The 102,660-nt window shown below is 70.1% G+C and carries 96 protein-coding genes, 2 tRNA genes and 3 pseudogenes; 46 read left to right on the forward strand and 55 right to left on the reverse strand.

The window, feature by feature from the left end:
- Positions 1 to 132: pseudogene (locus tag OO69_RS53240) on the forward strand (DNA-3-methyladenine glycosylase 2 family protein); the annotation flags it as partial.
- Between the two features lie 155 nt (positions 133 to 287).
- On the opposite strand, the gene OO69_RS38665 reads toward OO69_RS53240, so the two are convergent.
- The 7 genes from OO69_RS38665 to rsmI form a co-directional block, all read right to left on the reverse strand.
- The gene (locus tag OO69_RS38665) at positions 288 to 1,067 is read right to left on the reverse strand and encodes an MHYT domain-containing protein (RefSeq protein WP_033285616.1); all 780 of its coding nucleotides are present in this window, start codon (positions 1,065 to 1,067) and stop codon (positions 288 to 290) included.
- A gap of 192 nt (positions 1,068 to 1,259) precedes the next feature.
- Positions 1,260 to 2,189, reverse strand: a complete 930-nt coding sequence (locus OO69_RS38670) for a 4-(cytidine 5'-diphospho)-2-C-methyl-D-erythritol kinase (RefSeq protein WP_033285617.1) — start codon at positions 2,187 to 2,189, stop codon at positions 1,260 to 1,262.
- A complete protein-coding gene (gene rsmA, locus OO69_RS38675; RefSeq protein WP_033285618.1) occupies positions 2,186 to 3,079 on the reverse strand; it encodes a 16S rRNA (adenine(1518)-N(6)/adenine(1519)-N(6))-dimethyltransferase RsmA in 894 nt (297 codons plus the stop codon). The genes OO69_RS38670 and rsmA overlap by 4 nt, the downstream gene beginning before the upstream one ends.
- A gap of 112 nt (positions 3,080 to 3,191) precedes the next feature.
- On the reverse strand, positions 3,192 to 4,493 hold the full coding sequence (locus tag OO69_RS38680; protein WP_033285619.1) for a resuscitation-promoting factor: 1,302 nt from the start codon (positions 4,491 to 4,493) through the stop codon (positions 3,192 to 3,194).
- 143 nt (positions 4,494 to 4,636) lie between these two features.
- Positions 4,637 to 5,539 (reverse strand): TatD family hydrolase, encoded by a 903-nt coding sequence (locus OO69_RS38685; protein ID WP_033285620.1) that lies wholly within the window; start codon positions 5,537 to 5,539, stop codon positions 4,637 to 4,639.
- A 47-nt stretch (positions 5,540 to 5,586) separates the two neighbouring features.
- On the reverse strand, positions 5,587 to 6,015 hold the full coding sequence (locus OO69_RS38690) for a hypothetical protein (protein ID WP_033285621.1): 429 nt from the start codon (positions 6,013 to 6,015) through the stop codon (positions 5,587 to 5,589).
- A 305-nt stretch (positions 6,016 to 6,320) separates the two neighbouring features.
- Positions 6,321 to 7,181, reverse strand: a complete 861-nt coding sequence (gene rsmI, locus OO69_RS38695; RefSeq protein ID WP_033285622.1) for a 16S rRNA (cytidine(1402)-2'-O)-methyltransferase — start codon at positions 7,179 to 7,181, stop codon at positions 6,321 to 6,323.
- A gap of 62 nt (positions 7,182 to 7,243) precedes the next feature.
- Between rsmI and OO69_RS38700 the strand changes: the two genes are divergently transcribed.
- The gene (locus tag OO69_RS38700) at positions 7,244 to 8,986 is read left to right on the forward strand and encodes a dolichyl-phosphate-mannose--protein mannosyltransferase (RefSeq protein WP_033285623.1); all 1,743 of its coding nucleotides are present in this window, start codon (positions 7,244 to 7,246) and stop codon (positions 8,984 to 8,986) included.
- Positions 8,987 to 8,993: 7 nt separating this feature from the next.
- Here the strand turns inward: OO69_RS38700 and OO69_RS38705 are convergent, their stop codons facing one another.
- Positions 8,994 to 9,851: a calcium-binding protein gene (locus OO69_RS38705; RefSeq protein ID WP_033285624.1), complete on the reverse strand. Its 858-nt coding sequence runs from the start codon at positions 9,849 to 9,851 to the stop codon at positions 8,994 to 8,996.
- A gap of 276 nt (positions 9,852 to 10,127) precedes the next feature.
- On the opposite strand from OO69_RS38705, the gene OO69_RS38710 reads away from it, so the two are divergent.
- Together OO69_RS38710 and OO69_RS38715 are read left to right on the forward strand one after the other, a co-directional pair.
- Positions 10,128 to 11,759, forward strand: coding sequence for a penicillin-binding transpeptidase domain-containing protein (locus OO69_RS38710; protein WP_033285625.1), 1,632 nt, complete (start codon positions 10,128 to 10,130; stop codon positions 11,757 to 11,759).
- 131 nt (positions 11,760 to 11,890) lie between these two features.
- Complete coding sequence (locus OO69_RS38715; RefSeq protein WP_033285626.1) at positions 11,891 to 13,570, forward strand: penicillin-binding transpeptidase domain-containing protein; 1,680 nt, start codon at positions 11,891 to 11,893, stop codon at positions 13,568 to 13,570.
- A gap of 63 nt (positions 13,571 to 13,633) precedes the next feature.
- Here OO69_RS38715 and OO69_RS38720 read toward each other — a convergent pair whose 3' ends face one another.
- Positions 13,634 to 13,987, reverse strand: coding sequence for an SsgA family sporulation/cell division regulator (locus OO69_RS38720; RefSeq protein ID WP_033285627.1), 354 nt, complete (start codon positions 13,985 to 13,987; stop codon positions 13,634 to 13,636).
- A 170-nt stretch (positions 13,988 to 14,157) separates the two neighbouring features.
- On the opposite strand from OO69_RS38720, the gene OO69_RS38725 reads away from it, so the two are divergent.
- The 7 genes from OO69_RS38725 (at position 14,158) to OO69_RS38755 (ending at position 20,497) form a co-directional block, all read left to right on the forward strand.
- On the forward strand, positions 14,158 to 15,186 hold the full coding sequence (locus OO69_RS38725; RefSeq protein WP_106971185.1) for an energy-coupling factor ABC transporter permease: 1,029 nt from the start codon (positions 14,158 to 14,160) through the stop codon (positions 15,184 to 15,186).
- A gap of 1 nt (position 15,187) precedes the next feature.
- Positions 15,188 to 15,949, forward strand: coding sequence for a cobalt ECF transporter T component CbiQ (cbiQ, locus tag OO69_RS38730; RefSeq protein ID WP_033285629.1), 762 nt, complete (start codon positions 15,188 to 15,190; stop codon positions 15,947 to 15,949).
- Complete coding sequence (locus tag OO69_RS38735; RefSeq protein WP_033285630.1) at positions 15,937 to 16,701, forward strand: energy-coupling factor ABC transporter ATP-binding protein; 765 nt, start codon at positions 15,937 to 15,939, stop codon at positions 16,699 to 16,701. Before cbiQ ends, OO69_RS38735 begins: the two co-directional genes overlap by 13 nt.
- Positions 16,698 to 17,174, forward strand: a complete 477-nt coding sequence (locus OO69_RS38740; protein ID WP_033285631.1) for a MarR family winged helix-turn-helix transcriptional regulator — start codon at positions 16,698 to 16,700, stop codon at positions 17,172 to 17,174. Before OO69_RS38735 ends, OO69_RS38740 begins: the two co-directional genes overlap by 4 nt.
- Before the next feature lie 116 nt (positions 17,175 to 17,290).
- A complete protein-coding gene (locus OO69_RS38745) occupies positions 17,291 to 17,755 on the forward strand; it encodes an organic hydroperoxide resistance protein (protein ID WP_033285632.1) in 465 nt (154 codons plus the stop codon).
- Between the two features lie 35 nt (positions 17,756 to 17,790).
- A complete protein-coding gene (locus OO69_RS38750) occupies positions 17,791 to 18,954 on the forward strand; it encodes a serine hydrolase domain-containing protein (RefSeq protein WP_033285633.1) in 1,164 nt (387 codons plus the stop codon).
- A 67-nt stretch (positions 18,955 to 19,021) separates the two neighbouring features.
- Positions 19,022 to 20,497, forward strand: a complete 1,476-nt coding sequence (locus OO69_RS38755; protein WP_033285634.1) for a purple acid phosphatase family protein — start codon at positions 19,022 to 19,024, stop codon at positions 20,495 to 20,497.
- On the opposite strand, the gene OO69_RS38760 is transcribed toward OO69_RS38755, so the two are convergent.
- The 6 genes from OO69_RS38760 to OO69_RS38785 form a co-directional block, all read right to left on the reverse strand.
- Positions 20,467 to 23,220, reverse strand: coding sequence for an alkaline phosphatase family protein (locus tag OO69_RS38760; RefSeq protein WP_033285635.1), 2,754 nt, complete (start codon positions 23,218 to 23,220; stop codon positions 20,467 to 20,469). The two genes, OO69_RS38755 and OO69_RS38760, sit on opposite strands and share 31 nt — an antisense overlap.
- The gene (locus OO69_RS38765; RefSeq protein ID WP_051801533.1) at positions 23,189 to 24,580 is read right to left on the reverse strand and encodes an ABC transporter permease; all 1,392 of its coding nucleotides are present in this window, start codon (positions 24,578 to 24,580) and stop codon (positions 23,189 to 23,191) included. Before OO69_RS38765 ends, OO69_RS38760 begins: the two co-directional genes overlap by 32 nt.
- Positions 24,577 to 25,512: an ABC transporter ATP-binding protein gene (locus OO69_RS38770; RefSeq protein ID WP_033285636.1), complete on the reverse strand. Its 936-nt coding sequence runs from the start codon at positions 25,510 to 25,512 to the stop codon at positions 24,577 to 24,579. The genes OO69_RS38765 and OO69_RS38770 overlap by 4 nt, the downstream gene beginning before the upstream one ends.
- 120 nt (positions 25,513 to 25,632) lie before the next feature.
- Positions 25,633 to 26,481 (reverse strand): DMT family transporter, encoded by an 849-nt coding sequence (locus OO69_RS38775; RefSeq protein ID WP_033285637.1) that lies wholly within the window; start codon positions 26,479 to 26,481, stop codon positions 25,633 to 25,635.
- Entirely contained in the window at positions 26,478 to 26,990 is a 513-nt protein-coding gene (locus tag OO69_RS38780) for a YbaK/EbsC family protein (RefSeq protein ID WP_033285638.1), read from the reverse strand. Before OO69_RS38780 ends, OO69_RS38775 begins: the two co-directional genes overlap by 4 nt.
- 751 nt (positions 26,991 to 27,741) lie before the next feature.
- Positions 27,742 to 28,293, reverse strand: coding sequence for a cysteine hydrolase family protein (locus tag OO69_RS38785; RefSeq protein WP_033285639.1), 552 nt, complete (start codon positions 28,291 to 28,293; stop codon positions 27,742 to 27,744).
- Between the two features lie 129 nt (positions 28,294 to 28,422).
- On the opposite strand from OO69_RS38785, the gene OO69_RS38790 reads away from it, so the two are divergent.
- Positions 28,423 to 29,502 (forward strand): ABC transporter substrate-binding protein, encoded by a 1,080-nt coding sequence (locus tag OO69_RS38790; RefSeq protein WP_033285640.1) that lies wholly within the window; start codon positions 28,423 to 28,425, stop codon positions 29,500 to 29,502.
- Positions 29,503 to 29,560: 58 nt separating this feature from the next.
- Here the strand turns inward: OO69_RS38790 and OO69_RS38795 are convergent, their stop codons facing one another.
- Both OO69_RS38795 and OO69_RS38800 read right to left on the reverse strand, forming a co-directional pair.
- Positions 29,561 to 31,783, reverse strand: coding sequence for an MMPL family transporter (locus OO69_RS38795; RefSeq protein WP_033285641.1), 2,223 nt, complete (start codon positions 31,781 to 31,783; stop codon positions 29,561 to 29,563).
- Positions 31,784 to 31,903: 120 nt separating this feature from the next.
- On the reverse strand, positions 31,904 to 32,503 hold the full coding sequence (locus tag OO69_RS38800) for a TetR/AcrR family transcriptional regulator (RefSeq protein ID WP_033285642.1): 600 nt from the start codon (positions 32,501 to 32,503) through the stop codon (positions 31,904 to 31,906).
- Positions 32,504 to 32,668: 165 nt separating this feature from the next.
- On the opposite strand from OO69_RS38800, the gene OO69_RS38805 reads away from it, so the two are divergent.
- Positions 32,669 to 35,896, forward strand: coding sequence for a S41 family peptidase (locus tag OO69_RS38805; RefSeq protein WP_033285643.1), 3,228 nt, complete (start codon positions 32,669 to 32,671; stop codon positions 35,894 to 35,896).
- 127 nt (positions 35,897 to 36,023) lie between these two features.
- On the opposite strand, the gene OO69_RS38810 is transcribed toward OO69_RS38805, so the two are convergent.
- The 4 genes and pseudogenes from OO69_RS38810 to OO69_RS38825 all read right to left on the reverse strand — a co-directional run bounded on the left by OO69_RS38810 (position 36,024) and on the right by OO69_RS38825 (position 39,785).
- A complete protein-coding gene (locus OO69_RS38810; protein WP_420707944.1) occupies positions 36,024 to 36,203 on the reverse strand; it encodes a hypothetical protein in 180 nt (59 codons plus the stop codon).
- A gap of 293 nt (positions 36,204 to 36,496) precedes the next feature.
- Positions 36,497 to 37,345, reverse strand: a pseudogene (locus OO69_RS38815) (SDR family oxidoreductase); the annotation flags it as partial.
- Positions 37,342 to 38,268, reverse strand: a complete 927-nt coding sequence (locus tag OO69_RS38820; RefSeq protein WP_033285645.1) for an alpha/beta fold hydrolase — start codon at positions 38,266 to 38,268, stop codon at positions 37,342 to 37,344. The pseudogene OO69_RS38815 and the gene OO69_RS38820, both read right to left, overlap by 4 nt.
- Positions 38,265 to 39,785, reverse strand: a complete 1,521-nt coding sequence (locus OO69_RS38825; RefSeq protein WP_033285646.1) for a flavin-containing monooxygenase — start codon at positions 39,783 to 39,785, stop codon at positions 38,265 to 38,267. Before OO69_RS38825 ends, OO69_RS38820 begins: the two co-directional genes overlap by 4 nt.
- 184 nt (positions 39,786 to 39,969) lie before the next feature.
- Here OO69_RS38825 and OO69_RS38830 point away from each other — a divergent pair, with 184 nt between their 5' ends.
- Positions 39,970 to 40,602 carry a MerR family transcriptional regulator gene (locus tag OO69_RS38830; protein ID WP_033285700.1) on the forward strand — a complete coding sequence of 211 codons (633 nt, stop codon included), beginning with the start codon at positions 39,970 to 39,972 and terminating at the stop codon, positions 40,600 to 40,602.
- On the opposite strand, the gene OO69_RS38835 is transcribed toward OO69_RS38830, so the two are convergent.
- Positions 40,590 to 41,393: an exodeoxyribonuclease III gene (locus OO69_RS38835; protein ID WP_033285647.1), complete on the reverse strand. Its 804-nt coding sequence runs from the start codon at positions 41,391 to 41,393 to the stop codon at positions 40,590 to 40,592. The two genes, OO69_RS38830 and OO69_RS38835, sit on opposite strands and share 13 nt — an antisense overlap.
- 92 nt (positions 41,394 to 41,485) lie before the next feature.
- Between OO69_RS38835 and OO69_RS38840 the strand changes: the two genes are divergently transcribed.
- Positions 41,486 to 41,962 (forward strand): GNAT family N-acetyltransferase, encoded by a 477-nt coding sequence (locus tag OO69_RS38840; RefSeq protein ID WP_033285648.1) that lies wholly within the window; start codon positions 41,486 to 41,488, stop codon positions 41,960 to 41,962.
- A 54-nt stretch (positions 41,963 to 42,016) separates the two neighbouring features.
- Here the strand turns inward: OO69_RS38840 and OO69_RS38845 are convergent, their stop codons facing one another.
- On the reverse strand, positions 42,017 to 42,709 hold the full coding sequence (locus OO69_RS38845) for a hypothetical protein (protein WP_234444647.1): 693 nt from the start codon (positions 42,707 to 42,709) through the stop codon (positions 42,017 to 42,019).
- 197 nt (positions 42,710 to 42,906) lie between these two features.
- Here OO69_RS38845 and OO69_RS38850 point away from each other — a divergent pair, with 197 nt between their 5' ends.
- Positions 42,907 to 43,515, forward strand: a complete 609-nt coding sequence (locus tag OO69_RS38850) for an ArsR/SmtB family transcription factor (protein ID WP_078652763.1) — start codon at positions 42,907 to 42,909, stop codon at positions 43,513 to 43,515.
- A 217-nt stretch (positions 43,516 to 43,732) separates the two neighbouring features.
- On the opposite strand, the gene OO69_RS38855 is transcribed toward OO69_RS38850, so the two are convergent.
- The 4 genes from OO69_RS38855 to OO69_RS38865 form a co-directional block, all read right to left on the reverse strand.
- A complete protein-coding gene (locus OO69_RS38855) occupies positions 43,733 to 44,059 on the reverse strand; it encodes a hypothetical protein (protein WP_033285650.1) in 327 nt (108 codons plus the stop codon).
- 864 nt (positions 44,060 to 44,923) lie between these two features.
- Entirely contained in the window at positions 44,924 to 45,187 is a 264-nt protein-coding gene (locus OO69_RS52185; RefSeq protein WP_158713475.1) for a hypothetical protein, read from the reverse strand.
- A gap of 1,091 nt (positions 45,188 to 46,278) precedes the next feature.
- Complete coding sequence (locus OO69_RS38860) at positions 46,279 to 46,791, reverse strand: GNAT family N-acetyltransferase (RefSeq protein ID WP_033285651.1); 513 nt, start codon at positions 46,789 to 46,791, stop codon at positions 46,279 to 46,281.
- Positions 46,792 to 46,800: 9 nt separating this feature from the next.
- A complete protein-coding gene (locus OO69_RS38865) occupies positions 46,801 to 47,577 on the reverse strand; it encodes a GntR family transcriptional regulator (protein WP_033285702.1) in 777 nt (258 codons plus the stop codon).
- A 131-nt stretch (positions 47,578 to 47,708) separates the two neighbouring features.
- On the opposite strand from OO69_RS38865, the gene OO69_RS38870 reads away from it, so the two are divergent.
- The 12 genes from OO69_RS38870 to OO69_RS38920 all read left to right on the forward strand — a co-directional run bounded on the left by OO69_RS38870 (position 47,709) and on the right by OO69_RS38920 (position 54,378).
- On the forward strand, positions 47,709 to 48,038 hold the full coding sequence (locus tag OO69_RS38870; RefSeq protein ID WP_033285652.1) for a hypothetical protein: 330 nt from the start codon (positions 47,709 to 47,711) through the stop codon (positions 48,036 to 48,038).
- 2 nt (positions 48,039 to 48,040) lie between these two features.
- On the forward strand, positions 48,041 to 49,372 hold the full coding sequence (locus OO69_RS38875) for an FtsK/SpoIIIE domain-containing protein (protein ID WP_033285653.1): 1,332 nt from the start codon (positions 48,041 to 48,043) through the stop codon (positions 49,370 to 49,372).
- Between the two features lie 97 nt (positions 49,373 to 49,469).
- Positions 49,470 to 49,640, forward strand: a complete 171-nt coding sequence (locus OO69_RS52655) for a hypothetical protein (protein WP_199811113.1) — start codon at positions 49,470 to 49,472, stop codon at positions 49,638 to 49,640.
- A gap of 77 nt (positions 49,641 to 49,717) precedes the next feature.
- Positions 49,718 to 50,353: a DUF2637 domain-containing protein gene (locus tag OO69_RS38880; protein ID WP_033285654.1), complete on the forward strand. Its 636-nt coding sequence runs from the start codon at positions 49,718 to 49,720 to the stop codon at positions 50,351 to 50,353.
- Between the two features lie 19 nt (positions 50,354 to 50,372).
- Positions 50,373 to 50,558: a mobile element transfer protein gene (locus OO69_RS38885; RefSeq protein WP_033285655.1), complete on the forward strand. Its 186-nt coding sequence runs from the start codon at positions 50,373 to 50,375 to the stop codon at positions 50,556 to 50,558.
- A 17-nt stretch (positions 50,559 to 50,575) separates the two neighbouring features.
- Positions 50,576 to 50,857 carry a hypothetical protein gene (locus tag OO69_RS38890; RefSeq protein ID WP_033285656.1) on the forward strand — a complete coding sequence of 94 codons (282 nt, stop codon included), beginning with the start codon at positions 50,576 to 50,578 and terminating at the stop codon, positions 50,855 to 50,857.
- Positions 50,858 to 50,950: 93 nt separating this feature from the next.
- Positions 50,951 to 51,133, forward strand: coding sequence for a hypothetical protein (locus tag OO69_RS38895; RefSeq protein WP_033285657.1), 183 nt, complete (start codon positions 50,951 to 50,953; stop codon positions 51,131 to 51,133).
- A 7-nt stretch (positions 51,134 to 51,140) separates the two neighbouring features.
- Complete coding sequence (locus OO69_RS38900) at positions 51,141 to 51,338, forward strand: hypothetical protein (RefSeq protein WP_033285658.1); 198 nt, start codon at positions 51,141 to 51,143, stop codon at positions 51,336 to 51,338.
- A 5-nt stretch (positions 51,339 to 51,343) separates the two neighbouring features.
- The gene (locus tag OO69_RS38905; RefSeq protein ID WP_033285703.1) at positions 51,344 to 51,553 is read left to right on the forward strand and encodes a hypothetical protein; all 210 of its coding nucleotides are present in this window, start codon (positions 51,344 to 51,346) and stop codon (positions 51,551 to 51,553) included.
- A 4-nt stretch (positions 51,554 to 51,557) separates the two neighbouring features.
- Positions 51,558 to 52,952, forward strand: a complete 1,395-nt coding sequence (gene repSA, locus OO69_RS38910) for a replication initiator protein RepSA (protein WP_033285659.1) — start codon at positions 51,558 to 51,560, stop codon at positions 52,950 to 52,952.
- Positions 52,949 to 53,158 carry a helix-turn-helix domain-containing protein gene (locus OO69_RS38915; protein ID WP_033285660.1) on the forward strand — a complete coding sequence of 70 codons (210 nt, stop codon included), beginning with the start codon at positions 52,949 to 52,951 and terminating at the stop codon, positions 53,156 to 53,158. Before repSA ends, OO69_RS38915 begins: the two co-directional genes overlap by 4 nt.
- Positions 53,155 to 54,378 carry a site-specific integrase gene (locus tag OO69_RS38920; RefSeq protein ID WP_033285704.1) on the forward strand — a complete coding sequence of 408 codons (1,224 nt, stop codon included), beginning with the start codon at positions 53,155 to 53,157 and terminating at the stop codon, positions 54,376 to 54,378. The genes OO69_RS38915 and OO69_RS38920 overlap by 4 nt, the downstream gene beginning before the upstream one ends.
- A 73-nt stretch (positions 54,379 to 54,451) precedes the next feature.
- On the opposite strand, the gene OO69_RS38925 is transcribed toward OO69_RS38920, so the two are convergent.
- The 7 genes from OO69_RS38925 to galU form a co-directional block, all read right to left on the reverse strand.
- Positions 54,452 to 54,525: transfer RNA gene (locus OO69_RS38925), tRNA-Ala, on the reverse strand.
- Positions 54,526 to 54,586: 61 nt separating this feature from the next.
- Entirely contained in the window at positions 54,587 to 55,984 is a 1,398-nt protein-coding gene (gene glpR / locus OO69_RS38930) for a gephyrin-like molybdotransferase receptor GlpR (RefSeq protein ID WP_033285661.1), read from the reverse strand.
- A 241-nt stretch (positions 55,985 to 56,225) separates the two neighbouring features.
- A complete protein-coding gene (locus tag OO69_RS38935) occupies positions 56,226 to 56,840 on the reverse strand; it encodes a GNAT family N-acetyltransferase (RefSeq protein ID WP_033285662.1) in 615 nt (204 codons plus the stop codon).
- Positions 56,841 to 56,860: 20 nt separating this feature from the next.
- Positions 56,861 to 57,391, reverse strand: a complete 531-nt coding sequence (locus OO69_RS38940; protein ID WP_033285663.1) for a MogA/MoaB family molybdenum cofactor biosynthesis protein — start codon at positions 57,389 to 57,391, stop codon at positions 56,861 to 56,863.
- Positions 57,388 to 57,900, reverse strand: coding sequence for a cyclic pyranopterin monophosphate synthase MoaC (gene moaC / locus OO69_RS38945; protein WP_033285664.1), 513 nt, complete (start codon positions 57,898 to 57,900; stop codon positions 57,388 to 57,390). Before moaC ends, OO69_RS38940 begins: the two co-directional genes overlap by 4 nt.
- Before the next feature lie 62 nt (positions 57,901 to 57,962).
- On the reverse strand, positions 57,963 to 59,285 hold the full coding sequence (gene glp / locus OO69_RS38950; protein ID WP_033285665.1) for a gephyrin-like molybdotransferase Glp: 1,323 nt from the start codon (positions 59,283 to 59,285) through the stop codon (positions 57,963 to 57,965).
- Positions 59,286 to 59,290: 5 nt separating this feature from the next.
- A complete protein-coding gene (galU, locus tag OO69_RS38955) occupies positions 59,291 to 60,193 on the reverse strand; it encodes a UTP--glucose-1-phosphate uridylyltransferase GalU (protein ID WP_033285666.1) in 903 nt (300 codons plus the stop codon).
- Positions 60,194 to 60,324: 131 nt separating this feature from the next.
- Between galU and OO69_RS38960 the strand changes: the two genes are divergently transcribed.
- Complete coding sequence (locus tag OO69_RS38960; protein WP_420707945.1) at positions 60,325 to 60,906, forward strand: 5-formyltetrahydrofolate cyclo-ligase; 582 nt, start codon at positions 60,325 to 60,327, stop codon at positions 60,904 to 60,906.
- 68 nt (positions 60,907 to 60,974) lie between these two features.
- Here OO69_RS38960 and OO69_RS38965 read toward each other — a convergent pair whose 3' ends face one another.
- On the reverse strand, positions 60,975 to 63,725 hold the full coding sequence (locus OO69_RS38965) for a penicillin acylase family protein (protein ID WP_199811115.1): 2,751 nt from the start codon (positions 63,723 to 63,725) through the stop codon (positions 60,975 to 60,977).
- 194 nt (positions 63,726 to 63,919) lie between these two features.
- Between OO69_RS38965 and OO69_RS38970 the strand changes: the two genes are divergently transcribed.
- From OO69_RS38970 to mscL, 6 genes are all read left to right on the forward strand, one after another.
- The gene (locus tag OO69_RS38970; protein WP_033285669.1) at positions 63,920 to 65,500 is read left to right on the forward strand and encodes a potassium/proton antiporter; all 1,581 of its coding nucleotides are present in this window, start codon (positions 63,920 to 63,922) and stop codon (positions 65,498 to 65,500) included.
- A 270-nt stretch (positions 65,501 to 65,770) separates the two neighbouring features.
- Positions 65,771 to 67,045 (forward strand): MFS transporter, encoded by a 1,275-nt coding sequence (locus OO69_RS38975; RefSeq protein ID WP_033285670.1) that lies wholly within the window; start codon positions 65,771 to 65,773, stop codon positions 67,043 to 67,045.
- Positions 67,046 to 67,115: 70 nt separating this feature from the next.
- On the forward strand, positions 67,116 to 67,439 hold the full coding sequence (locus tag OO69_RS38980; RefSeq protein WP_033285671.1) for an FmdB family zinc ribbon protein: 324 nt from the start codon (positions 67,116 to 67,118) through the stop codon (positions 67,437 to 67,439).
- 110 nt (positions 67,440 to 67,549) lie between these two features.
- The gene (locus OO69_RS38985; protein WP_033285672.1) at positions 67,550 to 68,383 is read left to right on the forward strand and encodes an S-methyl-5'-thioadenosine phosphorylase; all 834 of its coding nucleotides are present in this window, start codon (positions 67,550 to 67,552) and stop codon (positions 68,381 to 68,383) included.
- A gap of 165 nt (positions 68,384 to 68,548) precedes the next feature.
- Positions 68,549 to 69,130: a hypothetical protein gene (locus tag OO69_RS38990; protein WP_033285673.1), complete on the forward strand. Its 582-nt coding sequence runs from the start codon at positions 68,549 to 68,551 to the stop codon at positions 69,128 to 69,130.
- Positions 69,131 to 69,304: 174 nt separating this feature from the next.
- A complete protein-coding gene (mscL, locus tag OO69_RS38995) occupies positions 69,305 to 69,766 on the forward strand; it encodes a large conductance mechanosensitive channel protein MscL (protein ID WP_033285674.1) in 462 nt (153 codons plus the stop codon).
- 8 nt (positions 69,767 to 69,774) lie between these two features.
- Here mscL and OO69_RS51575 read toward each other — a convergent pair whose 3' ends face one another.
- Entirely contained in the window at positions 69,775 to 69,951 is a 177-nt protein-coding gene (locus OO69_RS51575; RefSeq protein ID WP_106971187.1) for a hypothetical protein, read from the reverse strand.
- Between the two features lie 49 nt (positions 69,952 to 70,000).
- On the opposite strand from OO69_RS51575, the gene OO69_RS39000 reads away from it, so the two are divergent.
- The 4 genes from OO69_RS39000 to OO69_RS39015 all read left to right on the forward strand — a co-directional run bounded on the left by OO69_RS39000 (position 70,001) and on the right by OO69_RS39015 (position 74,772).
- Positions 70,001 to 71,224: a low temperature requirement protein A gene (locus OO69_RS39000; RefSeq protein WP_033285675.1), complete on the forward strand. Its 1,224-nt coding sequence runs from the start codon at positions 70,001 to 70,003 to the stop codon at positions 71,222 to 71,224.
- A gap of 140 nt (positions 71,225 to 71,364) precedes the next feature.
- Positions 71,365 to 72,393: a P1 family peptidase gene (locus OO69_RS39005; RefSeq protein ID WP_033285676.1), complete on the forward strand. Its 1,029-nt coding sequence runs from the start codon at positions 71,365 to 71,367 to the stop codon at positions 72,391 to 72,393.
- 239 nt (positions 72,394 to 72,632) lie between these two features.
- Positions 72,633 to 73,859: a L,D-transpeptidase gene (locus OO69_RS39010; RefSeq protein WP_051801535.1), complete on the forward strand. Its 1,227-nt coding sequence runs from the start codon at positions 72,633 to 72,635 to the stop codon at positions 73,857 to 73,859.
- A 157-nt stretch (positions 73,860 to 74,016) separates the two neighbouring features.
- On the forward strand, positions 74,017 to 74,772 hold the full coding sequence (locus tag OO69_RS39015; RefSeq protein WP_033285677.1) for a DUF6227 family protein: 756 nt from the start codon (positions 74,017 to 74,019) through the stop codon (positions 74,770 to 74,772).
- Positions 74,773 to 74,809: 37 nt separating this feature from the next.
- Here the strand turns inward: OO69_RS39015 and OO69_RS39020 are convergent, their stop codons facing one another.
- The 7 genes from OO69_RS39020 to OO69_RS39050 all read right to left on the reverse strand — a co-directional run bounded on the left by OO69_RS39020 (position 74,810) and on the right by OO69_RS39050 (position 83,405).
- Positions 74,810 to 75,064, reverse strand: a complete 255-nt coding sequence (locus OO69_RS39020; RefSeq protein ID WP_033285678.1) for a hypothetical protein — start codon at positions 75,062 to 75,064, stop codon at positions 74,810 to 74,812.
- 115 nt (positions 75,065 to 75,179) lie between these two features.
- Positions 75,180 to 77,228, reverse strand: coding sequence for a PTS fructose transporter subunit IIABC (locus OO69_RS39025; RefSeq protein WP_033285679.1), 2,049 nt, complete (start codon positions 77,226 to 77,228; stop codon positions 75,180 to 75,182).
- Positions 77,229 to 77,367: 139 nt separating this feature from the next.
- Positions 77,368 to 78,315 carry a 1-phosphofructokinase gene (gene pfkB, locus OO69_RS39030; protein ID WP_033285680.1) on the reverse strand — a complete coding sequence of 316 codons (948 nt, stop codon included), beginning with the start codon at positions 78,313 to 78,315 and terminating at the stop codon, positions 77,368 to 77,370.
- Positions 78,312 to 79,073 carry a DeoR/GlpR family DNA-binding transcription regulator gene (locus tag OO69_RS39035; RefSeq protein ID WP_033285681.1) on the reverse strand — a complete coding sequence of 254 codons (762 nt, stop codon included), beginning with the start codon at positions 79,071 to 79,073 and terminating at the stop codon, positions 78,312 to 78,314. Before OO69_RS39035 ends, pfkB begins: the two co-directional genes overlap by 4 nt.
- A gap of 165 nt (positions 79,074 to 79,238) precedes the next feature.
- Positions 79,239 to 79,757 carry a hypothetical protein gene (locus tag OO69_RS39040; RefSeq protein WP_033285682.1) on the reverse strand — a complete coding sequence of 173 codons (519 nt, stop codon included), beginning with the start codon at positions 79,755 to 79,757 and terminating at the stop codon, positions 79,239 to 79,241.
- 80 nt (positions 79,758 to 79,837) lie between these two features.
- The gene (locus OO69_RS39045; RefSeq protein ID WP_033285683.1) at positions 79,838 to 80,575 is read right to left on the reverse strand and encodes a Crp/Fnr family transcriptional regulator; all 738 of its coding nucleotides are present in this window, start codon (positions 80,573 to 80,575) and stop codon (positions 79,838 to 79,840) included.
- A 1,309-nt stretch (positions 80,576 to 81,884) separates the two neighbouring features.
- Positions 81,885 to 83,405 (reverse strand): MFS transporter, encoded by a 1,521-nt coding sequence (locus OO69_RS39050; RefSeq protein WP_051801537.1) that lies wholly within the window; start codon positions 83,403 to 83,405, stop codon positions 81,885 to 81,887.
- Between the two features lie 102 nt (positions 83,406 to 83,507).
- Between OO69_RS39050 and OO69_RS39055 the strand changes: the two genes are divergently transcribed.
- Positions 83,508 to 84,488 carry a helix-turn-helix transcriptional regulator gene (locus OO69_RS39055; protein WP_033285684.1) on the forward strand — a complete coding sequence of 327 codons (981 nt, stop codon included), beginning with the start codon at positions 83,508 to 83,510 and terminating at the stop codon, positions 84,486 to 84,488.
- A 49-nt stretch (positions 84,489 to 84,537) separates the two neighbouring features.
- Here the strand turns inward: OO69_RS39055 and OO69_RS39060 are convergent, their stop codons facing one another.
- Positions 84,538 to 85,305, reverse strand: a complete 768-nt coding sequence (locus OO69_RS39060) for a TetR family transcriptional regulator (protein ID WP_078652765.1) — start codon at positions 85,303 to 85,305, stop codon at positions 84,538 to 84,540.
- Between the two features lie 397 nt (positions 85,306 to 85,702).
- Positions 85,703 to 86,701 carry a sigma-70 family RNA polymerase sigma factor gene (locus tag OO69_RS39065; protein ID WP_033285686.1) on the reverse strand — a complete coding sequence of 333 codons (999 nt, stop codon included), beginning with the start codon at positions 86,699 to 86,701 and terminating at the stop codon, positions 85,703 to 85,705.
- A gap of 182 nt (positions 86,702 to 86,883) precedes the next feature.
- On the opposite strand from OO69_RS39065, the gene OO69_RS39070 reads away from it, so the two are divergent.
- Complete coding sequence (locus OO69_RS39070; RefSeq protein ID WP_033285687.1) at positions 86,884 to 87,414, forward strand: GNAT family N-acetyltransferase; 531 nt, start codon at positions 86,884 to 86,886, stop codon at positions 87,412 to 87,414.
- Between the two features lie 5 nt (positions 87,415 to 87,419).
- Here the strand turns inward: OO69_RS39070 and OO69_RS39075 are convergent, their stop codons facing one another.
- Positions 87,420 to 88,223 carry a DODA-type extradiol aromatic ring-opening family dioxygenase gene (locus OO69_RS39075; RefSeq protein ID WP_033285688.1) on the reverse strand — a complete coding sequence of 268 codons (804 nt, stop codon included), beginning with the start codon at positions 88,221 to 88,223 and terminating at the stop codon, positions 87,420 to 87,422.
- Positions 88,224 to 88,346: 123 nt separating this feature from the next.
- Here OO69_RS39075 and OO69_RS39080 point away from each other — a divergent pair, with 123 nt between their 5' ends.
- Positions 88,347 to 88,874, forward strand: coding sequence for a MarR family winged helix-turn-helix transcriptional regulator (locus OO69_RS39080; protein ID WP_033285689.1), 528 nt, complete (start codon positions 88,347 to 88,349; stop codon positions 88,872 to 88,874).
- 111 nt (positions 88,875 to 88,985) lie between these two features.
- Here the strand turns inward: OO69_RS39080 and OO69_RS39085 are convergent, their stop codons facing one another.
- Both OO69_RS39085 and OO69_RS39090 read right to left on the reverse strand, forming a co-directional pair.
- Positions 88,986 to 90,548, reverse strand: coding sequence for an MFS transporter (locus tag OO69_RS39085; RefSeq protein ID WP_033285707.1), 1,563 nt, complete (start codon positions 90,546 to 90,548; stop codon positions 88,986 to 88,988).
- 130 nt (positions 90,549 to 90,678) lie between these two features.
- Positions 90,679 to 91,323 carry a TetR/AcrR family transcriptional regulator gene (locus OO69_RS39090; RefSeq protein WP_051801539.1) on the reverse strand — a complete coding sequence of 215 codons (645 nt, stop codon included), beginning with the start codon at positions 91,321 to 91,323 and terminating at the stop codon, positions 90,679 to 90,681.
- A gap of 321 nt (positions 91,324 to 91,644) precedes the next feature.
- Between OO69_RS39090 and OO69_RS39095 the strand changes: the two genes are divergently transcribed.
- Positions 91,645 to 92,928 (forward strand): M6 family metalloprotease domain-containing protein, encoded by a 1,284-nt coding sequence (locus OO69_RS39095; protein WP_199811116.1) that lies wholly within the window; start codon positions 91,645 to 91,647, stop codon positions 92,926 to 92,928.
- Positions 92,929 to 92,976: 48 nt separating this feature from the next.
- On the opposite strand, the gene OO69_RS39100 is transcribed toward OO69_RS39095, so the two are convergent.
- Together OO69_RS39100 and OO69_RS39105 are read right to left on the reverse strand one after the other, a co-directional pair.
- Positions 92,977 to 93,984 carry a CU044_5270 family protein gene (locus tag OO69_RS39100; RefSeq protein ID WP_033285691.1) on the reverse strand — a complete coding sequence of 336 codons (1,008 nt, stop codon included), beginning with the start codon at positions 93,982 to 93,984 and terminating at the stop codon, positions 92,977 to 92,979.
- Positions 93,981 to 94,634: an RNA polymerase sigma factor gene (locus tag OO69_RS39105; RefSeq protein ID WP_033285692.1), complete on the reverse strand. Its 654-nt coding sequence runs from the start codon at positions 94,632 to 94,634 to the stop codon at positions 93,981 to 93,983. Before OO69_RS39105 ends, OO69_RS39100 begins: the two co-directional genes overlap by 4 nt.
- Positions 94,635 to 94,771: 137 nt before the next feature.
- On the opposite strand from OO69_RS39105, the gene OO69_RS39110 reads away from it, so the two are divergent.
- The 3 genes from OO69_RS39110 (at position 94,772) to OO69_RS39120 (ending at position 98,788) form a co-directional block, all read left to right on the forward strand.
- Positions 94,772 to 96,898 carry an acyltransferase family protein gene (locus OO69_RS39110; RefSeq protein WP_033285693.1) on the forward strand — a complete coding sequence of 709 codons (2,127 nt, stop codon included), beginning with the start codon at positions 94,772 to 94,774 and terminating at the stop codon, positions 96,896 to 96,898.
- A gap of 62 nt (positions 96,899 to 96,960) precedes the next feature.
- Positions 96,961 to 98,622 (forward strand): IclR family transcriptional regulator domain-containing protein, encoded by a 1,662-nt coding sequence (locus OO69_RS39115; RefSeq protein ID WP_033285694.1) that lies wholly within the window; start codon positions 96,961 to 96,963, stop codon positions 98,620 to 98,622.
- 93 nt (positions 98,623 to 98,715) lie between these two features.
- Positions 98,716 to 98,788: transfer RNA gene (locus tag OO69_RS39120), tRNA-Arg, on the forward strand.
- 300 nt (positions 98,789 to 99,088) lie between these two features.
- Here the strand turns inward: OO69_RS39120 and OO69_RS52190 are convergent.
- The 5 genes and pseudogenes from OO69_RS52190 to OO69_RS39145 all read right to left on the reverse strand — a co-directional run.
- Entirely contained in the window at positions 99,089 to 99,313 is a 225-nt protein-coding gene (locus OO69_RS52190) for a hypothetical protein (protein WP_033285695.1), read from the reverse strand.
- Positions 99,314 to 99,361: 48 nt separating this feature from the next.
- Complete coding sequence (locus OO69_RS39130) at positions 99,362 to 99,970, reverse strand: nuclear transport factor 2 family protein (protein ID WP_078652766.1); 609 nt, start codon at positions 99,968 to 99,970, stop codon at positions 99,362 to 99,364.
- Positions 99,971 to 100,032: 62 nt separating this feature from the next.
- Positions 100,033 to 100,822, reverse strand: a pseudogene (locus OO69_RS49065) (DUF475 domain-containing protein).
- Between the two features lie 179 nt (positions 100,823 to 101,001).
- Complete coding sequence (locus tag OO69_RS39140; protein WP_420707946.1) at positions 101,002 to 102,123, reverse strand: GNAT family N-acetyltransferase; 1,122 nt, start codon at positions 102,121 to 102,123, stop codon at positions 101,002 to 101,004.
- Between the two features lie 149 nt (positions 102,124 to 102,272).
- On the reverse strand, positions 102,273 to 102,660 hold a 388-nt coding region (locus OO69_RS39145; protein ID WP_158713476.1), incomplete at its 5' end, for a M23 family metallopeptidase.

Consider the following 102,660-nt stretch of genomic DNA (forward strand, 5'->3'; position numbering starts at 1 on the left):
GAGTGGTTGTTGGAGCGGTTGCCGGAGATGCTGGGTGCCGCTGATGATCCTGGGGCGTTTGTGCCCCGGCATCGGCTGGGGGGCGTCGCTCAGCATCGGCGGGCGGGGGTGCGGGTGACGCGGGCCGGGGTGGGGGTGGGTGGTTGGGGTTGTGTGCGGGGTGCGGGTCTGTGGGGGCTGGGCGCGCAGTTCCCCGCGCCCCTAGGAGGTTGGGGTGGGCCAGGTTGAAGGCGGTCCCGGGGTGTCGTGGCGGTAGGTGGGTCCGCCGTGGCCCCGTCGAAGTCGGGTCAGACCGTGGCTAGTTCGACCTCGCGGAGCAACTCCGCGGCGAAGGCCGACTCGTGGCGCTTGCCGGTCGGGGAGAGGGCTACGTACGCGGAGGCCAGGAAGAGGAACGAGCCGAGGACGACCGCGAGCGGGAAGATGAACTCCGTGGCGGTGGCGCCGGACAGGGCCGCGCCGCTGGGCGCGAGGGCGACGCTCACGGCGTACATGCCGGTGTAGTGCATGCTGCTGACCGCGAGCCCCATGACGAGGGCGGCGAGGGTGGCCAGGACCGGGCCGCGGACGACCAGGGTGAGGGTGAGCGCGGCGGTCGCGGCGACGACGGCGATCGCGACGGAGGCGATGACGAGCCGGGGGTCGTAGTCGATCGTGCCGTGCAGGTCGAGCGCGGCCATGCCGGTGTAGTGCATGGCGGCGACGCCGAGGCCGGTGCCGATGCCGCCGAAGGCGACCGAGGTGACGCGGGAGCGGCCGTAGCCGGCGGTGAAGACGCCGGCGGCGACCACACCGATGGACATCAGCAGGCTCAGGACGGTGAGCGGGACGTCGTAGCGGATGGGGGTGCCTTCGACGCTGAAGCCGAGCATCGCCACGAAGTGCATGGTCCAGATGCCGGAGCCGATGGCGACGGAGGCGAGGGTCAGCCAGTTCCGTTTGGAGGCGCCGTCCGCCTCAAGTGCCCTTACGGTGCAGCGCAGTCCGAGGGCGGCGCCGACGCAGGCCATCGCGTAGGAGAGGACCGGGGTGACCCAGCCCGCGCTGAAGTGATCCATGTGGCCCATGGGGAGGTTCCTCTCGGGCGTGGCGCGGCGAGACCGCGCGCGCAGGGAGTACCGCCGGTAACGAGGACCGGGGTTGGCTGATCATGCCAGCCGCACCTGCGGGACATACGCCGCGAAAAGGACCCCAGGGTCGATTGGTGAACATTAAATCAATGTGGTTTGGATTACACCGAACACGCGTATTTTTGCAGGTCAGGCGGGTGTTCCGTGGACCTCGTGTGAAGGTCGGTCGATCACGGTCGCCCCCGCCGCCGGACCCGTCGCCGTACGGACCGTCCGGCAGGTTCCGGAGGCGGCCAGCGCCTCCGCCGCCTTCGCCGCCGAACCGGGGTCGCGGACGAGGAACGCCGTCGTCGGGCCCGAGCCGGAGACCAGCGCGGCGAGGGCGCCCGCGGTGCGGCCCGCGGCGAGGGTGTCGGCCAGTTCCGGGAAGAGCGAAAGGGCCGCGGGCTGAAGGTCGTTGGAGACCGCGGCGGCGAGCGCGTCCGGGTCGCCCTTCGCGAGCGCGTCGAGGAGCGGCTGCGAGGCGACGGGCTCGGGGATGTCGGTGCCCTCGCCCAAGCGGTCGAACTCCCGGAAGACGGCCGGAGTGGACAGCCCGCGCTCCGCCATCGCGAACACCCAGTGGAAGGTGCCGCCGGTCTCCAGGACGGTCAGCTTCTCGCCGCGCCCGATGCCGAGCGCCGCTCCGCCGACCAGACTGAACGGCACATCGCTGCCCAACTCCGCGCAGATGTCGAGCAGTTCGGCCCGCGAGGCCCCGGTCCCCCACAACGCGTCGCACGCCACCAGCGCGCCCGCCCCGTCCGCACTGCCGCCCGCCATGCCACCGGCGACGGGGATGTCCTTGGCGATGTGGAGGTGCACGGCGGGGTCGCGCCCGTACCGCTCCGCCAGTGCTACGGCCGCCCGCGCCGCCAAGTTCGTACGGTCCAGGGGGACTTGAGCCGCGTCCGGGCCCGCGCAGGTGACCCGGAGTTCGTCGGCGGGGGTCACGGTGACCTCGTCGTACAGGCCGACGGCGAGGAAGACGTTCGCCAGGTCGTGGAAGCCGTCGGGGCGCGCGGCCCCCACCGCGAGCTGGACGTTGACCTTCGCGGGGACACGGACGGTGACACTCACTTGCCGGGCTCCTCGTGCTGGACCTCTTCGGCGTCCACCTTGTTCTCCGCGATGCGGGTGAACTCCTCGACCGTGAGCGACTCGCCGCGCGCCTGCGGCGACACCCCGGCCGCCACCAGTGCCGTCTCCGCCGCCGCGGCCGAGCCCGCCCAGCCCGCGAGGGCCGCCCGCAGGGTCTTGCGGCGTTGGGCGAAGGCCGCGTCGACCACGGCGAAGACCTCGCGGCGGGTGGCTGTCGTCTTCAGGGGCTCGGCCCTGCGGGTCAGCGCCACCAGGCCGCTGTCCACGTTCGGGGCCGGCCAGAAGACCGTGCGGCCGATGGAACCGGCCCGCTTGACCTCGGCGTACCAGTTCGCCTTCACCGACGGGACGCCGTACACCTTCGAACCGGGCGGTGCGGCCAGGCGGTCGGCCACCTCGGCCTGGACCATCACCAGGGTGCGTTCGATGGTCGGGAAGTGTTCCAGCATGTGGAGCAGGACCGGTACGGCCACGTTGTAGGGGAGGTTGGCGACCAGCGCGGTCGGGGGCGGGCCGGGGAGTTCCGTCACCTGCATCGCGTCCGAGTGCACCAGGGCGAAGCGGTCCGCCCGGTCCGGCATCCGCGCCGCCACCGTCGCCGGGAGTGCGCCTGCGAGGGTGTCGTCGATCTCCACGGCGGTGACGCGGTCGGCCACTTCGAGCAGGGCGAGTGTGAGTGAGCCCAGGCCGGGGCCTACCTCCACCACCACGTCGTCGGGGCGGACGTCTGCGGTGCGGACGATGCGGCGGACGGTGTTCGCGTCGATCACGAAGTTCTGGCCGCGTTGTTTGGTGGGGCGGACGTTCAGGGCGGCGGCCAGTTCGCGGATTTCTGCGGGGCCCAGGAGGGCGTCGGGGTTGCTGCTCACGTTCCTAGGTTACGGGGCCGTTTTCGGCTGCCGCGCCGTCGTGGCTGGTCGCGCAGTTCCCCGCGCCCCTAGGGGGTGGGGGCTGCGCCCCCTACCCCCTATCTCCTGTCTCTCAGCCGTGCAGTCTTGTTCCGCAGTGCGGCCATGGGCTCGAACCCCGTCGCACGTACAGCCTCTTCGCGCGCAACGTCTGCTCCTCCGCGCTCGCGTCCTGCGGGCGACCGCTCCCGCCCAGGCTGTGCCAGGTGTGGGTGTCGAACTGGTAGAGGCCGCCGTAGGTGCCCGAGGGGTCCACCGCGCCGGGGCGGCCGCCGGACTCGCAGGTCGCCAGGCCGTGCCAGTTGAGTTGGTCGGCGCCCTGGACCGACGTGGGCATCGGCTTCGAGCCCACCTTCACCAGCTGTGAGCGAGGTTCGCGGACCAGCTGGTCGTCCACTCGGCGGGGCTTCTCCTTGACGCCGTTGACCGTGCGGAGGGTGTAGGTGACCCGGCGCAGGCCCGGCTGGCCCGCCCGCTCCACCACCTCCGTGCCCTTGAACAGGGTGGGGTCGTCCGTGCGTTCCACCTTGAAGGGGATCGCCTCCTCGCGGACCTCGCGCGTGCCCGTCACCCGCAGGACCGTGATCGTCTGGCCGTCGCGCGGGAAGCTGGCCGGGGGAACCGAGGTGGTGTCCTCGCCGTGGAGGCCGATGCCCGCCTCCTGGACCGCCTCACCGACCGTCGCCGCGTTGGTGCGGATCGTGCGGGCGCGGCCGTCGGCCATGATCGTGACGGTGCGTTCGGTGCGGACGTCGAGGGCGAGTCCGGCGCGGCCGATGGGCTGGGAGCGCGAGGTGGAGACGTAGGCGCCCTCGGCCCGTACGCCGAGTTGTTCGAGGGCGCCGTCGACCGTGCGGGCCGTGGTCCACACCTCGCGCCGGTGGCCGTCGATGGTGAGCCGCACTGGGCGGCCGTAGCGGACCGCGACCTCGTCGCCGCTGGCGAGGGGCGCGTCGCGGCCGGGGGCGACCACGTCGTGCGCGCCTACGTCCACGCCCTGCTGGGCGAGGAGTTCGGTGACGTCGTCGGCGAAGGTGTGCAGGGTGCGCGGCTTGCCGTCGACGTTCAGCTCGATCGCCTTGTCCTTGGCGACGAACGCGGTGGTACCGCCGGCGAGGAAGGCGACGACCAGGGCCTGCGGGACCAGCCTGCGCATCGCCGAGCCGGAGTCCGGGCGGTCGGCTCTTCGGCGCCGGCCGTGCCGCGCCGCCGGTTCGCTCTCCGGCTCGGCGGTGCCCGCCTGGCGCGGGAACACGGGTTCGTACGCCTCGTAGGCGGGGCGGTACGTGTCCTCGTACACCTCGGTGGGCCCGTCGGTGTACGCGTCGGCGCGCACACCGCGGTCGTACGTCTCGTAGGTCTCGTAGTTGCTCACGCCGACACGCTCCAGAAGGCCACGGGGGTCCGGATCGGGCCAACAGAACCTAGCGGAGTGACCGTCACTCTCCAAAGCGGCGCGGCTACCCAGAGTTGTGTTCGATGACGTCCTGAGGATGTGTTCCGTGCGGCCCCGAGGGCTCAATAGGCGAACACCCGGGCCGTGTTGGCCGCCAGCGCCGTCGCCAGCTCGTCCTCCTCGATGCCCCGTACGGCGGCCATCGCGCGCACCGTGACCGGGATGAGATAGGGCGCGTTGGGCCGTCCGCGGTACGGGGCCGGGGTCAGGAAGGGCGCGTCCGTCTCCACCAGGACCAGCTCCAGGGGGGCCACCGCCAGCGCGTCCCGCAGGTTCTGGGCGTTCTTGAAGGTGACGGTGCCGGCGAAGGACATGAAGTACCCGGCGCGGGCGCAGAGTTCGGCCATCTCGGCGTCGCCGGAGTAGCAGTGGAAGACCGTGCGCTCGGGGGCGCCTTCCTCCTTGAGGACGCGCAGGACGTCGGCGTGGGCGTCGCGGTCGTGGATGACCAGGGCCTTGCCGTGCCGCTTGGCGATCTCGATGTGCGCGCGGAACGACTGCTCCTGGGCCGCCTTGCCCTCGGGCCCGGTGCGGAAGTAGTCGAGGCCGGTCTCGCCGACGCCCTTGACCTGCGGGAGTCCGGCGAGGCGGTCGATCTCCGCGAGGGCTTCGTCGAGAGCCGCGTCGCCACCGGGTACGCGCGCTCCCTGGCGGGACCAGCCGTCCGGGTCGCCGTGGACTATGCGCGGGGCCTCGTTCGGGTGCAGGGCGACCGTCGCGTGGACGGCGTCGTACCGGGCGGCCGTCTCGGCGGCCCAGCGGGAGCCCTTCAGGTCGCAGCCGACCTGGACGACCGTCGTCACGCCGACCGACGCGGCCTTGGCGAGCGCCTGGTCCACCGTGCCGGACTGCATGTCGAGGTGGGTGTGGGAGTCGGCGACGGCCACCCGGAGGGGCTCCGGGAGCGGCGGCGCCGCGTTCTTCTCGCCGTCGCGGTCGCGGTCGCGGGCGCTGGAGGAAGGCATGCCCCGATCCTACGAAAGGGGCATGCCCGCCCGGTCGTCGGAGCCGGTCAGCTCGCCTTGCGGTGGAACGGGTGGAGGAGGTCGGACAGGTGCCAGTGGTGGTCCCTGTGCTCCGGCAGCGGGGTCACGGCGGCGTCGCCGTCCTCCGCCGCCTCGGCCGTGGCCGCCGCCCGGGGCCGCGGCGGCGCGTACTGCCGCTGCGCGGCCTCCCGTACCGACGAGACCTGGCCCGCGCGCATGATCCGCACGACATGCCCGTCGCAGTTGAGGCAGGCGGGCCGGCTGAGCGGTGACGGCACGACCTGACCCTCCGCCACGTACATCACGAACTGGTGGCCGTCGGTGTCGACGTGGTGCTCTATCTCGTACGACTGCTCCCAGCCGTGCCCGCACCGCATGCAGGCGAAGGAGTACGACTCGTTGACCACGGCGGTGGCGGGGCCACGGAGGCCGGTCTGCCCTGCGATCTCACTCATGCCAGCTCCTGCTTGCTTTCCGCTGGACAAATACCTCCGGCGAGGGGATTCCCCCCGGAATCCCGTTGGAGGCGAGGGACGGGTGTGTCCCTTCATCCAGTGGACGCCTCCGGCAGGGCGAACGCATCAGTCCTGTCGACTGTTGGAGGCGATTTGGACTTTCCTTGTCGAATCACCCCGGCAAGGCGGTCCGGGCTTTGCATTTCGTGACCGCGCTTTGCCCCGCCATGGGGCGCGCGCTCATCGGAACAGCGCCCCGCTCAGAGGAACCTTTCCCGCAGGTCAGAGGGGTTTTTTGCACAAGCTCAGAGGGGTTTTTGCGCAGACTTCGCCGCCACCACGGCATCGAACACCTCACGCTTGGGAACGCCTGCCTCGACGGCCACGGCGGCGATCGCCTCTTTACGCCGCTCCCCCGCCTCCTCGCGCACCCGAACCCGCCGTACCAACTCGTCGGCGCCCAGTTCCTCGGCCTTCGCGGGAGCGCCCTCGACGACGACGGTGATCTCCCCTCTGACCCCCTCCGCCGCCCACTCGGCCAGCTCGCCGACCGGGCCGCGCTTGATCTCCTCGTACGTCTTCGTCAGCTCGCGGCACACGGCGGCCCGCCGCTCGGCGCCGAACACCTCGGCCATCGCGGCGAGGGTGTCGTCGAGCCGGTGCGGGGCCTCGAAGTAGACGAGGGTGCGCCGCTCACCGGCGACCTCCCGCAGCCGCGACAGCCGCTCGCCGGCCTTGCGCGGCAGGAACCCCTCGAAGCAGAACCGGTCCACCGGCAGCCCTGACAGCGCGAGCGCGGTGAGCACGGCGGACGGTCCCGGTACGGCGGTGACCTTGATGTCCTTCTCCACGGCGGCGGCGACGAGCCGGTACCCGGGGTCGGACACGGACGGCATCCCGGCATCGGTGACCAGGAGCACGCGCGAACCGCCGAGCAGCGCCTCGACCAGCTCCGGTGTCCGGGCGGCCTCGTTGCCCTCGAAGTACGACACGACCCGCCCCTTGGGCTGCACCCCGAGCGCCTGGGTCAGCCGCCGCAGCCGCCGGGTGTCCTCGGCGGCGACCACATCGGCACCCGCCAACTCCTCGGCGAGCCGCGGCGGGGCGTCCGCGATGTCGCCGATGGGGGTGCCGGCAAGGACCAGAGTTCCGGGAGCAACTGTCACGTTTCCATCCTCTCAGGGGAGAGAGGCGGGACTCACACAGACCTGTTCCCTACGATGGCGCGGTGACCAGTACCGCGTCCTCCACGGACATCCGGCAAGGGCAGGCCCCGCTAGACCAGCGGCCGTCGTGGCAGCAGCGGCTGCGCCGATTCGGCTACACGGCGGGACCCAGAAGCGACGTACGCGACCGGCTGGTGCCGCCGTACGCGGAGCCCAGCCCGCGCCTGTGGGCGGCGCTCGGCTTCTCGCCTGCGCTCGTCGACCGCGTCAACCGCTGGTCGGGCTGGGGCGGCCCGCTGCTGGTCACGCTCATGGCGGGCGTGATGCGCTTCTACCACCTGGGCAGCCCCAAGGCGGTGATATTCGACGAGACGTACTACGCGAAGGACGCGTGGGCGCTGGTCCACCGCGGCTTCGAGGTCAACTGGGACAAGAACGCCAACGACCTGATCCTCCAGCACAACGGTCACATCCCCATCCCGACCGACGCGGCCTACGTCGTGCACCCGCCGGTCGGCAAGTACGTCATCGGCATCGGCGAGCTGATCTTCGGCTTCAACCCCTTCGGCTGGCGCTTCATGACAGCGCTGCTGGGCACATTGGCCATCCTGATGCTGTGCCGCATCGGCCGCCGCCTGTTCCGCTCCACGTTCCTGGGCTGCGTGGCGGGCGTCATGATGTCCCTCGACGGCCTGGCCTTCGTGATGGCCCGCACCTCGCTGCTCGACGGCGTCCTGATGTTCTTCGTGGTGGCGGCGTTCGGCTGCCTGCTCCTGGACCGGGACAGGGCCCGGGCGAAACTCGCGGCCGCGCTACCGGTCGACGCGGACGGCCGGGTCCGCCCGGACGCGCACATCGCGGACACCCTCTCCCTCGGCTGGCGCCCCTGGCGCTGGATGGCCGGCCTGACGCTCGGCCTCGCGATGGCCACCAAGTGGAACGGCATGTTCTACGCGGCGGCCTTCGTCATCATGGCCGTGCTCTGGGACGTCGGCTCCCGCAAGGTCGCGGGCGCGAGCAAGCCGTACGCCGCGGTCCTCAAGCACGACGTGGGCCTCGCCTTCATCTCCACCGCCCCGGTCGCGATCTCGGTCTACGTCCTGTCCTGGCTCGGCTGGATCCTCTCCCCGGCCAACGGCACCGGCGGCTACTTCCGCAACTGGGCGGCGACCGACGGCAAGGGCGGCTTCTGGAGCCACTACATGCCGGACTGGGCGCGCAGCCTGTGGCACTACGAGCACGAGGTCTACGAGTTCAACGTCGGCCTGCACTCCCCGCACACGTACATGTCCAACCCCTGGAGCTGGCTGGTCGACGGCCGCCCGGTCTCGTACTTCTACGAGTCCCCCTCCCCCGGCGCGGACGGCTGCCCGGCAAGCGCGGGCGAAAAATGCGCCCGCGAGGTCCTGGCCATCGGCACCCCACTCCTCTGGTGGGCGGCCTGCTTCGCCCTCCTGTACGTCCTGTGGCGCTGGGCGTTCCGCCGCGACTGGCGCGCGGGCGCGATCGCCTGCGGCGTGGCGGCCGGCTACCTCCCCTGGTTCATGTACCAGGACCGCACGATCTTCTTCTTCTACTCGATCGTCTTCCTCCCGTTCCTGTGCCTGGCGGTCGCGATGCTGATCGGCGCGGTCATCGGCCCACCGGGGTCCAGCGACACGCGCCGGGTCGCGGGGGCGGTGGGGGCGGGCGTGCTGGTCCTGCTGGTCACGTGGAACTTCATTTATTTCTGGCCGCTTTACACGGGGACGGCGATCCCGATCGACCAGTGGCGGTCGCGGATGTGGCTGGACACCTGGGTGTAGCCCGCCGTCAGTCCTGATGGACGTCGTCGTCGGCGGGCCCCCCGTCCAGCCGGTCCGTGCCGGGCCCGCCGTACAGCTTGTCCTTGCCGCCGTCGAATCTGCCGCCCTCGGGGTTGTCGCCGTAGAGGGTGTCGTCGCCGCTGTTGCCGTAGAGCGTGTCGGCGCCGACGCCTCCGTACAGCCGGTCGTCGCCGGGGCCGCCGTAGAGCGTGTCGTCGCCCTGGTCGCCGGAGAGGGACTGGCTGCCCGCGCCGCCGTCGAGGACGTCGTCGCCGGGACCGCCGCTTCCGCCGGCGCCGTCTCCCTCGGCGTGGATCGTGTCGTCGCCCTTGCCGCCCTCGACGTACTCGCCCGCCCGCACCGTGATGGTGTCGTCGCCGTTGTCCCCGTAGACGGCCTGGGCCTCCCGTGCGGTGCCGGTCCAGGTGTCCTTGCCCGCGCCGAGGTGGACCACGTTGTAGCCGAGATAGGCATAGGCGTCGGCGGGGATGTCGTTGTGCACGACGGCGGAGTCGTCCGCGTCGCCGAGGTTCAGCAGGAGCGTGGGGTAGGGGTCCGTCGCCATCTCCTCGATCACGATCGTGCAGGCGACCTTGGTGCGGTCCCCGGCGTCCGGGGAGACGCAGCCGGGCCCCGACGGCCTGATCGGGACCACGTCGTCGATCAGGTAGTGGACGACGCTCCCGCCGCTCTCCGACGTCTCGGTGACGGTCACGTGGTTGGCCTGGTGGCGGGCGGCCGTGTAGACGACCTTGCCGAGCACCGCGGCCGTCGCCGGCGGCCCCTTGTACGCCGCGGGCCCCGAGGTCACCGCGACCCGCACCGCGACCCCCAGAGCCAGCACCAGCGCCAGCACGACCCCCACCGCACCACCCGGTATCCGCCAGGTCGAGAGATCAACGCACCGCCTCCGTGGGCCAGTTGCGGATCCGGTGTGGATCCGGCACCACGACCGACCCCCCACCCTCGCCCCCGGTTGCCCGGTATCCCCCACCGTTCGCCGTACGTTCACATACGTGGTCCGATGGGCGGCGGGATTCAGTCAGCTGATCTCTGTTAGGACAACAAAAGGCAACACCCCTCACAGCTTTCCCCCACGCCACTTACAGTCGAAGGACTGATAACGGGGAGGGACAGGGGTATGCGCAAGGGGGTAAAAGCCACCGTCATCGGCAGTGTGTTCGCCGTGATGGTGGGCGGCGCGGGATACGGGGCGTTCAACGTCGTGTCCGCGCTGGGGGGTTCGGACGGGGTGGCCGGGGTCGGTGGGGCAACCGCCAAGAAGACCGGGCCGCCCAGCGGCAGTGAGGTCCAGGAGACGACGAAGAAGTTCTTCGCGGCCTGGGAGAGCGGGGAAGCGGTGACCGCCGCGTCGTACACGAACAACGACGCCGCCGCCGACACCGTTCTGGAGTCGTACAGCGGGGCCGGTCACATCACCAAGGTGAAGATCACGCCCGGTACGGCGACCGGGGCCACCGTGCCGTTCACCGTGAAGGCGACGGTGTCGTACAAGGGCATATCCAAGCCGCTCAGTTACCGGAGCGAGCTGACCGTCGTGCGCGGGGAGACGACCGGGCGGGCCCTCGTCGACTGGCAACCGACCGTCATACACCCGGAGTTGAAGACCGGCGACACGTTCGCCACCGGGGAGTCCGCGAGCCCGGCGATCGAGGCCGTGGACCGGAACGGGACCGTGCTGACCAAGGAGAAGTACCCCTCGCTGGGGCCGATCCTCGACGAGCTGCGGTCCAAGTACGGCGACAAGGCGGGCGGTACGCCCGGTATCGAGCTGTCGATCCGGCACGACGCCGCGGACTCGGCCGACACCACGCTGGTCACCCTGGAGAAGGGCAAGGCCGGCAAGGTGCGCACGACGCTCAGCGCGAGCGCGCAGGCCGCCGCCGAGAAGGCCGTGACGAAGTACTCGGAGTCCTCCGTCGCCGCCGTGCAGCCGAGCACCGGCCAGATCCTGGCGGTCGCCAACAACCGCGACGACGGCTTCAACGCCGCGTTCCTGGGCAAGTTGGCGCCCGGCTCGACGATGAAGATCATCAGTGCCGCCACGCTCATCGACAACGACATCACCAGCATGAGCGGCGCGGCGCCCTGCCCGCCCACCGCCACCTGGCAGAGCCAGACCTTCAAGAACCTGACGGGCCTCGCGCCGGACGAGAACGCGACGCTCGCCGACAGCTTCGCCCGCTCCTGCAACACGGCGTTCGTGAAGTTCGCCGACTCGGTCAAGGTGGACTCGCTGACCAAGGAGGCCGAGGACCGCTTCGGGCTCGGCCGGGACAACTGGAAGACCGGCATCCCGTCCTTCGACGGCTCGGTCCCCGCGTCCGGCGGCCCGGACACCGCGGCCAACCTGATCGGCCAGGGCCAGGTGCAGATGAGCCCGCTGAACATGGCGTCGGTGACGGCGACCGCGAAGACGGGCACGTTCCGCCAGCCGGTGCTCGTCGCGCAGAGCCTCGACGACCGCCAACTGGCCACCGCCCGGGGCCTGTCGGCGAGTACGTCGGCCCAGCTGCGGTCGATGATGAACCGCACCGCGACCAGCGGCACCGCGGCCGGCATCATGGCCGGGCTCGGCGGCAGCATCGGCGCGAAGACGGGGTCCGCCGAGGTGGACGGCCAGTCCAAGTCCAACAGCTGGTTCACCGGTTACCGCAACGACGTGGCCGCGGCGGCCATGACCCAGGACGGCGGCCACGGCATCGACGCCGCCGGCCCGATCGTCCGGGCGGTACTGGCGGCAGGTGGCTGATCTCACTCCGCGGGGAAAGTGAACTCACCCGCACAGGACGGGACTCTAGGCTGTGCCCCGTCGTTGGGGTGTGTGAGGGCTGAGGGCCAGAACGACGGGGGCCCAAAGGGATTCGCGGAGGATCGGGAACTGTGGGCACCAGGGGCAAGCGAAGGCGCGTACCCGAGAAGCGCAAGGCGAGACCCGCCGTGGTCGGCGGGGTGATCGCCGTGGCCGTCGTCGGCGCGGGCGTCGGCGCCTACGCGCTGTACGACGGCGGGGCCTCGGCCGAGGCGCGCACGTCGACCACCGCCGACCACAAGGCGATCAAGACGGGCCCGCTGTCGGCGACCGAGATCCAGACCACCGCGAAGCGGTACCTGGCCGACTGGCAGCAGGGCAAGGTCGCCCAGGCCGCCGCGACGACGGACAAGTCGACGGCGGCCGCCGCCCTGCTCACCGGGTACACGAAGAACGCCCACATGAAGGGCATCACCGTCACCGAGGGCACCCGCACCGGCGCCAAGGTCCCCTTCTCCGTGAAGTGCACGGTGTCGTACAAGGGCATCAACAAGCCGATGTCGTACGCGAGTTCACTCACGGTCGTGCGCAGCGCGAAGGACGGCAAGCCGTACGTCCAGTGGCACGCCTCCGTCGTCCACCCGGATCTCGCGGACGGCGACACCCTGGTCACGGGCGAGTCCGGCACCCCGCCGATCAAGGCCTACGACCGTGACGGCGGCGAGCTGACGGTCGCCAAGTACCCGTCCCTGGGGCCGGTGTTGGACGGTCTGCGGGAGAAGTTCGGCAAGAAGGCCGGCGGCAAGGCGGGCATCGAGCTCCAGGTGATCCGGGGCAAGAAGTCCAAGCAGTCCGACAAGACCCTCGTCGAGCTGAGCAAGGGCACCCCGGGCAAGGTGAAGACGACGCTCAGCCCGACCCTCCAGGCTGCGGCCGAGAAGCAGGTCGACAAGCAGAAGAACTCCTCGGTCGTGATGATGCGCCCGTCGACCGGCGAGATCCTGGCCGTCGCGAACGCCTCGCACGGCTTCAACGTGGCCTTCCAGGGCTCCCTCGCCCCCGGTTCCACGATGAAGATCGTGACGTCGACGATGCTCTTCGAGAAGAACCTGATCACCCCGGACGCGTCCCACCCCTGCCCCAAGACGTACAAGCTGGCGGGCTGGACCTTCCACAACGACGACGACTCGGAGATCAAGAAGGGCACGTTCAAGATGGCCTTCGGGGCCTCCTGCAACAACGCCTTCATCAACTTCGCGCCCAAGCTGTCCAACAGCGACCTGACGACGGAGGCCCAGCAGGTCTACGGCCTCGGCATGAACAACTGGGCCATCGGCGTCCCCACCTTCGACGGCTCGGTCCCGGTGCAGAGCGGCGCGCAGATGGGCGCCTCGCTGATCGGCCAGGGCGGGGTCCGCATGAACCCGCTGAACATGGCGTCGGTCGCCGCCACCGTCGACACGGGCACCTTCCACCAGCCGTACCTGGTCTCCCCGACGGTCGACAACCGCACGATCGCGAAGGCCTCGCGCACGATGTCGTCGACGACGCAGGCCGAGCTGAAGGAGGTCATGAAGTACACGGCCGACTACGGCACAGCGGCCGAGGCGATGTCCGGGCTCGGTCCGGACTACGGCGCGAAGACCGGCTCGGCGGAGGTCGACGGCCAGAAGAAGCCCAACGGCTGGTTCACCGCGTACAAGGGCGACCTCGTCGCCGCGGGCGTCGTCCAGGCGGGCGGCCACGGCGGCGACACGGCGGGCCCGATCGTGGCGGCCCTGCTCAAGCTGGGCGACAGCCTCGGCGGCTGACCCCCGGCCCGAGCCCGCTGAGCCCCTGAACGTCTCCGGGGCTCAGCTGATCCTCTGTGCGGCTCAGCTCGCGACCGGCGCGGTGGCCATATAGGTCCGCCGCAGGAACCGCATGATCGTCTTCGTCTCGAACTGGACGACGGAGACGCCCTGTTCGGAGTGGAACTCGACCACGGCCTGCACCCGCCCGCACGGCCACACCCGCACCTCGCCGCTGCCGGCCGGGGAACGCAGCCCCTGCTCCAGCAGCTCGCGGTCGAAGGTCCATTCGTGCGGTCCGGGCAGGCCGATACGGACGGCTCGGGGATCGGATTCGGGGTCGTACCGCAGGACGACGGGGACCGCGTCAGCATCCAGCCGGTCCACGTCCTCGTCGGTGACGATATGGGCTCGCGCGTACTGTTCGACTACGGACATCGGGCGGCCCCTTACGCTGAGTGACCTGTGTGAAAGCTATGCATCCGCTTCCACTACCCAAATGTCGCACATTTTCTCGGGAGCGCCCTCCGGGGCGACAGATCTCACATGTCGGCATGAGACTCTCTGGCTCTTGCAAAGCAGTCGCAATAGCCATCTAAAATCATCCCGTGCATGTGCCTGACGGATTCATAGACGCCCCCGTATCCGCCGCGACCGGTGTGGTCGCCGCGGCCGCCATCGCCGTGAGCCTGCACGGCGCGCGCCGCGAGCTCGACGAGCGGACGGCGCCGCTGGCGGGCCTGGTCGCCGCGTTCATCTTCGCCGTGCAGATGCTCAACTTCCCGGTCGCGGCCGGCACCAGCGGCCACCTGCTGGGCGGCGCCCTGGCCGCGATCCTGGTCGGCCCCTGCACCGGCGTGCTCTGCGTCTCGGTCGTCCTGCTCATGCAGGGCATCCTGTTCGCGGACGGCGGTCTGACCGCGCTCGGTGTGAACATCACCGACATGGCGATCACGACGACGGTCGTGGCGTACGCGGTCTTTCGCGGCCTGGTGAAGGTGTTGCCCCGCACCCGCCGCTCGATCACCGCCGCGTCGTTCCTCGCGGCCCTGCTCTCGGTCCCCGCGGCCGCCCTCGTCTTCACGCTCCTCTACTCCCTCGGCGGCACGACGGACGTCTCCCTCGCCAAGGTCGCCACCGCGATGATCGGCGTCCACGTCCTCATCGGCATCGGCGAGGCCGCGATCACCGCGCTGACGGTGGGCGCCGTGATCGCCGTACGCCCGGATCTGGTCCACGGCGCACGCGGTCTGGAGCAGCGCCTCAAGCTGCGCGTGAACGGCGAACTCGTGGACGCGCAGGCTCCGTTGGCACCGGCCACCCCTCGGGCCTCCCGCCGCAGACTGTGGATCACCGGCCTCGCCGCGTCCCTCCTCCTCGCCGGTTTCGTCAGCTTCTACGCCTCCTCGAACCCCGACGGCCTGGAGAAGGTGGCCGCCGACCAGGGCATCGACCGGCAGACCAAGGAGCACGCCTCGGCGGACTCCCCGCTGGCCGACTACGGCGTCCGGGACGTCGACGACGCCCGGCTCTCCGGGGGCCTCGCGGGCGTGATCGGCGTGGGCGTCACGGTCGTCGCGGGCACCGGCGTCTTCTGGGCGGTCCGCAAGCGCCGTAGCACCTCGCAGGTGGCCTGACATGGGCGCGGGCCACGCCCACCGCCTCTACCGGCACGGCCACTCCCCCGTCCACGGCCTGCCCCCGCACACCAAGCTGGCCGCCGCCTTCGCCTTCGTGGTGGTCGTGGTCTCGACCCCGCGCGAGGCGATGTGGGCGTTCGGCGTCTACGCCGTCCTCCTCGCGGGCGTCGCGTACACGGCCCGAGTCCCCGCGGGCTTCCTGCTCCGCCGCCTGCTGATCGAGATCCCGTTCGTGGCGTTCGCGGTGCTGATGCCCTTCGTGGCGGAGGGCGAGCAAGTCACCGTCCTGGGCGTGCAGTTGAGCGTGAACGGTCTCTGGGGCGCGTGGAACGTCCTGGCGAAGGGCACGCTGGGCGTGGCCGCCTCGGTCCTCCTGGCCTCGACCACCGAACTCCGCGAACTCCTCCTGGGACTGCAGCGGTTGAAGCTCCCGCCCCTCCTCGTCCAGATCGCGTCCTTCATGATCCGCTACGGCGATGTCATCACGGACGAGATGCGGCGGATGCGGATCGCCCGCGAGTCACGGGGTTTCGAGGCCCGGGGTGTCCGCCACTGGGGTGTGCTCGCGAAGTCGGCGGGCGCGTTGTTCATCCGCTCCTACGAACGCGGGGAGCGGGTCCATCTGGCCATGGTGAGCCGGGGTTACGCCGGTTCGATGCCGGTGATCGACGAGGTGACCGCGTCCCGGGCGCAGTGGTCGTACGCCCTCGCACTGCCGTCAGCCGCCCTCGTCGTATGCCTGTTGGGATGGACGCTGTGACCGATTCCCTTTCGCTGGAGGTCTCCGGCCTCGCCTTCGCCTACCCCGACGGCCAACAGGCCCTGTTCGGCGTCGACTTCACCGTCGCGCGCGGCGAACGCGTCGCCCTGCTCGGTCCGAACGGCGCCGGCAAGACCACCCTCGTGCTGCACCTCAACGGCATCCTCACGGCCGGCGCCGGGACGGTGACGGTGGCCGGACTCCCGGTCGGCAAGCGGCACATGGCGGAGATCAGGCGCCGGGTCGGGATCGTGTTCCAGGATCCCGACGACCAACTCTTCATGCCGACGGTCCGGGAGGACGTGGCGTTCGGCCCGGCGGCGGCCGGGATGAAGGGCGCGGAGCTGGAGCAACGGGTGCGTACGGCACTGGAGTTGGTGGGGATGGCGGAGTTCGCGGACCGGCCTCCGCACCACCTGTCGTTCGGGCAGCGGCGCCGAGTCGCGGTCGCCACGGTGTTGGCGATGGAGCCGGAGATCCTCGTCCTCGACGAGCCCTCCTCCAACCTCGACCCCGCTTCCCGCCGCGAACTGGCCGACATCCTGCGGTCGTTGGACGTGACGGCCCTCATGGTCACGCACGACCTGCCCTACGCGCTGGAGTTGTGCCCGCGCGCGCTGATCCTGAGCGAGGGTGTGATCGCGGCGGACGGGAAGACCGGTGAACTGCTCTCCGACGACGCGTTGATGCGCGCCCATCGCCTGGAGTTGCCCTTCGGGTTCGACCCGCGGTCCGTGACAATGGGCGCGTGACGAACGAGGAGCACAAGGATCACGCCGCTGCCGGGTCGCTGCTCCTCGACGAGCAGTTGTGCTTCGCGCTGTACGCGGCCCAGCGGGCGCTGACGGCCGCGTACCGCCCCCTCCTGGAGGACCTGGAGCTGACCTACCCGCAGTACCTCGTCCTCCTCGTCCTGTGGGAGCGCGGCGAGACCCCGATCAAGGACCTCGCGACCGCGCTCCACCTCGACTACGGCACGGTGTCACCGCTCCTGAAGCGCCTGGAGACAGCGGGCCTGGTCCACCGGGAGCGCGCGGCGCACGACGAGCGCTCGGTACTGGTCGCGTGCACGGAACGGGGTTCGGCCCTCAGGGAGCGCGCGGCCCTGGTGCCGGGTGCGCTGCTGGCGGCGACGGAGCTGGAGATGCCGGAGGTCTCGCGGCTGCGGGCGGAGCTGTGGCGGCTGGCGGAGCGCGCGGAGGCGGCGGCGGAACGGGCCCGCTGACCTCGGGTTACCGATGGTTCGTACCCCCTGAAGGACACGGTCGACCTACTCACCAGTATCTTGTGCACGATGTAGTTGCGCGCTCTCGTGTTTCCGTCCCTGGGGGAGGTCCCGCCATGACCGACGACACAGCTGCCACCACTGACACAGTTGTCGACACCCGCCCGACGAAGATCATGTACGTCGCCGAGGCCACCGCCCACGGCGGCCGGGACGGTTTCGTCAGCAGCCAGGACGGCCAGCTCGCCCTCCAGGTCGCGATGCCCCCGGCGCTGGGCGGCGACGGCAACGGCACCAACCCCGAGCAGCTCTTCGCGGCCGGCTACAGCTCCTGCTTCCACAACGCGCTGGTCCTGGTCGGCCGTAGGGCGGGCTTCGACCTGATCGGTTCGACGGTCGCCGCGAAGGTCGGCATCGGCCCCAACAAGCAGCGCGGCTACGGCCTCGCGGTCGCCCTGAGCGTGTCCCTGCCGATCCTCGACCCGGACATCGCGGCGAAGCTGGTGGACGCGGCGCACGAGGTCTGCCCGTACTCGAACGCGACCCGCGGGAACATCGACGTCACGATCCTGCTTGGTTGAGAGAGAGTACGGACGGCGGGACGAGGAGCGCGGGCGTGGACGTGAACGGGTTGGTGGCCGAGGGCTTCGAGCCGGTCAGGGATGCGTTCGTGGGGAACTTCGAGGCGCGCGGGGACCGGGGCGCGGCCGTGACGGTATACCGGCACGGGCACCGGGTCGTGGACCTCTGGGCGGGCACGAAGGACGTGGACGGCAGCGCTCCCTGGGAGCGGGGCACGGCCCAGATCGTGCGCTCGGCGACGAAGGGCGTGGCGGCCGCCGCACTGCTCCTGCTCGCGCAGCGCGGGGAGCTGGACCTGGACGCTCCGGTGGGCGAGTACTGGCCGGAGTACAAGGCGGCGGGCAAGGACCGGACCCTCGTGTGGCATCTGCTCGCGCATCGCGCGGGTGTGCCGGTGCTGGACCGGCCGCTGACCCCGGTGCAGGCCGCCGATCCGGTACTGGCCGCTGAGGCGGTCGCGGCGCAGGCGCCGGTGTGGGAACCGGGCACGGATCACGGCTATCACGCGCAGACGTACAGCTGGCTCACCGCTGAACTGGTACGCCGGGTGACGGGACGATCGATCGGCGAGTGGATCGCGGACGAGATCGCGGGTCCGGTCGGGGCGGACGTGTGGGTGGGCCTTCCGGCGAGCGAGGCGGGCCGGGTGGGCCGGGTCGCGCAACTGGAGGCCGTGACATCGGACACAGGCGTCCTCCGCACCCGCCCCAAGCGCTCGGTCTCCGAGGCGTACGCGAACCCCGACTCCCTCACCCGGCGCGCGTTCGGCGCGATCACGCCGATGCCGGACGAGAACGACCCGGCGTACCGGGCGGCCGTACTCCCCGCGTCGAACGGCATCGCGACGGCGGACGGACTGGCCCGTGTCTACGCGTCGCTGATCGGCGAACTGGACGGCGGAACAAGGCTGTTCACACCGGAGACGACGGAACTGGCCCGCACGGAACGCTCGTCGGGCCCGGACCGCGTCCTCGTGATCAGCACCCGTTTCGGCCTGGGCTACATGCTGCACGGCAGCGCGTCGCCGCTCCTCTCGGAGGGCTCCTTCGGCCACCCGGGCCGGGGCGGCGCGCTGGGCTTCGCGGACCCGGAGTCGGGCATCGCGTTCGGCTATGTCACGAACGGCTTCCGCAAGAGCGTCACGGCGGACCCGAGGGCGCAGGCGCTGGTGCGGGCCGTGCGCGCCTCCCTCATGTAGCACACTGGTAGGACCACGGCAGCCGCCACCACCGCTGCCGTTCACGGCCGACGGGCAGGAGAGAGGTATGCGCTGCTGTCTCTCCGCTCCCTTCGCGGCACTCGCCGCCCTCCCCACGCCCTACGACGTCCTGCGCTCCGGCGCGCTCCTCGCCCCCGCCCTGCTGCGTGCCGCTCCCCTGCGCGGCAGGGGCCGTTCCCTGGTGGCCGTCCACCTCGAACTGGTCACGCTCACCGAGGACCACGCCATCGTCACCTGGCACACCGGGATCCCGGGCACGGACGACGGCCTCGGCCACCTGCTCCCCGCGGTCACGGAGGGCGAGGTCGTCTACGGCACCCACCCGGCCCACCTGAACCGCATCGCCTCCGAGGAGCGCCCCACCGCGCACCACCACGTGGAGCTGACCGGCCTGGAACCCGGGCAGACGTACTACTACCGGGCCCGCTCCCGGGGCGTCCCCGCCGTACCGACCCCCTTGCACCACGTACGCGGCAACGCGGTCGGCACCTCCCGGCACGGTTTCGGGGGCTCGCGGACCGGCACGTACTCCTTCACCACGCCCCAACCCCCGCCCGGCAGACACCTGTTGTCGATCGCCCTCTGCAACGACCTGCACCTCGGCGAGACCACCGCGGGCCTGGTCGCCGGCGTCCCCGGCATGCGCGGGATATCGCAGGCGGCGGGTCTCGCGGCCTACCCGGAGATCATGAGCCGGGCCCTGGTCGAGGAGGCCCGGCGGCGCGGCGCGGACGTGCTGCTGGCCGCCGGGGACCTCTCGGCGGGCGGAGGGCCGCGGGACGTGGCCACGGCGCGGCGCATCCTGGACGGCTTCGGCACGCTCGGCCGGGACTACTTCGTCGTACGCGGCAACCACGACCGCCCGCCGGCCCACTGGGCCGACCCCTTCGGCGACACGTTCACCACCACCGGCACCCCCGGCTACTTCGCGCACGACCTCGGCGGACTGCGCGTCCTCGGCCTCGACACCTACGCCAAGGCGGGCAACGGCGGCGACGCGGGCGGGCTGGGTGCCGAGCAACTGTCCTGGTTCCAGGCGCAGTTGAGGTCGGACCCGGACCGGCCGACCCTCGTCTTCGGCCACCATCCGTTGACCGTACGGGACTCCGTGTTCCCGGTGACGCGGGGCCAGAGCCTCGACCGGAAGCAGGCCCGCGCGATCGTCGACGCGTACGTCTCGGCGCCGGGCGTCTTCCTGCACCACGCGGGGCACACCCACCGCAACAAGAGAACCGTCCTGAACCGCGCCCCGCACGTCGTCCAGCAGGAGGTCGCCGCCGCGAAGGACTACCCCGGCGGTTTCTCCCTCCTGCGGATCCACTCCGGCGGCTACGCCCTCAACCACTACAAGGCCGGTGCCGCCGAGGCCCGTGAGTGGGGCGAGCGCGCCCGGCGCGTGGCGGGCGGACTGTGGCCGCACCACGCGCTGGGCCGCTCGGCCACGGACCGCAACAGCGTCCGCGCCCACGACCTGTCCGGCGTCATCCCCTGTCAGCCGTCGGACTCCGGCGACGGGAGGTAGGCGCCGGGCACGTCGTTCGGGGCGTAGACCTTCTTGTCGCCGGGGTACGGCTTGGTCCAGTCGTGGGTCTGGTACCAGGTGTAGCGGTTCATCTGGGTGGGGTTGGCGTAGTCGGGCACGGCGTTCGGGCCGGTCAGCCGCTGGTGCGAGGCCCAGGTCTTCCACTGGGCGGCGAGCTTCTGCTCGGCCTGCGGCACCGCGACGGACGTCGGCGCTGCCGCCGCCTTGGTGTCCTGGGCCGCCGGGGTGTCCGAGCCGCAGGACGGCTGGGGGCTCACGCCGAGGGTCAGCGAGGTGCGGTTGGGCACCGCCGTGAACGGGGTGTCGTCCGCCTTCTTCGTGAACGCCCCGTACATCGGGGTGGCCGCGCTGTCGAGCTGGTTCATCGGGTGGATCCCGAGGATCTGCTCGACCGTGCGGACCATGGTGATCTGCGAGTAGTAGTGGTTGTCGACCGTGCCGTGCTCGGCGTACGGGCTGATGACCTGGACCGGGGCGCGGTGGCCGTCGACGTGGTCGAGTCCGGCCTGGGAGTCGTCCTCGACGACGAAGATCGCCGAGTCCTTCCAGAACTTGCTGTGGGTGATCTCGTCGACCATCCGGCCGACGGCGAGGTCGTTGTCGGCGACCTCGGCGGCGGCGTTGGCCGGGCCGCCGGTGTGGTCGTTGGAGAACCAGAACATGTTCAGGTTCGCCGGGCCGTTCTTCTCGAAGTCCTGCTTCCAGATCTGCTCTTTGTAGATGTCCGGGACGTCGAGGTCGAACAGCGGGAAGCCCTGCACCGACACGTCGTTGAGCGAGGGGATCGCCGACCCCGTCTTGATCGGGTAGGCGGTTCCGGCCCCCGTCGCGGCCATGTTCTTGCTGTCGCAGTACAGGTTCTGCCAGTTCGCCCCGGCCGGCTTGGTCTCCAGGGACTGGAACTCGCCGAAGTCCTTGACGCTCTTCCCGGCCGCCTGCGCGCCGGTCCAGATGAAGCCGGACTTCTGGTGGCCCAGCACGTCGTTCTCGGTGTCGTAGCTGCGCGTGTACTCACCGGCCGAGGACTCCGTGTACTCCGGGTTGTCCGACTGCATCAGCCAGTTGTGGCCCTCGGCGGAGTTGGTGCCGATGTCGTAGAAGTTGTCGTAGAGCCCGAACTGCTGGGCCAGCGCGTGCTGGTTGGGCGTCACGTTCTCGCCGAACTGGGTGAGCGAGGCGTCGCCGTCGCCCTGCGGGAGGTCGCCGTAGACCTGGTCGTAGGTCCGGTTCTCCTTCACGAGCAGGAAGACGTGCTTGATCGTCGAGGGGTCGCCGATGCGGGCCGGGACCGGGACGGCCTTCGCGTGGCTCTTGTTCCTGGCGGTGGTGACGGAGCCGGGTGTCCAGCCGTTCTGCCGGAAGACCTTGGCGGTCTGCGACCTGATGGTGAGGTCGCTCGGCAGCGTGAACTGCGTGAGGCTCGACGTCGTGTCGTGGGTGTTGTGGCCGGCGGCGTCGGGGCGGAGGGCGTCCACGCCACGGGTGTTGGTGACGACGATCTGCTTGCCGACGGTGGTGATCTCCGAGGGGAAGTAGTCCGTGGGGAGCAGGCCGACGTAGCGGGCGGGCTGCTGCGGGGAGGTGTAGCGGTAGACGGCGACCGCGTTGGCCCGGCCGAGCGTCACCAGCAGGCGGCCGTCGCCGGTGAGGGTCACGGCGTTGGGCTCGTAGCCGACCGACGCCTCGGGCCACGGCTGGGTGGCGATGGTCTGCACGACCTTGCCCTTGCGGGTGTCGATGACCGAGACGCTGTTGTCGGCGGTGTTGGTGACGAACACCGCGCCGTTCTTCGCGTACACGGCGGTCGGGTGCAGTCCTACGTCGATGGTTCCTACGGCGGCTGCCGGGTCCGCCGTGTCGATGACGCTGACGGTGCCGGTGGTGCTGGCGCCGGTCTTCGGGTTGGCGACGACGTCGGTACCGTAGGAGTTGATGGTGGTGTCGCCGGGCTTCGCGGGGCGGCCGCCCTCGTTGCTGACGTACAACGTGCCGCCGACCAGGGCGATGCCGCGCGGGGCGTTGCCAACTGCCCAGCTCTGCTTGACGGTTCCGGTCGCCGTGTCGATGGCGACCACCTTGTTCTGGCCGTTGACCGCGGAGTACACGGTGGAGCCGTCGGCCGAGAACACGGCCGCGCCGACGAGGGCCTGCTTGGCGCCGTCGGCCGCTATCGGGACGGCAGTCGGAGCGGAGAGGGTGCCGTCGGCGGCGACCGTGAACTTCGTGTAGCCGTTCGCCTGTCCGAGCCACAGCTGCTTGCCGTCCGGCGAGTAGGTCGGGCCTTCCTGGCCGACGGCGCCGCTGCTGATGCGCAGGCCGTCCGCCGCGTTGGTGCCGACCTTCTGCTCGACCTGCCCGGTCGCGAGGTCCATGACGATCAGGGAGGCGTCCCCGTCGGTGACGGAGGCCGCGAGGTGGCTGCCGTCCGGGCTGACCGCCGACGACATGATCTTGCCGTCGTTGACGACGGTACGGCTGCCGTACGGCTTGATGTACTGGTCGCTGGAGATGACCTGGCCGTCGGCGGTGGTCTGGCCGACCTGCTGGGTGCCGAACCGGTACGTCGAGGCGACCGCGGTGCCCGTCACACCGAGGGCGACGGCGATACCGGCCGTCACCAGCACGGCCCGGCGGCCGACGCGTCTGCCGAAGAGGTTGACCTGCTCCTTCTCACTGACCCGGCGTTGCCGCGTTACCTGCATGGACCTGTCCCTTCGAGGTGGTGTCGAGCAGGTCGACGTTGCCGTCGAACTGCCAGAGCGGGTTCGGGGTGTCCCCGGTCGAAGTCCGCACCAGGAAGTAGCCGTTGACTTCCTTCGGCCCGTCGCCGTCGGCCACGTACCGTCCGTCCGGGCCGATGTCGAGCTGGTAGATAGCCGTCCCCGTGACCGCGACACCGGGGAGGTGCCAACTCACCACACAGCGCCAGTCGTTGCCGGGTCCCTCCTGGGCGGCCTGCCCGTCGCTCTTGGTGCAGGCGGCCGAGGTCCGCAGCTGCGCCTCGGTGACGGCGGGACGGTGGAGTTGATCGGTCTGCATCCGGTAGAGGTGGGCGAAGGCGGTGGCGAGGGACCGCTGGACCTTGTCCTGCCCGATCCCGGAACCGGTCGAGGGGGTGGCCACAGCGACCACTCCGACGGTGAGGGCGGTCAGCGCGGTGAGCGGCAGCAGGCCTACGGTGAGCGCGCGGCGCCCGGACCCGTCGTAGGCCGGGTTGGTGAAGTCCCGCCGTACGAACAGGAGATAGGCCAGTGCGGTGGCGAGGGCGGCCCACACCAGGCTGACCGCGACGCCGATGAGGAGCGGGGCGAGTTGGGCGGGACTGGTGAACAGACCGTTCCAGGAGATGAAGGCGTAACCGGGCAGGGCGAGGCGGACGGCCACCGGCAGCGGCAGCATCTGGGCGACCTGCATCGCGAGCGCGACCAGCGGGGGCAGCAGCAGCCCCATCGGGGACCGTCCCAGCGCGACCGATCCGAGGAGTCCGATCGCGGCGAGGGCCAGGGTCGGGGCGAGCGCGCAGAGCCAGGCGAGCAGCACCCGGCCGGCGGCGTCCCCCGGCGCCAGCAGCTGACCGTCGAGACCGACCAACTGCCGGTTCCCTACGGCCAGTAGCCCGCCGACCACGCTGGAACCGACCAGCCCCGCCACCAGCATCAGGATGACGGTGAGACTGGCGAGGGCCTTCGCCGCGAAGATCCGCCGGGGCGAGCGGACCGCCACCAGCAGATGGCGCCAGGTGCCGAGCCGGTCCTCGGCGGCGAACACGTCACCGGCGACCACCGAGGTCAGGATCGGCAGCGCCCAGGTGCCGGCGAACCCCAGCACCACCAGCGGCCCGGCCCACCCCGTGGCGAGCATCCAGCGCCCGAAGAGCGTGTCGGAGGGCAGCGTGCTCTGCTGGCTCACCCCGGCGACGAAGAGCGCGGGCGCGACCCAACAGGCCAGTACCAGCAGCCGGATCCGCCACTGCGAGACGAGCTTGACCAGTTCGAAGCGGTAGGCGCGCGGGACGGGGACGCGGGCGGTGACGGCGGCGGCCCGGGTGACGGTGGCGGTCATCGGCCGTCCTCCCGCCGCTCGGTGAGGGCGAGGAACGCGGCCTCAAGTGGCGATACGACAGGGGCGAGTTCACGCACCGCGACCCCCGACCGCACCAGCCCCGCGACGAGTTCGTCGAGAGCGGGCACAAGGGCGCGCACGACGAGGACCTCGCTGTCCTGCTGGACGCCGTCGAGGACCCGTATCCCGGCCGTACCGTCGGCCTGCCGACGTGCGGCGTCCGGGTCGGATGTCCGTACCCGGTAGTCGAGTTCACGGTTCTCGGCGGCGAGCTTGTTCAGCGGCCCGGAGAACACCACGCGCCCGGTGTCGAGGATGGTGACCTCGGCGCACAACGCCTCCAGGTCGTCCATGTGATGACTGGAGAGCACCACGCTCGTGCCCTCCGCGGCGAGCCGGTTGAGAACGCGGTGCACGTGTCTCTTTCCGGCCGGGTCAAGGCCGTTGGCGGGTTCGTCGAGTACGAGCAGCCGGGGTCTGGTGAGCAGGGCGGCGGCGAGCCCGAGCCGCTGGCGCATGCCGAGGGAGAAGCCGCGGGCCTTGTCGTCGGCGACATCGGTGAGCCCGACCTGGTCGAGCACGTCGTCGATCCCCGCGGTCCGCGCGTCCTCGCCCCGGAGGCCGGCCAACGCGGCGAGGTTCTGCCGGGCGGTGAGCGACGGATACAGACCGGGCGCGTCCACGAACCCCGCGACACCGTCCGGCACGGCGAGCGCACGCTCCACCGGCGTGCCCAGGATCTCCAGCCGGCCGCGGTCGGCGACAGCCAGCCCCAGCAGCAGGCCGAGCAGGGTCGTCTTCCCGGCGCCGTTCGGTCCGACCAGTCCGTGGATCTGCCCCTGTGTCACGTCCAGGTCGACACTGTCGAGTGCCACGACCTCACCGAAACACCTGGTGATCCCACTGGCCCGGACCGCGTGGAGTCTCTCCATGAGCCCCTTCTTCCGAATCCTCAGGAACCCTAGGGACACCACACATCCCACGCACAGACAGTCGCCTGAACGCGCGAGGAACGGATCGTCAAGTAGTCGGCAAGCCGGGTGAAGGAACGGTCAACCCGCCCTCAGCATCAACCCGATCCCGGCCACGAGCAGTACGGCGGCGGCGATACGCGGCGCCCCGAACCGCTCCTTGAAGAACACGGCGCCGATCGCCGCGCCGACGATGATCGACGACTCGCGCAGGGCGGCGATGGGGGCGAGGTCGGCGCGGGTCTGGGCCCACAGCACCAGTCCGTACGCGGCGACGGACAGAGCCGCACCGAGAAACCCGACCCCGACGAACGGCCGTAGCGCGGGGACAAGTTGACGACCACCCCGCAGATACAGGGCATACGCGGGAACCATCCACCCCTGGACCGCCATCAGCCAGGCGATGTACCCGAGCGAGGAGCCCGAGGCGCGAACACCGAGCCCGTCGACCACGGTGTACGCGGCGATGGACAGGCCCGTCGCCAACGCGGCACCGATCGCTGCCCAGTTGGGCCGCTGCCCGCGCATGCCCCGCAGGGCGACACCGGTCAGCCCCGCGCAGGACAGTGCGATACCGGCGGCGGCCCAGCCGTTGGGCACCTCGTGCGCGAAGACGGCGGCGAGGACGGTCACGACGAGGGGCGCGGTGCCGCGGGCGATCGGATAGGCCTGCCCGAAGTCACCCAGCCGGAACGACTTCATCAGCAGGAGGTAGTACGCGACATGGATGAGCGCGGAGGCCCCGAGATACGGCCACGCCCCGGCCGCCGGAAACGCCGTGACCGGCACGAGCGCCAGCCCGATGACCATCCCGCCGCCCGCGATGAGCGTGAACCCGACGAGCTTGTCTTCGATGCGGTGCGCGAGGGCGTTCCAGCAGGCGTGGGTGACAGCGGCGAGCAGAACAGCGGCCGCGACCTCCGGAGTCACGAGGACTGCTCGCGCACATCCACCAGAGTCGCACCGGCGTACGCGACAAGCTCCTTGGGTTCCATGGGGAACACGGCATGCGGATTGCCCGCGGCGGCCCATACGACATCATGCGCGAGCAGCGAACGATCGGCCAACACCCGTGTCTTCGTACGGTGTCCGAACGGCGGCACGCCCCCGATGGCATACCCGGTCGTCTCCCGTACGACGTCCACCTTGGCCCGCGTGACCTTCTCGACCCCGAGCTCCCGCCGGACCAGCTCGACGTCCACGCGGGATGCCCCGTCCATGAGCACGAGCACGGGAACCCCATCCGCCGCGAAGATCAGGGACTTGCAGATCTCGCTCAACTCGCACCCGATCGCGGCGGCGGCCTCGGCGGCGGTACGGGTGGCGTCCGGGAAGCGCCGAATACGACCGAGGAGGTCCGCGAGCCCCAATTCCCGTAGCGCGTCGGCGAATCGAGGGTTGGCGCCGGAGTCTTCGTCTTCGGTGTTGTTCAAGGTCATGGGGGCACGGTAATGGTGGGTGTACTGGGCCTGCGACTGAGTTCTGGCCGTTGGGCCGCCCGCTTCTTGTCAGTGTCGGGATTGCGGGAGCCGAGTAAAGGGCGCTCCGCTGCGCTACGCGTCGGCTGCGCCGATTCCGCTGCGCTCCACCCTTGACTCGTCTCCCGCAATCCCGTTTCAGAAGCGAGCGGGCGGCCCCGAGGGATGGGTGGCCAGGTACCTATGCCCCTACCTGCACTGCGTTGCGGGCCGGTACAGCGGGGCGCGCTCGCGTCTCGCCAGCACGCCGGGCCGGCTTAGCGGCCAACGGTGAGTGGGGGGGGGGAGGGGTGGGGCTGGGAAGTGTGACAGTCGAAGCGGAAGTGTCACACTTCCCAGCCCCACCCACCCCCGGCCCCCGGCCCCTCCCCCTCTGGAAGCCGGGGCCATCCCTAACCAGTAAAAGGTTGCGAGGGTGGTTAGGTTTGCCCCCGGCTTCCAGCAACCACCCACCGGGGGTTGGCCGCTGAGCCGAGGCGGCGTGCAGGCGAGACGCGAGCGCGTCCCTCCACACCGGCCAGCAACACAGTACAGACAAGGGGATTCCTACCTGGCCCCCCATCCCTCCGGGCCACTCGCTCGCTTCTCAAACGGGCTGGAGCGGCCCTAGTCAAGGGTGGAGCGGAGCGGAATCGGCGTAGCCGACGCGACCGCAGGGAGCGCCCTTTACTCGGGCCGTGGAAGCCCGACACTAGCCAAGAAGCGAGTGGCCCTACGCCCAGGTGACTTCTTTTGCCTGGGCAACAGCAGCGGTACGACCCGGCGCCTCGTGGTACTTCCAGTACAGATTCGTGTGAGCGATGACCTGCTCCGGCGACGGCGCACCCCACCGACTCAAGTCCGACGTGGTGTGGCCATCGGCGACGAGTGTCACGTCGTAGCCGCGCACGAAGGCGCCATGGATCGTGGAGCGGATGCACGCGTCGGTGGATGCGCCGGCCACGACCAGGCGTCCGACCCCGGCCTCGGCCAGTACCTGCTCCAAGGACGTGCCCTCGAAGGAGTCGGGGTAGCTCTTGGGGACGAGGGGTTCCGGGTCGCGGCGGGTGAGTTCGGGGACGTACTGCCAGGCATCGCTGCCCTGGGGCACGTTCTCGTCGAAGTGCTGGATCCAGACGACCGGCACGGATTCCTCGCGGGCCCTGTCGACGAGTCCGGCGATGTTGGCGACGACCGCGTCACGGGCATACGCGTCGGCAACGACGCCGACCTGCACGTCGATCAACAGCAACGCGGTGTTGGGACGTTCGGACAGAGTGGTCATACCCCGGGAGGTTAGCGAGCGGCCGGGACGCGGGTGCGTAAGTCCCTCCAGGTCGTCCGAGGAAGATGGTGTGGGCGGATGCCAAGCTCGTACCCCTCGTAACCTGCGATCAACGGGAGACGCACCATCATGAGTACGCCACCGCTCACCGCTTCACGACCGGCCGTTCGGATCGGCGTGCTCGTTCCGCTGACTCGGCCCGGGTGGGTGGAGGCGGGGCAACACCTGCTCGCCGGGCTGGAGTTGGGGGTTCGGGAGGTCAATGAGGGGGGTGGGATCGCCGGGGCCCCTCTCGAGTTGGTGGTTCGGGACACTGCCGCTGATCCCAAGAGGGCCGTGGCGGCCGTAGACGAACTGGCCGGTCTGGGGGTGGCGGCGCTGGTCGGGGAGTATCACAGCGTTGTCGCTCGTGCCGTTGCCGCCAGGGCGGATGCGCTTGGGGTGCCGTTTCTGTGTTCGTCGGCTGTCATCGACTCGCTGACCGATGAGCCTTCCGAGTTGGTTGCTCGGATTGCTCCGGCTCAGTCCCATGGGTGGCGGGTCTACGCGGACTTTCTGCTCGGTGCCGGGCATCGGAGGGTCGCTGTCGCCGCCGAACCGAGTGTGTACTGGGCTTCCGGGGCGCGGATCCTGCGGAACTGCCTTGTTCCGCGCGGTGGTTCGGTCGTCGAGTTCGACATGCGTGCGCTCGGCCCGGAGGCCTTGTGCCAGGAACTCGTGGACAGTCGCGCTACGGCTCTGCTTCTTCTCGTCGGGTATCCGGAGCCGGCCGTGTCGATCGTCAGGTGTGTTCGGCGGGATCCGCGGCTCGGGGAGGTGTTGGTCGGCGCTCCGGCCGGGCAGCCCGAATTCGGCGAGTGGGGTGGGGTGTTGGGGGAGGACGGTGCCTCGGTTCCGTTTCTGCGTTATCTGCCTGATCGGCTCGGGGCACTTGGGGTGCGTGTCGAGGCAGCGCTGCGGGAGCGGTTGGGTGGCGTGCCCTCGTTCGTTGCCTTTGAGGGGTACGACGCCGTCGTCGTGCTTGCCGATGCGCTGCGTTCCGCCACCACCGTGTCCTGGCCGCGTGTCGCCGTCGAAGGTACGCGCGGGGCGATCTCGTTCTCCCGGGTGCCGGGGATCGGTGTGTGGCAGTGGGCCTGGGCGCCGGTTCAGGTTGTTGACCGGGATCCGGCGGAACCCGGGCGTTTTCGGGTGCTGCACACCGGGTGACGGGAAGACCCCGGCGCCGAATGAACGGGCCGGGGTCCACTGATGCCGTAGCGAACAATCAGGCGCGTACCAGCTCGCGGTCCTCGTCGGGGTCGGAGTCCTTGGAGTCCAGCTTGCGCAGGCCCTCGCCCTCGACGTCCACGTTCGGCAGGATCCGGTTCAGCCACTTCGGCAGCCACCATGCCCGCTGGCCGAGCAGCGCCAGTACCGCCGGGACGATCGCCATGCGGACCACGAACGCGTCGAAGAAGACGGCGATCGCCAGGCCGAAGCCGATCATCTTGATCATGGATTCGCTGGAGCTGATGAAGCCGGAGAACACCGCGATCATGATGACGGCCGCGGCGGTCACCACCCGGGCGCTGTGCCTGAAGCCCGTGACGATCGCCTGGCTCGGCTTCTCGCCGTGGACGTGGGCCTCGCGCATGCGGGTCACGAGGAACACCTCGTAGTCCATGGCCAGTCCGAAGACCACGCCGACCATGAAGATCGGCATCATCGACATCACCGGGCCGGTTTCCTCCACGCCCATCAGGCCCGACAGCCAGCCCCACTGGAAGACCGCCACCACCGCGCCCAGCGCCGCCATGACCGACAGGAGGAAGCCGAGGGCCGCCTTCAGCGGGACCAGGATCGAGCGGAAGACCACGATCAGGAGAAGGAACGCCAGGCCCACGACCAGGATCAGGTACGGGACCAGCGCGTCGTTCAGCTTCTGCGAGACGTCGATGTTCATCGCCGTCGTACCGGTGACCAGGACCGACGAGTCGGTGTCCGACTTGACCTGTGCGCCCGCGTCACGGATGCCGTGGACGAGGTCCTCGGTCGTGACGGACGACGGCTTGGAGTCCGGGACGACGGTGATCGTCGCGGTGTCACCGTCCTTGTTGAAGGTCGCCGGGGTGACCGTGGTGACGTCCTTCAGGGCCTTGATCTTGTCCGTCACCGTGGTGACGTCGGCCTTCGGGGTCTTGCTGTCCTTCGCGTCGACGACGACCATCAGCGGGCCGTTGAAGCCGGGGCCGAAGCCCTCGGACAGGAGGTCGTACGCCCTGCGCTGGGTGGTGGAGGTCGGCTGCGAACCGTCGTCGGGCAGGCCCAGTTCGAGCGAGGCCGCGGGGATCGCCGCCGCACCGAGCCCGATCACGCCGAGCAGCAGCACCGCCAGCGGGCGCCGTACGACGAAGCTCGCCCAGCGGGTGCCCATGTTCGGGCGGGACGCCTTCTCGGCGCTCTTGGCCCGTCCGCCGCCCAGGAGCTTGCTCTTCTGGCCGGTCGGCTTGATCTTCTTGCCGGCGTAGCCCAGCAGTGCCGGGATCATGGTGAGTGCGATGAGGACCGCTATCGCGACCGTTCCGGCCGCGGCCACGCCCATCTTCGTCAGCATCGGGATGTTGACGACCGCCAGACCGACCAGGGCGATCACGACGGTCAGGCCTGCGAAGACCACCGCCGAGCCCGCCGTACCGACCGCTCGTCCGGCCGCCTCCTCGCGTTCGCGGCCCTCCGCCAGCTCCGCCCGGTAGCGGGAGACGATGAACAGGGCGTAGTCGATGCCGACCGCGAGGCCGATCATCATCGCGAGGGTGGAGGTGGTGGTGCCCAGGTCGAGGGCGTTCGCCAGTGCCGTGATCGTCGAGACGCCGATGCCTACGCCGATCAGCGCGGTGAGCAGCGGGAATCCGGCTGCCAGGAGTGAGCCGAAGGTGATGACGAGGACCACGGCCGCTATCGCGATGCCGATGATCTCCGTCGAGCCCGTCTCGGGGGTCGCGGTGAGCGCGTCACCGCCGACCTCGACCGTGAGTCCGGAGGCCCGTGCCTGCTGCGCGGTCTCCTTCAGGGCGTCCTTCGACGCGTCCTTCAGCTCCATGCCGGAGACCTTGTACTTCACGGACGCGTAGGCGATCGTGCCGTCCTTGCTGACGGCCTTGCCCTTGAAGGGGTCGGCGACCGAGACGACCTCGGAGCCGTCGCCGAGGTCCTTGACGGTCTTCTCGACGGTGGCCTTGTTCGCGCCGGAGTCGAGCTTCTCACCGGCCGGGGCCTTGAAGACGACCCGGGCGGTGGCGCCGTCGGCGCTCATCCCGGGGAAGCGCTGTTCCAGCAGGTCGAAGGCCTTCTGGGCCTCGGTTCCCGGTACGGAGAAGGAGGAGGCGCCGGCCGCGGGGGCGCTGGCCGCGCCGACTCCCGCGAGGGTCAGCAGCGCTATCCATAGAAGGGCGACGTAGTGCCGTCGCCTGAAGGCGAGCCGGCCGACTTTGTAGAGGAACGTGGCCACGAGGGCGTACTCCCGGTCAGGTCGTGGGGTTCTTCGGGGCAGGGGTGATCGACCGGTTGGGGACACGGTTGATCTGCCCGACGACGTGAGCGGTTACGTCAGGTGGGCGTGCTGGGTGTGTCAGGTGGTGGGTGCACCGAGTGCGGGGAGCACCACGGCGTCGATGTACGAGGTCAGATAGGCCTTGGTCGGCGGCAGGTCCTCGATCACCGTGCGGGTGGCGAAGGCGCCGATCATCATGTGCACCACGAACTCCAGCGCGGGGCAGTCCGCACGGACCTCGCCCCGGTCGATGGCGCGCTGGGTGACCCGGCGGAACTCTTCCATCTCCGGTTCGACGAGCAGTTCCCGGAACGCCTGGAGGAGGTCCGGGTTGTTGTGCGTCGCCATGGCCAGACCCCGCATCAGCGCGGAGTTCTGTTCGATCCGGCAGTCGTCCTCGCGGTCCACCATGGCGTGCATGTCGCCGCGGAGTGTTCCGGTGTCGATGTCGGTCGCCCGACCCGGCTTGCTGTGCCGTACCGCTTTCGCCACCAGCTCGGCCTTGCCGCCCCACTGGCGGTAGAGCGTCGCCTTGCTGGACTTGGTGCGGGCCGCCACGGCGTCCATGGTGAGAGCGTCGTAGCCGACCTCCCGGAGCAGGTCGAGCACGGCCGCGTACAACTCGGCCTCACGCTCGGGCGTGATGCGACTGCGACGCGCCGTTGCGACTTCAGTCATGCCACTCACCTCTCCGGATCCGAACGACACGGTTTCGTACCTGCTTCGTACGTCATGAATGTAGCGCACTCACCAAAGAAACGAAACCGTTTCGTACGTGTGCTGAGTCACCCCGGCCATTTTTCATAAGTTGCTCCGGTCCGTCCCGCGGAAAAGCATAGGGAGGTGAGCTATCTGCGCCTGCCGCACCTCAGTGGCGACCTCCTGAGCTTCGTGGCCGAGGACGACCTCTGGCTGGCCCCTCTCGACGGCAGGGGCCGCGCCTGGCGGCTCACCGTCGACCGTACGAAGGTGGGTCACCCCCGCTTCTCCCCCGACGGCCGCCACATCGCGTACACGAGCTGGCGCAGCCTGGTCCCGGAGATCCATCTCGCGCCGGTCGAGGGCGGCCCGGGCCGCAGACTCACCTACTGGGGCAGCGCGGACACCCAGGTCTGCGGCTGGACCCCGGACGGCGACATCCTCGCGGTGGCCTCGCACGGCGAACCGTTCTCGTACTTCACCTGGGCCCACAAGGTCCCCACCGACGGCGACCCCGGCGGCCGCCTCCCCTGGGGCCCGGTCTCCGACATCCAGCTCGCCGACATCGACGGCGAACACCGGACCCTGCTCCTCACGGGCACCCCACCCCACGAACCGGCCGCCTGGAAGCGCTACCGCGGCGGCGCCATGGGCCGCCTCTGGCTGCACGGCCGCCGCCTGCTCGCCGACCTCGAGGGCCACCTGCACTCCCCCATGTTCGTCGACGGCCGCATCGCCTTCCTCTCCGACCACGAGGGCATCGGCAACCTCTACTCCTGTTCCTACGACGGCTCCGACCTCCGCCGCCACACCGACCACGACGCCTTCTACGCCCGGCACGCGGCCAGCGACGGCACCCGCGTCGTGTACCAGTGCGCCGGCGACCTGTGGCTCGTCGACGACCTGTCCCCTACGTCGACCCCGCGCAAGCTGGACGTGCGGTTGAGCGGACCGCGCGCGGGCCGCCGTACGTACCAAGTCCCCGCCGCCCAGCACGTCGACGGCATCTCGGTCGACGAGACGGGCCGCGCGAGCGCCGTCGTCGTACGCGGCAGCCTGTACTGGCTCACCCACCGCGACGGCCCCGCCCGCACCATCACCGACACCCCGGGCGTACGGGTCCGCCTCCCCGAGATGCTCGGCTCCGGCGGACAGGTCGCCTACGTCACGGACGCGGACGGCGAGGACGCGATCGAGATCGCCTACCTCCCCCGGGCCTCCGGCGAACGCGAGCCCCGCCGACTCGCCTCCGGCGAGGTGGGCCGCGTACTGGAGCTGGTGTCGGACACGGCGGGCGAACGCCTCGCGATCGCGGCCCACGACGGGCGCCTCCTGCTCCTGGACGCCACGGAGGACTCCAACGGCGAGGTGACGGAGCTGATCTGCTCCATCAACGGCCCCGTCCGCGACCTCGCCTTCTCCCCCGACGGCACCTGGCTGACCTGGTCCCACCCGGGCATCGGCCGCTCGCTCCGCCAGATCAAGATGGCGCGCATAAAGGACCGTTTGATCGTCGACGTCACCAACGGCCGCTTCGAGGACGAGAATCCGGTCTTCACCAGGGACGGCCGCTACCTCGCCTTCCTCTCCTGGCGCGGCTTCGACCCGGTCTACGACGTCCACACCGGCGACCTGTCCTTCCCGCTCGGCTGCCGTCCGTACCTCGTCCCCCTCTCCTCGGCCACGCCCTCCCCCTTCGCGCTGACGCCGGAGGGCCGCCCGGCAGCCGGGGGCCTGGACGCGGCGGAGGACGACGAGGGCGCGGACGGCGCGGTGACGGTAGAGGTGGAAGGCCTGGAGAGCAGGGTCACCCCGTTCCCGGTCTCGGCCTCCAAGTACTCGGCGCTGTACCCGGTTTCGGGCGGCGGCCTGGTCTGGCTGCGCTGGCCGATCTCGGGCGCGCTGGGCGAGACCTTCGCCAACCCGGACGACACCAGCGGCCGCCCGACCCTCGAGTACTTCAACATCAGCAAGGCGAAGAAGTCCGAACTCGTAGACCACTTGGACTGGTTCGCGGTGAGCGGCGACGGCTCCCGCCTGGTCGTGGTCGACGAGGACGAACTACGAGCGGTCCCCTCCACCGAGTCCGGCGACGGCGACTCGACGGTCTGGATCGACCTCCGCCGCATCCTCCACGAGGTGGACCCACCCGCCGAATGGCGCCAGTCGTACGAGGAGGCGGGCCGCCTGATCCGCGCGTACTACTGGGATCCACAGATGTGCGGCATCGACTGGACCGGGGTACTGGACCAATACCGCCCCCTGGTCGAACGAGTCGCCTCCCCCGACGACTTCGCGGACCTACTCCGGGAAGTCCTGGGCGAGTTGGGCACGTCCCACGCCTACGTCACCGCGTCCCGCCGCAACGAGGGCCCGCCCCACTACCAGCGCCGCCAGGGCCTGCTGGGCGCCAACTTCGTCCGCAGGGAAGGCGGTTGGACGGTCGCCCGCATCCTCCCCGGCGAGTCCTCGGACTCCAAGGCCCGCTCCCCCCTGGCCGGCACCGGCATCCGGGAGGGCGCGATCCTGACCCACGTGGACGGCCGCCCGGTGGACGAACTCATGGGCCCCTACCCCCTGTTGGCAGGAGCAGGCGGCACAACGGTCGAGCTGACCTTCACCCCGGCGGAGGGAGAGGGCAGGGCCCGCCGAGTAGCCGTAGTCCCCCTCATCGACGAACGCCCCCTCCGCTACCAGGACTGGGTGGCCAAACGCCGGGCCGTGGTACGGGAGTTGAGCGGCGGCCACTGCGGCTACCTCCACATCCCCGACATGGGCGGCTCCGGCTGGGCCCAGTTCAACCGCGACCTGCGCCTGGAGGTGTCCCGCCCGGCCCTCATCGTCGACGTACGCGGCAACGCGGGCGGCCACATCAGCGAACTGGTCGTCGAGAAACTCACCCGCACGATCCTCGGCTGGGACCTGACCCGCAACGCCCAACCGGTGTCGTACGCCTCAAATGCCCCCAGGGGCCCGGTGGTTGCCCTGGCCGACGAGGCGACTTCGTCGGACGGCGACATGATCACGGCGGCGTTCAAGTTGCTGAAACTCGGCCCAGTGGTGGGCCAACGCACCTGGGGCGGAGTAGTCGGCATGACCGGCCGCCACCAACTCGGCGACGGCACGGTGATCACGGTTCCCATGAACGCCGCCTGGTTCGACGCATACGGCTGGACCGTGGAAAACCGAGGCGTAACCCCGGACTTGGAAATCCTCCGCACCCCATTGGACTGGGCAGAGGGAAGACACGCGCAGTTGGACGACGCGATCAAGCTGGCCCTGGACCTACTGGCCATCCACCCAGCGGCAACCCCACCCGACTACTCAGCAGTCCCGGACCGCAGCAGACCGAAGTTGCCGCCGCGTTCTTGAGAGAGGGAAGGGTGACGTACTTAGGGGCGCGGGGAACTGCGCGCCCAGCCCCCACCGGGCGGCCACCCAACAACGAAACGTGGGACGCCCCAGAAAACCTAGGACGCCCCACGCAAACGAACCTCAACTACGCGTCGTAGTCCTGGTCCATCTCCCGATCCATACGCTCCCGCGCCCCCTGCCCCGTACGCTCAACATCCTCGTCCGGCCGCTGCCCACGATCCCGCGCCTGGTCCTTACCCTGATCCATACGCTCCTTGGCCTTGTCCGCGAGGTCCTTGGCCTTGTCCTGGAACTGGTCCTTCATACCCATGTGGGTTCACTCCCGTACTGATGGGGGGGGGATGTGCGGGGCCCCCAGTTGGGGCCTCGACCAGATTCACACGCCAGGACAAACCCCGCATTTCGATCAGTCACCCTCCGTGACAAACCCCGCAGCCCGCCCCGCAGCCCCCGCAGCGTCCCGCGCCGCTTCGTCCGCCGCCCCCCCCCCCCCCACAAGCCCCGACCGCATCCCCTCCAGCCGCGCCCCGAACCGCCGCATCTCCCGCTGCCCCACGGCCCCGGTGACCCCCCGGCGCTTCCCCCGCCCCCCCCGCCTCCCCCGGCCCCCACGAGGCCCTTCGACACCGTGTGGAGGCGCGGTTCGAAGCGCCGCATCTCGCGCTGTCCGCCGAGCGCGATGACCGAAGGCAGGTAGCCCCGGACCGACTGCATCCCGCGCAGCCACCACTGTCCGTACACGTGGCCGGAGCGCCGCTCGATGCCGGCCACGATCCGATCCACAGCCGGCCCGAGCGGATACGTCTTGTTCGACGGCCAGGGCAACCGCTCCCTCAACTCCCGCATGACCGCGTCCTGATCAGCCCCCCGCACCATGTCCGTGTCGGTCCACGACAGATACCCGACCCCGACCCGCACGCCCTTGTAACCGACCTCGGCCCGCAAGCTGTGCGCATACGCCTCGACCCCCGACTTGGACGCGCAGTACGCGGTCATCATCGGCGCCGGAGTGATGGCCGCCAGCGAGGCGATCTGCAGCAGATACCCCCGGCTCTCCATCAGCACGGGCAGAAACGCCCGCGCGGTCACGGCGGACCCGATCAGATTGACCTCGATCACCCGCCGCCAGGCGACCGGATCGGAGTCGACGAACGGCCCCCCGCTCGCGACCCCCGCGTTGGCGACGACGATGTCGACCTTCCCGAACCGCTCCTTCACCTCCGCCGCGACCCGGGCCATCGCCTCGTGATCGGTGACATCGGCGTACCAGTGATCGCTGTCGGTGTGCAGCCGCTCGGAGACCTGCTTCAGCGCGTCCGGTTCCAGCCCGACGAGCGCCAACTTGGCCCCGCGCGCGGAGAGTTTGCGGGCGAGCAACTCACCGACACCCCGCGCGGCCCCGGTCACGACCGCGACCTGCCCCTCCAGGCTGACCCTGCTGCTCATGCGCCCTCCTCCACCTGATCGAACTCCACGTACACGGCGACCAGTTCACGAATCTTCGCGCCGACCAGCTCCGGCGCCTCGACGGGCGTCATATGACCGAGCCCGGGAAGTTCGGTGATCCCGACGCAGTTGGGCAGCGCGGCGACCAACGCCCGCGCGTGCACCGGCGGCGTCAACCGGTCCGCCGACCCGACGACGACGGCCGTCGGCACCGCCAACTCCCGTACGCCGTGGTCGAGATCGAGTGAATCGAGCACCCGGGACCACGCGTACCGCACGGCCCGCGGACACGCGTGCACGATCCGCGCGACCGCCTCGACCATGTGCGGGGCCGAACCGGGGCCCATCGTCCCGTACTTGAGGATCCGCCGCGCGGTCGGCGTGACCGGCCCGAGCGGCGCCCGCGTCCCCAGTATCTTCCGGGTCAGCCGGGTCCGCATCCGCCCGGCCCGCAACGGCACCACGAGCGACTCGTCGACCAGCCGCGAACTCCCCGTACTGCACAGCAGAACGGCCACCGCGTGCTCCCGGAACCCGGCCCGCCCGGCGGCGGCCAGCACGGCCATCCCGCCCATGGAGTGCCCCGCGACCACGGCCTTCTCCCCGGGCGCGAGCGTCTCCTCCAGTACGGCTTCCAGGTCGTCGGCGAGCGCGTCGGTACTGTGCGCGACGGCCACCGGACTGCGCCCGTGCCCCCGCTGGTCGTAGGCGATGACGCGGTGATCGGCGGCCAGGTCCCGTATCTGCGCGGCCCAGAAGGCCGTGGAACAGGTCCAGCCGTGCGCGAGGACGACGGCGGGCGCGTCCTCGGGTCCATGCACCTCGACGTGCAGCCGGGAGCCGTCGGCCGAGGTGACCGCGAGCTCGCGGGCGGGAACGGGCGGGGCGTACGGCCCGGACGAGACGTGCATCAGACGGCTCACGCGTCCACCACCTCCGCCTCCGTCGCCGCCTCCGTCTTCCTTCCAGCTTTCGCCCGGACCACCTCGTACTCGGTGAGATCAACTCGCCTTGTGGCCTTGCGGAATTCGGCCGTGGTGCCGGGCCAGATGGTGGTGTTGCGGCCGGAGGCGTCCATGTACCAGCTCGTGCAGCCGCCCGTGTTCCACACCGTGCGCCTCATACGGTCCTGCACGCGCCGGTTCCACGCGCTCACCGCGCTCGGCCGGGCGTCGAGGGCGACGCGGCCGCCCAGGACGTCCAACTGCCGTATGTAGTCGGCGAGATAGTTCAGCTGCGACTCGATGATAAAGATCATGGAGGAGGTCCCGAGGCCGGTGTTGGGCCCGATGACGGTCATCCAGTTCGGGAACCCGGCCGCGGAGGAGCCGCGCAGCGCCTGCATTCCGCCCTGCCACGCCTCGGCCAGGGTGCGCCCGTCCGCGCCGACGACCCGTTGGGCGATCGGCATGTCCGTGACGTGGAAGCCAGTACCGAAGACGATCGCGTCGACCTCGGCCTCAGTTCCGTCCGCCGCGACGACCGTCGAACCGCGGACCTCGCTCAACCCGCTTGCCACGACGTCGACATTGGGCTGCGCGAGAGCCGGATAGTAGGTGCGGGAGAGCAGGATCCGCTTGCAGCCGATGCGGTAGTCGGGGGTGAGTCTGGCGCGCAGGGCCGGGTCCTTGATGGCACGGGCCATGTTCTTCTTGGCCAACTGCTCCACCAGGACAAGCTCGTTGGGCCGCTTGGTGAACGCCGTGGTCTGCAACTCCCTTATGCCCCACAGGAGTCCGCGCCGGGCCTGGGTGGTGAAGGGCAGCGCGCGGTGCACGGCGCGTTCGGCGCCGCTGATGGGGCGGTCGACGCGGGGCATCACCCAGGGCGGGGTGCGCTGGAAGAGGGTGAGGCGCTCCACGTCGGGCTGGATCTCCGGCACGATCTGGATCGCGGAGGCGCCGGTGCCGACCATGGCGACGCGCTTGCCGCGCAGGTCGTAGTCGTGGTCCCAGCGGGCGGAGTGGAAGACCTTGCCGGGGAAGGAGTCGAGCCCCGGGATGTCCGGGATCTTGGGGTCGGACAGCGGGCCGGTGGCGGAGACGACGAGGTCGGCGGAGTAGGAGCCGCCGGTGGTCTCGATGTCCCACCGCAGCCGTTCCGCATCCCAAGTCGCCTTCTTGACCTCGGAGTTGAAGCGGATGTGCGGCCGGATCCGGAAGACGTCCGCGACGTTCTCCAGGTACGCGCGGATGTGCTCCTGCCCGGAGAAGGTGCGCGGCCAGTCCGCGTTCGGCGCGAAGGAGAACGAGTACAGATGGGACGGTACGTCGCAGGCGCAGCCGGGATAGCTGTTGTCCCGCCAGGTCCCGCCCACGCTGTCGGCCCGCTCCAGCACGACGAAGTCGGTGACGCCCTCGCGCCGCAGCCGCACCGCGGCCCCCAGCCCGCCGAACCCGGACCCGATCACCGCCACCCGCACATGCTCGCGTTCGGTCATCCCGTGCCCTTCCCTACGACTCACTCGACCGCGCCAGTGAACACTGGCGCAATCGGAGCGTAGGGCAGCTTCGTACTCATGGGTAGGGGTCGGGACGACGAAAGTTACCCGGGGTACGACGTAGGGTGCGGGCGTGGCGGAGAAGGCGGAGAAGGCGGAACCGGCGGAGAAGCGCGAGTACCGCATGGAGGAACTGGCCGAGGAGGCCGGCATCACGGTGCGCACCCTGCGCTTCTACCGCGAGCGCAAACTCATCCACCCGCCGCGCCGGGAGGGCCGTATCGCCTGGTACGACGAGACGCACCTGGCCCGCCTGCGCACCATCTCGGCGCTGCTGGAGCGCGGCCACACCCTCAACGGCATCGCGGAACTCGCCGAGGCCTTCGACCACGGCCGCAACGTGGGCGAGTTGCTCGGCCTCGGCGCCCCCACCGAGGAGACCCCGGTCCGGCTCACCCCGGAGGCCCTCGCCGACTACTTCGGCGACCAGGCGACCCCGGAGAACTTCGCCGCCTCGCTCGAACTCGGCTACCTCGGCACCGACGGCGGCGAGATCGTCCACATCAGCCGCCGCCTCCTCGACGTCACGGCCGCCCTGGTCCGCGAGGGCATCCCCCTCGCCGACGTCCTCAGCGCCGGCCGCCGCGTCCGCGCACACACGGACGCCCTGGCCGAACTCTTCACCGACCTGGTCGTCTCCGAGGGCCGCACGGCAGAGGACCTGCAACGACTGCGCCCGCTGGCGAAGAGCGTCGTAGAGGCGGAACTGTCGATGGCGATGGACCGGCGGCTGCAGCAGCGCGATCAGAGGTCGTAGACCACCGTCACCGGTGCGTGGTCCGACCAGCGCTCGTCGTGCGTGGCCGCGCGCTCCACGTATCCCTTGACCGCCTTGGCGGCGAGGCCGGGCGTCGAGACGTGATAGTCGATGCGCCATCCGCTGTCGTTGTCGAACGCCCGCCCGCGGTAGGACCACCAGGAGTACGGCCCCTCGACATCCGGATGCAGGCCGCGCACGACATCGACATACGCCCCGTCCTCCCCGTCGAAGACCTGGCTGAGCCATGCCCTCTCCTCGGGCAGGAAGCCGGAACTCTTCTGGTTGGCACGCCAGTTCTTGAGGTCGGCGGGCTGGTGGGCGATGTTCCAGTCACCGCAGACGACGACCTCGCGTCCATCCGCGGCGGCCCGGTCACGCAGCCCCTTCAGATGGACGAGGAACTCGCCCATGAAGCGCACCTTCTCGTCCTGCCGCTCGGTGCCGACCTCACCGGAGGGCAGATAGAGGCTGGCGACCGTGACACCGGGGAGGTCGACCTCGACGTAACGACCACTCCCGTCGAACTCGGCCGACCCGAAGCCGACTTGAACCCGGTCCGGCTCGCGGCGGGTGTAGAGGGAGACGCCCGCACGGCCCTTGGCGGCGGCCGGGGCGTGCACGACGTGCCAGCCCTCGGGGGTACGGACGTGCTCCGGCAGCTGCTGCGGCTCGGCTCGCACCTCCTGCAGGCAGAGCACATCGGCGGAGGTCTCCGCGAGCCACTCCACGAAGCCCTTCTTCGCGGCGGCTCGCAGTCCGTTCACATTGACAGAGGTCACAGTCAGCACCCGGGCACAATACCGGCACACTGGACGGGGTCCGGATTCCCCCACCCAGACCTTCGCAGACCCTCCCTACGCATAGAAGTACGATACTCGGCATGAATATACGCCCCGTCCCGTTCGACCACCCCGACGCCGTCAAGCTGAACGACCAGGTCCAGGCGGAGTACCACGACCGCTACGGCGACGGCGGCGACGCCACGGTCCTGGACCCGTCGGACTTCACCCCACCGAACGGCGTGTACCTCATCGCCTACGACGAGCACGACGACCCCGTCGCCACCGGCGGCTGGCGCGCCCAGGACGCCAACGGCGAGGGCAACGAGGACGGCGACGCCGAACTCAAGCGCATGTACGTGATCGAACAGTCCCGCGGCCTGGGCCTCGCCCGCCGCATGCTGGCCGCCCTGGAGGACGACGCCCGCACGGCCGGCCGCACCCGCATGGTCCTGGAGACCGGCACCAAGCAGCCGGAGGCCATCACCCTCTACACGTCCAGCGGCTACGAGCCCTGCGTGAAGTTCGGCTACTACCGCTTCCACGATGAGAGCCGGTGCTTCGCGAAGGCGCTGTGAGATCTTGCACCTCCCTCGGCGGGGTCGATCAGTGCCCGTGGCCCGCGGAGCAGCTCACCGGGATATCTCGGCCGTAGAACCGTAGGAGCGGAAGGACACCCGGGCGTCCAGACCGAGGCTGTTCCCCCCGGCCGGGGACGGCAGCCGGAGCACCCTGTCGAGCACCGGCCCCAGCCGACCACAGCCCGAAGTCCCGGGCGCCGCAAACCGGTTGTCCGCCACCCCGAAGGCAACGACCAACGGCTCCTGCGACACGACGGTCGACGCCTCGGTCTCCTTGAGCACCAGCCGTATCGGATCCGCGTCGGTACCGATGGAGCACCCTGACGGCACGGCGGGCCCCGAGAGCCGGAACGTCAGGTCCAGCTCTCCGCGCCGCTCGTCGTTCGACTGGAAGTCGAAGTAGCCCGCGTACCGGGGCGTGATCGCCAGCGACGCGCCCCGCACCCGCACAGGAACAGCCGTCATCCCGCCGAAGACCTGGCGGAACTCACCGTTCACGGTGCCCTCCGCGAAGGTGATCGCCATGGCCGCCCTGCCGAGCGACTGATCTATGCGCCCGAGGGTCAGATGCCCGACGGCAGTCATCGCTTCGCAGCGCCAGGCCGCGGGATCGGCGCCTTCGGGAAGCGCGGAGAGAGCCGGACACGCGCCGAAGTCGGCGCCCCGCGCAACGGCCGTAGCCCCAGCCGCATGGGCCGGCCCCGCCGCGACGCCCGCCCCCAGAGCCAGAGCGGCCAGCGACACGACAAGACGTCGAACGAGGCGGGCTGTGCGAGGGACACGAAGCATGGCGACCTCCGAATGCAGCGTCGAGTGGATCAAGTGGATCGAGTTGAAGGGGCTTGAAGGAGCGGCTGTCTCCTGCCAGGATTGCAGACTTTTCTCTGCATGGGAAGATCTGCAGAGAAAAGTCTGCAGATGATCGGCTGTAGGCTACCGCCGTGAGCGAATCGCAGGAGCCCCCCAAGCCGAACTCCGAGCCGGAACCGGCCCCCGAATCAGGTGACGCCCGCCGCACGGTCAGCGACCCGGCCGCCTTGAAGGCACTCGCCCATCCCCTGCGCCTGCGGATCCTGCGGCACCTCGGCGTCCACGGACCGGCGACCTCGACGACCCTCGCCGCCGCCCTCGGCGAGAACACCGGCACCCTCAGCTACCACCTGCGCCGGCTGGAGCAGGGCGGGTTCATCGAGGACGCCCCGGACCGTCCCGGCGGACGCGAGCGCTGGTGGCAAGCGGTCCGCGGGCTGGACGTGCGCAGGCCCGCACAGGACGAGATGACGGACGGCGAACGTGCCGTAGCGAGCACGCTCGACCGGATGAGGATGGAAGAGGACGTCGAACTCGCCCGCCGCTTCATGGAGGAACAGGCGAACTCGAAGGGCTGGATGCGAGGCTCACGGAGCCTCAGCCATCTCACCGCGGAAGAACTCGACGCCTTCCACGACGCCTACCTGGACCTGCTGGCCCGCTTCGCCCACGGCCCGGAAGACGCATCACCCGGGGCCCGCCCCGTCCATCTACGGTGGTTCGGACTCCCAGCGGACTGAATCCGACCCGCCCCGACCCGAGCCTGGCTCTGAGTGATGGGCTTTCCACGGTTCCGAATTCCGGATAGATCTCAAGATTTGCGTGAGTCGTTGGGTGTGACGTCACCCAGGTTGTTGCCGGTGAACCAGCGTGGATGGATGGCGCTCGCGCTCAGGCACTGATTCAGGGAAGCCATTCCCAGTAGTTCCCATTTTCGACTGTTCCGCGGGGCGGGTGTCACCGCGTCGAGAACCAACAGATGTTGATGTAGTCAGACGGGTCGTCGTGCATCTGCATCTCCCGCTCGATGCGGTGGAGAACCTCTTCACGAGAGAGATCCCAGGGAATTACTTCCTCCCCCTCACGAGGGCTGACGTCGCCGACCCGGATACCGCGATCAAGCATGCCGCCAACAAGCCCGACGACTGCTTCCTGCACGTCAGAAACCGGGCTCCCGTCCCCGGCCACCGTCTCGGCGGCGTCCCAGAGAATGGTGAAGTAGACAGCGGACGTGTCTCCGTATCGCACCAGGTAGTCGAGCTCGGACTCGTAGATCTCATTCATTGAACTGCCTTCCGCCTGGACTTACTTGGCGTGGTATCGCTTGAATCCGAACTCTTTCATCAGGCCGCCACTTTCCGCATCTCGTCCCGCGTGAGCGGCTTCCCATCCTTGAAGCCCCCCCGAGTTTGCCGATCTTCCCGGGTCATGCGGCTTCGATTACTTCCTTGACGTCCTTGAAGTGCCTGAGGTCTGCGAGACCCTTGACGGACCTGTGACCGAGAAGTCGTCGTGGCATTCGATCAGGAGGTCAGCGTTGGTGAGCACCCGGGCAATGGCGGTGCGGGTGGGATCGTCCGGGACGGAGGCCACGAGCCGCAGCCTCTTCCTGCTCGCACGGGTCGATAGTCTGCTTCCAGGCGACCGTGGCGCAGCCCTGGCGTCAGCGGCACCGCCCCGCGGCTGGGGCCATCGCCTTCGGCGACCTGCCCTCGTTTCGACTCCGTGCCCCTCCAACCGCGTCGCGACCGGTCACAGTGGACCTGGACCGCACCAACCGCCGAGGCACCGCCGCTCACACCGCAGCCAAACCGCCCATCCCCATCCCACAGCCGAACGACTGCGGCCAACGCTCACCGTCCGCCCCGGCGACCTCGATGGCCTCGAACCGACCCCAGAAACGACGAAATCCCACCCGATCACTGATCGGGTGGGATTTCGTCAACTACCCCTGAGCGAACCCAAGGACAGCCATTGCGGTGGACCTGTGGGGATTTGAACCCCAGACCCCCTCGATGCGAACTACGGGCGGGACGGTCGCTGAGGTCTTCCGGGCCGATCGGAAGGGTGCTGACCGCTCGGGGCGGTCACCTGAGGTTGGCGCGGTTGCTGTACTTCGCTGCTGTACGGCAACCTCTGAGGGCAACTTCAGGAAGTGGTCGCCATCATGACCACAGCTCCAATCGCCAATATGACGACGGCACCTACGACCAGTGCGCCTGCCGGCGTCGCAACGAGCGCCACCGCTGTCTTCCCGGCCATGGCAAGGGGCGCCCCCACGGTCGCCGCACCGTTCTTCAGGGCTGCCCGATTTTCCGGCTTCTTGATCCACTCAGCGATCGCTGAGGCTGCCTCTTCCCCAGCCTTCGTCGCGAACCCTGTGCCGAGATTGCCAGCCATTGATGTTGACATGTATTGCCTCCTTCAAGCCTCCTCCTTCCCTGAGTTCTTTCGGGTTAAAAAGGAGTGAAGTAGCACAAGGGGCGTGTGAGAGAGCGCAATTGACGAGGATCAAGTGAGGGATCAAGCAGCGGGCAGAGTGGGGTGCTGCTGACCACCGAACCGACTTCGACCACGCAGAAGCCATCCCAACCCGCCCCGAATTCAAGAGAGTTGATCCGAATCGACGTTTCACGTGAAACCACCCATTTGATGATCGCGCCCACGGGTCGGGGGAGAGAGTTTGAGGTCTGGTGATCTGTGGGGCGAGAGCATGAAAGGGGGCTATTACACTTGATCCAATGGAGAGGGTCATTGATCCTCACCGTGCGAAGCAGGCACTCGGCCCCCTTTCTTGCTCTCGGAGGGGCCCCGCAGGTCAGCAGACCTTAAAGTCTCGGAGCGACCTCCCCAGCCAGCCACGGTCCTTCCCGCCACGGCCCGCAGCGTCCAACGAAGCCCTCAGCCGTCGCGCACCTGCTTGTGGGGTCAAAGCGTCTGTTGGTCCGTGCCGGATCATGCAAGTGGACCTGTGGGCAATGCCGTCTTCCCCCAAGGTCGGGCCTGGTGGTGTGGGTCATGGGTGGGAATCAGGCTCGGTCCGGTGCATCGGCCCTTGGCGGGATCGGAGTGTGAAGCGTGATCACCCCGGGGCATCGAAGGTGGCGCGGGGCCGGGGCCGGGCCGGCGCGGGCCGAAGGCAGGAGCGAAGGCCCGAGCCCCGAGCCGCGCGCCGGCCCGCAGTGCGGGCCGGGGGTGTGTGATCAACGCAGCGACGGTCGAAAGCCGATAGGGACAGCGCGACCGGATGGCCGAAGGGCCAAGAGCCCCCGCCCCTGTCCCGTGCCGCTGCGGGCCCGCGACCCAAGGGGGTTGAGGCGAAAGCCCTGAGGGGACTGTGAAGCGTGGGATTGCTGAGGAACCTTACGGTTGCTGTCGTGTCCTGTTATCTCAAGGTGCGCGACGGCTGAGGGCTTCGTTGGACGCTGCGGGCCGTGGCGGGCGGGACCAGCCTCCCCCGCCCAACGGGCGGGGCTTGATGAGGTAGAGAAACCTGTAACAGCTCAGGCGCCCGGGGCGACGTAGCAGATGGCGGGGATGCTCTCTCCGTCGCCAAAGTGGTGGGTGGTCTCGCCGATCTTGCGCCAGCCGAGCCGTTCGTAGAGGCGCATCGCGGGAGCATCCTTGGCCATGACATCGAGCACCAAGCGGAGATCATGCTGACGGCCGTAGCTCATCGCGGCCTCTGTCAGGCGCCTGCCCGTGGCGTGCTGCCGTGCGGCCTGAACGACGAACAGCCGGCCCAGAACGGCTACATGAGCTTCGTCGTCGCCGCTCTGCTCGATCCACATCGAGACAGCGGCTTCGCCGTGTGGGCGCATGACGGCTACGTGTCCGACGACTGCCCCGTCCATCTCGGCCACCCATGCCGCGAGGACATCGTCTGAGCTGACCCATGCCTCTGGGTCCTCAACTCCTTCGACCGGGTACCCATCGGTCTCATGGACCTTGATCAACGCCGTAGCGGCTCCGGACAGATCAGCGCTCTCGAAGGGGCGCACGACCGCAGCGTTCACTATCAACTCCTAGCTCTCAACGGGTAGTTCATAGAGCAATCCGGTCTGGTCCGCCCGATGTACGTAGCGAGACACCTCGAAGGGCACTCCGTCTTGATCGAGGCTCGTGTGCAGTACCTCAAGGACTGGTACTCCCGGCAGAAGGCTCAGGATGGCGGCCTCCTCCGGCGTCGGCATCCTCGCGCTGATCTCATCCCGCACGCGCGTCATGACGTGGCCAAGATCTTCAAGGCGGCCGTAGATGCCGTCCTTGCCGGTCTTCGCCTCCATCAGCAGAGTGCCTTGAGCCTCGTCCCATCGCACGTACGTCGAAACGATCTGCACCGGTTCGTCATCCGCGAAGTAGTGGTTCTCACGGTGTACGACGCTCTCCTCGTCCGCAGAGACCTTCAAGCGCTCCGCGACGTCCGCCGGCGGCTGCTCACGGGTGATCGAGGGGACGTCGATCCGCGCGACCTTGCCTTGGCGCTTCGCTTCGAGCCGGAACGGCGTTAGTCCCGTTTCCCGGTTCTTGAGCGAGTAGCGATCACTACCGAAACGGAACAGTCGCTGCGGCTCGCGCACGAACACGCCGCTCCCGTGCTTTGCCGTGACGAGCCCCTGCTCAGCAAGCAGACGGATCGCCTCGCGCGCGGTGTTGCGGGCCGAACCGTACTGCTCGGCCAACGCCCGCTCTGACGGCAACTTGTCGCCGCTGCGAAGGTCTCCGCTCTCGATCTGACGACGGAGTTCATCGGCGATGCGACGGCTGGGCTGCTGCGGAGTCGGCGGGCGGGTGGACGTCATGACCACACTCTAGCAACTGGCTCAAGCCACCTGCTTGACCCTGGCGGCGGCGTGTGCTCAACTGGCTTAAGCCAGTAAGTGGCTCAAGCCAGTTGGCACAGTAGGAACGTGCCACGACCAAGGAGTGACGTATGCCGTCCTTCAAGATCGATGTTTCGACCGCCATGGTGTTCGTGGCGACCGCGCCGGCGCCGAAGCTCGCCAACAAGCAGACCGGGGAGCGGGCGATGGATCGGGAGACCGGTGCGGGCCTGTCGACGGTGGGTCTGCTGATCTCGGACGAGGGGGAGGGCAACCTCTACCAGGTCACCATTCCCGAGACGGGCATTCCCGAGGGCCTGATGCCGGGTACGCCGGTGCGGGTGGTCGGGCTGAAGGCGCGTGACTGGGAGAACGAGTTCAACGGGCAGAAGCGGCACGGGATCTCGTTCCGCGCTGTCGCCGTGACGCCGGGGGCCTGACCATGACGGACCTGGCGACCTGGCTGGAGGCGGGGACCATAGCGGCCGGCGCCGGTGGCCTCGGCTACGCCAAGTACAAGGCCCCGCGCGTGTACTGGTCGGTGGTGGGCCTGCCCCTCACGTGGGGCCGGTTCACCTGGACCTACCGGGACACGATGGAGGTGTGCGGGCTGACGGTGCAACCGTCCGGCTTCCGCGCCTTCGTGAAGCGGAATCTGGCCCGTGCCGAGGTGCGGCCGGTACCGCCGAAGGTCCGCCGTGTGCGGGGTACCTCGACCGGTCTGCGGGTCACTCTCCGGCTTCCGGCAGGCCTGGAGCCCGCCGATCTCGCCGCGTCTTCCGAACGTCTGCGCCATGCGTGGGGCGTGCGGTCGGTGATCGTGCGGGAGACCAAGCCCGGCTATGTGGAGTTGCGGATGACCGGGTGGGACGTGCTGCGCCGGGTCAAGCTGCCGCGCAAGGCTCAGCCGCGTGACCTGGTCGTTCCGGTCGCCCTGCGGGAGGACGGCACCGTGTTCGTGCGGGACTACCGCAAGGTGCCTCACGCCCTGACGCTGGGCGCGAACCAGTCCGGGAAGTCGATGTACCAGCGCAACCTGATCAAGGGGCTGGCACAGTTGCCGGTCGGTCTGATCGGGATCGACTGCAAGCGCGGTGTCGAACTGGGCCGGTATGCGTCGCGCCTGTCGGCGTTGGTCACCGATCCTCAGTCGGCCGGGGATCTGATTGACGCGCTGGTCGGGGAGATGGAGGAGCGTTTCGATCTGCTTGCCCTGTACGGGGTCTCGGACCTGTGGGAACTGCCGGACGAGGTCCGGCCGGTGCCGCTGGTCGTGCTGGTCGACGAGATCGCGGAGCTGTTCTTCGTGACCTCGAAGAAGGATGAGGCGGCCCGTGATCACGCGGTCATGAACCTGGTGCGGCTGGGTCAGATGGCCCGTGCGATCGGCGTCTACCTGGAGGTGTGCGGGCAGCGCTTCGGCTCCGACCTGGGCAAGGGCGCGACCGCGCTGCGTGCTCAGCTCACCGGCCGGGTCGTGCACCGTGTCAATGACAAGCAGACGGCCGACATGGGGCTGGGCGACATCGCTCCGGATGCCGTGATGGCCGTGACCGCGATCGCCCCGGACCGTCCCGGGGTCGCGGTGGCCGGCGACACCTCCGGCGGCTGGTCCCGCATCCGCACCCCGGAGACGACCCCCGGCGAGACAGCGGCCGTGTGCCGCGAGTTCGCCCACCTCACCCCGGAGCTGCCGTTCCTGGCTCCGTTCCGGCCGGTCGGGCAGCTCTCCGTCCCGCCGATGCCGGCCGTGCCGCCGCTGGTGCAGCCCTAGCCGGTCACCGGATAGCCCCCCTCGTTCCACGGTCGGCGTGACCGCCTCGCGCCAAGTCCCTACCCGCGCCATGCCCAAATCCGGAAGGGGAACGCTCATGGCTCCGCGCAAGACCGTGAAGCCCAAGGTCAAGCCGTGTCCGCCCTGCAAGGGCACCGGTGAGGTCTCCCGCACGGTCCTGGTCGGCCGCAAGCGTCGGGCGGTCGGACAGCAGACGGGCATCTGCCTGGGCTGCCTGGGTGCCGGCGAGATCCCCGCCGACGACTGAACTCGCCGGGGCCGGGCGGCCGGACACCGCTCCCCGCCCGCCCTCTGGCCCAACTCACCTGAAGGGAGGTGCCGTTCATGGTCCGCTCGGTCCGTCTGGACGCAGTCCTGATCCAAGCCGTCATCGCCGGTGCCCTCTCGTTCGCGCACCTGCACGACCTGGCGGAAGCAGCGCATCAGTCCGGCTGGAAGGCCTGGGCTTACCCGGTCTCGGTCGACCTGCTGATGGTCGCCGCTTGGCGTCGACTGCGTACCGCCCGCCGCGACCGCGCGGCCTGGACCTGGTTCGTGATCGCCCTGACCGCCTCGCTCGGCGCGAATGTCGCGACCGCTGGACTCCTCGACCTCGACCACGTTCCGGCCTGGCTGCGCATCCTCGTCGCCGGCTGGCCCGCGCTCGCCTTTCTCGGCGGGACCTTGCTTGCTCACGCACCGTCGGTCACCGCCCCGGCACCGGAGCCCCGGCCCGCGCCGGTGATCGACCGCCCCGAAACGCCCGACCCCGTACCGGCGCCGGAGATCGCTACACCGGAGCCCGCACCTGCTCTGCCGAAGGCGGCCTTGGCCGTGCCCCCGGCGCTGGTCGATCACGCCCGCAAGATCGCAACCGAGCACCGCACCCGCACCGGTAGCGCGATCGACACCGCCACCCTGCGCGCCCGGCTCGGCGTTCCCGAAGACCTCGCCGGCGCGATCGTCGCCCAACTCGCCTGATTCCTAAGGAGGTTCATCCATGTCCCGCCCGAACCGCTTCTTCAACGTGATCCGTATCGGCCCCGTCAAGGTCGGCTCCTTCAACAACGGCCGGGGCCAGACCAAGCACACCGCCGCGTGCACCGCACCGGACTGCGGCTTCTCGACCGAGCACAGCGACCGCTCCGCCGCCGAACTCGCCGCCGGCACCCACAAGTGCACCTGACCAGGGAGGACGGTCCGATGCAGTTACCCGAAGACCAGTGGCGCGCCGGACACATCCCGGCAGACGTCTACCGGCAGATCCCGCCCGGCACCGACCTGCGCAAGGTCGTGATCGTGCAGGAAGCCCCGCGCTCCTACACGGGCCCGATCGTCCTGACCCTGGTCATCGTCGCCGGCTCGATCGCCGTGCTCCTGGTGATCGCGTTCGTCGTCCAGGTCATCGCTGCGGCTGCGGTCGCGGTCATCTCCGCGAGCGGCGGGATCAGCTACACGATCAGCCGCAGCAGCAAGGACAAGTAGCACCCTCCGGGGCGGCCTCAACCGCCAAGTCAGTGCCGCCCCGGACGGCTCGACCACTTCCCGATCTTCCGACCTGAAAGGGCTCCACTCATCATGCCTGTTCGTTTCCCGAACCGTCCGGTCTGCCACCACTGCGACGGCTTCCCCGTCGTCAGCATCACCACCGGCACCCGCACCCGCGACGGCTCCCGCGTCCTGCTCCGCGTCACCTGCCCCGCCTGCGACGGCACCGGCCACACCGCTGCCGTGCCGGCCCTCGTCCGGATCGGTGGGTGACCGCGTAATGGGTATCTTCCGTGACCGACTGCCCCGCGACACCGGCAACCCGCTCGACTCGAACGCCGACCGCGCCCGCAGCGTCGCCAAGGCACACGCGAAGCTCGACCAGTCCCGCCCCGAGCCGTCCAAGCCCAAGGGCAACACCACCACCCCGGCCGCACCTTCGGCCAGCACCCCGCAGAAGCGGGGGTGGCGACGGTGACCGCGATGTTCCGCAAGCTTCCCGCTGACCTCACCCCGACCGAGGACAGCCCCGGCCTGCGCGTCAAGGCCGGCACCCGCTACAGCAGCTCGCAGGGCGACTACGTGTGCGGCGGCTGCGGTGCCGAGGACCACGCCAACGGCGACACCGACGTCACGGCCCTGGTCGAGGACTACACCGCCCACCACGGGCCCGCTCACCGCAAGGGTCGGTGAGCCTGTGACTGACACCGCCACCTTGGCGGGACTCGACCCGGCCACCCTCAGCGACGTGCTGAGGGTGGCCGGCTCGGCCCACTTCGACCGCTGGCAAGACCAGATCCGCCGCACGGGCGGCTGCTCCGACCCGATCCGCCTCGCCGGCGCCACCAAGACCATCGACCCGACCACCAAGACCGTGCTCTACGCCTACACGACCGAGCACGAGCCCGGCGGCATGCTCCGGATCGCGTGCGGCAACCGCCGTGCCTCGCGCTGCCCTGCCTGCGCCTGGACCTACGCCGGCGACACCTACCACCTCATCCGCGCCGGCCTCGTCGGCGATCCCGCCAAGGGCACCCCACACACGATCCGCGACCATCCCCGCGTCTTCGCCACCCTCACGGCGCCCTCGTTCGGCCCCGTCCACAACCGCCCCGGCAAGCGGCCCTGCCGCTGCGGCCAACGCCACGGCGAGGAGGCGCCCGAACTCGGCACCCCGCTCGACCCGGCGACGTACGACTACGCGGGCGCGGTGCTGTGGAACAACCACGCCTCCGACCTGTGGCGCTACTTCACGATCTACCTCCGCCGCGAGATCGCCAAGCGCGCCGGCCTCACCCAGAAGGACGCACACGCTCAGTCCCGCGTGGCCTTCGGCAAGGTCGCCGAATACCAGAAGCGCGGAGCCGTCCACTTCCACGCCGTAATCCGCTTCGACGGACCGGACGGACCCGACAGCCCACCCCCGGCCTGGGCCACCCTCGACCTGCTCGACAACGCGATCCGGGCCGCCGCTGCCCGCGTCCAGGTCGACGTCGACCCCGCCGGGGACCAACCGGCCCGCACGCTGCGCTGGGGCACGCAACTCGACGTCCAGCCGATTGGCGCATTCGGCCACGGCGAGGAGATCACCGAACAGGCGGTCGCCTCCTACGTCGCCAAGTACGCCACCAAAGCGGCCGAGACCACGGGCACGGTCGACCGCCGGATTGGCAACAAGGAAGCCCTCGTGCTGCTCGGCGTGCCCGACCACCCGAGCCGGCTGATCGAAGCCTGCCTCGACCTGCACGCGCTCTACCCGGACCGAAAGCTCCGCGACTGGGCCCACATGCTCGGCTTCCGCGGCCACTTCTCCACCAAGTCCCGCAGCTACTCGACCACCTTGGGCGCCCTGCGACAGGTCCGTGCCGACTACCGCGCAGCCCAACACCGCGAAGCCCTCGGCCTGCCCGACCCCGACGACCACCCGGAGGCAACCACGCTCACCCTCGCCCACTGGACCTACGCCGGCCACGGCTACACCCCCGGCGAGTCCTGGCTCGCCGCCAACATCCGCCGGGACATCGAGCTGAACCGCGAGACCGCCCGCGAAGCCCTGCAAGACCAACTCAAATGGGAGGAAGCCGCAGCATGACCGCGACTGTGATCACGCGCAAGTGGTACACCACGGCCGAAGTCGCCGAGATGCTCGGCTACGGCCTGTCCAAGACCAAGATGCTCGTACTGACTGGTGAGATCCATTCGCTCAAGGACGGACGCAACCGCCGCATCCTGCCCCGATGGGTGGATGAGTACGTCGAACGTCTCGCCCAGGAAGCCGAGCAGAGGTGGTCGGCATGAGCGGCAAGCGTGGCAACGGCGAAGGCTCGATCTACCCGTACAAGAACAGCTTTGCCGCATACGCCTGGGTCACCACTCCCGAAGGCAACCGCAAGCGGAAGTACGTCTATGGCAAGACCCGGGAAGAGGTCCACGAGAAGTGGATCAAGTTGCACGCTGAGGCCCAGAAAGGGCCGGTGGCCACCTCCACACCGACGCTGGCGCAGTACCTCGCGCGGTGGCTCCGGGAGGTCGTGGAGCCTGACCTGAAGCCCAAGACGGCCGAGACCTACGCCATGCACGTCCGCCTCTACATCGCGCCGGGACTCGGTTCGAAGCGGCTCGACAAGCTCACCGTGCGGGACGTCCGGAGCTGGGTCAACGACCTGTTGGATCAGTGCCAGTGCTGCGCTCAGGGCCTCGACGCGAAGCGGGACAAGCCTCGTTGCTGTGCCGCCGGCGACTGCTGCGAGCGCATCCCGTCGCGCCGTACGGTGCAGGACGCGCGCGCCGTTCTGCGGTCGGCGCTGACCAACGCGATGACGGAAGAGCTGATCTCGAAGAACGTTGCGGGCCTGGTCAAGGTGCGGTCGGCGCGCAAGGTGAAGCGCCATCCGTGGTCGGTGGAAGAGGCTCGGCAGTTCCTCGAAGCGGCCAGCGCTGCTCATGATTCGCTGTACGCGGCGTACGTGCTCATCCTGGTTCTGGGCTTCCGGCGGGGCGAAGTGCTGGGCCTCACCTGGAAGAGCGTGAACCTGGACGCCGGGGAGGTCACGGTGGAGATGCAGCTACAGCGGATCAACCGGCGCCTCGTGCATGACGAGACCAAGACCGAGTCGTCCACGGCCACGCTGCCGCTGCCGCAGATCTGCGTGACTGCGCTCCAACTCCACTGGCAGGAAAGGGAGTTGGCGAAGCAAGCCGCCGGCGAACTGTGGAGTGACTCCGACTTCGTGTTCACCACGCGCTACGGTACGCCGTTCGAACCGCGCAACTTCAACCGCCGGTTCACCGATCGCTCGTCCCGCGCGGGCGTCCGCCGTATCCGGCTGCACGACACCCGGCACACGTGCGGCTCGCTCCTGGCCGCGCTCGACGTGCACCCTCGCGTCGCGATGCAGATCCTCCGGCACAGCAAGATCGCGGTCACGATGGAGGTCTACACGCACGTGCCCTCGGAGTCGACACGGCGGGCGCTTCGCAAGCTGGGCAAGCACCTTGGGAAGCAAGATCCAAAGTAGTTGCTGTACTTCGCTGCTGTACGACGCAAAAGAGCCCCAGCCGGATCACTCCGACTGGGGCTCTGAGCTGCGGTGGACCTGTGGGGATTTGAACCCCAGACCCCCTCGATGCGAACGAGGTGCGCTACCAGACTGCGCCACAGGCCCTTGCAACGAGTGAAACTCTAGCATCCCCGTCAGGGTGCTTGGAAATCGGTTCCTTGCCTGGTCACTCGTTGGCCGCGCGGGGCCGTTCGCCGTCCTCGTACTGATCGAACAGGGGCGTACGGCCCCGCTCGCGGGCGCGCCGGGCGGAGGCGGCGCGGCGGGCATCGGTACGGCCGTCCACCGTCGACCTGTCCTCCGACGGGTCCTCCGCGTCCTCGTCCAGAGCATCCCGAGCATCCCGGGTGTCCTGGGCATCGCGGGCACCGCGCTCGTCCCGCCCCCCACCCTGCGCCTCCTGCTCCGGCGCCACGGAGCTGGAGCGGGCCGAGCTCCACGCGTCCGGCGCCCCGAGGTCCACGTCGGACGTGGCGCGCGGCGCGACCGGCGCGGTGACGTACGTCGGCAGCGGTACCGGTACCGGGTCCCAGCTGTCGCCCTGGCCCGGCCGGCGCTGCCGCTCACGCTGCTGGTCGACCCACTCGGCGTGGTCGGTCTGCTCGACGAGGGCGCGGCGGTCGGCGGCGAGCGCGGACAGCCCGGGGTCCGTCTCCGGCTCCGGACCCTCCTCGGCGTCGTCGATCCCGGCGTCCACGGACGCGCGCCTGCGCGGCTGACGCTCCCTCAGTCGCTGCGCGGCGACCTCGGCCCTGCGCCGGTCCATCTGGTAGGCGAAGCGGCGGCGTTCCTGGGTGCGCAGGTAGGCGATGTATCCGCTGAGGAGCACCGCCGGTACGCCGGGCGCCCAGAGCAGGGCGAGCCCGCCGACCGCCGCGACGATCGCGCCGAGCGTGAAGGCGAGGAAGAGCATCACGGTGGTACGTCTGCGGCGCGCGAGCACCTTCACCCGCCGGGCGCGCGCCGCCGCGGCCTCCTCGGCGGGCGAACGCCGCGCTACCGGGACGCGCTTGCGCGCAGACGCAGGCGCGGAGGCGGGCGCGGGTCCGGACTTGGGTGCCTGGACCGGCACGGAGGCTTGGTGCGGTGCCGACTTGTGCGCCTGCTCACGCGCCGGTTCACGGACCGGCTCGCGCTCGGGTTCGCGCGCCGACTCCCGCGCCGCCGCGCGCTCTGTTTCCCGTGCCGCAGCACGCTCCGATTCACGGACCGCCCCACGCTCCGGTTCTCGCGCCGCTTCCGGCCGTTCCTGGCTCTGCTGCCGGACGGGCGCGTGTACCTGGGGACGGGCCGGGGGCATGGCGAAGGCCCGGACGTCCACCGAGTCGGTGACGGCGTCCGGCACGACGGCGCTGGGCTCCTCCTCCTCGGTGGAGCGCGCCCGCAGGTCCTTGGCGTACCGGCGCTCCATTCCCGCCCGTCCGGACAGCAGCCGGATGGCGGTGCTGAAGCGTTCCGTCGGACGGGCCTCGTTCAGCTCGTCCTGCCTACGGAGCCACATCGGCACCAAGTAGGCGGCCCAGGCCCCGACAATGACTGCGTAGATGAGGCCGCTGCTGCTCACGCCTCACACGGTAGAGGGGTTTGCGTGAGGCCATCTGCCAATTGAGCCGGTGTGTCGCACGATCTGGCTGATATTTCGAGCTTTTTTTGTGATGGATGCGATCAACAGGCCGCCGAGTTGGCGAATTCATTGCCCGAAGACGGTCATCCGTCGATCACTTTCGAACACGTATTCCATTTCCGGGACGTCCGGGACTTCCCGCCTCCACGCCCCCACGCCCCCGCTCCTCCACGCCTCCGGGTTATGCGGGATTGTCGTGCGGGGTGCTCCGGGAGCGTGCCCGCTGCCAGCGGGCCAGCAACCCCTCGGGCACCTCTTCCGCGGTGAGCGCGAAGACGAGGTGGTCGCGCCAGGCGCCGTCGATGTGGAGATAACGGGGCCTGAGCCCCTCCTCACGGAATCCGAGTTTCTCGACGACCCGGCGGCTGGGGCCGTTCTCCGGGCGAATGCAGACCTCGATGCGGTGCAGTCCCACGGCACGGAAACAGTGGTCCACGACAAGCGCCACGGACGTCGGCATCACTCCGCGGCCGGCCACCGACTCGTCCACCCAGTAGCCGATGTGGCCCGAGCACATGGAGCCCCAGGTGATCCCGGCGACCGTCAACTGCCCGACCAGGCGCCCCTGGTATTCGATGACGAACGGCAGCATCCGGCCCGAGTTCGCCTCGGAGCGGAGATGCCGGACCATCTGCCGGTACGTCGGCCGGTGCGCGATCGGCCCGCTGGGGGTGGGCGGCGGAATCGTCGCCTCCCAGGGGCGCAGCCAGTCCCGGTTGCGCCGGTTGACCTCGCGCCAGGCCCGCTGGTCGCGCAGTTTTATCGGCCTCAGGACGATGTCGCCGTCCACCAGCACGGCAGGCCAGGATGGGCTGTTCAGCTCGCACCCCCACTGGTGTCGGCGGGTCTGGTGTGATCGCCGCCTCGGATCTGGTCGACGGCGTGCGCCAGCAGGGGCTCCAGGACGGCGAGGCCGTCCCTCACCCCGCCGGTGGACCCCGGCAGGTTGACGATCAGTGTGCGCCCGGCGACTCCGGCCAGGCCCCGGGAGAGCGCCGCGGTCGGCACCTTCTCCCGTCCGTACGCCCGAATGGCCTCGGCGATGCCCGGCACCTCGTAGTCGATGACCGCCCGGGTCGCCTCGGGGGTGCGGTCGGTGGGCGAGATGCCGGTACCGCCGGTGGTGACGACGGCGTCGTAACCGGCTTCTACGGCGGCCCGCAGCGCGGCCTCCACCGGGTCGCCGTCGGGGACCACCCGCGGGCCTTCGACCGCGAAGCCGAAGCCCTTCAGGCCGTCGGCGATCAGGGGGCCGCCCTTGTCCTCGTAGACGCCGGAGGCGGCGCGGTTGGAGGCGGTGACCACCAGGGCGCGGTACCGCGCGGGCAGGGTGCCGTCGGGCGTCATGTCCGGCTCCAGTCGCCCGACTTGCCGCCCGTCTTCTCCTCCACGCGCACGTCCGTGATGACCGCTCCCTTGTCGACCGCCTTGACCATGTCGATCACGGTGAGCGCGGCGACGGAGACCGCGGTGAGCGCCTCCATCTCGACGCCCGTGCGGTCCGTCGTCTTCACGGTGGCCCGGATCCGTACGGCGTCGTCCGCGACCGACAGATCCAGTTTCACACCCGACACCGACAACGGGTGGCAGAGCGGGATGAGGTCCGGGGTGCGTTTGGCGCCCATGATCCCGGCGATGCGCGCGGTGGCCAGGGCGTCGCCCTTGGGGACGCCCTCGCCGCGCAGCAGTTCGACCACGCGGGGCGAGACGAGGACGCGTCCGCTGGCGGTGGCGGTGCGCGCGGTCACGTCCTTGCCGGACACGTCGACCATCCGGGCGGCGCCCGCGTCGTCGATGTGCGTCAGTCGGTCGTGCGCAAGGGGTCCAGGGGTGTCCCCCTGGAAAGGCTCAGTCATGCTGTGTGGCGCTCCCGGTCCGGGCGTGTTGTGCGCGACACGGTACCGCCAACCAGCAGTACTCAGCGGAGCAGGACCACTTCGACCTCGGTGCCGGGTTCCACGGACTCGACGTCCTCGGGGACGACGATCAGCGCGTCGGCGAGCGCGAGGGCCGCGACCAGGTGCGATCCGGCGCCCCCTACGGGGGTGACCTCGCCGTCGGCGTACGTCCCGCGCAGGAACTGTCTGCGCCCCTTCGGGGAGGTCAGCGCCTTGTCCGTGGTGAGGGTGGCCCGGGTCCTGGGGCGGTGGACGTCCTCCAGACCCATCAGGGCGCGGATCGCGGGCCGGACGAACAGCTCGAAGGAGACGTACGACGACACCGGGTTGCCGGGGAGGGCCAGCAGCGGGATGTGGTCGAGGCCGATGGAGCCGAAGCCCTGGGGTTTGCCGGGCTGCATGGCGAGCTTGCGGAAGTCGATCCCGGCGCCCTCCTCGTCCTCGTCGCCCACGGAGGACAGCGCCTCCTTGACGACGTCGTACGCCCCGACGCTCACGCCGCCGGTGGTGACCATGAGGTCGGCGCGGACGAGCTGGTCCTCGATGGTGTCGCGGAGGGTCTCGGCGTCGTCGGCGACGGCGCCGACCCGGTAGGCGATGGCTCCGGCGTCGCGGGCGGCGGCGGTGAGGGCGAAGCTGTTGGAGTCGTAGATCTGGCCGTCGGCCAACTGCTCGTCGGGCTGGACGAGTTCGCTGCCGGTGGACATGACGACCACGCGCGGGCGGGGGCGCACGCGGACCGTGCCGCGGCCGATCGCGGCGAGCAGGGCGATCTGCGGCGGGCCGAGGACGGTGCCGGCGTCCAGGGCGCGGTCCCCCGCCTTCACGTCGCTGCCCTTCGCGCGTACGTGCGCGCGTGCCTCCGCCGAGCGGTACACGTGCACGTGCCCGGTGGCGGCCTCGGGGGCCTGGCTGCGGGCCCGCATGCCGGTGACCGGGCCGTCGCCGAGGCCTCCGTCGGTCCACTCCACGGGGACGACGGCCTCGGCGCCGGGCGGAAGCGGGGCGCCGGTCATGATGCGGGCGGTCTCCCCCGGGCCCACGCGGAGCGGCTCGGCGTGGCCCGCCGCGACGTCGCCGATCACCGTCAGGACGGCCGGGAACTCCTCGCTCGCGCCCGCGACGTCCGTGACCCGCACCGCGTACCCGTCCATCGAGCTGTTATCGAAGGGCGGGAGCGAGACCGGCACCGTGATGTCCTCGACCAGGACGCAGCCCTGGGCGTCGAGCAGTTGCAGCTCGATGGGTTCCAGGGGGCGGACGGTCGCGAGGATGTCCTCCAGGTGCTCGTCCACCGTCCAGAGGTGGTCGGGCCCTGCGGTGCGGGTCGCGGCGGTGCTCAACGTTGCTACATCTCCTCGGCTACGTAACTGCGAAGCCAGGCCCGGAAGTCCGGCCCCAGGTCTTCACGTTCGCACGCGAGTCTGACAATGGCACGCAGATAGTCGCCCCGGTCGCCGGTGTCATAGCGGCGGCCCTTGAAGACCACGCCGTGCACGGGGCCGCCGACCTTCTCGTCGGTGGCCAACTGCTGGAGGGCGTCGGTGAGTTGGATCTCGCCGCCGCGGCCCGGCTCGGTCTTGCGCAGTATGTCGAAGATGTGGGGGTCGAGGACGTAGCGGCCGATGATCGCGTAGTTCGACGGGGCGTCGGCCGCGTCCGGCTTCTCGACCAGGCCGGTCACCTTGACGACGTCGTCGTCCGCGGTGGCTTCCACGGCAGCGCAGCCGTAGAGGTGGATCTGCTCGGGGGCGACCTCCATGAGGGCGACGACGCTGCCGCCGTGCTGCTCCTGGACCTCGACCATGCGCGCGAGCAGGGGGTCACGGGGGTCGATCAGGTCATCCCCGAGGAGGACGGCGAAGGGCTCGTGGCCGACGTGCGGGGCGGCGCACAGGACGGCGTGGCCGAGGCCCTTGGGGTCGCCCTGGCGGACGTAGTGCATGGTCGCGAGGTCGCTGGACTCCTGGACCTTGGCGAGCCGGCTCGCGTCACCCTTCTTCTGGAGGGCGGATTCGAGCTCGTAGTTGCGGTCGAAGTGGTCCTCCAGGGGACGCTTGTTGCGTCCGGTGATCATGAGGACGTCGTCGAGCCCAGCCGACGCGGCCTCTTCGACCACGTACTGGATCGCGGGCTTGTCCACGACCGGCAGCATCTCCTTGGGAGTTGCCTTCGTGGCCGGCAGGAACCTGGTGCCGAGACCGGCTGCGGGGATGACAGCCTTGCTGATCCTGGGGTGCGACTGAGTCATGCCCGAACCTTATCCGGTGCCTTTGTGCAGAATCTGTGGCTCCGGTTAAAACGCTCTCATATGAGCACATTAGGAGGGTACGGGTGGAACCTGTGCGGCACCTAGGACGTCAAGCCGAGCCTGACAAGCGAATGTTGCGACGAGAGTTCCTCACGGTGAGGAACAGGTTGACGGCCGATGACGTGCGGGAGGCCGGCGTCGCGCTCGCCGACCGCGCCCTGGAACTGCCCGAGTTGGCGCACGCGCGCACTGTCGCGGCGTACGTCTCCGTCGGGAGCGAACCCGGAACGCTCGCGCTCCTGGACGCACTCCGCGCGCGGGACGTCGACGTCCTCCTCCCCGCGCTCCTCCCGGACAACGACCTCGACTGGGGCGCCTACGACGGCAAGGGCTCGCTCGCGCGGGTCCGACACGGCGGAAAGATGGCCCTGTTGGAGCCCTCCGGGGAGCGACTCGGCCCGGACGCCGTGACCGCCGCCGACGTCGTCCTGCTGCCCGGCCTCGCGGTCGACGGGCGCGGGATGCGCCTGGGGCGCGGCGGGGGGTCGTACGACCGCGTGCTGGCGCGGCTGGAGCGGGCGGGCGCGCATCCCGCGCTGGTGGTGCTGCTGTACGACTCCGAGGTCGTCGGGAAGGTGCCCGCGGAGGCGCACGACCGGCCGGTGCGGGCGGTGGTGACGCCCTCGGGTGTGCGGCGGTTCGCGGCGAACTGAACGGGAAGCGAAATGGCCCTCCACGCACGCGTGGAGGGCCATTTCCGTTTGTCCGGTTGTTCAACGACTCACGGTTTGAGCACCAGGGTGTCGCTCGTGCTGCCGTCGACCGCCTTGGACGAGAACGACCACGGCAGCAGCTCACCGTCGACCCATTTGCCGGTCTGGTCGGTGTAGTGCGCGCTGAAGGCGTGTCCGGAGGCTCCGGTGAGGTTGATCCACTTGGACTTGTCGAAGTCGTCCAGGTTGACCACCATGCGCATCGACGGCACCCAGACGACCTCGTAGCCGCCCGCCGCGTTCCAGCCGGTCGCGTTGACCGTGGCCTCGCCGCCGCTGAGCTTCCAGGGGCCGCGGTTGAGGATGTACTGGACGATGGCGGGGCCGTCGGTGCCCAGGGTCTGGTTCTTCAGGAACAGGCGGTGCAGCCGGCCCCAGCTCCAGGTGTCGATGTCCTTGCCGAGCTTGGCGGTCAGCTCCCAGCGGGCGTCGATCATGGCGCGCTTGAACAGCTGGTTCATGTTGCTCGCCCCGGGGCGGTTGCCCGACGCGGGGGTCTTCCACCAGGCGTTGGTGGGGTCGTCCATGAGCTTGCGGACGACCTCGAACCAGCGGTCGCCGCCGTCCGGCTGGGCCTCGTCGGCGTCACGCTCGCCGCACTCGCGCACCTTCTTGTTGTCCTCGTCGGCGGGACCCGTGGTGTCGACCGGCGAGACGAACAGGCACTGCCCCTCGACCCGAAGCTCCTTGGGCAGCTTGTTGCCGAAGGCGAGCTTGAGGATGTTGCGCCAGACCGAGTTGAAGTAGGCGGCAGCCGCCGAGTCGGCGTCCTGGGTGTAGTCCCAGCCCTCCAGGAGCTTCTGGGCCTCGCGCACGTCGGCGTCGGGCTCGTCGATCTTCAGCAGCTTGGGCACGAGCAGCTTGGCGATCTCGCTGCTGTCGTCGAGCTGCATCTGCCGCATGTCGTCGGTGGAGATCTTGCCGCCGCCGTCGATCTTCGACTGGATCAGATCGGTGATGCGCTGGCTGCGGGTGCCGTAGCCCCAGTCCGTGGTGAGGGTGTACGGGTACTTGTCCTTGTCGATCACCGCCTGGTTGGCGGTGACGATGTAGCCGCGCTTGGGGTCGTACTCGTACGGCAGGGCGGCCTGCGGGATGTAGCCGGTCCAGTCGTACTTGGAGTCCCAGCCGGGCACGGGCAGCGAGCCGTCGCCCTTGCCGCGGATCGGGATCCTGCCGGGCAGGGTGTAGCCGATGTGGTTCTTGGTGTCGGCGTAGACGAGGTTCTGCGAGGGCACGTCGAACTTCGCGGACGCGGAGCGGAACTCGCTCCAGTCGGACGCCTTGTCGATGGCGAAGACTGCGTCCATGGTGGTGCCCGGGTCCTCGGCGGTCCAGCGCAGGGCGATGCCGTAGCCGTCGCCTCTGTCGGGGGCCGCGGCGTCGACGGTGGCCTTCTTGCCGACGTTCACGAGTTCGTCGTTGCGGTCGGACAGCAGCGGGCCGTTGTTGGTCTCCCGGACGACGATCTTCTTGGAGGCGCCGCCGGCGACCTTGATGGTCTCCGTGCGGGTCGTGAAGGGCTTCGTCGTGCCGTCGGACAGGTAGCCGTCGCCGGAGAGCTTCTCCAGGTAGAGGTCGGTGACGTCGACCCCGGAGTTGGTCATGCCCCAGGCGATGTTCTGGTTGTGGCCGATGACGACGCCGGGCATGCCCGCGAAGGTGTAGCCGCTGACGTCGTACTGGCACTTGCTGGAGATCGCGCGGCAGTGCAGGCCCATCTGGTACCAGACGGACGGCAGCGAGGCTTCCAGGTGCGGGTCGTTGGCCAGGAGGGGCTTGCCGGTGATGGTGTTCTTCCCGGCGACGACCCAGGAGTTGGAGCCGATGCCCTGGCCGTTCACGCCGACGGCCGTCGGGAGGTCGTCCAGGACGTTCGAGAGGCCCGCCAGCTGGCTCGTGAGGGCCGATCCGGACGAGGACGACGTCGAGCCCGTCGTGCCGCTCGTGGACGTGCTGGAGGAGCTGTCGCCGCCGTCGAAGGTCTTGGTGTACTCGTCGTACTCGCCCTCGGTGACGATCGGCTGGTTGCGGCTGTACGGGTACTCCGGGTACAGGTCCGCGATCTGCTGGGGGCCGAGGCGGCTGGTCATCAGGGCGCGGTCGATCTCGTCCTTCATGTTGCCGCGCAGGTCCCAGGCCATCGCCTTGAGCCACGCGACCGAGTCGACCGGGGTCCACTTCTGGGGCTTGTAGTCGTTCCTGAAGCCGAGGGCCGCGTACTCCAGGGAGATGTCCTTGCCGTCCTTGCCCTGGAGGTAGGCGTTGACTCCCTTGGCGTACGCCTGGAGGTACTTCTTCGTGGAGGCCGACAGCTTGGTGTCGTACTCCTTCTGAGCCACCCGGTCCCAGCCCAGGGTGCGCAGGAACTCGTCGTTCTTGACCTGGCCCTTGCCGAACATCTCGGACAGCCGCCCGGCGGTCATGTGCCGCCGCACGTCCATCTCGTAGAACCGGTCCTGCGCCTGGACGTAGCCCTGCGCCATGAACAGGTCCGCGTCGGAGGACGCGTAGATCTGCGGGATGCCGTAGCTGTCACGCTTGACGTCGACGGGTCCGGAGAGGCCGTCGAGCGTGATCGAACCCGTGGTCTGCGGGAGGGAGGCGCGGACCGTGCTGACGGACCAGTACGCGCCGTAGACGATGCCCCCGATGATGGCCATTACCAGAACAAGCACCAGTAGACGGGCTTTGCGCCCCTTTTTCCTGCCGGACTTGCCGGGCTTATGACCCGATGAGGCGGTGGTGTTGGGGGGCATCGCTGTCCTTGCTGTCCTAACGCGAGCGGCAGGGCGGGCTGTGCTTTTGACTGAGCGCTGGAGCAACCATAGGCGCAGGGTCCCGAGCGACTTGACGCGGAGTCGGGTACCGGCGCGGACGGGCGTTCGATCTTGCCTCGCGAAGTGTCAAGAAAGCGTCAAGAGTTAGGTAAGGTAACGAAGTACTTGGACGCATGGCGCCGCGGCGTCGCGTCCCCTGTACATGTGCTGCCGCTCTGTACGCGCGTCAGCCGAGGAAGGGAAGGCCACTGACTGTCCACCACCTCGACCAGCTGCTGCTCGTCTGCTCGCTCGTCCTGCTCGTCGCCGTCGCGGCGGTCCGGATCTCCTCGCGCAGCGGGCTCCCCAGCCTGCTCGTGTACCTGGGGATCGGCGTCGCCATGGGCCAGGACGGCGTCGGCGACATCCACTTCGACAACGCCGAGCTGACCCAGGTCATCGGGTACGCGGCCCTGGTCGTGATCCTGGCCGAGGGCGGCCTCGGCACGAAGTGGAAGGAGGTCAGGCCGGTCCTGTCCTCCGCGGCCACGCTGGCGCTGGCGGGGGTGGCGGTGAGCGTCGGCGTCACGGCGGCGGGCGCGCACTATCTGGTCGGTCTGGACTGGCGGCAGGCGTTCATCATCGGGGCGGTGGTGTCCTCGACGGACGCGGCGGCGGTCTTCTCGGTGCTGCGCAGGATCCCCCTCCCCGCGCGCGTGACGGGCACGCTGGAGGCCGAGTCCGGCTTCAACGACGCCCCGGTGGTCATCCTGGTCGTCGCCTTCTCCACGGCCGGTCCGGTCGAGCACTGGTACCTGCTGGTGGCCGAGATAGCCCTGGAGCTGGCCATCGGCGCGGCCATGGGCATCGCGGTGGGCTGGCTCGGCTCCTGGGGGATGCGGCACGTGGCGCTGCCCGCCTCCGGTCTCTACCCGATCGCCGTCATGGCGATCGCGGTCACCGCGTACGCGGCGGGCGCCCTGGCGCACGGCAGCGGCTTCCTGGCGGTCTATCTCGCCTCGATGATGCTCGGCAACGCCAAGCTGCCCCACTGGCCCGCCACGCGCGGTTTCGCCGAGGGGCTCGGCTGGATCGCGCAGATCGGCATGTTCGTCCTGCTCGGCCTGCTGGTCACCCCGCACGAGCTGGGGGACGACGTCTGGCCCGCGCTCCTCATCGGCCTGGTGCTGACGATGGTGGCCCGCCCGCTCAGCGTGGTGGTGAGCCTCACGCCGTTCCGGGTGCCCTGGCAGGAGCAGACCCTCATGTCCTGGGCCGGGCTGCGCGGCGCCGTGCCCATCATCCTGGCGACGATCCCCATGGTGAACGGCGTCGAGGGCAGCCGCCGCATCTTCAACATCGTCTTCGTCCTGGTGGTCGTCTACACCCTCGTCCAGGGACCGACGCTGCCCTGGCTGGCGCGCAAGCTGAAGCTGGGCGAAGGCCCGGAGGCCGCCGACCTCGGCATCGAATCGGCTCCCCTGGAGCGGCTGCGCGGGCATCTGCTGTCCGTAGCGATCCCCGAGGAGTCGAAGATGCACGGCGTCGAGGTCAACGAACTGAGGCTGCCGGCCGGGGCCGCGGTCACCCTCGTCGTACGCGACGGAAAATCGTTTGTCCCGCTGCCCTCGACGGTCCTGCGACGCGGGGACGAGCTCCTCGTGGTCGCCACGGACCCCGTCCGGGACGCCGCCGAGCAGCGGCTGCGCGCGGTGGGTCACGGCGGCAAGCTGGCGGGGTGGCTGGGCACGGACACCACCGGCGCCGGTCGTTAAGGGCATGTTTCGTACGGTTCACACGTTCGCCAATCGCAGGTGAACGCACGCGTGGTGCCCGTTTTCACAGGCTCACCGGGCCTCATCACCTGTACGATGAAGGCACATTCTGATCGAACCAACTCTGCCTGAAGCAGTGCTGGCGCGACCGTATGGCGGCCGAATCCCTCTCCGCGTGGGCACCGGTATCCACCGCAGTTCCGCGCAAGAGGACAGCTCTCGGCGCCCCCCGCACAGGGCGCGCTACCAGGTGGCAGAAAGGCACGGGCCGTGGCATCCACGGTCACCTCCGGGACGGGATCCCGCCCCGGATACGGGCAGCTGCTGCGCACGCGCGGCGCCTGGACGTTCCTGCTCCCCGGCTTCGCGGCACGCCAGCCGTTCGCGATGCTCACCATCTCCATCGTGCTGCTCGTGCAGCACACCACCGGCTCCTACGGCGCGGCAGGCGCCGCCGCGGCCGTCACCGGCGTCTCCATGGCCCTGTTCGCGCCCTACAGCGGACGGCTGGCCGACCGCCACGGACAGCGGGCCGTCCTGCTTCCCGGCGTCCTGGTGCACACCCTGTCTGGCCTGACGTTCACGGCCCTCGCGCTCGGCCACGCGCCCCTGTGGGCGCTGTTCGTGGCGGCCGTGCCGACCGGCGCCTCGGTGCCGCAGATCGGGCCCATGGTGCGCGCCCGCTGGGGCGTGAAGCTCCAGGACTCCCCGCTGCTGAGCACGGCGGCCGCCTTCGAGTCCGTCACGGACGAACTGACCTTCGTCTTCGGCCCGTTGCTGGCGACCGCCCTGTGCACCGCCGTGACCCCGGCCGCGGGTCTGGTCACGGAGGCGGGGCTCACGCTGATCGGCGGTCTGCTGTTCGCCGCCCAGAAGAGCACCCAGCCCAAGGTGGCGCTCGCCGGGCACGCACGCGTGGAGCACGTTTCCGCACTGGGCATCCCCGGGGTGCGCGTGCTGATCGTGACCTTCCTGGGCATCGGTTCCGTCTTCGGCGGCATGCAGGTCTCCCTGGCCGCCTTCACCGAGTCGATCGGCGAACCCGGTCTGAACGGCGTCCTCTACGGCACGTTCGCGGCAGGCAACATGCTCTCCGGGCTCGTCTGCGGTGCCGTCGCCTGGAAGGTCGCCCCGCAGCGCCGCCTCCTGGTCGGCTACGCGGCGCTCGCGCTGACCGCGTCCGCCCTGTGGACCGCGCACTCGGTGCTGCTGCTGGCCGGCGTCGGCCTCCTGGTCGGCATGTGCATCGCGCCCGCCCTGATCACCGGCTACACCCTGGTCGAGGGGCTCGTCCCGGCCGGCGCCCGCACCGAGGCCTTCACCTGGCTGACCGGCGCGGTCGCCCTCGGCCAGGCCGCCGCCGTCACGGTCGCCGGACAGCTGGAGGACCGCCTGTGGGGCGGCGCCGGTTTCCTGGTCCCGATGGCCGGTACGGTGCTCGCCCTGGGGACCCTGGTGGCCCTCCGGTCACGGCTCGCGACCCGGCCCCGCAGCCGCACCGTGGCACGTGGCGTCGGTCACCGCGTGCCGGTGGCAGTGGACTGATCCCCGGGAATACGTCACTATGGACGCTCGTTAGCACTCATTGAGTGAGAGTGCCAGGAGGAAGACAACAGTGCCGACCTACCAGTACCAGTGCACCGAGTGCGGCGAGGGCCTTGAAGCGGTCCAGAAGTTCACCGACGACGCGCTGACCGAGTGCCCCAATTGCGGTGGCCGCCTGAAGAAGGTGTACTCCGCGGTCGGCATTGTCTTCAAGGGCTCCGGCTTCTACCGGAACGACAGCCGCGGCTCCTCGTCGAGCAGCTCGCCGGCCACCCCGAAGCCGTCGACGTCCTCGGACTCGAAGCCGTCCGCCCCCTCGACCTCGTCGTCCTCATCAGACTCGAAGTCGTCGAGCTCGGGCTCCTCGTCCAGCAGTAACAGCTCCGCCGCGTAGGACTTCTCCGCGGGACCCTGTCGTCGTACGACGACAGGGTCTTCGGTGTTTCCGGAGCCGGTTCCCGCATCCGTTCCTGTGGCTTTTCGGCGGCGGCTAGGGTGCTGGCCATGGCGAACGCAGAGATCGGCGTAATCGGCGGCTCCGGCTTCTACTCGTTCCTCGACGACGTGACCGAGATCGAGGTGGACACCCCCTACGGACCCCCCAGCGACTCCCTCTTCCTCGGCGAGATCGCCGGCCGGCGGGTCGCGTTCCTGCCCCGGCACGGGCGCGGCCACCATCTGCCGCCGCACCGCATCAACTACCGGGCCAACCTCTGGGCGTTGCGCTCCGTCGGCGTGCGCCAGGTCCTCGGCCCGTGCGCGGTGGGCGGGCTGCGCCCCGAGTACGGGCCGGGCACGCTGCTGGTGCCGGACCAGCTGGTGGACCGGACGAAGTCCCGGACGGGCACGTACTTCGACGGACTCCCGCTGCCCGGCGGCGCGGTGCCGAACGTGGTGCACGTGTCGCTGGCCGACCCCTACTGCCCGACCGGCCGGGCGGCCGCGCTGAAGGCGGCGCGCGGGCGGGACTGGGAACCGGTGGACGGCGGCACGCTCGTGGTGATCGAGGGCCCGCGTTTCTCGACCCGCGCCGAGTCGCTGTGGCACCAGGCGCAGGGCTGGTCGGTGGTCGGCATGACCGGCCATCCCGAGGCGGCGCTCGCGCGTGAACTGGAGCTCTGCTACTCCTCGTTGACCCTCGTCACCGACCTCGACGCGGGCGCCGAGACCGGCGAGGGCGTCTCCCACGACGAGGTGCTGCGGGTGTTCGCGGCCAACGTGGACCGGCTGCGGGGCGTGCTGTTCGACACAGTGGCCGCGCTGCCGGAGACCGGGGCGCGGGACTGCCTGTGCGCGAACGCGCTGGGCGGGATGGACCCGGGCTTCGAGCTGCCGTAACCGCGGCGGCTGGGGATGCGGAGAGGGGCCGGGGATACGGAACTCCCCGTTCGGGTGAGGGAGTTGTCCACAACCGGCGGGTAACACACGGGCTCCGGCAGGCATCGGCGCGAGGCCTCATCGTGGGGACCGCAAGCCGATCCCTCGTCACAGGTGGTGGTTCCCATGTCCCTCTCCCCTCCCTCCTTCCCCTCCTTCACGGGCCCGTCGGGTACGGATTCCTTCCCGCGCCCGCTGGGCACCGACGCCCCGCCCACGTGCGAGGTGCCGCACTTCGCGCCGGTGCGGGTGCGCGGCGGCCGCTGTCGACTGCGCCGGCTGCTACGGCACCGGAGGCGGGCGGTGGCCGCGGGGCTGGCGCTGACCGCGGCCGCACTTGTCGCGGCGGGCCCGCGTGAGGCGTCCGAGGCACGGCACAGCGAGCGGCCTCGGGGGCACCCGGTGGCCGATCCGGTACGGCAGCGCCGGGCGGTCGAGTGGGTGTCGGCGCCGGTGCGGATCGCCGACGCCGGTACGGTCCGGCTGCTGCGGGCCGGTGACCGGGTCGATGTGATCGCCGCCGAGGAGTCGGCGGCGGGCGGTGACGCTCACGTGGTCGCGCGCGGGGCGCGGGTGACGAAGGTGCCCGAGCCGCTCGAAGTGGCGGACGGCGGCGGGGCGTTGGTGGTGCTGTCGGTGCCACGCTCGACGGCGGCACGGCTGGCCGGCGCGAGCGCCACGGCACGGTTGGCGGTGACGATGTGCTGATCGGCCGGTTCGTCCGTGGGGTGGTCCGTGAGGTGAACCATGCCTTTCGGTGTCTCGGCGACTTGCTGTCAAGTCCCTCGTTCGAGTTACTGAATTGGACAGGGCGGCCGGGCCTTGACGTAGGTTGCGGAGCTGTCGGTTCCACCCCCTGCGCGTGCGAGAAGAGGCTCCGAGTTGAGCGAGAAGAAGAAGGAACCGGGCGTCTGGCAGGGCTTCAAGGCCTTCCTGATGCGCGGGAACGTCGTCGATCTGGCAGTCGCGGTCGTCATCGGCGCCGCCTTCACGAACATCGTCAACTCGGTGGTGAAGGGGATCATCAACCCGCTCGTCGGGGCGATCGGCACACAGAACCTGGACACCTACAGCTCGTGCCTGAGCAGCAGTTGCTCGGGCGACAAGGGCATCCAGCTGATGTGGGGTTCCGTCCTGGGAGCCGCCCTCAGCTTCGTGATCACCGCGGCGGTCGTCTACTTCCTGATGGTCCTGCCGATGTCGAAGTACCTGGCCCGGGCGGAGGCCCAGCGCAAGGCCAAGGAGGGCACGCAGGAGGTCATCGAGATCACCGAGCTGGAGGTCCTCAAGGAGATCCGCGACGCGCTCGTCGCGCAGCGCGGCGAGGGACACCGGGAGCCGTAACCGACGGCTCAGATGTGGTGGGGCGGCTTCTCGTCGAGGAAGCGCTTCAGGTCGGCCGCGCTGTCACCCTCGGGCCGCTCGCCCCACCCGCGGTCCGTGTCGTCCGAGGACGGCCGGCTCAACGGGTCGTCGAAGACCAGCGCGGGCTTCGGATCGCGCGGCTCGGGTGCGGGGACGGTACTCATGCGTCCAGGGTACGGCCCCCGGCCGACGTTATCTGCTGTGCTTGGCCCCATGACGTCCGAGACGCACAGCCCCCAGCGCCCCCTACGCCCCCTGCGCCCGCTCACCGCCCGGGGCCGGGACGAGCCGCACCGGGTCGCCTCGCCGCTGGAGCTCTTCTTCGACCTGTGTTTCGTCGTGGCCATCGCGCAGGCGGGCGTCCAGCTGGCGCACGCCGTCGCGGAGGGGCACGCGGGCGAGGGCGTCCTGAACTACGCGATGCAGTTCTTCTCGATCTGGTGGGCCTGGATGAACTTCTCCTGGTTCGCCTCGGCGTACGACAACGACGACGTGCTCTACCGGGTCGTCACCCTGGTGCAGATCGCCGGCGTCCTGGTCCTCGCGGCCGGGGTCTCGCGGGCCTTCGAGCAGCACGACTACCTGGTCGTCTGGCTCGGCTACGTGATCATGCGGCTGGCGATGGCCACACAGTGGCTGCGGGCCGCGAAGGACGCGGAGGGCCCGGAGAGAACCATGGCGGTGCGGTACGCGGGCGGCGTGCTGCTGTGCTTGGTCGGCTGGGCCGGGCTGGTGGTCGCGCCGGAACCCGCCCGGGCATGGGTGTTCCTCGTGATGGTGATCGCGGAGCTGTGCGTCCCCCTCTACGCCGAGAAGGACTTCACGACGCCCTGGCATCCGCACCACATCTCCGAGCGGTACGGGCTGTTCACGATCATCGTGCTGGGCGAGACGATCGCGGCGGCGACGGTCGCCGTGAAGTCCGGGGTGGACGAGAACGACGCGCTGGGCGAGCTGCTGCCCATCGCGGCCGGCGGACTGCTGATCGTGTTCGCCGCCTGGTGGATCTACTTCGTGGTGCCGATCCACGGGCACCTTCGCTCCAACCAGCAGGCGTTCCTGTGGGGTTACGGTCACTACCTGATCTTCGCGTCGGCGGCCACGATCGGCGCGGGCCTGGAGGTGGCGGTCACACAGGCGGTCGGCAAGGCCCACATCTCCACACCGGCGGCCTCCGCAGCGGTGACCCTGCCGACAGCGCTGTACCTGCTCACCGTCTGGGCGCTCCACGCCCGCCACTACAAGGTGGGCGTCACCCAGCAACTGGTGCTCCCCGTGGCCGCGTTGCTGGTGCTCTGCTGCACGTTCCTGGGCCAGTGGGCGGTACTGGCGGCGGGGCTGGTGTCGGCACTGACGGTGGCGGTCGGGGTGACGTTGACGGCACGGACGGCTGCCGCCGAGGAGAGCGGAACCGAGGCGACGGCGACGGCGGGCTGACCGGCACCGGAACAGTCGTCGAAGCTCAGCCGACCGGGACGGGAACAGGGGCCGAAGGCGGGCTGACCATCCCCGGGGCACCGGCGTGGACAGCTCCGATGGTCCCCGGATCGGCAGGGGGCTGGGCGAGACTGGCGCGCATGACAGTTGACGCGTTGACGGATGTGGCCGGGGTGCGGGTGGGGCATGCGACGCGGTCGGGGGACGGTTGGCTCACCGGGACCACGGTCGTGCTCGCGCCGGAGGGCGGAGCGGTGGCCGCCGTGGATGTGCGGGGCGGCGGACCCGGCACCAAGGAGACCGACGCGCTCGATCCGCGCAACCTGGTGCAACGGGTCGACGCGATCGTGCTGACCGGCGGCAGCGCGTACGGGCTCGACGCCGCGTCCGGGGTGATGGCCTGGCTGGAGGAGCAGGGGCGCGGGGTGCGGGTCGGCGCCGATCCGTCGCACGTCGTACCCGTGGTACCCGCGGCCTGTGTCTTCGACCTGGGGCGGGGCGGCGCCTTCCGGGCCAGGCCGGACGCGGCCACCGGGCGGACGGCGGTCGAGGCCGCCGCGATCAGCGGCCCCGGGGTGCGGGTGCGCGAGGGGTGTGTGGGCGCCGGTACGGGGGCGGCGCTCGGACCGTTGAAGGGCGGGATCGGGACCGCGAGCATGGTGCTGGACTCGGGAATCACGGTGGCGGCGCTGGTGGTGGCCAACGCGGCGGGTTCGGCGACGGACCCCGAAACGGGCGTGCTGTACGGGGAGTTGTTCGGGGGGAGGGTGGAGTATCCCGAGCCGCACGTCCACGAGGCCGCGCGGCTGCGCCTCGCCGAGGCAGCCGCCAAGAACGCGCCTCCCCCGCTGAACACCACGCTCGCGGTGGTGGCCACGGACGCCCAACTCACCAAGGCCCAGGCCCAGAAGCTGGCTGGCACGGCCCACGACGGCATCGCGCGCGCCGTACGCCCGGTGCACCTCCTGAACGACGGCGACACGGTCTTCACCCTCGCCACCGGCACCCGCCCCCTGGACGCCGAGAACCCCCTCGCCCTCAACGCCGTTCTCGCGGCCGGCGCGGACGTCGTGACCCGGGCGATCGTGCGCGCGGTACGCGCCGCCGAGCCAGTGGACGGACCCGGCGGGACATGGCCGTCGTACGAGGAGCTGTACGGGAGACGGTAGCCACCCCTCTGGAGGTTGGGATCTCCTCTAACCAGTCAAGCACCACGACAGTGGTTACTTTTACCCCCGGCCTCCAGAGGGGACGCCTGCCTGGCCCCCCGCCCCGCGTATGTCCCGGTTCTGTCACCGGACGGCGCCCATGAGGAACGCAGGGAACCCGTACAGCCACACGCCCCCTCTTTGTCCACGCAACGCAGCGGATCACGTATCACGCACACCACACGAACCTGGAGCAGCCCGTGACAACGCCGGACATAGCAGCGCGGCGCGTACTGGGGGCCATCGCCGCCCTGGTGGTCGGCACCCTCACCCTCAGCGCGTGTGGTGGCAACGCCAGCGCGGACGCCAACACCGACGGCAAGGGCGGCGGCAACACGACCGCCAAGACGTCCACCGCGAAGATCACCATCTCCGCCAAGGACGGCGCGACGAACGCGTCCATCAACTCCACCGGCGTAAAGGTCAGCGACGGCACGCTGACCGACGTGAAGATGACGGTCTCCGGTTCGGGGGAGGCCGTGGACGGCGCGATCGCCGCGAACGGCGCGAGCTGGAAGCCGAAGGAGCAGTTGGAGCGCGGCACCAAGTACCAGATATCGGCGACCGCGAAGGACTCCAGCGGCAAGACCGCCGCCGCCAACTCCATCTTCACCACCGTCACTTCGAGCAACAGCTTCATCGGGACGTACACCCCGGACAACGGGACGACGGTCGGTGTCGGGATGCCGGTGTCGTTCAACTTCGACAAGGTGATCAGCGACAAGAAGGCCGTGCAGTCGCACATCACGGTCACGTCCAGCACCGGCCAGCAGGTCGTGGGCCACTGGTTCGGGGCGCAGCGGCTCGACTTCCGGCCGCAGGACTACTGGAAGGCCGGTTCCAAGGTCACGATGAAGATCGACCTGGACGGCGTGCAGGGCGCGAACGGCGTCTACGGCGTGCAGAAGAAGACCGTGACGTTCAACGTCGGCCGCTCGCAGGTCTCCACCGTGGACGTCAACACGCAGACCATGACGGTCGTACGCGACGGCCAGACCCTCAAGTCCCTGCCGATCTCCTCCGGCAGCCCCGAACACACCACGTACAACGGGCAGATGGTGATCTCCGAGAAGTTCACCCAGACCCGGATGAACAGCCAGACGGTCGGCCTGGGCGGGGAGTACGACATCCCGGACGTGCCGCACGCGATGCGCCTGACCTCGTCGGGAACGTTCATCCACGGCAACTACTGGTACAACAAGTCCAACCCGCCCTTCGGCCAGACGGGCACCAGCCACGGCTGTGTCGGGCTCGCGGACGTACAGGGCGCGCAGGGCGCGACGAACGCCGCCTGGTTCTACGACAACTCGCTCATCGGCGATGTCGTGGTCGTGAAGAACTCCCCCGACAAGACGGTCGCCCCGGACAACGGGCTCAACGGCTGGAACATGGCGTGGAGCGAGTGGACCGCCGGAAGTGCTGCCTGACCGGCGGGTTTTGACGGAACTTCGGGCCGCGCGGGAACATCTCGCGCGGCCCGCGCGTTTTCCGGGCATACGTTTTCTCGGTTCCCGGACATGATGTCCGACCGAGGGGCTACGGTATGCACCCACAAGGTGACATGCAGCAACGCCGGGAGAAGCCTTGAGCGTTCCGTACGACACGGCAGCGTACGAACAACCCGAGTCGCCCGAGTCTCCGCAAGAGCATCTCGCGCGACTCCTCGGCCGTGCCCTGAACTCCTTCGAGCTGCCGGACGAGACGATAGGGCGTCTCGACTGCGCGCTGGCGCACGACAGTTCGCTGCACTCCGCGCACCACAGCGCCGGCCTGCACCGGGAGACGTACCGGCACACATGGCTGCTCGCCGACGGTTCCGCGCTCACCCTGTGGGAGCTCGTCCACAACACCGTGCTGGGCAGAGACACTCAGCACGAGGTGTACGTCGACGAGGAGGAGCTGCGCATCGCGACCGCGCGGCTGCCGCTGCCGCCGGACACACCGGAGCCCCCGGACTTCGAACTGCCGGTGATGGTGCAGCTGGCGCCGTTCCCGGAGCCCCGGCACACGTATCTGGCGGACGACTCCGCGGACCACGCGCGCCGTTTATTGCGCCGGGCGGAGAACGTGGACCGGCCGGACGGCGAGACGGCCGCGCTGCTGGAGACGGCGTTCGCGCACCAGATCACGCAGGCCTTCGGCCGCCCGTTCCGAGCGGGCCGCGCGGCGCTCTGCTTCTCGCTCTACGAGCACGCGTTCCTGCTGCAGGACGGCGCGGAGATCTCCCTCTGGGAGGTCGAGCACACGGCGACACCGGACGGCCGTCACATGTGCGAGGTGTACGCCAGCGAGGACGCGGCCCGCGACGCGATGGAGCGCCGGGCGGCGCAGGTCTCCTAGCAGCCCCGAGCCGGGCCGTTCAAAGCCCGCCGCCGAGTCAACGCCCGTCGCTGAGCTGTCGTACCAGACCCGCGAAGGCGTCCCGCTCCGCCGGGGTCAGTTCGACGGACTCCACGTGCGGAGCGGTGTGACGCTGGTTCGGGAGACCGTGCAGCGGGTGGGCCGCGTGCCACACGGTGGGCTCCGCGAGGGAGCGGCGCAGGACGCGCGTCAGGCCGAACACCCAGGCGACGGTCGCCAGGGCGAGAACGGCCACACCGGTCAGCTGGAGGATCGAGACGTGCTCAGGCATGCGTTCCAGTAGACACCACGGTCCGGGACCGTGGTCCCGGACCGTGACGTATCTCGCAGTTGCCGTGAACACCTCACGGTGGCCCAAAAGAGCCCAGACGGAGGCCGGAAAGAGGCTAGGCGGCGACCGGCTGCTTCGTGTCCGCCGCAGGAGCGGATATGTCCTCCGGCGCTCCGGGGGCCGCGCTGCCGGCAGGCGACTTGCGCATGCCCTTCAGTACGACGACCAGGGCCGCGCTGACGCACATGCCGACCGCGATGGCGATCAGGTAGAGGAACGCGTGGCCGATCAGCGGGACCACGAAGATGCCGCCGTGCGGGGCCCGCAGGGTCGCGCCGAACGCCATCGACAGGGAGCCGGTGATCGCGCCGCCCACCATCGCGGACGGGATGACCCGCAGCGGGTCGGCCGCCGCGAACGGGATCGCGCCCTCGGAGATGAAGGAGGCGCCCAGGACCCAGGCGGCCTTGCCGTTCTCGCGCTCGGTCTCGGTGAAGAGCTTGCCGCGCACGGTCGTCGCCAGGGCCATCGCCAGCGGCGGGACCATGCCGGCCGCCATCACCGCGGCCATGATCTTCATCGCCGAGTCGCTCGGGCTGGAGACCGCGATGCCCGCAGTGGCGAAGGTGTACGCGACCTTGTTGACCGGGCCGCCGAGGTCGAAGCACATCATCAGGCCGAGCAGGGCGCCCAGCAGGATCGCGTTCGAGCCGCTGAGGCCGTTGAGCCAGTCGGTCATGCCCTTCTGCGCCGAGGCGATCGGTTTCCCGATGACCACGAACATCAGGAACCCGACGATCGCCGTGGAGATCAGCGGGATCACCACCACCGGCATGATCCCGCGCACCGCCTTGGGGATCTTCACCTTCTGGATCGCCAGCACCACACCACCGGCGATCAGACCGGCGGCAAGACCGCCGAGGAAGCCCGCGTTGATGGTGGAGGCGATCATGCCGCCGACGAATCCGGGCACCAGACCCGGCCGGTCCGCCATGCCGTAGGCGATGTAACCCGCCAGCACCGGGACCAGGAAGCCGAAGGCGACGGCGCCGATCTGGAACATCAGCGCGGCCCAGCTGTCGGTCTGCGTCCACACGAAGTGGTCCATGACCGAGGGCGCCGACTTGATCTCGTAGCCGCCGATCGCGAAGCCGAGGGCGATCAGCAGACCGCCCGCGGCGACGAACGGGACCATGTAACTGACGCCGGACATCAGCCACTTGCGCAGCATCGAGCCGTAGCCCTCGCCCGCCTCGCCGCCGCGCTCGACCGGGGTCGGCGCGGATCCGCCGCTGACCTCGCCGCGCTCCGCCTTGCCGCGGACCTCGGTGATCAGCTCGGCGGGACGGTTGATGCCCGCCTTGACGCCGACGTCGACGGTCGGCTTGCCGGCGAAGCGCTCCTTCTCCCGTACGGGCACGTCGTGGGCGAAGATCACGGCGTCCGCCGCCGCGATCACCGCCGGGTCGAGCCGGGTGAAACCGGCCGAGCCCTGCGGCTCGACGACGAGTTCGACACCGGCGTCCCGGCCCGCGTTCTCCAGCGCCTCGGCCGCCATGTAGGTGTGCGCGATGCCGGTCGGGCAGGAGGTGACGGCGACGATACGGAACGGCTGCGCGTCGGCGCCCGTGTCCGCAGCGGCCGTAGAAGCCGTGGAACTGCCCGCCGCGGCGCCGGCGGAGGCCGCCACCGGCGTCGCGGCGGAGTCTGTGCCGCCCTCGGGTTCGTCGCCGCGGATCAGGGCCGCCGCGCTCTCCGCGTCGCCCACGGACCGCAGCGCGGACGTGAACTCGGCGTTCATGAGCTGCCGGGCCAGCGCGGAGAGGATCGTCAGGTGGGCGTCGTCGGCCCCGGCGGGCGCGGCGATCAGGAAGATCAGGTCCGCGGGGCCGTCGGGGGCACCGAAGTCGACGCCCTCGGCGCTGCGGCCGAAGGCGAGCGACGGCTCGGTGACGTACTCGCTGCGGCAGTGCGGGATGCCGATGCCGCCGTCCAGGCCGGTCGGCATCTGCGCCTCGCGGGCGGCCACGTCGGCGAGGAAGCCCTCCAGGTCGGTGACCCGGCCCTGGGCGACCATGCGCTCGGCGAGGGCACGTGCCGCCGCCTCTTTGGTATCGGCGGACAGGTCGAGGTCGACCAGGTCCGCGGTGATCATCTCGCTCATCGCGGGCTCCTTCGCACGCGTATCGCCCGGCAACTGCCGTGGGCGGGGGTGGGGACGGGGGTACAGCGGGACTTCGGGGAGGGGAGGGTGGCCGGTAACGGGGCGTACCGGTGAGCGGTCATGACGACCCTGGAGGCGCTCATGTCACCGGCTCCGTCAGGACGCGGTCCACCGGGACGTCCGCCGTGACCGTCACCGCGGCCGGGTCGAGATCGGCCGGGGTGGGCATCACGCTGCCGGGGAGCTGGACGGCGGCGGCGCCGTGGGCGACGGCCGAGGCCAGGGCCTCCGGGCCGTGGCCGCCGGCGATCAGGAAGCCGGCCAGCGAGGAGTCCCCCGCGCCGACATTGCTCCGTACGACGTCGACGCGCGCGCTGCCGAACCAGGCACCGGAGCCGTCCACGAGCAGCTGCCCGTCGGCCCCGAGGCTGGCGAGGACGGCACCCGCGCCCAACTCCCGCAGTTCTTCAGCGGCTTTGACCGCGTCGCCGACGGTGGCGAGCGGGCGGGAGACGGCCTGCGCGAGTTCCTCGGCGTTGGGCTTCACCACGTCCGGGCGTTCGCGCAGCGCCTCGATGAGCGCGGGGCCGGAGGTGTCGAGGGCGATCCGGACGCCGACGGCGTGCGCGCGGGCGACCAACTCGGCGTACCAGGACGGCGCGAGGCCGCGCGGGAGGCTGCCGCAGCAGGCGATCCAGTCGGCGTCACGCGACTGCTGCCGGACCGTCTCCAGGAGCAACTCCTGTTCGGCTGCGGTCAGTTCGGGCCCGGGTGCGTTGATCTTCGTGAGGACGCCGTCCGCCTCGGCCAGCGCGATGTTCGAGCGGGTGGCCCCGGCGACCGGGACCGGCGCGACCTCGATGCCCTGCGCGTCGAGCAGATCCGCGACCAGCGCGCCCGGCGCTCCGCCCAACGGCAGGACGGCGACCGTACGGCGGCCCGCGGCGGCTACCGCGCGGGAGACGTTGACGCCCTTGCCGCCCGGGTCCATGCGCTCGCCGGTGGCCCGTATGACCTCGCCGCGGTCCAGCGAAGGGACCTCGTAGGTGCGGTCGAGGGACGGGTTCGGGGTGACGGTGAGGATCATGCGCGCACTACTTCCATGCCGCCGCGCTCCATGGCGGTGGCGTCTTCTGGGCTCAGCCCGCTGTCGGTGATCAGCAGGTCCACGTCGCTCAGGGCGCCGAAGCGGGCGAAGTGCTCCTGGCCGTGCTTGGCGGAGTCGGCGAGCAGCACCACGCGGCGGGCGGCGGTCATCGCCGCGCGCTTGACCGCGGCCTCGGCGAGGTCGGGGGTGGTCAGCCCGTGTCCGGCGGAGAAGCCGTTGGCCGCGACGAACACGACGTCGGCGCGGATCTCGCCGTACGCCCGCAGCGCCCAGGCGTCCACGGCGGCGCGCGTACGGTGCCGCACGCGCCCCCCGACGAGGTGGAGCTGCATGCCCGGGTGGTCCGCGAGGCGGGCCGCGATGGGCAGCGAGTGGGTGACGACGGTGAGCTCGGCCTCCAGCGGGATGATGCCCGCGAGGCGGGCGATCGTCGTACCGGCGTCGAGGATCACCGTGCCCTGCGTGGGCAGCTCGGCGAGGGCCGCCTTGGCGATCCGGTCCTTCTCGTCGGCCGCCGTCGACTCGCGCTCGGCGAGGTCCGGCTCGAAGTCCAGCCGCCCGGCGGGTATGGCACCGCCGTGCACCCGGCGGACGAGTCCCGCGCGGTCGAGGGCCTTCAGATCCCGGCGGATCGTCTCCGCCGTGACCTGGAACTCCTCGGCCAGCGACACCACGTCCACCCGGCCGCCGTCACGGGCCAGCCGGAGGATCTCCTGCTGCCGCTCCGGTGCGTACATGTCCGTTCGCCTCCGACCTTTGCCCGAACTTGTGGTTTCGCTGGGAGGCTACGCCCGGATTTCCGGAAAGTAAACAGGTTCGGGCATTAGGTGGACATGAACGGGCAGAGCGATCTTTATCGGGGGCGCCTTGCGGTGCCTTTTGGGGAGAGGTGCGGTGTGCGGTCAGCTGTGGCGCAGGTCCTTGATCCTCTTCTGGGCGGCGAGGACGGCGCGCACCAGTTCACCCCGGGCGGCCTCCTGCCGCATGGCGAGGATGAGCTGGGCCCGGTGGTACGGAACGGTGATGCGCGTGACGGGGCCGGGCTCGGGCAGGGCGGTGGCGACATAGCCCCGCACGCACTCGACCACCTTCGCCAGTTCGAGGCGGACGGCCTCGGTGTGGTCGGTGACTCCCTCGATCATGTTGCCGATCGAGGAGATCTCCGCGAAGTCGTCGGCGACGCAGGGCTTCCGGGTGAGGCCGCACTGGGCCTTGTAGAGGTCACCGAGCCATTCGGCCGGCTTGTCGAGGTCGGTGTTCGTCTCGTCCTTGCGGCGGATCTTCCGCGTCCAGGCGAAGAACTGCCTCTGGTGCCGGTGGGACAACCCGGCGAACAGACCCATGACGAGGGCGGAGGTGGCGGTCAGGAGGAGGGTGCCGGCACTGGTGCCGATCGCCAGCGTGGTGGTGCTGGTCATCATGCGGTGATCCGTTCGGGGGCGGAGCGTGAGCGGCAGAGGAGCCGGAGCGCCGGAGTGGGGGTCCGGCACGCCGGGCGGTGTCAGTTCCCGACGGCGAGGTGGCGCAGCGCGTCGACGTCGTGCACGACGAACCGGCGGTACCGGGCTTCGATGATCCCGTGGTACCGCAGGGTCCGGATCGCGTTCTCGGTGGTGGAGACGGCGAGTTGGAGGGCCGCGGCGAGGTCCTTCTGGCCCGGGCCGACGATGTGGGTGGAGCCTGCCCTCGGGCCGGGGGAACCCACGGTGTCGGCGAGGTGCGCCAGGAGCCTGCTGACGCGCTCCAGGGGTGGCCTGGTGGCCATGGTGTAGACGAGTTCGTCGCTGCGGTTGCGCTCTTCGAGGCTGCGCAGGAGGGCGAGTCGGATCTCGGGCCACTTGCCCAGCAGGGCGTTGAAGTACTGGGCGCGGCAGGGGATGGCCACCGTCTCGGCCAGGCACTTGGTGAGGACGGCGGAGCCGGGGGTGACGAGCTTGGCCTCGCCGATCAGCTGGCCGCGGCCCCGGAACCGCGTGACGGTGGGGACGTGCTCCCCCTCGCCGAGCGGGAAGCGGTCCTGGCGTACGACGCCGTCCCAGATGATGTAGACGTTCCGGTCGTCCGGTCCGATCGGCAGGTGCTCGTCCCGCGCGAAGCCGCGGCTGCACAGGCCGGCCTCCAGCAGGGCGCGCCAGTCCTCCCTGTCCAGACACCGCAGGAAGCTTCCCCGGGGCTTGTTCTCGCAGCCCTCGAGGAAGTCGATCGGCCGTGCGGTGTCGTCGGTCGCGAGTGTCCTCACTCGCCGGCTCCGAAGGCCGCGGCGGCGCGTGTCCCGGCGTACGCGCCGCGAGGCGCGCGATGGTGACGATGTGTCACGGTACGCATGGGGGTCTGGGTCCCTTTCTCTGTTCTGTTGAAGCTCTGCGGCCCCGCCGGTCGGCGGGGTCACGGGTGACGGGTCCGGCCTCCCTCTCCGGGAGGTGCGGCAACGCCCGGGTGGTGAGGCCGGGGGGAAACAGTTGAGCGAGACAGAACGGTACCGCTCGTTGCGAGAGAAGAGCCAGTCGCGATTCCGAAGGTACCGCGACGAATAGTGATCATGGCTCGAAACCCCTCACGGCGGGGCTTCGCCACAGAAGATCACACGTAATCCGGACGGAAAAGTGACCACCAATTTCGCAATTACCAAACCGGTTACCATCGCAGCCCGCGCCCTCTCCGAGGTACGTCGGGACACTTCTCCGGTGAGCGACATATGACGCCCACACAAACCGGCGGCAAAGACGAGAGGCCCTGGGGCACCACCCCCAGGACCTCCCGGAAAGGCCCGGACCCGTCAGGGATCAGACCGCTGCCCAGTAAACACCACGACCGGCCTTTGGGTCACTCCCCATCAGGCGACAAGGCCGCTCCGGCACGGGACGGCCAGGGCCAACCGCCGTCCCGAAGCTGTCACCGACAGCACATCCTCCCGTACACGCCGTCGGAATATCCCACCCGACTGCACTCTTTATCCCTTTTGCAGACATGAAGGCGGGACCGTTACCATCCCTGCAGCCGCGTGACAGCACCCGCAAATGACAGCCATCGATCAAGAACTAACAGATTCCGCCAACACGCCCCACCGGACCAACGGCCCGATCGGCCGCCGGCGCACCCGAAGAACCGACCACCCGACACCTCGGCAATTCCCTTCCGAGAGGCAGTCCGATTCGAAAAGAAATACCGCGCAGCAACACGGGGAACGGATTATCACCGGGGAATTCAGGGTTCACCACAGCACACAGCAAAATATCGACTAATGGATACAGGCATCAGCGTCCGAGTCCCGCTCCGCCCCACCCATCCCATCACCATCTCTCACTCTGTCAATTTCCTTGCGGGCCCGCCGGGTTGGGCACACGTGCCGCCGCGAAGCCGGAGCGTTCCCTCGTAAGCGACCTCTTCACTACGCGGCGTGACATCCGGCACCGCCCACGCCGTCGGATCTGCCCGGCGTACGCCTCCCCCCGCGCACCGGCGTACGCCAATGTCCGACCGGTTGCACCGAGCGCCCCGCCCCGGGTACGACCTCGGGACGGGGCGCTCTCCTGCGTTGCCGAACGGCGTCAACTCCCGCTCGGTGCCGCCTCCTTGGCCGTCTCCCCCGCCACACGCCCCGCCGCCCGCCCCGGCAACGCGAACATCAGCAGGAAGATCGCGCCCATCACCGCGGCCACCCAACCCAGCGCGTTCTGGAAGGCGTTGACGAACGCGGGACCCACCTCGGCCGGGGTCAGCCGGTCCCCGATCGAGCCGAAGAAGACCACCGACACCAACCCCAGCCCCAGCGCGTTGCCCATCTGCTGAACGGTGTTGATGAGCCCGGACGCCGAACCCGCGTGCTCGCGCGGCACCTCGGAGAGGATCGTGTCGGTCAGCGGGGCGAAGATCAGACCCATACCGGCGCCCATCACGACCAGCGGGAGCGCCATCTGCCAGGAGGCGATGGCCAGTTGGTACCGGTTCGCCTCCCAGAGGTAGAGCAGTACGCCCACGACCATCACCAGCGCGCCGGTCTGGAGCACATTGCGTCCGCCGAGCCGCGGCACCAGCTTCTGCACGGACATCCCGGCCGCCACCGAGACCGCGATCGAGAACGGCACGCCGGTCAGCCCGGCCCGCAGCGGGCTCCAGCCCAGCCCGATCTGCATGTACAGCGTCCACACCAGGAAGAAGATGCCGAGCCCGATGCCGAAGACCGTCTGTACGGCGATACCGGCCGCGAAGCTCTTCACCTCGAACAACGACAGCTCGACGAGCGGCGAACCGTCCCGCGCCGCCTTCCGGCGCTCGTACGCCACCAGCGCGGAGAAGACCCCGATCGAGCCGGACATCGACACGAACCCCCAGGCGGGCCAGCCCAGTTCGTCGCCCCGGGTGAGCGGATAGAGCAGCATCAGCAGGCCGAGGGTGACCAGGGCGACGCCGACGAGGTCCAGCTTCAGCGCGCGCGGCGCCTTGGACTCCGTGATGAAACGGCTGCCGAGGATCAGGCCCGCGATACCGACGGGCAGGTTGATCAGAAAGATCGGGCGCCACTCAAGACCGAACAGATTCCACTCGGTGAGCAGCGCGCCGAGCAGCGGACCGGAGACGGCCCCGAGCCCGACGATCGCGCCGAACAGCCCGAACACCTTGCCCCGTTCGTGCGCCGGGAAGGTCGCGTGCACGATCGACAGCACCTGCGGCACCATCATCGCCGCCATCCCGCCCTGGAGGATGCGCGAGGCGACCAGCATCTCCGGGTTCGCGGCGAAGCCGCACAGCGCCGAGGCGAGCGTGAAGCCGCCGATGCCGACGAGGAACAGCCGCTTGCGGCCGTGGATGTCACCCAGCCGCCCGCCGGTGATCAGCCCGGCGGCGAAGGCGAGCGCGTAACCGGCCGTAATCCACTGGATCTGGCTGAAGGAGGCGCCCGCGTCCCGCTGGATCGACGGGATCGCGACATTGACGATCGTGACGTCGACGAGGTCCATGAAGGCCGCGGTCATCACGATCGCGAGGGCGAACCAGCGACGCCGGTCACCCGTACGTGCGGGGTCCGCCAAGTCCGTCGGGCTGTCGACAAGCGTTTCGGTGGAGGTCATGGCTTGAAGCTATGGCCCCATTAGGTCAGATCGTGTCCTAGTTCTACGGCATCCTCGAACTCATGACGACGACGGAGAACCCATGACGACGACGGGGAACTCATGACCACCGACACCCCGGCCCGGCTCCTCCAACTCCTCTCGCTCCTCCAGACGCCCCGCGAGTGGCCCGGCGGCGAGCTGGCCGACCGGCTCGGGGTCTCCCGCCGCACGGTCCGCCGGGACATCGACCGGCTCCGCGAACTCGGCTACCCCGTGCAGGCGACGCTCGGCTCCGACGGCGGCTACCGGCTCGTCGCGGGCAAGGCGATGCCCCCGCTGGTACTGGACGACGAGGAGGCGGTGGCGATCGCGGTCGGCCTGCGCGCGGGCGCCGGGCACGCGCTGGAGGGCGTGGACGAGGCCTCCGTACGGGCGCTGGCGAAGCTGGAACAGGTACTGCCCTCGCGGCTGCGGCACCGGGTCGCCACCCTCCAGGCCGCCACGACCCCGCTGACCAGCGGCGACGGCGCGAGCATCGCCCCCGAGACGCTGACCGTCATCGCCTCGACGATCGCCGGCAAGGAACGGCTGCGCTTCGCCTACCGCACCAAGGACGGCACCGGGTCCCGTCGCCGGACGGAGCCGTACCGCCTCGTCTCGACCGGCCGCCGCTGGTATCTCGTCGCCTACGACCTCGACCGCGAGGACTGGCGGACGTTCCGGGTCGACCGGGTGAGCCGGCCCTTCGCCACCGGGGCCCGGTTCACCCCGCGCGAGCTGCCGACCGGAAGCGCGGCGGAGTATCTGCGGCAGTCGATGCACCAGCGTCAGGAGACCTACGAGTACGCCGTCACCTTCGCCGCCCCCGCCGAGGTCGTCGCGGCCCGCATCCCGGCCTGGCTCGGCGCCCCGGAACCGCTCGGCGAGCACAGCTGCCGCCTGCGCGCCACGACCGGCGACGCGGTGGACTGGCTGGCCGTACGGCTGGCCGTGCTGGGATGCGAGTTCACGGTGCACGAGCCGGATGAACTGGTGCGATGCGTAAGGGAGTTGGGGGAACGGTTGAGCCGGGCGGGGAGTGCGGGCGAGGCGCGGGTGTGAGCCTCGGTGGGTGCGCAGGCGTGAGCCTCGGAGGGCGCGTGGGCGTAGCTCACACCGTGCCCCGGCCCGCCCCCAACTCCCCCCAGGGAAAGTCCCGCAGCGCCCGCAGATTCCGCAGCGCCAGCTCCACCGGCCCCGCCACCGCACTCGCCCCGGCACTCGCGCCCCCGTGCGTCTCCCCCGACGCCCACCCCTCAACAGCCGTGCGTACGGCGGCACTTGCCACGGCGGCGGCGAAGCGCAGCTCGGGGGACGGCACGGACGGAGCCGGGTCGGCGTCGGAGCCGTCGCCCTCGGGAAGGCGTTCCACGGTGAGGCGTTGCGCGAGGATCTCGCCCAGGGTGCGTTCCGAAGCCTGGTAGACCTCCGCCCAGACCCGGCGCAGGGCGGGGCTGGATTCGGCCATGGCGATCAACGTGCGGACCCAGGTCCAGGAGTTGACGGAGACGCCCACCCCGGGGGTCAGCGTGTAGCGGACCCCGTGTTCCAGGGCCTCCGGCACCGACAGTGCGGCCGGGGCCGCGCGGACCGCCTCCACCCAGCGCTGGGCGCCGGCCGCGTAGAGCGGGGCGACGGCCTCTTCCTTGGTGGCGAAGTAGCGGTAGAACGTGCGGGGGGCGATGCCCGCGCTCTGGGCGATGTCCTCGGCGCGGGTGGCCCGCAGCCCGTGTCTCACGAAGAGTCCGGCGGCGGCCCGGGCGATCTCCATCCGGGTCTCGGCCTTGCGCCGCTCGGTCAGCGAGAGCGGTGCGGAGGGGGCAGAGGGGCCGGAGGGGGAAGTAGGGCCGGAATCCGGTGCCGGGGTGGGGCTGCTCACACCGGCAGGCTATGCCGCTGTGGCACAATCTGCCATTCGGCGGGCCACCCCGGAGTTCAGGTACGGGGTGCCCCGCCGTCCCAGTGTGCCGACACCCCGCGCGTCCCGCGGACGAGAAGAACCGGGCCCCGGCGCCTGGGGGGACAGGCGCCGAAGCCCGGTTCGGGAGAGTCCCGGCGCCGGGGGGGGGTGGTGCGTCGGGACTTGGCTCAGCGGATCTCGGGGCGTGGCCCCGGACCCGAACTCCTGGGCCCTGAAGTCTTGTTCCCAGGGCCCAGCAGGTTGAAGCGGCGTTACACAGCCATGTTCGCGCGGCCTCCCGCCACCCCGCGTACGCGGTCCGGCGCGCACCTCGTGCGTACGCGCCCCCGCGTCCACCGGGCCGGAGTCCGGAGGCTCAGGCCGCCGCGTCGAAGCCGGTCTGGCTGGCCAGCTTCTTCAGTTCCAGCAGTGCGTGCTTCTCGATCTGGCGGATGCGCTCGCGCGTCAGGCCGTGCTCCTTGCCGACCTCGGTGAGCGTGCGCTCCCGGCCGTCCTCCATGCCGTACCGCATCTTGATGATGGAGGCCGTGCGCTGGTCGAGGCGGCCGATCAGGTCGTCCAGTTCCTCGCTGCGCAGCAGGGTCATGACGGACTGCTCGGGCGAGACCGCCGACGTGTCCTCCAGGAGGTCACCGAACTGCGTGTCTCCGTCGTCGTCCACCGACATGTTCAGCGACACCGGGTCGCGGGCCCAGTCCAGGACGTTCGTCACGCGCTCCGGGGTGGTGTCCAACTCGGCCGCGATCTCCGTGTGTTCGGGCTCCCGCCCGTTCTTCCGGTTGAACTCGCGCTGCACCCGGCGGATCCGGCCCAGCTCCTCCACGAGGTGGACGGGCAGGCGGATGGTCCGGGACTGGTCGGCGATGGAGCGGGTGATGGCCTGGCGGATCCACCAGGTCGCGTACGTCGAGAACTTGAAGCCCTTGCGGTAGTCGAACTTCTCGACCGCGCGCACCAGCCCCGCGTTGCCCTCCTGGATCAGGTCCAGCAGGGGCAGGCCGCTACGGGGGTAACGGCGGGCCACGGCCACGACCAGGCGGAGGTTGGAACGGATGAAGACGTCCTTGGCACGCTCCCCTTCGGCGACCAGGGCCTCCAGCTCGGCGCGGGAGGCGTCCGCCTGGGACTTCTCCTCGCCGTCGAGGACCTGGCGCGCGAACACGCCCGCTTCGATGGTCTGCGAAAGCTCGACTTCCTTGGCGGCGTCGAGCAGCGGTGTGCGCGCGATTTCGTCGAGATACATGCCGACCAGGTCGCGGTCGGCGATCTCGCCGCCATGGGCGCGAACACTGCGCGCCACGCCGGAGGTCTCGCCGGAGGCGGACTTACGACGGGCGACGGCACGGGTTGCCATGCGTGCTCCCTTGCGATGGTGGGTCAGCAGGTGTTCGTCAGGTTCTTTCTTCGATGCCCTGGCACTCTTCTCGTGTGCCCTGCATCTGATGGAAACAACGACTGGAATCCGGACAGAATTCCCAACCCGCTCCCCTATTTTTCTGATCTTGCAGTACCCTGTCCGGCCACAAGGGGGTAACGATGCCGTCGGAACATACAGAGGTGCAGGTCAGGCCAGGAGTCGAGAGTGACCTCGACGCCCTCACGGACATCTACAACCACTACGTACGCGAGACCCCGATCACCTTCGACACCGTCCCCTTCGCGCCGGAGGAGCGCCGCCCCTGGCTGCTCTCCCACCCTGAAGACGGGCCATACCGCCTGAAGGTTGCCGTCGACGGGACCTTCCAAGGAAACTCACAGCGAATCCTCGGCTACGCCACATCCAGCCCTTACCGGGCGAAGCCCGCCTATTCGACCTCGGTCGAGGTCACCATCTACCTCGCCCCCGACGCGGGCGGCCGAGGCATCGGCACGCTGCTCTACAAGGCCCTGTTCGAGTCCCTGGCGGACGAGGACGTGCACCGGGCGTACGCGGGCATCGCCCAGCCCAACGAAGCGTCCACGCGGCTGCATGAACGCTTCGGGTTCCGGTACGTCGGCACCTACGGGGAGGTGGGCCGCAAGTTCGGCCGCTACTGGGATGTCGCCTGGTACGAGAAGGAGCTGTAAAGGCTTCAGCCGAACTGCACCGACCGCTTCGCCATCCCCATCCAGAACCCGTCGATCACGGACGGGTTCACCGACTCCCGCGCGTCCAGCTCACCGGCCGCCTCCGCCGCGCCCATGGCGACGAACAGCGGGGCGAAGTGCTCGGTGCGCGGATGGGCGTAGCGCCCGGCCGGTGCCTTGTGGAGGAAGTCCAGCAGGCCGTCCCAGTCGCGGGACTCCAGCGCCCGCCTGCCCCAGTCGTCGAACTCGGAGGACCAGGTGGGCACGCCCCCGCCGGTGTGGCGCAGGGCGGCGAGGTTGTGGGTGAAGAAGCCGGAGCCGACGATCAGGACGCCCTCGTCGCGCAGCGGGGCGAGCTTGCGGCCGATGTCCATCAGCTTCGCCGGGTCGAGGGTCGGCATCGACACCTGGAGGACCGGGATGTCGGCGGCCGGGAACATCTCGACGAGCGGGACGTACGCCCCGTGGTCGAGGCCGCGGTCCGGGACGTCCTGGACCGGGATGCCCGGGGCGCGCAGCAACTTCCGTACGGACTCGGCGAGTTCGGGGGCGCCCGGGGCGTCGTAGCGGACCTGGTAGTAGTGCTCGGGGAAGCCCCAGAAGTCGTAGACCAGGGGGACCGGGTCGACCGCGCCGAGGGCGAGCGGGGCCTCCTCCCAGTGGGCGGAGACCATGAGGATCGCCTTGGGGCGGGGGAGGTCGGCGGACCAGGCGGCGAGTTCGCCGGGCCAGATCGGGTCGTCCGCGAGGGGCGGGGCGCCGTGGCTGAGATAGAGGGCGGGCATGCGCTCCGGTGCGGCGGTGGACATGACGGTCACTCCCCAGGTTCGGACTGTGTGCTCGACTGGATGCTTGAACTCTCAAACTTCCTCCGTCAGAGCTTACGCCCCGTTTGTTTAACCTTCAAGGAGAGCTCTCGTACAGTGGAGTGCATGAACACGGCACCCGCACCCGCTGACGAGACGGCACCCTCCGACGAACCCCGCTGGCTCACCGCCGAGGAGCAGCGCGTCTGGCGTTTCTACATGCACGCCAGCACCCTCCTGGAGGACCATCTGGACCGCCAGCTCCAGCGCGACGCGGGCATGCCGCACATCTACTACGGCCTGCTCGTGCAGCTCGCCGAGGCCCCGCGCCGCCGGCTGCGGATGACCGAGCTGGCCATGAACGCGAAGATCACCCGCTCCCGCCTCTCGCACGCGATCGCGCGCCTGGAGAAGAACGGGTGGGTGCGCCGCGAGGACTGCCCCTCCGACAAGCGCGGCCAGTTCGCGGTGCTGACCGACGAGGGCTACGGCGTGCTCAGCCGGACCGCGCCGGGCCATGTGACCGCCGTACGGCAGGCGCTGTTCGAGCGGCTCACCCCGGAACAGCAGAAGTCCCTCGGCGAGATCATGGAGATCGTCGCCGAGGGACTTCAGCCGAACGAAGCGGGCGCGGATCTGCCCTGGCTCCGCTGAGCCGCTCAACTCAACGGAGAACCAGGGCAGTTCCTGGGAGTCGTACCTACGGGGCGTCCCCTTCCCCGTAGGCACGGATGGTGCGAAGGGGGTACGACCGGCCGGGCGTCGTCAGTGGGCGACGACCGGGATCTTGAACTCGTCCTCGACGTCGTCACCGGAGGCGACCGGGTCGGAACCCTGCTTGCCCGCGTTGACGAGGACCGAGACGATGACCGCGGCCGTCACCAGCATGCCGACGGCGAACCAGATGGCGTTGGTGTAGCCGTGCACCTGGCCCTGCAGCGCGACGAGCTGCTGCTGGGTCTTGGAGGCGCCCGCACCGGCGATGTGGTCCTTGATGTACGCGGTCGTCGCGGACGCGGCGATCGTGTTCAGCAGGGCCGTACCGATCGCGCCGCCCACCTGCTGCGAGGTGTTGACCATCGCGGAGGCGACACCCGCGTCCCGGGGCTCGACGCCCAGGGTGGCCAGGGACATGGCCGGCATGAACGCCGTACCCATGCCGAGACCGAGCAGCAGCATCGCGGGCAGGATGATCGAGGCGTACGACGAGCCGATCTCCAGCTGCGTCATCAGGAGCATGCCGACCGCGGCGACCAGGAAGCCGGGGCCCATCAGCAGACGGGCCGGCAGGCGGGTCATCAGCCGGGTGCCGATCTGGGTCGAGCCGACCATCATGCCGACGATCATCGGCATGAAGGCGAAGCCGGTCTTGATGGGCGAGAAGCCCTTCACGACCTGCAGGTAGTAGGTGAGGAAGAGGAACGTGCCGAACATCGCGATGATGGCGATGCCGAGCGAGAGGTAGATACCGCCGCGGTTGCGGTCGGTGATCACGCGCAGGGGCAGCAGCGGGGCCTTGACCCTGGACTCGACGATGACGAACGAGACCAGCAGGACCGCCGACGCGATGAACAGCGCGATGGTGGAGGAGTCGCCCCAGCCGTTCGACTCGGCGCGGGTGAAGCCGTAGACCAGGGACACCAGGCCGAGGGTCGACAGGAGCACGCCGGGGATGTCGAGCGGGTTGCGGTTGCGGCCGCCGGCCGGCTCGCGGATGACGAAGTACGCGCCGAGCGCGGCGACGATCGCGAACGGGATGTTCACGAAGAACGTCCAGCGCCAGTCCAGGTACTCGGTCAGCACACCGCCGAGGATGAAGCCGACGGCGCCGCCGCCACCGGCGATCGCGCCGTAGATGCCGAACGCCTTGGCGCGCTCCTTGGCGTCGGTGAACATCACGGCGAGCAGGGAGAGCGCGGCGGGCGCGAGCAGGGCACCGAACGCGCCCTGGAGGGCACGGGCGCCGAACATCATCGCGCCGGTGGTGGCGACACCGCCGAGCGCGGACGCGGCGGCGAAGCCGGTCAGACCGACGACGAAGGCGCGCTTGCGGCCCCAGAGGTCGGCTATGCGGCCGCCGAAGAGGAGGAGTCCACCGAAGGCGAGGGCGTAGGCCGTGACGACCCACTGCCGGTTGCCGTCGGAGATGCCCAGGTCGGTCTGGGCGGACGGGAGGGCGATGTTCACGATGGTCGCGTCCAGCACGACCATCAGCTGGGCCAGCGCGATGAACGCGAGCGCCTTCCAGCGGTTGGAATGGGCTTCGTGCTCGGCGGCCTCGGAGGCCTTGTCGAGAGCGCCTGGGGCGCTTCGAGCAGTTTCAGACATGGTGGTACCCACTTCGGGACTTCGTGACGGAAAAAGGTGTCTTCGGGGACGGCTTGTCGCCGGTTCGTCGGCGCCTGCCGGGAAGCTTGGTATCGGAGTTGGGACTGAGGTGAAGCGCTGAACTAATCGGTCAGGGCTGCCGGAGATCCTCCATGGTCGCGGCGGTGCCGGGCAGGACCGAGCGGGCCGGGGCCCGCAGTCCGTCCAGGAACAGCTGCAGGTGTCGGTGTACGAAGCGGTCGGCGCTGAGGCAGCCGGTACCGGCCGGGGGCCGGCTGAGCTGGGCCACGGCGACCATCAGATCGCCGACTCCCACGTCGGACCGGAGCTGCCCGGCCCTCCTGGCCCTTTCCATCACCTCGTCGATGAGCTCCTCGACCCGCTTGCGCGCGGCTTCCAGGTCCGGGTGGAACTGGTCGAAGGTGGTGGAGATCATCGGGCACAGCGCGCTGATCCGCTCGTCCGCGGAGACGTGCACGAAGCGCTCCAGAGCGGCGAAGGCGTCGCCGGTCTCGTCGAGCGCCTGCTCGGCGGCCTCCGATGTGCGGTCCATGACCGAGACGACGACCTCGCGGACGAGGGCGTCACGGTCCGGGAAGTTCCGGTAGAGCGTGGCGTTGCCGACGCCGGCCCGGCGGGCGATCTCGTCGAGCGGCACATCGGGGCCGAACTCGACGAACATCTCGCGGGCGGCGGTGACGATCCGCTCCCGGTTGCGCAAAGCGTCGGCACGGGGCCGGGTCACCTTTCGCTGTACGGGGGTCGCGGTCGTCACGGCGTGCTCCTGAAGGTCTTGGACTGCTGAGGCGATCCGGGGAAGCACTCCCCGTTTCGCTCGGACACATGGCTAAACGGGGAGACGCTCCCCGGTTATTTCCACCTCCGCGATTCTTATTATGTGACCTGAGTCACAATCGCCGAGATCCCGGTTCGGATCTCCGTCCGGCACCTCCGCGGGGCTGCCCGTTCGGCCCCCTACCAGCGAGAAACACACGGTCGGTCTCCTCCAGCGCGCGCCCTCGCACCTCACGACACAGGGTGATCGAAAGGGTGCAGCCGGAGACCGGCGGCTGCCGTTGGCGCGAAGGGTCCCTGCATGCAGCCCAGCCGTCGGATACGCCCGCGCCGCGTGGCCGCCCTCGCGTCCGTGACCGTCCTGACCCTCGCGGTCAGCACCTCGGCCGGTACCGGACACCTCACCCCGGGCGCCACGACGGCGGCGGGCCCGGTCGCGCTCGCCCGCACCTCCGCACTCGGCTCCTGCATGATCAACGGCCCCCTGGACGTCCAGATGTCCGAGGGCATCCCCACCCCGGGCGGCTACTCCCGCTCCACCGGCACGGTCCACGCCCTGACCCTGATGGTCGACTTCTCCGACGCCCCCGGCGAGGGCACCGCGATGGACCGGTACCGCGAGTTCTTCCCCAAGACCCAGCAGTGGTTCGCCACCAGCTCCTACGGCCGCCTCGACTACCGCCCCGAGACCCCGGTCCCCCACTGGCTCCGCATGCCCAAGCCCTTCCGGTCCTACGGCATAGAGCGCGGCGCGCCCTTCGACCCCGGGTACCGGCAGCTCGTCCAGGACATCGTGGCCGCGGCCGACCCGACGGTGGACTTCCGCCAGTACGACCTCCTGAACGTCCTGGTCACCCCGAACGCGGGCCCCTCCGCCCTGGACACGGTCCTGTCGGTGACGTTCGCGGGCAACACGGAAGCCCCTGTGGCCGACGGCGTCCCGGTCTCGAACGCGTCCTTCGTCTACTCCCGCCAGGACGACGGTTCCGGCTCGTACTCCCAGACCGGCTACCGCGTCCTCCCGCACGAGAACGGCCATGTCTTCGGCCTGCCCGACCTCTACACCCAGGAGGGCGGGGGCGCGGTCGGCCACTGGGACATCATGAGCGAGGACTGGGGCGCCGACAACGACTTCCTCGGCTGGCACAAGTGGAAACTCGGCTGGCTGGACCCGTCCCAGGTCAACTGCGCGATGACCAGAGGCACTTCGGAGTACACCCTGACCCCGCTGGAACACCCCGGCACCGACGGCACCCGCCTGGTCTTCGTCCCGCTCACCCGCCGCACGGGCTACGCCCTGGAGCTGCGCACCCGCGAGGGCAACGACGAGGCGGTGTGCCGCCCCGGCATCCTCATCTACAAGGTAGAGGCGGACGTGGACACGGGGATGGGCCCGGTGAAGGTCTACGACGCCCACCGGGACAGCGGCGGCTGCACCCGGAGCCCGAACGTGCAGGCCGAGCTGTCGGACGCGCCGTTCACGGCGGGCGAGAGCTTCAACGACCCGACGAGGGGGATCCGGGTCTCGGTCACGGGGGCGGACGCGGCGGGGAACTACCGGGTGACGGTGACACGGACGCGGTAGGGGGGCGTCTGCCGGGGCGGACGCCCCCCTCTGGCGGCTCACTCAGGATCAGCCGGCCGGCACCTCACCCGTCCTGTCGGTGACGCCAACTCCCAGGAGAGCGGCGTCGGTTGTGCCGAGGTAGACGAGACTCGACGAGTCGAAGACCCAGGCGTAGCCCTTCGGGGCGCCCTTGAACGTGAGGCCGACGCCCTCGCGGCCCGCCGCGTCCTTGACGTGGTCGACCACGGTCACCCCCGGGAGCTTGGCGGCGGCACGGTAGATCGCGGCACTGAGGTCGGGGAGCAGGGTGGCCTCGTCGATGACGGCGCCGAGGTTCTCGACCACGACTTCCGTGCGGCGGGCCGCCGTTACGTTCCCGGCGTCCCCGGAGAACTTCTTCAGCAGCGCGTCGGGGTCGGTGGGCAGGTCCTGGAGCTGGTGGAAGGTCAGGTATCCGGTCCCCTTCATGTCCATCGTCATCTTCTGGGAGGGGTCGGCGACCGCCACGCCCTTGCGCAGACCGTCCCGCTTGCCGTCCACGGAGTTCCACTGCTCCTGCCGGACGGCCCCGTTGTACGGCTTCGGCGTGAACGTCCCCTTGTGCTGGGCGAGTTCCTCGGCACTGCTGAAGTCGACGCCCAACTCGGCCGCCGATCCTTGGGACTTGGTGTAGATGTACTGGTCGTCGCGGGCCGTGACCACAGGGCGGTCGGCCGCCGCGAGGGCGATCCGGTCCAGCAGTCGCGTGGCCTTCTGCTGGTCGGCGGCGGTCGTACCGCGCTTGCCGTCCTGCGCGCTGTCGACCGCCACCACACCCAGGCCCACCACGGCGGCCAGGGCCAGCGGCGCGGCGACGAGAACGAGGCGCCGGCGGGCGGGGGACGGACGCGAGGTGGTCGTCGTAGCGGACTGCTCGTGGATGGTCTCGTGCTCGCGGGTGATGTGTTCCATCAGGTGTTCCCTCAGTACGCCGTGGCGGTCCTGAGCGAGCACCGGACGGCCGGGCGCGGGCAGCAGCTCGGCCAACTCGTGGTGGTCGAGCGGCTGATCGCGTCGTAGCGGGTTGGTGTTCATCGCTTCGTCTCCTGCGTGGACCGAGCCGCCTGGTGGCGGCTACCCGGTGACTGTCCGGCCGCGGCCGGGCGTTGCACTTCGCTGTTCCTCAACGTGCCGTTCTCGCGCCGGAGTTCGAGTTCGGTGAGCTTGCGCAGGCGCTTTCTCGCGCGGGAGAGCCGGGCCCGTACGGTGCCGACGGCCACGCCCAGGGCCTCGGCGGCCGTGGCGGCGTCCAGGCCCTCCCACACGCAGAGCGTGAACACCTCGCGCTCGCCGCGCCGCATCGTGCTCAACGCCCTTTGTGCGGCGGCCAGTTCCTCGGTGTCGGCCAGGCGCCGGGTCACCTCGTCGGCGAAGTCCGGCACGGGGTCGGGGGGCGGGATCCTGCTGAGCGCGGCCTGGTGTCTGCGCGCCGCCCGGGCGGTGTTGCGCGTGACGTTCGTCGCGATGCCCAGCAGCCACGGGCGCAGGCTGTCCTCACCGGGAAGCACGCGCTCGCGCAGGCGCCACGCCTCCAGGAAGGTCAGCGAGACGATGTCGTCAGCCGTGCCCCAGTCGCCGGTCATCCGGACGGCGTGCCGGTGGACCACGGCGGCGTGCTCGTCGAAGAGGTGCCTGAACGCGTCCGGATCCCCGGCTCGCACACGGGCACGCAGTGAGTTCTCCACACCCTTCCCTGTCCGCCGCCGGGACCGCGCTGCGGTGATCCGCGTCACATCACGACCGCACCAGCCCCTCCCTGGATCCGGGGAGGGGTGTGGCGCGGGTCACTCGAACTCCCCCTGTCCTACGGACAGTTCCAGGCATGACGCACACTCCCACGACCGCCGGTCCACCGCGCCACGCGGCGCCGGCCCGACGCCCCGGCGGATCACCGCCGTACGGACCCGGCCGCCCCGGCCCTCCGCCGAAGCCGCCGCTCCGGCCCGACATCCAGGGGCTGCGGGGGCTGGCCGTCACGCTCGTGGTGCTGGCGCACGCAGGGATCCCGTACATCGCGGGCGGCTACGTCGGGGTCGACGTCTTCTTCGTGATCTCCGGCTTCCTCATCACCTCGGGCCTGCTCCGCGAGGCCGACCGCACCGGATCACTCTCCCTGCGGCGCTTCTACGCCCGCCGCGCCCTGCGCATCCTCCCGCTGGCGACCCTGGTGTCACTGGCCACCATCGCCGGCTGCCGGCTCTTCGCCTCGAAGATCCGCTACGCCGAGTTCATGCACGACGCGCTGGCCGGCGCCCTGTACTTCGTGAACGTCGACCTGGCCCGGTCGGGCACCGACTATCTCCGCGAGGGAAGCTCGCCGTCGCCCTTCCAGCATCTGTGGTCGCTGTCCGTGGAGGAGCAGTTCTACCTCCTGTGGCCGGTCCTCCTGCTGGTGAGCTGGAAGGTGCTCCGACGCCGGTGGCTGCGAGCGCTGCCGTTGGGCGCGCTGTGCGTGGTGTCGTACGTCCTGGGTGTCCGGGCGACCCAAACCTCCCCGTCCTGGGCGTACTTCGGCCCGCACACCCGGCTGTGGGAGCTGGGCGTCGGCGCCCTACTGGCCTTCGGTGCGGGGGCGTTGGAGCGCGTCCCCCGTCAACTGGCCGTTTCCGGCACGTGGTTGGGGCTGGCGGGCATCGGCGCGGCGGCGGTCCTGTACGGCGCCGACACCCCGTTCCCAGGCCACTTCGCGCTGCTGCCGGTGCTCGGCGCGGCCCTGGTGATCGCGGGCGGCTGCCGTGCCCCGTCGGGGGCGATCGGGCTGCGCCCCCTGGCTCGGCTGGGCGACCTGTCGTACGGCTGGTACCTCTGGCACTGGCCGCTGCTGATGATCGGCCCCGCGGCCCTGGGCCGCCCCGCCGGACTCCGGCTGAACCTCGCCCTCTGCGCGGCCGCCCTGCTCCTGGCCTGGGCGAGCCTGCGCCTGGTGGAGAACCCGGTCCGGTTCAGCGCGGCGCTGCGCCGCAGACCGACGACGGCGGTGGCCCTCGGCCTCGGCCTGTCCGCGACCGTCGTCTCCGTCGCCCTCGTCTCGACGTCCTTCCCGCCACCGATCAGCTCCACGGCCCGCGCCCCCAGCCTGACCGAGACCCTGACGAGGGCACCGAACCCGGAGTCCCGCCTGGTCACGCTCCTCTCCACCCCCACAACCGCGCTCCCGCGCAACCTGACACCACAGCTCGCCGACATCAAGAAGAAGCGCTCCGCCGTCTACCGCGACAACTGCCACGTCGACTACACCGGCACCCGCTCCCCCGCCTGCGTCTACGGCGACCCCACCGCGCCCAAGGTCGTCGTCCTGTACGGCGACTCCCATGCCGCCCAGTGGTTCCCGGCGCTGGAACGGCTGAGCCGCCGATACGGCTGGAAACTGGTCTCACTGACCAAGTCGTCCTGCAAGACCGCCGACATCACGACCGTCAACGGCCATGGCCCGTACACCTCGTGCGACACCTGGCGGAAGGACGCGCTCGCGCGGATCGCCCGGCTGCACCCGATGCTGGTCCTGGCCTCCTCCTCCGAGGTGGCCACCCCGCTGAAACCGATGAAGAACCCGCAGCGGGACTGGACGGCGGGCTACGAGCGCGTCTACGACCGCCTGACCCGCGCCGCCGACCACGTGGCCGTCCTGCTCGACACCCCGTGGCCGATCGGCGATCCCGTCGAGTGCGCCGCGGCCCACCCCCTCAACCTGGAGAAGTGCGAGCCGGACCAGCGCGACGCGATCAAGGACCCCGCCCTCCGCGAGGCCAACCGCCGGGCCGCCCACCGCGCCGGCGCCACCGTGATCGACCCCGAGCCCTGGCTGTGCCCCCGCTCGGGCCGCTGCCCCGTGGCCGTCGACGACACGTTCGTCTACCGCGACGAGAGCCACCTGGCGGAGAGCTACGCGGGGGCGCTGGCTCCGGTGCTGGGCCAGGAGCTGCGGAAGCTGGGGTTGGCCGGAGGGTGACCCCGGGTTCAGGGGCCTCGGGCTTACCGTAGGGCTGCCGAGATCGCCGTACCGGAGAATCGATGCCCGCAGAGACCACGATGGACGATCGCACCGCAGCCGTGCCCGCCGAGGCGGTCGCGCCGTTGATCCGGGGGGTCGCGGTGGTGCGTCAACTGACCGACGCGGGTGGGGTGTTGAGCCTCAGCGGGCTCGAACGGGCCACCGGGCTGGCCCGTTCCACGGTCGACCGGATCACCGCGACGCTCGCCCGCATGGGATACGTCCGTCTCGACGGCCGGGACGCCGTTCTCACCCCTCGGGTGATGGAACTGGGCAACGCCTACCTCGCCGCCCTGCGCCTGCCCTCCGTCCTGGACGCCCGCGCGGACGCCCTCGCCGACGAGCTGGACGAGTCGGTGTCGCTCGCGGTCGCCGACCGGGACGGCATCCGTTTCATCCACCAGGCCACCCGCCGCCGCGCGATGTCCCTCAGCTTCCGCATCGGCGACCTCCTCCCGGCCGAACGCACCGCGCCGGGACCGCTGTTCGCGACGGAGTGGACGGACCAGGAGTGGCGGCGCTGGCGGGAGCGCCGGGCGGCGGACCCGAGGGACGAGGGCTTCCCGGCCGTTCCCCAACGGTCCTCCCCGGGGCCCGACTTCGAGCGGCGGGCCGTACAAGTGCGCCAGGACGGCTGGGCGTTGGACGACCAGTTGATCGAACCGGGGCTGGTGGCGGTGTCCGTGCCCGTGCGGGACCCGCGTACCGGCGGGATCGCGTGCGTGGCGAGCGTCGTGAGCCATACGAGCCGGCACACGGCGGACGACCTGCGCAACTCCCTTCTGCCCAGGCTGCGTTCGGCCGTGCGGACGATGGAGGAGGACCTGGCGGCGGACCTGCGCGAGGCTCCGCGGGGCGAGTCCGTCGCCGCCCCCTCCGGGCTCGCGACCTGGACGGGAGCGTCCAAGCAGGAGCTCGGCCGGGAGTTCGTCGAGTCCCTGGCCCGCGGGCTGACGGTCCTGACGGCGTTCGGGGAGGGCCGCGCCGAACTGACCCTCACGGAGGTCGCCCAGGCGACGGGGCTGGCGCGGGCGACGGCCCGGAGAGCGTTGATCACGTACGAGCACCTGGGGCTGGTGGCTCCGTCAGGCGACCGCCGTTTCGCCCTCACACCCCGGGTGCTGTCCCTCGGCTTCCCGCCCCTGTCCCGTACGACCCTCCCCGAGCTGGCGCTCCCCCACCTCACCGCCCTCGCCTCCCGCATCCACGAGTCGGCGTCCCTCGCGATCCTCGTCGGCGACGAGATCCAGTACACGGCCCGGGTCGCCACGAGCCGGGTGATGAGCGTGAACATCGCGGTCGGGACGCGGCTGCCGGCGTACGCGACGGCGCTGGGCCGGGTGCTGCTGGCGGACGCGCCGCCGAGGGAACACGAGCTGCGCCCCCTGACCCCTCGCACGCTGACCGACCCGGTGGCGCTGGCGGCGGAGCTGGACACGGTCCGTTCGCAGGGGTACGCCCTGGTCGACGAGGAGCTGGAGGCCGGGCTGCGTTCGATCGCCGTACCGGTCCGCGACCGTACGGGCCGGGTGGTCGCCGCGCTGAACACACCGACCCACGTGGCCCGCCGCACGGTCGAGGAGTACGTCCGCGACATCCTCCCCGAGCTGACGGCGACGGCGGCCGCGATCGAGGCGGACGTGCGGGTGGCGGGCCGCTTCACGCGGGTGTCGGCGTCCTGAGCCCGGCGGCCGTCCCTGCCGTGCCCTCCCCACCGAACCGCCTCCCCAAATCCGCTACCCTGTCCTGGACCGCCTTCCGGGGCGATCCGTCCCGCCTTCGTAGCTCAGGGGATAGAGCACGGCTCTCCTAAAGCCGGTGTCGCAGGTTCGAATCCTGCCGAGGGCACAGCGCAGTGCGTGTTCACGTGGTGCTTGTTCGGAGGCCCTTCCGTCCGGTGGACGGGAGGGCCTCTGGCGTTTCCGCGGCATCGCATCTCCGCTGAGTCCCGGCAGATGTCCGGCGGACATGTCCGCGTCTCGCCGACCGGCGAGCACGATGGTCGAGCGCGATCCACCCGGCGAGGCCGGCGATCCCGAGGGCGGCGGCGAGAGCGGGATCAAGACCGGCCGGAACGGGAAACCCGTCCGTGTCCGGGACAGGTACCGACTCGGCCAGGGTGCCGTACGGCGACGGCGGGGCCGTCACCTACCGCCGGCTGCCGTCGGCGAGCTGCACGACCCCCTCGTACCCGGCGACACACGGCGGCCGCAGGGGCCGTAGCGGGAACCGGCCGTTCACGAACGCCAGGTCCAGGGGGTTCAGGGCCGCCACGAGCAGGGTGCCGACCGAGACGCCGGGGCCGGGCCGCGGATCGGCGAACTGTTCGAGGACGGGGGTGGCGCCGGGCTCGCGGACTACGGCCGCTCGCATGTGGTCCTCCGCTCGTTGATGGGGCCGTCACGGGGCGGCGGACGCCGGTCACTGCTGCAGCGCGGCGCCGAGATTTCCGATCACGCCGAGCTGGGTGAGGATGATCGTGCCTTCGGGGTAGCAGTCGAACCGCTTGATCCTGCCGTCGACCAGCTCGAAGACGTCGCAGCACGGCGCGTCGATCCGCCTGCCGGTCGCCGGCAGCGTCCCGGCGGGCAGGTGCAGCGGCCCGAGATGCGTCCCCTGCAGCGCCAGCTGCACCACCACGATGTTCCCGGTGCTGTAGAAGCGGAACAGCTCGCGGTGCATGTCCGGGAAGGCCCGGTGATAGTTCTCGACCTGCGTGGGGAGTTCGGCGGGCCCCTTCCAGGTGACACCGATGGACGAGTCGGTGAACGTGCCGTCCTCGGTGAACGCCGCCGCCCACGCGGCCATGTCCATCTTCTCGGCGACCTCGTACGCCTGCCGGACGATCTGCTCGTTGTCCAAAGCCATGCCACATCTCCTCGGCCGTACGACCGGCCGACGCCCACCCGCCCACGAACGAGCGCCGACCCCTGACGACGCCACGGCGACCACCCACACCCCGGGCACCCCGGTACCTCGGTGACCCACCGCGACACGTCCAGACTCGCCGCCGGCCCAGTGACGGGACATCACTGGATTACGGTGATTCACCGGTCCGGGGAGCGAGTACCGAGCGAGCGGCAGCCGGCTCTCTAGGGAACCCTCGCCGTGTCCACGGCCTCCGCGGCCCCCTCCCGCTCCGCCAGCGCCCGGTTCCGCCGCACCGACGACCAGAACGACCAACCGATCAGTACGACGCCGACCAGCCCCGTGATGACCTCGTTGATCTGGTACTGGATGGTGACCATGAGGATCACGGCCAGGGCGCCGATCGCGTAGTGCGCGCCGTGCTCCAGGTAGACGTAGTCGGGCCTTGTCCGCGTGGGCGCCGCCGTGCTGGTGGGCGTGGGTCGCGAAGGTCATCGAGGTGATCAGGAGGACGATCAGGGCGATGCAGACCGACAGCATGTCGACCTTGCCGAGCTTGGCGAGGGGACGTTCCAGCCAGCCCAGCCACTTGATGTCGCGGTCCTCGAAGATGAAGTCGAGGAAGATCATCAGCAGGAACATGCCGCCGAAGGCCGCGATCGCCGGGTGGGCGTCGGTGACCAGCTGTTCGTAGCGGTCCTTGTCGGTCAGGGCCAGGTTGACCGCGTCGTACGGATTGAGCTTCGCCGTGACCGCGACGATCACCACCGGGAACGCGAGGCGCATGCCGAAGACCGCGATCAGGACGCCCACCGTGAGGAAGATCCTCTGCCAGAAGGCCGACATCTTCTTCAGGATCCCGGCGTTGACCACCGCGTTGTCGAAGGACAGCGAGATCTCCAGGACGGCCAGGATCGCGATGACCCCGAACGCCGTCCAGCCGCCGTACCAGACTCCCAGGGCCAGGCCGAGCGCGGTGACCGCGAACGACCAGCGGAAGGTCTTCAGAAGCACGGGTTGCCCCTTCCTTTTGTCGCGCGGTCGCCCGCGGGCCGGGCACAACAGCCCTGACCATCATCGGCGTTGTCTACCACGAGCGCCTGTCGTACAGGTGACGGGGCAGGCCCCGGGAGCGCGGAAGGGGCCCCCGACCTTCCGGTCCAGGGCCCCTGAGCCGACGTGTTGCCGCATCGTCACTTCTTCAGCGGCACCTTGCCCGTCGTGCGCAGCGTGCCCACCGTCTTGAGGAGGCGGTCGGCCGGGTCGCGCAGGGACTGGTGGGCCAGGACCGTGTTGCGCAGGCCGCGGACCGGGCGGCGCCACAGGCGGTGGGCCGCCGCGACCGGGTGCGGGCGGGTGGCGAAGCCCTCGCCGACGCGCAGTTCGCGGGTCTTGAGCCAGTCCTTCCACTCCTTGTCGCCGCGCCCCAGGTCCATCAGGCGCACGCCGTGCCGCCCTGCCTCCTCGGCCATCCGCAGATGCATGATCAACCCCGGTGAGTAGTACCGGAGTTCGGGGTCGTACGCCGTGAACCAGGCGGCGAACAGCGTGCGGGACGTCGGGCCGAAGTGGGCGGCGACGGGGCGGTCACCGGCGTAGAGGACCGACAGGACGCCGGTGAAGTGTTCCTCGCGGACGCGGAACAGGTGGTCCACCAGGTCTACGATCCACGGGCGCGCGAAGCGGTCCATGCGGCCGGTCCTGCGGTACTGGGCCGACTTCCAGCGCATCAGCGTGTGCAGCACCTCGGGGTCGCGGTCGTCGTAGACGAAGCGCAGCTCGCCGAGGTCGCGGCCGAGGCGGCGTTCCTTCTTCAGGGTCGTCTTGGCGATGCCCGGGTACGCGCCGCGCAGCCACTCGGCGTAGGGGATCTCGCCGTCGCCGTCCTTGAGGTCGATCACCGGGGACGCGAAGGTGCCGGTGACGTGGCGCCCGAACGGCTGCTGTTCCTCGACGAGATGGTCGAACTCGAAGACCGAAAGCCCGCAGGCCCGCAGGAGTTGCTGGACGTCCCAGGTGACACCCGGCCGGTGCACCAGGGCCTGGCAGTCGGAGAGACCCAGGCCGATGGCCCGGCCGACGCCGACGGGGTTGCGCTCGTACGGGAAGAAGCCGACCGGCTCCCCGCCCTCGTGCAGCACCGCCACCTGCGCGCCGCCGCGGTGGCGGCCGACGCCGTCCGCGAACTCCGGTGCCAGGAAAGGGTTCGCGTAGTCCGGCGACTCGTCCATCGCCTTGTGCCAGGCCTGGCGGAGCGTGGTGGTGAGCTCCTCCGGTCTGTGGATCGTGATGTCCGCCTTGCCGGCGGATCGCATGGATCGCATGGGCGACCGTCCCCCCACATTTCCCCCACGACGCGTCGTCCGCGTCCTGCCTACGTATCCCAAGGTACGACGAGACACGAACAGTTCGGCAGGGCCCAAACGTCGCGAAACAGTACGGACGCTGTCAAGGATGCCTGTGCTCACGGAAAGGTACGGATCACCCTCCCCCGGTACAGCCGCCCCGGAACGTCGGTGAACCGCAGGTCCAGGCCGACCCCGTCACGCTCCGCGTGCAGGTGGAGGTGCGGCTCGGTCGTGTTGCCGGAATTGCCTGTCTCTCCTACGAGTTGGCCCACGCGCACCACGTCCCCCAGGCTCACCGTCAGTGAACCGGGCCGCAGGTGGGCCAGCTTGACGATCTCCCGTCCGGTGTCGATGAACACGTGGTTCCCGTAAGGGGAAACCTCACGGTGGGACGCGTGTTGAGAAGGGCCGAGGAGGGGGTGGGGGGCTGAGGTCGTATGCGGGGAGCTGGTGGGTGGGGGCTGGTCGCGCAGTTCCCCGCGCCCCTGGGGGTTGGGGGTGGGC

This window comes from Streptomyces sp. NRRL F-525 (assembly GCF_000716605.1).
In the GTDB taxonomy this organism is placed as follows: domain Bacteria; phylum Actinomycetota; class Actinomycetes; order Streptomycetales; family Streptomycetaceae; genus Streptomyces.

Coding starts and splice junctions, on each gene's coding strand:
- OO69_RS38800 (WP_033285642.1), bottom strand. CDS start 32,503: ATGACTGAAGTCGCAACGGCGCGTCGCAGTCGCATCACGCCCGAGCGT.
- OO69_RS38780 (WP_033285638.1), bottom strand. CDS start 26,990: ATGACCTTGAACAACACCGAAGACGAAGACTCCGGCGCCAACCCTCGA.
- OO69_RS52190 (WP_033285695.1), bottom strand. CDS start 99,313: ATGCGAGCGGCCGTAGTCCGCGAGCCCGGCGCCACCCCCGTCCTCGAA.
- OO69_RS39085 (WP_033285707.1), bottom strand. CDS start 90,548: ATGTCTGAAACTGCTCGAAGCGCCCCAGGCGCTCTCGACAAGGCCTCC.
- OO69_RS39050 (WP_051801537.1), bottom strand. CDS start 83,405: ATGACCTCCACCGAAACGCTTGTCGACAGCCCGACGGACTTGGCGGAC.
- OO69_RS39095 (WP_199811116.1), top strand. CDS start 91,645: ATGCAGCCCAGCCGTCGGATACGCCCGCGCCGCGTGGCCGCCCTCGCG.
- OO69_RS38685 (WP_033285620.1), bottom strand. CDS start 5,539: ATGCCTTCCTCCAGCGCCCGCGACCGCGACCGCGACGGCGAGAAGAAC.
- OO69_RS39055 (WP_033285684.1), top strand. CDS start 83,508: ATGACCACCGACACCCCGGCCCGGCTCCTCCAACTCCTCTCGCTCCTC.
- OO69_RS39025 (WP_033285679.1), bottom strand. CDS start 77,228: ATGAGCGAGATGATCACCGCGGACCTGGTCGACCTCGACCTGTCCGCC.
- OO69_RS38720 (WP_033285627.1), bottom strand. CDS start 13,987: ATGTCCGTAGTCGAACAGTACGCGCGAGCCCATATCGTCACCGACGAG.
- OO69_RS38710 (WP_033285625.1), top strand. CDS start 10,128: ATGCGCAAGGGGGTAAAAGCCACCGTCATCGGCAGTGTGTTCGCCGTG.
- OO69_RS38960 (WP_420707945.1), top strand. CDS start 60,325: ATGTTGCGACGAGAGTTCCTCACGGTGAGGAACAGGTTGACGGCCGAT.
- OO69_RS38840 (WP_033285648.1), top strand. CDS start 41,486: ATGAATATACGCCCCGTCCCGTTCGACCACCCCGACGCCGTCAAGCTG.
- OO69_RS38985 (WP_033285672.1), top strand. CDS start 67,550: ATGGCGAACGCAGAGATCGGCGTAATCGGCGGCTCCGGCTTCTACTCG.
- OO69_RS38905 (WP_033285703.1), top strand. CDS start 51,344: ATGTTCCGCAAGCTTCCCGCTGACCTCACCCCGACCGAGGACAGCCCC.
- OO69_RS38895 (WP_033285657.1), top strand. CDS start 50,951: ATGCCTGTTCGTTTCCCGAACCGTCCGGTCTGCCACCACTGCGACGGC.
- OO69_RS39070 (WP_033285687.1), top strand. CDS start 86,884: ATGCCGTCGGAACATACAGAGGTGCAGGTCAGGCCAGGAGTCGAGAGT.
- OO69_RS38690 (WP_033285621.1), bottom strand. CDS start 6,015: ATGAGTGAGATCGCAGGGCAGACCGGCCTCCGTGGCCCCGCCACCGCC.
- OO69_RS52655 (WP_199811113.1), top strand. CDS start 49,470: ATGGCTCCGCGCAAGACCGTGAAGCCCAAGGTCAAGCCGTGTCCGCCC.
- OO69_RS38855 (WP_033285650.1), bottom strand. CDS start 44,059: ATGAATGAGATCTACGAGTCCGAGCTCGACTACCTGGTGCGATACGGA.
- OO69_RS52185 (WP_158713475.1), bottom strand. CDS start 45,187: ATGTCAACATCAATGGCTGGCAATCTCGGCACAGGGTTCGCGACGAAG.
- OO69_RS39065 (WP_033285686.1), bottom strand. CDS start 86,701: ATGGCAACCCGTGCCGTCGCCCGTCGTAAGTCCGCCTCCGGCGAGACC.
- galU (WP_033285666.1), bottom strand. CDS start 60,193: ATGACTCAGTCGCACCCCAGGATCAGCAAGGCTGTCATCCCCGCAGCC.
- moaC (WP_033285664.1), bottom strand. CDS start 57,900: ATGACTGAGCCTTTCCAGGGGGACACCCCTGGACCCCTTGCGCACGAC.
- OO69_RS39075 (WP_033285688.1), bottom strand. CDS start 88,223: ATGTCCACCGCCGCACCGGAGCGCATGCCCGCCCTCTATCTCAGCCAC.
- OO69_RS38865 (WP_033285702.1), bottom strand. CDS start 47,577: ATGACGTCCACCCGCCCGCCGACTCCGCAGCAGCCCAGCCGTCGCATC.
- OO69_RS38770 (WP_033285636.1), bottom strand. CDS start 25,512: ATGGAGAGACTCCACGCGGTCCGGGCCAGTGGGATCACCAGGTGTTTC.
- OO69_RS38825 (WP_033285646.1), bottom strand. CDS start 39,785: ATGACCGAACGCGAGCATGTGCGGGTGGCGGTGATCGGGTCCGGGTTC.
- OO69_RS38760 (WP_033285635.1), bottom strand. CDS start 23,220: ATGCAGGTAACGCGGCAACGCCGGGTCAGTGAGAAGGAGCAGGTCAAC.
- OO69_RS38765 (WP_051801533.1), bottom strand. CDS start 24,580: ATGACCGCCACCGTCACCCGGGCCGCCGCCGTCACCGCCCGCGTCCCC.
- OO69_RS38735 (WP_033285630.1), top strand. CDS start 15,937: ATGGACGCTGTGACCGATTCCCTTTCGCTGGAGGTCTCCGGCCTCGCC.
- OO69_RS39130 (WP_078652766.1), bottom strand. CDS start 99,970: ATGTCCCGTCACTGGGCCGGCGGCGAGTCTGGACGTGTCGCGGTGGGT.
- OO69_RS39100 (WP_033285691.1), bottom strand. CDS start 93,984: ATGAACACCAACCCGCTACGACGCGATCAGCCGCTCGACCACCACGAG.
- OO69_RS38745 (WP_033285632.1), top strand. CDS start 17,291: ATGACCGACGACACAGCTGCCACCACTGACACAGTTGTCGACACCCGC.
- OO69_RS39140 (WP_420707946.1), bottom strand. CDS start 102,123: ATGCGATCCGCCGGCAAGGCGGACATCACGATCCACAGACCGGAGGAG.
- OO69_RS39020 (WP_033285678.1), bottom strand. CDS start 75,064: ATGCCTGAGCACGTCTCGATCCTCCAGCTGACCGGTGTGGCCGTTCTC.
- OO69_RS38810 (WP_420707944.1), bottom strand. CDS start 36,203: ATGAAGGACCAGTTCCAGGACAAGGCCAAGGACCTCGCGGACAAGGCC.
- OO69_RS38870 (WP_033285652.1), top strand. CDS start 47,709: ATGCCGTCCTTCAAGATCGATGTTTCGACCGCCATGGTGTTCGTGGCG.
- OO69_RS38990 (WP_033285673.1), top strand. CDS start 68,549: ATGTCCCTCTCCCCTCCCTCCTTCCCCTCCTTCACGGGCCCGTCGGGT.
- pfkB (WP_033285680.1), bottom strand. CDS start 78,315: ATGATCCTCACCGTCACCCCGAACCCGTCCCTCGACCGCACCTACGAG.
- OO69_RS38915 (WP_033285660.1), top strand. CDS start 52,949: ATGACCGCGACTGTGATCACGCGCAAGTGGTACACCACGGCCGAAGTC.
- OO69_RS38890 (WP_033285656.1), top strand. CDS start 50,576: ATGCAGTTACCCGAAGACCAGTGGCGCGCCGGACACATCCCGGCAGAC.
- OO69_RS39080 (WP_033285689.1), top strand. CDS start 88,347: ATGAACACGGCACCCGCACCCGCTGACGAGACGGCACCCTCCGACGAA.
- OO69_RS39035 (WP_033285681.1), bottom strand. CDS start 79,073: ATGTACGCACCGGAGCGGCAGCAGGAGATCCTCCGGCTGGCCCGTGAC.
- OO69_RS38970 (WP_033285669.1), top strand. CDS start 63,920: ATGGCGCCGCGGCGTCGCGTCCCCTGTACATGTGCTGCCGCTCTGTAC.
- OO69_RS38785 (WP_033285639.1), bottom strand. CDS start 28,293: ATGACCACTCTGTCCGAACGTCCCAACACCGCGTTGCTGTTGATCGAC.
- OO69_RS51575 (WP_106971187.1), bottom strand. CDS start 69,951: ATGAGTACCGTCCCCGCACCCGAGCCGCGCGATCCGAAGCCCGCGCTG.
- OO69_RS38665 (WP_033285616.1), bottom strand. CDS start 1,067: ATGGGCCACATGGATCACTTCAGCGCGGGCTGGGTCACCCCGGTCCTC.
- OO69_RS39110 (WP_033285693.1), top strand. CDS start 94,772: ATGACGCACACTCCCACGACCGCCGGTCCACCGCGCCACGCGGCGCCG.
- OO69_RS38875 (WP_033285653.1), top strand. CDS start 48,041: ATGACGGACCTGGCGACCTGGCTGGAGGCGGGGACCATAGCGGCCGGC.
- OO69_RS38755 (WP_033285634.1), top strand. CDS start 19,022: ATGCGCTGCTGTCTCTCCGCTCCCTTCGCGGCACTCGCCGCCCTCCCC.
- OO69_RS39000 (WP_033285675.1), top strand. CDS start 70,001: ATGACGTCCGAGACGCACAGCCCCCAGCGCCCCCTACGCCCCCTGCGC.
- OO69_RS38940 (WP_033285663.1), bottom strand. CDS start 57,391: ATGACGCCCGACGGCACCCTGCCCGCGCGGTACCGCGCCCTGGTGGTC.
- OO69_RS38830 (WP_033285700.1), top strand. CDS start 39,970: ATGGAGGAACTGGCCGAGGAGGCCGGCATCACGGTGCGCACCCTGCGC.
- OO69_RS39040 (WP_033285682.1), bottom strand. CDS start 79,757: ATGATGACCAGCACCACCACGCTGGCGATCGGCACCAGTGCCGGCACC.
- OO69_RS38920 (WP_033285704.1), top strand. CDS start 53,155: ATGAGCGGCAAGCGTGGCAACGGCGAAGGCTCGATCTACCCGTACAAG.
- OO69_RS38880 (WP_033285654.1), top strand. CDS start 49,718: ATGGTCCGCTCGGTCCGTCTGGACGCAGTCCTGATCCAAGCCGTCATC.
- cbiQ (WP_033285629.1), top strand. CDS start 15,188: ATGGGCGCGGGCCACGCCCACCGCCTCTACCGGCACGGCCACTCCCCC.
- OO69_RS38965 (WP_199811115.1), bottom strand. CDS start 63,725: ATGCCCCCCAACACCACCGCCTCATCGGGTCATAAGCCCGGCAAGTCC.
- OO69_RS38885 (WP_033285655.1), top strand. CDS start 50,373: ATGTCCCGCCCGAACCGCTTCTTCAACGTGATCCGTATCGGCCCCGTC.
- OO69_RS39115 (WP_033285694.1), top strand. CDS start 96,961: ATGCCCGCAGAGACCACGATGGACGATCGCACCGCAGCCGTGCCCGCC.
- OO69_RS38790 (WP_033285640.1), top strand. CDS start 28,423: ATGAGTACGCCACCGCTCACCGCTTCACGACCGGCCGTTCGGATCGGC.
- OO69_RS39005 (WP_033285676.1), top strand. CDS start 71,365: ATGACAGTTGACGCGTTGACGGATGTGGCCGGGGTGCGGGTGGGGCAT.
- OO69_RS38900 (WP_033285658.1), top strand. CDS start 51,141: ATGGGTATCTTCCGTGACCGACTGCCCCGCGACACCGGCAACCCGCTC.